Origin of the sequence: Amycolatopsis sp. CA-126428 (assembly GCF_002904335.1) — a bacterium.
Classification (GTDB): Bacteria; Actinomycetota; Actinomycetes; order Mycobacteriales; family Pseudonocardiaceae; genus Amycolatopsis.
The window spans coordinates 1-81,381 of the sequence record NZ_PPHF01000095.1; the positions used below are offsets into that span (position 1 = coordinate 1).

General features: G+C 72.2%; 71 protein-coding genes and 2 pseudogenes. 33 read left to right on the forward strand and 40 right to left on the reverse strand.

The window, feature by feature from the left end; translation table 11 throughout:
- Nucleotides 1-228: 228 nt before the first annotated feature.
- Nucleotides 229-3,102: an ATP-binding protein gene (locus C2L58_RS24915; RefSeq protein ID WP_233225910.1), complete on the reverse strand. Its 2,874-nt coding sequence runs from the start codon at nucleotides 3,100-3,102 to the stop codon at nucleotides 229-231.
- A gap of 290 nt (nucleotides 3,103-3,392) precedes the next feature.
- Here C2L58_RS24915 and C2L58_RS24920 point away from each other — a divergent pair, with 290 nt between their 5' ends.
- Nucleotides 3,393-4,931, forward strand: coding sequence for a S8 family peptidase (locus C2L58_RS24920; protein ID WP_103340025.1), 1,539 nt, complete (start codon nucleotides 3,393-3,395; stop codon nucleotides 4,929-4,931).
- 42 nt (nucleotides 4,932-4,973) lie between these two features.
- Here the strand turns inward: C2L58_RS24920 and C2L58_RS24925 are convergent, their stop codons facing one another.
- Nucleotides 4,974-6,419 carry a trypsin-like serine protease gene (locus tag C2L58_RS24925; RefSeq protein WP_103340026.1) on the reverse strand — a complete coding sequence of 482 codons (1,446 nt, stop codon included), beginning with the start codon at nucleotides 6,417-6,419 and terminating at the stop codon, nucleotides 4,974-4,976.
- A gap of 406 nt (nucleotides 6,420-6,825) precedes the next feature.
- Here C2L58_RS24925 and C2L58_RS24930 point away from each other — a divergent pair, with 406 nt between their 5' ends.
- The 5 genes from C2L58_RS24930 (at nucleotide 6,826) to C2L58_RS24950 (ending at nucleotide 12,620) form a co-directional block, all read left to right on the forward strand.
- Nucleotides 6,826-7,533: a S1 family peptidase gene (locus C2L58_RS24930; RefSeq protein WP_103340027.1), complete on the forward strand. Its 708-nt coding sequence runs from the start codon at nucleotides 6,826-6,828 to the stop codon at nucleotides 7,531-7,533.
- 107 nt (nucleotides 7,534-7,640) lie between these two features.
- Nucleotides 7,641-8,528 carry an XRE family transcriptional regulator gene (locus tag C2L58_RS24935; RefSeq protein WP_146073671.1) on the forward strand — a complete coding sequence of 296 codons (888 nt, stop codon included), beginning with the start codon at nucleotides 7,641-7,643 and terminating at the stop codon, nucleotides 8,526-8,528.
- Nucleotides 8,529-8,670: 142 nt separating this feature from the next.
- Nucleotides 8,671-9,210, forward strand: coding sequence for a CHAP domain-containing protein (locus tag C2L58_RS24940; protein WP_103340029.1), 540 nt, complete (start codon nucleotides 8,671-8,673; stop codon nucleotides 9,208-9,210).
- A 117-nt stretch (nucleotides 9,211-9,327) separates the two neighbouring features.
- The gene (locus C2L58_RS49360; RefSeq protein WP_158264167.1) at nucleotides 9,328-11,445 is read left to right on the forward strand and encodes a hypothetical protein; all 2,118 of its coding nucleotides are present in this window, start codon (nucleotides 9,328-9,330) and stop codon (nucleotides 11,443-11,445) included.
- Nucleotides 11,442-12,620 carry a S53 family peptidase gene (locus C2L58_RS24950; protein WP_233225911.1) on the forward strand — a complete coding sequence of 393 codons (1,179 nt, stop codon included), beginning with the start codon at nucleotides 11,442-11,444 and terminating at the stop codon, nucleotides 12,618-12,620. Before C2L58_RS49360 ends, C2L58_RS24950 begins: the two co-directional genes overlap by 4 nt.
- A 723-nt stretch (nucleotides 12,621-13,343) precedes the next feature.
- Here the strand turns inward: C2L58_RS24950 and C2L58_RS49890 are convergent.
- Complete coding sequence (locus C2L58_RS49890; protein ID WP_199191430.1) at nucleotides 13,344-13,493, reverse strand: hypothetical protein; 150 nt, start codon at nucleotides 13,491-13,493, stop codon at nucleotides 13,344-13,346.
- Between the two features lie 181 nt (nucleotides 13,494-13,674).
- Here C2L58_RS49890 and C2L58_RS24955 point away from each other — a divergent pair, with 181 nt between their 5' ends.
- Nucleotides 13,675-14,466: an aldo/keto reductase gene (locus tag C2L58_RS24955; protein WP_103340030.1), complete on the forward strand. Its 792-nt coding sequence runs from the start codon at nucleotides 13,675-13,677 to the stop codon at nucleotides 14,464-14,466.
- Here C2L58_RS24955 and C2L58_RS24960 read toward each other — a convergent pair.
- Nucleotides 14,448-14,915, reverse strand: a complete 468-nt coding sequence (locus C2L58_RS24960; RefSeq protein WP_103340031.1) for an SRPBCC domain-containing protein — start codon at nucleotides 14,913-14,915, stop codon at nucleotides 14,448-14,450. The genes C2L58_RS24955 and C2L58_RS24960 overlap by 19 nt on opposite strands.
- Nucleotides 14,916-15,009: 94 nt before the next feature.
- Nucleotides 15,010-16,605 (reverse strand): right-handed parallel beta-helix repeat-containing protein, encoded by a 1,596-nt coding sequence (locus tag C2L58_RS24965; protein WP_158264168.1) that lies wholly within the window; start codon nucleotides 16,603-16,605, stop codon nucleotides 15,010-15,012.
- A 507-nt stretch (nucleotides 16,606-17,112) separates the two neighbouring features.
- On the opposite strand from C2L58_RS24965, the gene C2L58_RS24970 reads away from it, so the two are divergent.
- The 3 genes from C2L58_RS24970 to C2L58_RS24980 are packed head-to-tail and all read left to right on the forward strand — an operon-like array spanning nucleotide 17,113 to nucleotide 19,092.
- Nucleotides 17,113-18,144 carry a LacI family DNA-binding transcriptional regulator gene (locus C2L58_RS24970; protein ID WP_233225912.1) on the forward strand — a complete coding sequence of 344 codons (1,032 nt, stop codon included), beginning with the start codon at nucleotides 17,113-17,115 and terminating at the stop codon, nucleotides 18,142-18,144.
- 36 nt (nucleotides 18,145-18,180) lie between these two features.
- Nucleotides 18,181-18,714 (forward strand): SDR family NAD(P)-dependent oxidoreductase, encoded by a 534-nt coding sequence (locus tag C2L58_RS24975; protein WP_103340034.1) that lies wholly within the window; start codon nucleotides 18,181-18,183, stop codon nucleotides 18,712-18,714.
- 54 nt (nucleotides 18,715-18,768) lie between these two features.
- Nucleotides 18,769-19,092: an SRPBCC family protein gene (locus C2L58_RS24980; RefSeq protein WP_158264169.1), complete on the forward strand. Its 324-nt coding sequence runs from the start codon at nucleotides 18,769-18,771 to the stop codon at nucleotides 19,090-19,092.
- 182 nt (nucleotides 19,093-19,274) lie between these two features.
- On the opposite strand, the gene C2L58_RS49895 is transcribed toward C2L58_RS24980, so the two are convergent.
- From C2L58_RS49895 to C2L58_RS50655, 4 genes and pseudogenes are all read right to left on the reverse strand, one after another.
- Nucleotides 19,275-19,544 (reverse strand): hypothetical protein, encoded by a 270-nt coding sequence (locus tag C2L58_RS49895; RefSeq protein ID WP_199191421.1) that lies wholly within the window; start codon nucleotides 19,542-19,544, stop codon nucleotides 19,275-19,277.
- Entirely contained in the window at nucleotides 19,545-26,156 is a 6,612-nt protein-coding gene (locus tag C2L58_RS24985; protein WP_199191422.1) for a colicin E3/pyocin S6 family cytotoxin, read from the reverse strand.
- Nucleotides 26,157-26,494: 338 nt separating this feature from the next.
- Entirely contained in the window at nucleotides 26,495-27,670 is a 1,176-nt protein-coding gene (locus tag C2L58_RS49900) for a cytochrome P450 (protein WP_233225920.1), read from the reverse strand.
- Between the two features lie 30 nt (nucleotides 27,671-27,700).
- Nucleotides 27,701-28,648 (reverse strand): annotated as a pseudogene (locus C2L58_RS50655) (ketopantoate reductase family protein); the annotation flags it as partial.
- A 92-nt stretch (nucleotides 28,649-28,740) separates the two neighbouring features.
- On the opposite strand from C2L58_RS50655, the gene C2L58_RS24995 reads away from it, so the two are divergent.
- The gene (locus tag C2L58_RS24995) at nucleotides 28,741-29,319 is read left to right on the forward strand and encodes a TetR/AcrR family transcriptional regulator (protein ID WP_103340037.1); all 579 of its coding nucleotides are present in this window, start codon (nucleotides 28,741-28,743) and stop codon (nucleotides 29,317-29,319) included.
- A gap of 136 nt (nucleotides 29,320-29,455) precedes the next feature.
- Here the strand turns inward: C2L58_RS24995 and C2L58_RS25000 are convergent, their stop codons facing one another.
- From C2L58_RS25000 to C2L58_RS25010, 3 genes are read right to left on the reverse strand one after another with little or no spacing between them, the layout of a single operon-like run.
- On the reverse strand, nucleotides 29,456-29,668 hold the full coding sequence (locus C2L58_RS25000) for a hypothetical protein (RefSeq protein ID WP_103340038.1): 213 nt from the start codon (nucleotides 29,666-29,668) through the stop codon (nucleotides 29,456-29,458).
- A 19-nt stretch (nucleotides 29,669-29,687) separates the two neighbouring features.
- Nucleotides 29,688-30,080, reverse strand: a complete 393-nt coding sequence (locus tag C2L58_RS25005) for a hypothetical protein (RefSeq protein WP_103340039.1) — start codon at nucleotides 30,078-30,080, stop codon at nucleotides 29,688-29,690.
- 48 nt (nucleotides 30,081-30,128) lie between these two features.
- Nucleotides 30,129-30,740: a TetR family transcriptional regulator gene (locus C2L58_RS25010; protein ID WP_233225913.1), complete on the reverse strand. Its 612-nt coding sequence runs from the start codon at nucleotides 30,738-30,740 to the stop codon at nucleotides 30,129-30,131.
- Nucleotides 30,741-30,825: 85 nt separating this feature from the next.
- Here C2L58_RS25010 and C2L58_RS25015 point away from each other — a divergent pair, with 85 nt between their 5' ends.
- Nucleotides 30,826-32,061 (forward strand): acyl-CoA dehydrogenase family protein, encoded by a 1,236-nt coding sequence (locus C2L58_RS25015; RefSeq protein ID WP_103340041.1) that lies wholly within the window; start codon nucleotides 30,826-30,828, stop codon nucleotides 32,059-32,061.
- 67 nt (nucleotides 32,062-32,128) lie between these two features.
- Here C2L58_RS25015 and C2L58_RS25020 read toward each other — a convergent pair whose 3' ends face one another.
- Complete coding sequence (locus C2L58_RS25020) at nucleotides 32,129-33,010, reverse strand: alpha/beta fold hydrolase (RefSeq protein WP_103340042.1); 882 nt, start codon at nucleotides 33,008-33,010, stop codon at nucleotides 32,129-32,131.
- Nucleotides 33,011-33,108: 98 nt separating this feature from the next.
- Here C2L58_RS25020 and C2L58_RS25025 point away from each other — a divergent pair, with 98 nt between their 5' ends.
- The 4 genes from C2L58_RS25025 (at nucleotide 33,109) to C2L58_RS25040 (ending at nucleotide 38,294) form a co-directional block, all read left to right on the forward strand.
- A complete protein-coding gene (locus C2L58_RS25025) occupies nucleotides 33,109-33,588 on the forward strand; it encodes a CGNR zinc finger domain-containing protein (RefSeq protein ID WP_103340043.1) in 480 nt (159 codons plus the stop codon).
- Between the two features lie 115 nt (nucleotides 33,589-33,703).
- Entirely contained in the window at nucleotides 33,704-35,644 is a 1,941-nt protein-coding gene (locus tag C2L58_RS25030; RefSeq protein WP_103340044.1) for a hypothetical protein, read from the forward strand.
- A 109-nt stretch (nucleotides 35,645-35,753) separates the two neighbouring features.
- Nucleotides 35,754-37,226 (forward strand): amidase, encoded by a 1,473-nt coding sequence (locus tag C2L58_RS25035; RefSeq protein WP_103340045.1) that lies wholly within the window; start codon nucleotides 35,754-35,756, stop codon nucleotides 37,224-37,226.
- A 222-nt stretch (nucleotides 37,227-37,448) separates the two neighbouring features.
- Complete coding sequence (locus C2L58_RS25040; RefSeq protein ID WP_103340046.1) at nucleotides 37,449-38,294, forward strand: hypothetical protein; 846 nt, start codon at nucleotides 37,449-37,451, stop codon at nucleotides 38,292-38,294.
- A gap of 1 nt (nucleotide 38,295) precedes the next feature.
- Here C2L58_RS25040 and C2L58_RS25045 read toward each other — a convergent pair whose 3' ends face one another.
- Complete coding sequence (locus C2L58_RS25045) at nucleotides 38,296-39,381, reverse strand: alcohol dehydrogenase catalytic domain-containing protein (protein WP_199191423.1); 1,086 nt, start codon at nucleotides 39,379-39,381, stop codon at nucleotides 38,296-38,298.
- 91 nt (nucleotides 39,382-39,472) lie between these two features.
- Here C2L58_RS25045 and C2L58_RS25050 point away from each other — a divergent pair, with 91 nt between their 5' ends.
- The 3 genes from C2L58_RS25050 (at nucleotide 39,473) to C2L58_RS25055 (ending at nucleotide 41,910) form a co-directional block, all read left to right on the forward strand.
- Nucleotides 39,473-40,372 (forward strand): LysR family transcriptional regulator, encoded by a 900-nt coding sequence (locus C2L58_RS25050; RefSeq protein WP_199191424.1) that lies wholly within the window; start codon nucleotides 39,473-39,475, stop codon nucleotides 40,370-40,372.
- Nucleotides 40,373-40,497: 125 nt separating this feature from the next.
- The gene (locus C2L58_RS49365) at nucleotides 40,498-40,671 is read left to right on the forward strand and encodes a hypothetical protein (RefSeq protein WP_158264170.1); all 174 of its coding nucleotides are present in this window, start codon (nucleotides 40,498-40,500) and stop codon (nucleotides 40,669-40,671) included.
- A 144-nt stretch (nucleotides 40,672-40,815) separates the two neighbouring features.
- Nucleotides 40,816-41,910 carry a sugar ABC transporter substrate-binding protein gene (locus C2L58_RS25055; RefSeq protein ID WP_103340048.1) on the forward strand — a complete coding sequence of 365 codons (1,095 nt, stop codon included), beginning with the start codon at nucleotides 40,816-40,818 and terminating at the stop codon, nucleotides 41,908-41,910.
- Nucleotides 41,911-41,925: 15 nt separating this feature from the next.
- Here the strand turns inward: C2L58_RS25055 and C2L58_RS25060 are convergent, their stop codons facing one another.
- Nucleotides 41,926-42,249, reverse strand: coding sequence for a DUF6204 family protein (locus C2L58_RS25060; RefSeq protein WP_103340049.1), 324 nt, complete (start codon nucleotides 42,247-42,249; stop codon nucleotides 41,926-41,928).
- Nucleotides 42,250-42,381: 132 nt separating this feature from the next.
- Here C2L58_RS25060 and C2L58_RS25065 point away from each other — a divergent pair, with 132 nt between their 5' ends.
- The gene (locus C2L58_RS25065) at nucleotides 42,382-44,664 is read left to right on the forward strand and encodes a glycoside hydrolase family 3 N-terminal domain-containing protein (RefSeq protein WP_233225914.1); all 2,283 of its coding nucleotides are present in this window, start codon (nucleotides 42,382-42,384) and stop codon (nucleotides 44,662-44,664) included.
- Nucleotides 44,665-44,676: 12 nt separating this feature from the next.
- Here C2L58_RS25065 and C2L58_RS25070 read toward each other — a convergent pair whose 3' ends face one another.
- The 16 genes from C2L58_RS25070 to C2L58_RS25145 all read right to left on the reverse strand — a co-directional run bounded on the left by C2L58_RS25070 (nucleotide 44,677) and on the right by C2L58_RS25145 (nucleotide 58,469).
- A complete protein-coding gene (locus tag C2L58_RS25070) occupies nucleotides 44,677-46,050 on the reverse strand; it encodes a serine hydrolase domain-containing protein (RefSeq protein ID WP_158264171.1) in 1,374 nt (457 codons plus the stop codon).
- 69 nt (nucleotides 46,051-46,119) lie between these two features.
- Nucleotides 46,120-46,758: a LysE family translocator gene (locus C2L58_RS25075; protein WP_103340052.1), complete on the reverse strand. Its 639-nt coding sequence runs from the start codon at nucleotides 46,756-46,758 to the stop codon at nucleotides 46,120-46,122.
- A 64-nt stretch (nucleotides 46,759-46,822) separates the two neighbouring features.
- Nucleotides 46,823-47,329: a diaminobutyrate acetyltransferase gene (ectA, locus tag C2L58_RS25080; protein WP_103340053.1), complete on the reverse strand. Its 507-nt coding sequence runs from the start codon at nucleotides 47,327-47,329 to the stop codon at nucleotides 46,823-46,825.
- A 27-nt stretch (nucleotides 47,330-47,356) separates the two neighbouring features.
- Complete coding sequence (locus tag C2L58_RS25085) at nucleotides 47,357-48,157, reverse strand: enoyl-CoA hydratase-related protein (protein ID WP_158264172.1); 801 nt, start codon at nucleotides 48,155-48,157, stop codon at nucleotides 47,357-47,359.
- A complete protein-coding gene (locus C2L58_RS49370; RefSeq protein ID WP_103340054.1) occupies nucleotides 48,154-48,396 on the reverse strand; it encodes an acyl carrier protein in 243 nt (80 codons plus the stop codon). The genes C2L58_RS25085 and C2L58_RS49370 overlap by 4 nt, the downstream gene beginning before the upstream one ends.
- Before the next feature lie 14 nt (nucleotides 48,397-48,410).
- Nucleotides 48,411-49,388, reverse strand: a complete 978-nt coding sequence (locus tag C2L58_RS49375; protein ID WP_103340055.1) for a hypothetical protein — start codon at nucleotides 49,386-49,388, stop codon at nucleotides 48,411-48,413.
- Complete coding sequence (locus C2L58_RS25100; protein WP_199191425.1) at nucleotides 49,385-49,999, reverse strand: 4'-phosphopantetheinyl transferase family protein; 615 nt, start codon at nucleotides 49,997-49,999, stop codon at nucleotides 49,385-49,387. Before C2L58_RS25100 ends, C2L58_RS49375 begins: the two co-directional genes overlap by 4 nt.
- Nucleotides 49,996-50,478, reverse strand: coding sequence for a flavin reductase family protein (locus C2L58_RS25105; protein ID WP_103340056.1), 483 nt, complete (start codon nucleotides 50,476-50,478; stop codon nucleotides 49,996-49,998). The genes C2L58_RS25100 and C2L58_RS25105 overlap by 4 nt, the downstream gene beginning before the upstream one ends.
- A complete protein-coding gene (locus C2L58_RS25110) occupies nucleotides 50,475-51,665 on the reverse strand; it encodes an acyl-CoA dehydrogenase family protein (RefSeq protein WP_103340057.1) in 1,191 nt (396 codons plus the stop codon). Before C2L58_RS25110 ends, C2L58_RS25105 begins: the two co-directional genes overlap by 4 nt.
- Entirely contained in the window at nucleotides 51,662-51,919 is a 258-nt protein-coding gene (locus C2L58_RS25115) for a phosphopantetheine-binding protein (protein WP_103340058.1), read from the reverse strand. The genes C2L58_RS25110 and C2L58_RS25115 overlap by 4 nt, the downstream gene beginning before the upstream one ends.
- Nucleotides 51,920-51,935: 16 nt before the next feature.
- A complete protein-coding gene (locus C2L58_RS25120; protein ID WP_233225915.1) occupies nucleotides 51,936-53,153 on the reverse strand; it encodes a type III PLP-dependent enzyme in 1,218 nt (405 codons plus the stop codon).
- The gene (locus tag C2L58_RS25125) at nucleotides 53,150-54,613 is read right to left on the reverse strand and encodes a class I adenylate-forming enzyme family protein (RefSeq protein ID WP_103340059.1); all 1,464 of its coding nucleotides are present in this window, start codon (nucleotides 54,611-54,613) and stop codon (nucleotides 53,150-53,152) included. Before C2L58_RS25125 ends, C2L58_RS25120 begins: the two co-directional genes overlap by 4 nt.
- Nucleotides 54,610-54,858: an acyl carrier protein gene (locus C2L58_RS25130; RefSeq protein WP_103340060.1), complete on the reverse strand. Its 249-nt coding sequence runs from the start codon at nucleotides 54,856-54,858 to the stop codon at nucleotides 54,610-54,612. The genes C2L58_RS25125 and C2L58_RS25130 overlap by 4 nt, the downstream gene beginning before the upstream one ends.
- The gene (locus C2L58_RS25135) at nucleotides 54,855-56,312 is read right to left on the reverse strand and encodes an amino acid adenylation domain-containing protein (RefSeq protein ID WP_103340061.1); all 1,458 of its coding nucleotides are present in this window, start codon (nucleotides 56,310-56,312) and stop codon (nucleotides 54,855-54,857) included. Before C2L58_RS25135 ends, C2L58_RS25130 begins: the two co-directional genes overlap by 4 nt.
- Nucleotides 56,312-57,244, reverse strand: coding sequence for a hypothetical protein (locus C2L58_RS25140; RefSeq protein WP_146073674.1), 933 nt, complete (start codon nucleotides 57,242-57,244; stop codon nucleotides 56,312-56,314). The genes C2L58_RS25135 and C2L58_RS25140 overlap by 1 nt, the downstream gene beginning before the upstream one ends.
- Before the next feature lie 307 nt (nucleotides 57,245-57,551).
- Complete coding sequence (locus tag C2L58_RS25145) at nucleotides 57,552-58,469, reverse strand: TIGR01777 family oxidoreductase (RefSeq protein ID WP_441296316.1); 918 nt, start codon at nucleotides 58,467-58,469, stop codon at nucleotides 57,552-57,554.
- A gap of 72 nt (nucleotides 58,470-58,541) precedes the next feature.
- Here C2L58_RS25145 and C2L58_RS25150 point away from each other — a divergent pair, with 72 nt between their 5' ends.
- Entirely contained in the window at nucleotides 58,542-59,306 is a 765-nt protein-coding gene (locus C2L58_RS25150; RefSeq protein ID WP_103340063.1) for a DUF1206 domain-containing protein, read from the forward strand.
- Nucleotides 59,307-59,315: 9 nt separating this feature from the next.
- On the opposite strand, the gene C2L58_RS25155 is transcribed toward C2L58_RS25150, so the two are convergent.
- From C2L58_RS25155 to C2L58_RS25170, 3 genes and pseudogenes are all read right to left on the reverse strand, one after another.
- Entirely contained in the window at nucleotides 59,316-59,612 is a 297-nt protein-coding gene (locus C2L58_RS25155; protein ID WP_103340064.1) for a DUF2695 domain-containing protein, read from the reverse strand.
- A 9-nt stretch (nucleotides 59,613-59,621) separates the two neighbouring features.
- Nucleotides 59,622-59,934 (reverse strand): annotated as a pseudogene (locus C2L58_RS25160) (response regulator transcription factor); the annotation flags it as partial.
- Nucleotides 59,935-60,250: 316 nt separating this feature from the next.
- On the reverse strand, nucleotides 60,251-60,601 hold the full coding sequence (locus C2L58_RS25170; protein ID WP_103340065.1) for a UBP-type zinc finger domain-containing protein: 351 nt from the start codon (nucleotides 60,599-60,601) through the stop codon (nucleotides 60,251-60,253).
- 238 nt (nucleotides 60,602-60,839) lie between these two features.
- On the opposite strand from C2L58_RS25170, the gene C2L58_RS25175 reads away from it, so the two are divergent.
- Nucleotides 60,840-62,039: a glycoside hydrolase family 5 protein gene (locus C2L58_RS25175; RefSeq protein ID WP_103340066.1), complete on the forward strand. Its 1,200-nt coding sequence runs from the start codon at nucleotides 60,840-60,842 to the stop codon at nucleotides 62,037-62,039.
- 18 nt (nucleotides 62,040-62,057) lie between these two features.
- Here the strand turns inward: C2L58_RS25175 and C2L58_RS25180 are convergent, their stop codons facing one another.
- The 3 genes from C2L58_RS25180 to C2L58_RS25190 all read right to left on the reverse strand — a co-directional run bounded on the left by C2L58_RS25180 (nucleotide 62,058) and on the right by C2L58_RS25190 (nucleotide 66,564).
- A complete protein-coding gene (locus tag C2L58_RS25180) occupies nucleotides 62,058-62,783 on the reverse strand; it encodes an ABC transporter permease (RefSeq protein ID WP_103340067.1) in 726 nt (241 codons plus the stop codon).
- A complete protein-coding gene (locus tag C2L58_RS25185) occupies nucleotides 62,780-63,505 on the reverse strand; it encodes an ABC transporter ATP-binding protein (protein WP_103340068.1) in 726 nt (241 codons plus the stop codon). Before C2L58_RS25185 ends, C2L58_RS25180 begins: the two co-directional genes overlap by 4 nt.
- Nucleotides 63,506-63,684: 179 nt before the next feature.
- Entirely contained in the window at nucleotides 63,685-66,564 is a 2,880-nt protein-coding gene (locus tag C2L58_RS25190; protein ID WP_199191426.1) for a glycoside hydrolase family 9 protein, read from the reverse strand.
- A gap of 239 nt (nucleotides 66,565-66,803) precedes the next feature.
- Here C2L58_RS25190 and C2L58_RS25195 point away from each other — a divergent pair, with 239 nt between their 5' ends.
- Nucleotides 66,804-68,432: a glycoside hydrolase family 27 protein gene (locus C2L58_RS25195; RefSeq protein WP_103340070.1), complete on the forward strand. Its 1,629-nt coding sequence runs from the start codon at nucleotides 66,804-66,806 to the stop codon at nucleotides 68,430-68,432.
- Nucleotides 68,433-68,562: 130 nt separating this feature from the next.
- On the forward strand, nucleotides 68,563-68,796 hold the full coding sequence (locus C2L58_RS25200; RefSeq protein WP_103340071.1) for a hypothetical protein: 234 nt from the start codon (nucleotides 68,563-68,565) through the stop codon (nucleotides 68,794-68,796).
- 261 nt (nucleotides 68,797-69,057) lie between these two features.
- Here C2L58_RS25200 and C2L58_RS25205 read toward each other — a convergent pair whose 3' ends face one another.
- From C2L58_RS25205 to C2L58_RS25215, 3 genes are all read right to left on the reverse strand, one after another.
- Nucleotides 69,058-69,411: a hypothetical protein gene (locus C2L58_RS25205; RefSeq protein ID WP_103340072.1), complete on the reverse strand. Its 354-nt coding sequence runs from the start codon at nucleotides 69,409-69,411 to the stop codon at nucleotides 69,058-69,060.
- Nucleotides 69,412-69,940: 529 nt separating this feature from the next.
- Complete coding sequence (locus C2L58_RS25210; protein WP_103340073.1) at nucleotides 69,941-70,291, reverse strand: hypothetical protein; 351 nt, start codon at nucleotides 70,289-70,291, stop codon at nucleotides 69,941-69,943.
- 106 nt (nucleotides 70,292-70,397) lie between these two features.
- Nucleotides 70,398-70,766 (reverse strand): hypothetical protein, encoded by a 369-nt coding sequence (locus C2L58_RS25215; protein ID WP_103340074.1) that lies wholly within the window; start codon nucleotides 70,764-70,766, stop codon nucleotides 70,398-70,400.
- 425 nt (nucleotides 70,767-71,191) lie between these two features.
- Here C2L58_RS25215 and C2L58_RS25220 point away from each other — a divergent pair, with 425 nt between their 5' ends.
- The 9 genes from C2L58_RS25220 (at nucleotide 71,192) to C2L58_RS25260 (ending at nucleotide 81,187) form a co-directional block, all read left to right on the forward strand.
- Nucleotides 71,192-72,028, forward strand: a complete 837-nt coding sequence (locus tag C2L58_RS25220; RefSeq protein WP_103340075.1) for a hypothetical protein — start codon at nucleotides 71,192-71,194, stop codon at nucleotides 72,026-72,028.
- Entirely contained in the window at nucleotides 72,025-72,990 is a 966-nt protein-coding gene (locus C2L58_RS25225) for a polysaccharide deacetylase family protein (protein ID WP_103340076.1), read from the forward strand. The genes C2L58_RS25220 and C2L58_RS25225 overlap by 4 nt, the downstream gene beginning before the upstream one ends.
- Entirely contained in the window at nucleotides 72,987-74,213 is a 1,227-nt protein-coding gene (locus C2L58_RS25230; RefSeq protein ID WP_233225916.1) for an O-antigen ligase family protein, read from the forward strand. Before C2L58_RS25225 ends, C2L58_RS25230 begins: the two co-directional genes overlap by 4 nt.
- On the forward strand, nucleotides 74,195-75,250 hold the full coding sequence (locus tag C2L58_RS25235) for a glycosyltransferase (protein ID WP_233225917.1): 1,056 nt from the start codon (nucleotides 74,195-74,197) through the stop codon (nucleotides 75,248-75,250). The genes C2L58_RS25230 and C2L58_RS25235 overlap by 19 nt, the downstream gene beginning before the upstream one ends.
- A complete protein-coding gene (locus C2L58_RS25240) occupies nucleotides 75,247-76,101 on the forward strand; it encodes a hypothetical protein (protein WP_103340077.1) in 855 nt (284 codons plus the stop codon). Before C2L58_RS25235 ends, C2L58_RS25240 begins: the two co-directional genes overlap by 4 nt.
- A 79-nt stretch (nucleotides 76,102-76,180) precedes the next feature.
- Nucleotides 76,181-77,533 (forward strand): glycosyltransferase 87 family protein, encoded by a 1,353-nt coding sequence (locus C2L58_RS25245; RefSeq protein WP_233225918.1) that lies wholly within the window; start codon nucleotides 76,181-76,183, stop codon nucleotides 77,531-77,533.
- Complete coding sequence (locus C2L58_RS25250; RefSeq protein WP_233225919.1) at nucleotides 77,530-78,954, forward strand: oligosaccharide flippase family protein; 1,425 nt, start codon at nucleotides 77,530-77,532, stop codon at nucleotides 78,952-78,954. Before C2L58_RS25245 ends, C2L58_RS25250 begins: the two co-directional genes overlap by 4 nt.
- A complete protein-coding gene (locus C2L58_RS25255) occupies nucleotides 78,951-80,060 on the forward strand; it encodes a glycosyltransferase family 4 protein (protein WP_103340079.1) in 1,110 nt (369 codons plus the stop codon). Before C2L58_RS25250 ends, C2L58_RS25255 begins: the two co-directional genes overlap by 4 nt.
- Nucleotides 80,057-81,187, forward strand: coding sequence for a glycosyltransferase family 4 protein (locus C2L58_RS25260; protein WP_103340080.1), 1,131 nt, complete (start codon nucleotides 80,057-80,059; stop codon nucleotides 81,185-81,187). The genes C2L58_RS25255 and C2L58_RS25260 overlap by 4 nt, the downstream gene beginning before the upstream one ends.
- The last annotated feature ends 194 nt before the right edge of the window (nucleotides 81,188-81,381 follow it).

Here is an 81,381-nt window from a genome sequence, read left to right on the forward strand (position 1 = left end):
CCCAGGGCGACCGGCTGAGCAGTTCGACGTCGAGATCCGGGATGCCGGTCACGATGCGCAGGAGGTCGTGCCGATCCCCGTCGCCGAGCGTGTGCGCCTCGGGGAAGTCGGCCGTCGAGAACAGCGAGCCGAACGAATCGTCCGGCCCAACGAGGTCTCCGGGCTCGCCGAACAGCTCTTACCGAGCCGATCGGTCCCGCGCCGGACGCGCGAACCGGCGAGAACGCTTCACCCCGCGCGAACTCCGACGAGCTCGTCGCGCGACCGTACCTTCAGCTTTCGCAGGACGTTGGCCACGTGCTGCTCGACGGTCCGCCTGGACAGGAACAGCACCTCCGCTATCTCCCGGTTCGTGTGGCCGTCCGCCAGCAGTGATGCCACGTCGAGCTCTCGCGGCGACAGCTGGTCGCCGTATCCCCGGCGGCCGCGGCGTGACGGAACCGCTCCGCCCATCGAGCGGGAGGTGTGGCGGCAGCGGGCCGCGTCGCGAGTGGCGCCCAGCGCCGCGAAGGCGTCCGCGAGGTCGGCGATTTCCCCCGTCACGCCGGTGTCTCCGTGCTCGAGACGGCAGCGCGCACGGCGTTCGGCCGCCAACGTCGCCGGGTACGGCGCCGGAAGCCGGCCGTAGCGTTCGCTTGCCTCGTCGAAGAACCGGATCGCGGCCGGCTCGTCGCCGGCCGCCGCCGCGACGATCCCGCGAGCGTCGGCGAGGACCGCGCGGGCCATCGGCGCGTCCAGGCCGATCGTCTCCCGGTCGAGCTCGTCGAGCAGCGCGCGGGCCTCCACGACGCGGCCGGTCCGGCAGAACGCCTCCGCCGCCGTCGGGATCAGGTCGCCCGCCCACGCCCACACCCCCTTGGTGCGCAACAGCTCCAGGCCGCGGGCCGCCTCGGCCGCCGCCGCTTCGGCGGCGTCCTGCGCCAGCAGCATGCCCGCGATCCCGCCGTGCGCGGCGACCACCACCGGCGTGACCGCGTTCTCCGGCCGGTCGACGCCGATCGCGGAGAAGCGGGCCGCCGCACGGTCCCAGGCACCGCGGGTGCCGGCCAGCAGACCCAGGACCAGCGACAGCTCGCTGCTGACCGGCAGCAGATCGCGGTATTCGGCCAGCAGCCCGAGTGCGCGTTCGTCCAGCCCGGTCCACTCACCGCTCAACCAGTCGATGTGCACGCCGGTGGTGCGGGCCGTGCTGACGACGTACGGGGTCCCGGAGTCGGCCGCGAGCTGCATCCCGCGCTCCAGCAGGCCGCGCGCCCGCCGGTGGTGCCCGGTCCACGCGCCCGCGTCGGCGGCGTTGCAGTACAGCCGCGCCAGCTGACGTTGTTCCTCCGCCGTGCCGGCGGCGGGTGGGACGCCCTCGAGTTCGGCCCACGCCCGGCGGTCACCGGTGTGCAGCCGGGACGGGACGTTGTTGGCCATCAACGTCAGCCGCAACCGGGTGTCGGAGGTGGTGGTGATGAGCGTGTCGACCCGGTCGAGCCACGGCCGGTGGGCGCGCAACGGCGTCGCCCCGATCCACGGCTGGGCCAGCACCGCCATCGCCCGGCCGGCCAGGTCCGGGCGGTGTTCCAGCCCACCCAGCGCCACCTCGAGCTCGACGCGGGCCGCTTCCAGCCCGCCCGCCTGCCGGGCGAGCAGCAGGCCCAGGCTCAGCCGGATCTCCGCCGACAACCGGCCGGACAGCCGAGCGTCGCTCAACAACCCTTCCAGCGTCGTGATGACGTCGGTCTGCGAAACCCCGTTCGCGGCGACCGACGCCAGCTTCACCGCCAGCCTGTCCACCGTGGACGGTTCGAGATCCGTGGTGGCCAGCAGGGAGCGGAGCAGCCCGATCGCCGTCGCCGGGTCGCCGGCGTCGATCGCGCGGTCGGCCGCGGCCTCGCCGTACCGCAGCGCGCCCGGGCCGTCCCCGGCCTTGCGGCTGTGTTCGGCCAGCTCGGCCAGGGGCGGTGGGTTCCGGCCGGCCAGAGCGCGGACGGCCCGCCGGTGCAACTGCTCCCGGTGCGGCCCGGGAATCGTCCGGTACGCGGCCTGCCGCGCGAGCTCGTGCCGGAAGCCGTAGCGGCATTCGGCGAACTCGACGAGCACGGCGCGTTCGAGAGCCAGCACCAGCGCTTGCCGGCCGCGCGCCGCCTCCAGACCCGCGATCTCGCCGAGGATCGCCGCGGAACCGGGTTCCCCGAGCACCGCGGCCGCTTCGGTGATCCGCCGCGCCGCGAGCGGCAGTGCCGCCATCCTCTCGGCCGCCGCTTCTCGCAGCGGCACCGGCACCTCGGCTCCGTCGAGCATGCGCCGCGCCACCGCATCGTCCTGGACCGCTCCGGCCGGATCGCGCAGCACAAGCAGGACTTCTTCGACGACGAACGGGATTCCGGCCGTGCGCTCGTGCAGCCGGGCCGCGAACGCGGCGGAGATGTCCGGCTCGCCGAGCACCGCCGCGGCCAGCCGGCGCACGCCGCCGGGATCGAGGGGGCCGAGCCGGATCCGCGTGGTCGAGCCGCCGGCCGCCGGGCGGTGCGCATGGCCGAGGGGCAGCCCGCCGGGCGCGTCCTCGGGCCGGTAGGTGACCACGAGAACGGTTCCCGGTGGCAGGTCGGCCGCGAGGAACCGCAGCAACCGCCGGGACCCGTCGTCGGCCCAGTGCAGGTCGTCGACCACCAGGACCAGCGGGCCGAGCGAGTCCAGCAGCTCCCGGACCGCGCGGAAGAAGCGGTGCGTCTCCGCACGGCTGTCACCGAGCGGATCCGGGGGCGGGGGCAGCGATGGCGCCAGCTCCGGGACGTAGCGCCCCAGAACACCCGCGAGCGGGCTCAGCCGACCTGCCGGTGGCAGGTGCCGGCCCGCCTCCCGAAGCGCCTCGACGACCACCCCGTACGGAAACGGCTCCCGCCCGGGCCGGCAGCGCGCGGCCAGCACCCGTGTCCGGCCGAGCTCGGGGCGCGCCGTCAGTTCGGCGGTCAGCCGGGTCTTGCCGATCCCGGCCTCGCCCTCGATCACCACGAGCGCGGGCGGACGCCGGGCGGCGGAGAGCAGCGCGGCCAGCTCGTCGGTCCGGCCGACGAACACAGGAGACGCGCTCCTGGTCACGATCCCGTTCGTCATCGCCGTCCTCCGCCTGCTCGAAGCGCGGCACCGCCCCCGAACCACCTTGTCCGGACCACCTTGTCCGGATTGCCCGAGCGTAGGACCGACCGTCCGCTGCACGGAACCCGCGGCGGCAGGCACGGAACTTTCGTAGGGCCACGCCCCGGGCATTTGTTTACGTAGCCCTACGGGGCGCTGCCTCGCTTGTTCTCGCAGATCACCGCGCCCGACAGTGAGTCGGCGGTGGCTCTCGGTCACCCGGCCGGGCCGCGACGCGATTCACCTGTTCGAGTGAGTGGAGCTGAAGCATGCGCACAGTTCATCGGAAGGCGGGCGTACTCGCCGCAGCGGTCCTGGCCACGCTGGCCACGGCCGGCGCGGCGGCCGCCGCGCAACCGGAGGGCACCGTGGTCCCGGCCCGCCAGCACTACGGCGACCAGTACATCGTCGTGCTGAAGGACGCCCAAGCCCGCACGAACCCGGTGTCCCTCGCCGGGCACTACGGCGGGGAAGTCCGGTCGACCTACACCCGGGTCCTGCACGGGTTTTCCGCGCGGCACCTCACCGCGCAGCAGGCACGCCGGCTCGCCGCCGACCCCGCGGTGGCCGCGGTCTACGAGGACGGCACGGCGCGGATCACCGGCACCCAGACGAACCCCACCTGGGGCCTCGACCGGATCGACCAGGCGAACCTGCCCCGCGACAAGTCCTACACCTACCCCAACACCGGCGAGGGCGTCACCGCCTACGACCTCGACACCGGGATCAAACCCGACAACCCCGAGTACGAAGGCCGCGCGTCGATCGGCAAGGACTTCGTCGGCGGCAACGGCAGCGACTGCAACGGCCACGGCACGCACACCGCGGGCACGATCGGCAGCAAGACCTACGGCGTCGCGAAGAAGGTCAAGATCGTCGGGCTCAAGGTGCTCGGCAACGACTGCACCGGCAACGGCCCGGACTCGGCCGCGGTGGACGCGATCGAGTGGGTGACGGCCAACGCCGTCAAGCCCGCGGTGGCGAACATGAGCCTGACCATGGACCAGGTCGGCGTCGGCGACGACGCGATCAAACGGTCGATCGCCGCGGGCATCGTCTACTCGGTGGCTGCGGGCAACAACTCCACCGACGCCTGCAACACCAGTCCCGCGCACGTGCCCGAGGCGATCACGGTCAACGCCTCCGACGAGAACGACAACCGCGCGTCGTTCTCCAACTACGGCAGCTGCACGGACATCTTCGCGCCGGGCAACAACATCACGTCGCTCGGGCTGTCCAACGGCAGCAGCGCGAACATGAGCGGCACGTCGATGGCCACCCCGCACGTGACCGGCGCAGCGGCGCTCTATCTGGCGGCGAACCCGGGCGCCACCGCGCAGCAGACGCGGGACGCGCTCGTCGGCGGCGCCACGTCCGGGGTGGTCAAGAACGCCGGCAGCGGGTCACCGAACAAGCTGCTGAACGTGTCGTTCATCGGCGGCGGCACCCCGCCGTCGAAGTGCGGCGCGAAGTCGAACACGACGCCGGTGGCGATCCCGGACGCCGGAGCGGCGGTCACCAGCTCGATCACCCAGGACGGCTGCGACGGCAAGGCGTCGGCGGCGCTGGCGGTGAAGGTCGACATCACCCACACCTACACCGGCGACCTGACGCTCGACCTGATCGGCCCGAGCGGCACGGTCTACTCCCTGCAGAAGGCCGGTGGCGCCGGGTCGGCGTCGGGCATCCACACCACCTACACGGTGAACGCGGCCGCCGAGGCGGCCAACGGCACCTGGCAGGTGCGGGTGCGGGACGTCTACCGGTACGACACCGGCACGCTGGACGGCTTCACGATCACCTTCTGATCCCCCTGGGGCGGGGTGGCCACCGCCTCCCCGCCCCAGTCCTCATCGGACGGTCAACGTGTACGTCGCCGTCGCCGTCTTGCCGGACGAGTCCTTCGCGGTGACCGTCACCGGGTAGGTCCCGCGCTGGAACGGTCCGATCACCTGCATCCGCGACGTCCCGCCGCCGTTCACCGTGGCGGGGTTGAAGAACGGCGCGAACGACAGCCCGGTGGCCGACAGCGTCACGGTGCCGGTGCCGCCGGCCACGGTGACGGTCGCCGTGGTGAAGAAGCCGGGCTGCACGGTCCCGCCACCGGGGTCGACGCTCACCTTCAGGTCGCCCGTGGGCGGCTGGCCGCTGCCGACGGTGAGCGTCAGCTTCGCGGTCGCCGTGCCGCTCGGACCGGACCCGGTGATCGTGACCGGGTAGTCCCCCTGCGGAGTGCTCGCGGACGTTTCGACGGTCAGCTTCGCGGTCTCCCCCGAGGTGATCGTCGCGGGCTGGAAGGTCGCCTTGGTCCCGTCGGGCAGACCGGACGCGGTCAGGTCGACCTTCTCCGGCCCGTTCTTCCCGGCGGTGCTCGTCACCGAAGCGGAGGCGTACTGGCCCGGTTCGACCTGGACCGTGCCGGGCGCGACCCCGAGACCGAACGTCTCCGGCGGGGTGACGTCGCCGATCTGCTGCTTGACCCAGTCGCCCATGTCGTTGTTGAGCCGGCCGTAGACGCTGTACCACTTGAAGTCGCTTCGGCTCCACGACGCGACTCCGGCGACCTTGCCGTCGACGATCAGCGGACCGCCGCTGTCGCCGGGCAGGATCGAGACGTGGCCGTCGGAGTAGCCGCTGCAGATCATGGTGGCTTCCTGGAACCCGGCGCCGACCCCGTTGCAGTTGCTGCCGGCGACGATCGGCAGGCTGAACTTCGTCAGCGTGACGTCGCGGGTGTTGTCGTTGAAGTCCTTCTTGCCGTAGCCGAGACCGAGGCCGGTCTTGCCCGGCTTGTTCAGGTCGGTGTCGGCCGAGGTGGCGAACTTCGCGTACTGGCCGCCCGGTACCGGGATGTCCCGGTCGGTGGTCACCACCGCGACGTCGTAGCCTTGGTCGAAGTTGACGTACTTGGGGTGGGTGTCGTAGCTGACGACGCCGATGGACGTGCCACCGCCGGCGTTGAGGTCGTCGAGCCCGTAGAGGAACGACTTCTGGCCTTCGGCCGCCTTGCAGTGGGCGGCGATGAGGATCTTGCGCGGCGCGACGACCGATCCGGTGCAGGTCTGGCCGAGCGGCCGCGACCCGCCCTCCCGCAGCCCCGCGATGATGAACGGGTAGTCCTTGACCGACGCCGGCGTCCCGCCGACCGAAGACGGCGAAACCCCCGACGGCAGCGGCGTTCCGCCGAGCGGGGTGACCGCGGGCGGATTGCCGCCCGCGTGCGCGGTGGGCACGGCGAACAGCGGGAGGGCGAGGACGGCGGCGAACGCGCCCAGCAAGCGTTTTCTCGAGTTCACGGCAGCTCCTTGTCGAGGTTGCTGCCGGTACTTTCCGGTGACGCCGGATCCGAGAACAACCGGGGAACCGCCCCGTACGGCTACGGAACTATTGATGATCGCGCCGGGCGCCGTGAGGCGGGCCGGTCGTCCCGCGATCGCGGGAGCGGCTGTGAACGTTCCTCCGGTCAGAGCGCGTCTTCGGTGCCGTGGCGGAGGAATACCGGCGGAAACGGTGTTCCGCGAACCGCCTCGCCCCCCGGAACGATCCGCGACTTTCGTCTTCCTACCGACGACGGTGGCTCGCCTCCTCGACGCCGGGACATCGTGCGGGCACCGGGATTTCCGTTCTGGTGAACCGGTGTTCCGGTGTGTCCCGACCGTTCCGACTACCAAGCGGCGACGACGCCGCTGATTGTGAGCGATCATGCGCAAGGTGCTTTCGGCCGCACTCGCGGTTCTCGCGATGGCCGTCCCCGGGGTCGCGCAGGCCCAGCAGACCTCCGGCGCCCAACCCGGCATCATCGGCGGCACGACCGCCACCGAGACCTACAGCTTCATGGTCTCGCTGAGCAACGGCTGCGGCGGCAGCCTCGTCGCGTCCCAGTGGATCGTCACCGCCAACCACTGCGGCAGCGCGTCGCAGGGCCGCATCGGTTCCACGAACAAGAACTCCGGCGGCGAGGTGGGCCGCATCGACCGCCGGATCACCAAACCCGGCACCGACCTCACACTGATGCACCTGGCCACGGCGGTGCGGGCCACCCCGGTGCCGATGGCGACGAGCAACCCGGCCGCGAACACGACCGCGCGGCTGCTCGGCTGGGGCTGCACGAGCTGGCCGAGCTGCAGCACCCCGACGACGCTGCGGCAGATCGACCTGCGCGTGCTGCCCAGCAGTTCCTGCTACGCCGGTGGCGGCGGCTCGGGTGACGTCTGCGTTTCCGGCGACCGCACGCATTCGGCGTGCCACGGCGACTCCGGCGGCCCGGCGGTCGTCGGCACGACCGGCAACTGGACGCTGGTCGGCGAGACGCACGGCCCCGGCGACAACGGCGGCGAATGCGCGACGAGCACCCTCTACACCGGCATCGCCCAGCACCTGAGCTGGATCCGGCAGCAGATCGGATCCTGACCGCGAGCCCCGGTCACCGGCGGGCGACGCGCTTTCCGCCGGTGACCGGCAGCGGGCAGGACTTTCGTCGGTTCCGGTTCGTCCGGGCGGTGATCATGATGGGAGAAGTGACTCCTCCGCAGCCGAGTTCGTTCGCGGTCACGTTGGACACCGCGATCGACGAAACCGGGCTCTCCCTCGAACGGCTCCAGCACCACCTCGCCGCCCGCGGGGTGCGGCTTTCGCGATCGGCGTTGTCCTACTGGCGCCGCGGCCGCTCGCAGCCCGAGCGCGAGAAATCCCTGGTCGCCGTCACCCACCTGGAGTCGGTGCTGGGCCTGGCCCCCGGAACCCTGACCTCCCAGCTCGGCCCGAGGGCACCGCGTGGGCGCTGGCTCGGCGAACCCGCCTGCCGGATCGAACGCCGGCGGCTGTGGCCGCAGCTGCGGGCGGTGTCGGGGCAGCTGAAACCGCCGCCCGACGGTCAGCTGTCGTTCTGGTCCGTCCACGACCGGATGGTCCTGGACGAGCACGGCCGCGAGCGCGCCCTGCAGGTCCGCATGGTCGCCGAGGCAACCGTCGACGGCGTCGACCGGCTGATGACGTACTACCAGGCCGACTCGTCCCTGACCACGCCCCCGGCCTACCGCATCGCCCGGCCCGCGCGGCCGGGGCAGGTCTGCCTCGATCCGGAAACCGGGATGGTCGCCGGCGAACTGCGCCTGGAGCGCCCCCTCGCCCTCGGCGAAGTCACCGTCGTCGAGTTCGAAATCCGCTTCGCGGACGGCTCCCGCATCGACCACTACCACCGCCGGTTCACCCGGCCCGTCGCCGAGTACGTCTGCCAGGTGCAGTTCGGCCCCCGGGTGCCCGCCCGGATCCGGTCCTTCGAACAGCGCGGGCTGGGCGGCCCGGAGCACCCGAGCCGCCCGGTGTCCGTCGGCGCCGCCCACGTCGCCACGCTGGCCGCGCGCGACGTCCGGCCCGGTATCCGGGGCATCGGCTGGCGGTGGTGACGCAATTCTGTGAACGACCGGCCCCGACCAGCGTGATCACCTTCCGCGGAACGAGTCGTCCACAAAGGCCTGGGTCGGGCGCGAACCCGGACCTACCGTCACGGCACACCGTTTCCCCGCCTCCCCCGCAGGAAGGGCCACCATGCGCCGGACCGCTCGTGCCGTAGTCAGCTTCACCGCCGCCATCGCTTTCGCCGCGGCCGGAACGGCCACCGCCACCGCCACCCCCAGCCCGGCGCCACACCCGCACGCGGGCTCGATGGCCGCCGAGTTCGGCACCGTGCCGGCCGCCGCGACCGCCGGCACGATCGGCGACATCTACCCCGCGAAGTGGCGCAACGTCCCGCAGGACTCCGTCGTCGACGACTGGAACATGTACAACCGCGAGTGCGTCTCGTGGGCCGCTTTCAACATCGACCGCCACGGCGAAAGCGCGAACAACTACGGCGACGCCAAGTACTGGGACGACAACGCCCGCGGCGACGGCTACCGCGTCGACAACACCCCCACCGTCGGCGCCATCGCGCAGACCGACAACGGCACCTACGGCCACGTCGCCATCGTCGACAGCGTCCGCGGCGGAACCGTCACCGTCGAGGACTACAACTGGGCCGGCGACGGCCACTACCTCGTCCACGACGTGAACGCCTCTTCCTTCCGCTACATCCACTTCTACGGCTGATCCCCGCCGGCCGGCGAAACGTTCTTCGACGGAGGAAGAGCCATGCGATCTCGAGCAAGAAGTGCGCCGCCGGCCCGGTGGGTCACCGCCTCCGCTATCGCAGCCGGGTTGTGCGCGGTGCCGGTGCCGGCGGCCCACAGCGCCACCCCCGTCCGGCCCGCCGGCTCCGCGGTGCACCAGGTCACCCTGGTCACCGGTGACCAGGTGATCGTCAGCCAGGCCGCCGGCCGCCAGCGGATCACCGTGCGCGGCCGTGACGGCGCCCGCCCGGAGTACCTCACCCAGCGCATCGGCGGCGACGACTACGTCATCCCGGCCATCGCGGTGCCCTACCTGGGCAAGGCCTTGGACCGGGCTCTGTTCGACGTGTCCGCGCTGATCCGGGCCGGTCTCGACCACACGCCGGTGAAGATCACCGCCCGGCCCGGCGCCACCGCTCCCGAGCCCGGTCCCCGCTTCGGTGCCGCACTGGCGCGTCAGGTCGGCGCGGAAGCCACCGGGCGGCGCACGCGCGACGGCAGCCTGTTCGGTGGCGTCACCGCCGTGCGGCTGGACGCCCCCGGCGCGCCGCAGCCCGTCGCTCCGCGGTTTCCCATGCACACGCTGAAGGTCCACCTCGACCCGCCGGGTGCCGGGGACGGCACCTTCATGGCCCTGGCCAACAGTGACGACGGACGGAAGTTCGCGAGCGCGCTGACCATCGAAGGCCACGAGGCCCGGGCGAGCGTGCCCGAAGGCCACTACAGCCTGGATGCCTACCGCACCACCTACGACGAGCACGGAGTGCTGGCCTCGGTCCGGGAATTCAGCTCGGAGTTCACCGTCGAGGCGGACAAGGAAATCACCGTCTCCGCGGCGAAGGCGACCGCGCAGCTCACAGTCGGCACGCCGCGTCCGACCGGCCCCGTGGCGCTGAGCCCGAACACGGTCCACTACGACGCCCGCGGCCAGTTCGCGTTCTCGATGGGCGTCGACGTCGCCGAGGGGCCCGTGTTCGTGCAGCCCACCGGTCCGAGCGCGGTGGGCCACCTGCTGTTCCGCCCGCTGGCGCACGGCGACTCACCGGCCGACGCTCCCGAGCCCTACAGTTACGACGTCCTGCTGGCCGGCGAAGGCAGCATCGCCGCCAACCAGCACTACGAGATCACCGCAGACCAGCTGACGACCGTCAAGCCCACCTTCTACCACGACGTACCCGGCATGACCGGGCTGAACGGGTGGACCTTGGCGATGCCCGACGACGGGACGCCGCTGGAGTCCGTTCCGGTCAGCCTCTTCTCCCCGGTCAGCTACGACGCGCCGCGGACCGCGTACCTCGCGGGTCCCCCCGGGACGGTCTACAGCGAGGCCGGCTTGGCCGATCCGGAGGACCCCGCGAGCCTGTACATCGGCGAATGGCACCAGAGCACGCCCGGCCGGACCACCACGATGGACTTCTTCCGCGGCCCGCTCGCCGCGGGTTTCCAAGGCGTGCGCAACAGGCCCGAAAGCACCTGGCTGTGCCAAGCCTGCCGGGACGGTGACGAGCTGAGGGTCTGGGCGAGCGGGACGATCGACAGCGCGGGTCAGGACGTCCTCGGCCCGGCTCGCCCCGGCACGGTGTGGGCTTCGAGCTACCGGTTGCTTGCCGGGGACACGACGGTGGCGGAAGGTACCGGGACCGGCACGGTCGACCCGGTGACGGTACCGGCCGCGAAATCCGGCTACACCTACGTCGTCGACCAGACCAGGGAAGCGCCCTGGATCCGCCACTCCACCGACACGCACACCGAGTGGACCTTCTCCTCGGAGCACTCCGGCAGCCGCACCGTGCCCGGCACGTGGCACTGCGGTCCCCTGTTCGCCGAAACGATCGACAACGCCCAGTGCGGCGCGGTGTCGCTGCTGACCACCCGCTACCAGCTCGACACCGACTCGGCCTCGACGGTCCGGCCCGGCCCCGGCCAGCTGCAGCTCACCTTCGGCCACACTCCGGGAACCCTGGACCTGCCGACGACCGCGGCCACGGTCGAGGTGTCCTTCGACGGCGGCAAGACCTGGACCCGGGCGGCCGTCACCGACCTGAACAACCACCGCTACCTCGCCCGGTGGACCAACCCCGCCACCACCACCGCCACCGACGCGGCCCTGCGGATCAGCGGCACCGACACCGCGGGCAACACCATCAGCCAGACGGTGACCGCGGCGTTCACCGTCGCCGGTCCGGCGCAGCACCGGAAGGACGGGATCCGTTGAGCATCCGACGCTTCAGCATCATGATCGCGGCCGCGGCCGTAGCCGTTTCGATGGCCGTGCCCACCGCCGGCCCCGCCACCGCCGATCAAGCCCCCGCGCCGGCGTGCAATGCCGGGACCGCCCCCGGCGCCGTCCGGTGCCTGGCGCTCTACCGCTCCGCCCACCGCACCGGGATCACCCCGGCCACGGCTCCGGCCGGGTACGGTCCCGCCGGGCTGCGCCAGGCCTACCGGCTGCCCGGCAGCGGAGGCGCCGAGCGGACGATCGCGATCGTCGACGCTTACGACGACCCCAACGCCCAAGCCGACCTGGCTGTCTACCGCAAGCAGTACGGGCTGCCCGAGTGCACCACCGCCAACGGCTGCTTCCGGAAGGTCAACCAACGCGGTGAGACCGCGCCGCTGCCGGCTCCCCACACCGGCTGGGCCATCGAAATCTCGCTCGACCTGGACGCGGTCTCCGCGGCGTGCCCGGACTGCCACCTGCTGCTGGTCGAGGGCGACCGGCCCGAGATGCCGGATCTCGGGGAGGCGGTGGACACCGCGGTGCGGATGGGCGCCGCGGCGGTGACCAACAGCTACGGCGCCGACGAGTCCGGTGAGCTGATCGCGCAAGCGGCCCGGCACTACGACCACCCCGGCGTGCCGATCCTCGCCTCCAGCGGGGACGACGGCTTCCGGGCCGCCTCAGTTCCGGCCGTGCTGCCCACGGTGATCGCCGTCGGTGGGACTTCCCTGACCGAGGACACCACCGCCCGCGGCTGGACCGAGCACGCCTGGAGCGGCGCCGGCAGCGGGTGCTCGGCGTGGATCGCGAAACCGGCTTGGCAGCACGACGAGCACTGCGGCATGCGGACGGTGTCCGACGTGTCCGCGGTCGCCGACCCGGCTACCGGCCTGGCCGTCTACGACACCTACGAGCTGGGCCCCGACGGCGGCTGGCTGGTGGTCGGCGGCACCAGTGCGTCCGCCCCGCTGGTCGCCGGGATCATCGGGCTGGCCGGCCACAGCGCGCGGTACCGGGACGCCTCTCCGCTGTACGCGCGGGCCAAGTCGCTCCGCGACGTCGTCGGCGGCTCCAACGGCTTCTGCGGAGAGGACTACCTGTGCACCGGGGTGGCCGGTTACGACGGCCCCACCGGCAACGGCACCCCTCGCGGGATCACGGCGTTCTGACCACACCGCCGGGATCACCACCACCGCGGCCGGTCGGACCGGAATTCCGGCCGGCCGCGGTTTCCGGTGCCCTCCGGCTCTCGGTGATCCGCTCGCGGTCACGACACGTCCCGGGCCCCGAGCGCGCGAGGTGCACGCCACCGCCGCCGAAGGCCATCCGGCCACCGGAATCTCGTCGAACGTTCGCTCCGCGACCGGCTGATCCGGTCCGAGGCGGGAAAGCCACGACGGTGAGCTGCTCGCTCAGGACCCGCCCCACCGTGGAACGGCAGCACCGCCACGGCACCGGAAACCAAGTTCGGCTTCGAATCCGAACGCGCCCCTCGCCTGGGCTCAACACAGCAACCACCCTGTCCCGGCGTCCACACACGCACCACGAACGACCTGCACGAACAGCCCGGCAGAACCCGGCACGCACGTGCCCGAGAAGTGCCCGAGAGGTCTCGCACACGACGACAGAACCGGTAAAGCCCGACACAAGCGAAGGCCGGTGACCAGCCGAAAAGGTCTTGTCCGACATCACTCGGCACCACCCGACACCCCAAAACGCGTTCTCTTAACCAGCGGGTTCGGGGTTCGAGTCCCTGATGGCGCACCCTCCACCACCCCAGGTCGATCCTCATCGGCCTGGGGTTTTGTGGTATCCGGAATCCTTGCTTCCGCTTCCTCTCTGTCCATTGTGGTCTCCTGTGAGCCCGAGAGCGCAAGCCGGGTGCAACGCCTTCACGCGTCCGGCCGCTCGCCGGTGACGGGAGTCCGGGGCAGGCGTCCCGCGCGCGAGTGCCCGGCGAGTGTGCCGCCGGTGATGGTGACGTCGGTCTCGGTGAACCGGTGGTCGGCGTCGAAGGTGCCGGTCGGCGTCTTGCTGCGCACAGCCGGCTTGATCGACAACGAGCTGTCCGGTCAAAGACAGCCCGAATCTCGTCACGGGCACTTCGCGGCAATTAGCGGACGTTCCTTAACCGCCCACAAAGGACCGCAACCATGTCTCTCAACGCTGTCGCGCCTCCGAACTTCCGCGGCCAGGCCTGATCTTCGCCGAGAGGAGCACCCCATGCGGACGCGCCCCCTCGGCCGGACCGGTATCCAGGTCAGCGGTTTCACCCTGGGCACCATGATGTTCGGTCCGTACGGCAACCCCGATCCCGACGAGTGCGTCCGCATCGTCCACCGCGCGCTCGACGACGGCATCAACACCATCGACACCGCCGACGTCTACGGCGATGGCGAATCCGAGAAGATCCTCGGCAAGGCACTGCGCGGCAGCTCCCGGCGGTGGATCGTGTCCGCCGTGGAGGGGTCCCTGCGCCGCCTGGGTGTCGACCACGTCGACCTCTACCAGGCCCACCACCCCGCGCCTGGCACCGACGTCGAGGAAACGCTCGGCGCACTCACCGACCTGGTGCGCGCCGGCAAGGTCCGCGCCATCGGCCATTCCAACCTGCCCGCGTCGGACATCGTGGAAGCCCAGTGGGTGGCCGAACGACGACGGCTGGCCCGGTTCCGAACCGAGCAGCCGCACTACTCGATCCTCAACCGCGGGATCGAACGCGGAATCCTGCCGGTCTGCGAACGGTCCGGGCTGGGGGTCCTGGTGTGGAGCCCGCTCGCGATGGGCCTGCTCGCCGGACAAGCCGGGCTGCCGCTTCCCCACCTCGCCCTGGCCTTCGTCACCGCGCATCCGGCTGTCACCTCGGCGATCATCGGCCCACGCACGCCCGCGCAGCTCGACGACCTGCTCGCGGGAGCCGGCACCCTCCTCGACGACGACTTGCTCGACCACATCGACGAGATCGTCAACCCGAACTTCCCGCACCACCGGCGCTGTCAGGCGCGAAGCGGCTGAGCGGATGCCAGCCCCTCGAGCCATCGCTGGTGCCAGTGCAGCAGGCACGGGCGGATCCACCGCCCGGCGACACCGGGGAGGAGACCGCGTTGCGTCTCTTCGATCGCCACCAGCGCACCGCCGCCGGGGCGCGGTTCCAGGAGCCAGCGGTGGTGGCCGCGGGTGCCGAACGCGGTTCCCGTCCAGGCGAGTTCGCGGTGCGGGTCGAACAGCGTGACCACGCAGTCGACCCGGAAGTTGAAGGTGGTCCAGCGGAATCGGGTGCCGGGACCGAGCTCGGTCACGTCGTCCAGCGCGACCCGGCGCGCGTTCGCGTACCAGCCCGGCCAGGACGGCGCGTCGACGAGGATGTTCCAGATCGTCTCGACATCGGTGTCCACCAGGAGTTCGTTGCGCGTGTGGATCGTCGTTTCCTCGGGAGCCAAGCCGTTCGGCCAGTGGATCGTCATGGTCTGCTCCAAGCCAGGTCGTGCCGGACCGGAGTCCGGAAGGGCTTGCCGGCCCCGGCGGGGGGCGGGGCCGGCAAGCGGGTACCGCTCCGGATCAGCTGGTTCCGGTGCGCCGGCGGCGGACCAGGACCACGGTCACGACGCCCGCGGCCAAGAGAGCGGTGCCGCCGGCGAGGAGCGGAAGGGTGTCGATCCCGGTGCGGGGAAGGCCGGCCGGGCCCGCGTTGCCGGCCGCGGCCACTTCGGCGGGCTCGGCCGGAGCACCAGCCGCCGACGTGGCCGCTTCGGACGGCGAGGGCTTTTCGGCTGCTCCGCCCGCTTCGGCCGGCGTCGAGACGGCGGCTGTGGTTCCGGCCGGTGCGAACTCCTGAGCACCGCGGTCCGGCGCCGGGCCGGCGTGCCGCCGCCCCGCGGCTTCGATGGCGGCCAGCTGCGACGTGGAGCCCGAGTCGATCGCCGGCGATCCCTTGACCAGGCCGAAGTTCGCGGTCGCGGAGTCGGTGCCGGGCCGGCTCAGCTTCGGGTCCGCGACGAGGTCGTGCGCCCCGGTGGCCACCGGGGCGTTACCGCCGAAGTAGATGTTGTAGTCGTAGCTGACGTCGGTGTTCTTGCCGTTCGAGTTGACGGGTTTGCCCGGGCTCGCCACCACGATGTTGTTGAAGATCCGCACGTCGGCGCTGTACGCGGCGAAGATGTTGGCGTACGGGTCCATGTTGGGGCTGCGGCCGTTGTGGTAGGCGGTGTTGTTCGCGATGTCGACGTGCTGCGACTTGAACGAGTGGATGCCCGAACCACCGTTGTCGAACGACACGTTGCCGGAGACCAGGACCCGGCCCTGGTAGTCGGCGCCCATGCCCTCCTTGTCCTTGAGGGTGTCGATGATGATGCCGTTGCCGTCGGAGTACTTGCCGATCCGGGTCCAGATGACCTTGGTCTCGTTGTCGTAGACCGTGTTGCCGGTGATCCGGATCTTGTACTGCGCCGGGTCGCCGGTGCCGACGTCGGTGGCGCGCAGGATGGAGATGCCGCTCGTGGCGTACTCGGTGTACCAGGACGTCGAGTGGACCCGATTCCCGTTGATCGTCACGCGGTCCGCGTCGATGGCCGAGATCCCGCCGCCGGGGCAGTGGTGGACGTCGTTGCCGCTGATGTCGAGGTCGTGCGCCGGCTGGCCGGTCTTCTCGTCTTTGTAGGCGCCGATGCAGTTGGTGTTGAACACGGGCGTCCGCCGGCCGGCCTGGCTCCGGGCCTCCGCCAGGTCGAGCGCGAGGGCGTTGCCCGCGACTTCGAGCCCGCTGATCCTGATGTGGGAGGCTCCGGTGATCCTGATGCCGTTCCAGCCGGTGACCGGGTGGATCACGGGCTTGGCACCCGGGAACGCTTCGTAGGTGATGGGGGCGCCCGGCGCGCCGGAGCGGGTGATGTTCACGACGTCCCGGCCGGTCGCGGTCTCCTGGTAGGTGCCGCTCATCAGCTGCACGACGTCGCCCGGAGCGGTCGCGTCGGCGGCTTTCTGGATCGTCTTGAACGGGCGCGCCGACGACGTGCCGGGGTTGCTGTCGGAGCCGGCCGGGCTCACGAAGTACGTGGTGGTGGCCGCGTTGGCGGTGCCACCCGTGAGGAAGGTGCCCGCGGACGCCGCGGTGAAGCCCACGACGGCCGCGAGCCTGAGGAGCATGGCGGGTTTCACGAAAGTCCTTTCATCGAAGGCAGCCGGTACCGCACTGGTCTTGGTGCGCCTTGCCGAAGCGGGCATCGGCTGCCCTGCGGCGCGAGTGTGTCGAATGGACGGTGGTCTGACAACCCTCCGGACGGAGGTGCTTCGGAGCGCGACTTGACCGGGACCCGGCGTAAGCAGCGGAAGAGAGAGATATGTTGCGGCGCCTCGTGGAATAGGTTTTCCACGCGGCACGGCGCAGAGCGTAGCGGACGTGACGCGGGCTCGTTCGAGGTCCTCCGGGTGCACGGACGCCGTGGTGCGATCCGACCACTCAGGCCGCGTCCTGTCCCGTGGGAAGTCGTCGCCGGTGTTGAAACCGGCCGCGCCAGGGGTTAGAGTCCCGCTGTGTGGAAAACGTATTCCCATCGTCGTGCCGGTGACCCGTCGCGAAGCCGGAGCACGACGCCGCGCCCGCCGGGGCCCAGGCCGCGGGGGCAGCGTGGGTGAGCCCTCTTCCGACCCGTAGAGTCGGTGGCCGTGGAGGGAAACGCGACACTGTTCGACGTGGCGCGGGTGGCCGGGGTTTCGTTGGCGACCGCGTCGCGAGCGATCAACGGGAGCACCCGGACGGTCGGCGCCGAGCTGCGGGAACGTGTGCTGCGCGCGGCCCGGGAGCTCGACTACGTCCCGAACGTCGCCGCTCGCACGATGAAGCGCGGCCACGACGACGTCGTGGGCCTGATCTTGCCCGACATCGTCGATCCGTACTTTTCCGGGCTCGCGTCGGGCGTCATGCGGGCGGCCGAAGAACACGGCCTGATGGTGTCGATCGCCAGCACGCGCAGGCGGAGCGGGAAGGAAGCCGATTACGTGGCGGGCTTCCGGCGCCAGCGCAACCGGGCGATCATCCTCGCGGGGAGCCGCACGACGAACCAGCCCGAAGCCGGCCTGCTGCAGGCCGAGATCGACCGGTTCGAAGCGCAGGGTGGCCGGGTCGTCGCGGTCAGCCAGCGCAAACTGGCGGTGGACACCATCGTCGTGGAGAACCGGCAGGGTGCCCGGGAGCTGGCGACGGGACTGTCGGATCTGGGCTACCGCGACTTCGCCGTTCTTGCCGGCCCGCGGGATCTGCTGAGCGCCCGGGATCGGCTCGCCGGCTTCCGGACCGGCCTGGCGGGCTGCGGCATCGAGCTGGCCAAGGAGAACATCGTCAACAGCGAGTTCGACCGCGACGGCGGCTACGAAGCCATGGCCCAGGTGCTGCGGGAACGCGGCGACGTGGACTGCGTGTTCGCGGTGAACGACTTCATGGCGCTCGGGGCCATCGCGGCCGCCCGATCGCACGGACTCGACGTGCCCCGCCACGTGGCCGTCGCCGGTTTCGGCGACTCCTTGAGCCTTCGGGACATGTCACCCCGGTTGACCACCGTCCGGATCGACTCCGAGCGGCTGGGCCGGCTGGCCCTGGAGATGGTCCTGTCGGCCGGCGGTGAAGGCCCTCGGACCCGGCGAGAGGGGTGCCAGGTGATTTTCGGGACCAGCACCCCGGGCCGTCGCCGGAAGCGTTGACCTCGCCACGCCCGCTCCACCGAACCCGCCCAGACCATGCAGGACGAGTTCGACGATCCCATCGAGACAGCGGCGTTCACCGCGTTCGCGAAGTTCGGCTTCCGCCGCACCACGATGGCGGATGTCGCCGAGGCCGCACAGATGTCGCGGCCCGCGCTGTACCTGCGGGTCAAGAACAAGGATCAGCTGCTCGAGCTGGTGGCGGCGAGGCTGCTGGCCCGGTCGCTGGCCCGGGCGCGCGCCGCGGCGGCCACCGAAGTCCGCGACCAGTTCGAGACGAACGTGTTCGGGTTGACCCGCATGATCCAGCTGGTGCTGCCCTCGATGCGCGCCGCCGGGCAAGGCCGCATCGTCAACATCTCTTCGATGGGAGGTCGCCTGACTTTCCCCTTTGGCGGGTTCCACCACGCGTCCAAGCACGCCGTCGAAGCGTTGTCCGACGCCTTGCGGTTCGAAGCGGCCCCGTTCGGGATCCGGGTCTCCATCATCGAGCCCGGGCTCATCACCACCCGGGCGTTGACGCCCGGACGCGTCTGGGACCGAGTCGTCGCGACCACGATGGGCTTCTGAACAGTGGCGGCCGATCCTCCGTGGCCCGCTGAGCACAGCCCAGCACACGCGGCCGTGTATGCGCGCAACGAAGGCATTGTCACGGCCTCGCCGGAGCGGGTCTGGCAGGCCCTGACCGACGCGGAAGCCTGGCCGCGGTGGTACCGCAACGCCCGACGCGTGCACATCGCCCGGACGGGACCGGGACCGACGACGCTGGTTGGGCCGGTGCTGCTGGATGCGTTTCTGCGGACCGGAACCAGCTACCTCGACTTCGCCGGCGAGACACCGTTCTTCGAACACGCCCTTTCCCGCGCTGACGAAATTCGCGGCGCGGGCATCGTGGCGCTTCCCGGGGCCGGCGCCCGGTTCGCAGCGCCGGAGCGTCGGCTTCGGTGACGGCCGGGCAACCCGGGTCCCTGCTCGGACGGTTGATCGCACGGCTCCCGGACGGTCCGGATGAAACACAGCTCCGCGAACGCTCGGTGGCGGTCTGAGCTCGCGCGACGGCCCCGGACGGCCGCACGAGCTCCACTTCACTGCGCGGGCCGGCGCGAACAGTCAGAAGTATCCTTCACGGCTCATTGCCCGCCGTCGTCGCCGGGCCGGCCCACGACCTGGCCGGGATAGTCCCGGAAGTAGCTGAGGAAGTACTCGACGTCCGGCTCGAACCGGATTCCGTGCCGGTCCGCCAGCAGCTCCCGGCCCTCGGCGGAGAGGGCGACGTCACCGCCCCGGTACTCGCCGGGATCGCCGCCGAGCAAACGCGTCAGCTCGTCCTCGCCGAGCCCGGCGAGGTCCTGCTCGAACACCTGGCTTTCATCCCGGCCGTAACCGGTGACCGCCCACATCTACTTCTCCACTCGCCTGGTCGGGTCGCCGTCCTTCGTCTGCTCCCCGGTGTCGGGGTCGAACTCGCCGAGGTGGTTCCTTCCGTTCTTCGAGTACTTCTCGACCGCACCGTGCTGGGAGTCCCATTCAAGGATGCACCCGTCGTCGTTGATCCAGCGCTTCCGGGTCCCGCCACCGCCCTGGACCGGCGTCTTGCCCTTGGCCGGTACGGCGTTGGGGAAGCCGGGCAGCGACTTGGGCGCGGGCACGTAGCCCCACGAAGGGTTGCGCCCGGTGCTCATCGCGGCGGAGACCTGGTGGGCCACGTCGGAACCCGCCCCGCCGACGAGGTAGCCCACCACGCCCCACAACGCCACGTCCCCGGCGACGACCGCGGGAGTGGCCGCGCCGCCGGTGCCGACTTCGACCACCGCCGAGACGATCACGGCGGCCCCGGCCAGCAAGCCGCCCGCGATCGCGCCGAGGATGCTCCACTGGCCGTTGGGATCCACCCAGTTGAGCGGATTGTCGTTGGCGTAGGCGTACGGCGTGCCCGAGATGTCCGAGAGCGGGTCGACCGTGAGGAACAACGCGGTGGCCGGGTCGTAGTAGCGCGACCGCAGGTGCACGAACCCGGTTTCCGCGTCGGTGTACTGCCCGGTGAACTGCAGCGGGGTCGACGCCGGGCCCGTGTGGGTGGCCCGGCCGAACGGCGTGTAGGTGTAGCCGCCGGTGACCGCACCGGAAGCGTCGAGCAGCGCCAGCGTCGAACCGACCTGGTCGTGCACGAACCAGGTGGTGCCCCCGGTGCCGATCTGCTCGATCGGCAGGCCGTCCGGCCCGTAGACGTAGGAGTTGGCGCCGTCGGAGAGCACGTTCGCCGGCGAGCTGATGTCCCACACGAAGGCCGACGTGACGCCGCCGGCGGTCTTGGCGACCCGTTGCCCGCTGCCGTCGTAGACGTAACTCGCGGAACCTCCGGGGCCGGTGGCCGAAGTGAGCCGGCCGGCCTGGTCGTAGCCGTAGGTCGAAGCGGTTCCGGCGGCCGGAGTCGCCTTCGTCCGCTGGCCCAGCGCGTCGGACGCGTAGGTCGTCGCGCCGCTCGGCACCGTGGCGCAGTCCTGGCCGCCCGGTGCCGGGCCCGAGGGCAGGGTCCAGCACAGTTGACCGGCGGGGTCGAACGCCTGCGTAGCGGTCGCCACGGTGGTCGGGTTGTTCGCCGCGTCGTAGCCGAACGCCGTCGCCGAACCGCCGGAGGTCGTGGAGGCGAGCTGTTCCCGCGGGGTGTACCCGTAGCTCTGGGCGACACCACCGGCGGTCTGCGACGACAGCTGGTTCTGCGCGTCCCGGCCGTAGGTGACGGCCAGCACCGTGGCCGTGCCGGTGGCCGCCGACGTCCCGGACAGGAAACCCGAATCGTCGTAGGTGTTGGTGAGCGTGGTGCCGTTCGGGTAGGACGTGGTGAGGAGGTGGCTGTCGGCGTTGTAGCCGAACGCGGTCTTGTTCCCGTTCCAGTCGGTCACCGTGGCCAGCCGGCTCGCGTCGTCGAAGGTCCGGGTCAGCGGCGTGCTCCGGCCGGGATACGTGACCGAGGTCCGGTCGCCGTTTTCGTCGTACCCGTAGCCGACGACCGCGCCCGAACCCTGCTTCTGGGCGACCACCTCACCGAACGTGTCATACGTCCAGGTCGACGTGCCCGTCCCGTCGACCAGCGAGATCCGCCTGCCGACGGGGTCGTAGGCGTAAACCGCCTTCGGCGTCGAGGTATCGGAATAGGTGATCGACGTCGTCTCGCCCGCGGCGTCGTGGCCGAACGTCGTGACCTGGCCGGCCGGGTCGGTGCTGGTGACGATGCGGCCCGCCGGGTCCAGCTGAGCGGTGGTGACCCGCTGGTCGGCGTCGGTGCGGGAGTTCTGCCGGCCCTGGCCGTCATAGCCGTAGGTGGTCTTCGCGCCCTTGCCGTCGACGGTCTCGGCGGTCGTCCCGTCCGGGTTGTAGCCGGTCAGCTGGGTGGTCCCGTCCGGCTGCGTGATCTTGACGGCCCGGCCGGCGGGATCGTAGGAGGTCGTGACCGTGCGGCCGTTCCCGTCGGTGTCGGCGGTCTTCTGCCCGTCGGCGTCGTAGACCGCGGAATCGGTGTGCCCGAGCGGATCCGTCGTCTTCACGACGTTGCCCCACGGGTCGTGGTCGTAGGCGGTCGTCTTCCCCAGCGGGTCCTGGGTGGAGGTCGTCAGGCCACGACCGGTGTCGTACCCGTAGCGGGTCTTGTTCCCGAGTGGGTCGGTGCTGGTCGTCCGGTCGCCGAACGTGTCGAAGGCGTCGGTGGTCGTCTTGCCCCTCGGGTCCACCGTCCTGATCCGGTCGCCCGGGTGCGCGGGGTCGTCGTAGTAGTAGGAAGTCGTCCGCACCGGCGCCGGGCCGAAGTTGCCGGTGGTGGACTCGACGACGTTGTTCGCCCTGGTGACCGTGGTCGAGGTCAGGTCGAGCACCCCGGCCGCACCGGCCGGGATCTGCCCTTGCTGGTCGTACTGGTCGACCGTGGCCACGCCGGTGGCGTCGATGGTCTCCAGCAAGTCGCCGCTGTCGTCGTAGGCGTAGTTGGTCGTGAAGCCCAGCGCGTTCGAGGCCGAAATCCGGTTGCCGTGGTCGTCGTAGCTGAAGGTCTCGGTGTTGCCGTCGGCGTCGGTCTTGGTCGACACGCCCAGGGTGACCGGGTCGTAGGTGTAGGCCGCGGTGCCCGCGTCGGTGGTGCCGTAGCCCTTGGTTTCCGAGACCAGCAACCCGTTCTGGTAGGTCTCCAGCGTCTTGTGCCCGGCCGGGTCGGTCACCAGGGTCTGGCCGGCGGCGAAACCACCGTCCGGTCCGTAGGTGAACGTCGTGGTCGCGCCGTCCGGATCGGTCTGGCTGCTGACGCGTTCCGAGCTGTCGTACCCCATCGACGTGACCGCGGAGGCAGGGCCGCCGAAGTTCGCCGGGGTTCGCATGGAGGTGAGCAGGTGGCCGGCCGCGTAGCCGTACCGGTAGTGGTCGTCATCCTTCGGCGACGGTGTCCTGGTGGTACCGACGCCGTACACATCGGTCAAGTTGCCGTCGGCGTCGTAGCCGTAGCTTACCTGGCGGCCGGCCGTGTCGGCCAGACCGGTGATGTGCGAACCCGTCCAGGTCAGGGTGTACGTGCGGTTGCCGGGGTCGGTGACGGCCGACAGGTGGCCGGCGGCGTCGTAAGCCAGCGTCGTCCGGTAGGGCGGCGACGCCTTGCTGCCGGCCAGGTCCGTCTCCGCCGTCAAGTGTCCACTCGGGACGTCGAAGGTGAAGATCTGCTGCCCGCGCCGGGTGTACACATAGGACGATCCGCTCTTGACCAGTTTCGCGTCGAAGCGGGGCGCGGCCGGGGCGTAGGCGCCCGAGCTGTTCACGAACGTGACCGCTGAACCGTCCTCCTGCCGGACCGTCACGTTCCCGGTGGCGCCGTCGGTCACCGCCGCGAGGTTGTAGGAGAAGGTCCAGCCCCAGCCGAGCGGGCCGTCCGCGGCCAGCGCTTTGTTGGGTCCGGCGGGATCGGCGATGCCTTCGGCGTAGCTGCGGGTGAACTTCAGCGCCGCGCCCCGGCCGGGCGTGCTCAGGTCGGTGAAGTCCTGGCCGAAGTAGCCCGTCGAGGTGTCGACCGGGTCGCCCGCGGTCCGGCGGGCGCAGCCGCACGCGATGAACGCCGGGTTGGAGCCCCGCGGCGCGTCCTGGATGCCCGGCGGTCCCCCGATCGGCTGGCCGGGGGTGCCGCCCATGGGGACGAACGCGACGGCGTCGAAGGCGACGTCGAAGTCCGAATAGCCTTCGCCACCCTGGCCGGTCGAGCTGCCGTTGTTGTTCAGGGTGACGTTGCCGCCGTTCTGCATGGCGAACGTGCCGATGGTGACCCACTGCTCGGAGTTCCACGCCTGGTTCACGCGGATCTTCCACGGCGAGACGCCGCCACCGGGGTTGATGTTGTAGACGACGTTGGTCGCCTGCGCGCCGAGGCCGGGCAGGTGCAGCTTGACCTTGTAGTACTGCAGGGAAGGCAGGTTCGGCGTCCAGACCCCGGTGTTGATCAGCGACGGGTTCGTGCCGTCTTCGGTGTGGGTGAACAGGACGCGGCCGCCGAGGCCGGTGCCGAGCTGGTGGGTGTCGATCGCGCCGATCGGGTCACCCGCGGAGTTCTTGCCGTAGGTGTAGGTGAACGTGCCGTTGGACGACCAGTTCGCCGCGCCACAGCCCTGCAGGTTCAGCCGCGACGGCTCGTCGTCGACGATGATCGAACCGCCCGGCACCTTCGACGTGTCCTGGCTGCACGTCGGCGGGTTCTGGGTCGGGTTCCCGGGTTCCGAGCCGCCCGAGACGGCGTACGGGCTGGTCGCGCACGTCGTGCTGCAGCTGGGAAGCCAGGTCACCGGCTGGTGCCACCAGCACTGGAAGTCGTCCAGCATGCAGTGACTGGCGCCGGGGTTGTCCGGGTTCGTGGTGTTCGGGTCGCAGTGGTTGTCGGCCGTGCACATCGTGGTGAACGGCGCCGGCTGCACCCAGCGCTGACCGCCGTTGTACGTCGGCTTCGCGTAGGCCTGGCTGCCGTAGCGGATCAGCGGGCTCGCGGTCCAGCCGAGCACGCGCTCCTGGTACGGCCAGCTCGCGGGGTGCGCGGCGTCGGCGTAGGTGTCCTGCAGGTACGGGTCGCGGTTGGGCGGGTAGTCGAGGTTGGCCGGGTTGTTCGTCCAGCCCAGGCCCCAGGTGCCGTGCGGGCCGGTGCACGCCGGGCCCGGCGTGCAGCCGGTGGTGTTGCCGTTCGCGGCGTTCGGCTGGACGCCGGAGTTGTACGCCCAGGCCGCGAAGTACCAGTTCTCGAGGTAGCGCGGGTCGGCGTTGTTCGCGGTGATCCCGGCGGAGTACAGCTGGTTCCAGGTGCTCTCCAGGATCTGCAGGCCCGCGGCGATGTTCTCCTGGTAGTCGACCGCGACCTTCCACTGCCCGTGCTCGGAGAGCGAGTGGTCGCCGATGTGCATGCCGTCGGTGACCTGGCCGATGCCGTAACCGCAGTCCGAAGCGGCGTAGTTGATCGAGACGATGTCGCCGCCCGCGCCGTAGTAGCTGGCGATCAGCGGGTCGCCCGCGGTGCCGGCCGGAGCGTGCCACGACGCCTGCGACCAGTTCGACTCCTGGGCCATGATGCCCTCGTAGATCGATCGCGGCACGGTGCTCGAACCGCCCGCGGGGTGCGACAGCGAGATCAGCGGGAAGTCGCTGCTGGGGGCGTACCCGACGAGGCCCATGTTCGCGAAGTTCGCCGGGCGCGTGTACGCGCTGCCGGTGAGCAAGCCCTGCTCCGCCATCTGCACGGCCCAGTTCACCTGCGCCGGACTGGGCTGCATGACCTGCCGGTTCGCCTGCAACGGCGGCACCGCGCACTTCGGCGACTGCGCCGCTTCGGCCGTGTTCGGCGCGGCCCTCGCGGCAGCGGGGGCGGCGTCACCCTGCGGGCTGAGGCGGCTGGCCCGCGGCGCGGGCGCGGCGTCCTTCGGCACGGCGGAGTACGTCGGCACGGCGGTGGCGGCCTTCGCCGTGCCGGCCGGGACCTCCGGCGCCAGGACCTTGCCGGTCTTCGTCGCCAGCATGGCCGGGGCGGACTTCCGGCCGTCGGCATCGGGGCCCAGCAACGCATCACCGTCGAGCGACGACGCCGTGGCGCCCCGCGCGAGGCCGTCGTCCTTGACGCTGGTGACGCCCGCCTTCGCGAGGACGTCGGCGGCCGCGGAATTCGCGCCCGAGAGGACGGCGTGCCCGGCGCGGCCCTGGAACAGCTGGACGCGGCTCAGGTCACCGGTGCCGAGTGTGGTCACCTGGCCCGCCTGCACGTGGACCGCGGTGGCCGTCTTCGTCCCGGCCTTGGTGTGCAGGAAGCTCACGCCACCGTCGGCGGCGGGACGCAGGTCGTAGGCGTCACCGGGGACGGTGGCGATGGTGGCCGGATTTCCCTTGGCGGGCACCGAAACCAGCCGGTTGCCCGCGACGCCCACGATGCCGTCCGCGGCCGGCACCGCGGAGGTGACCTGACCCGGCGCGGTGACCGAGCTGTCGATCTTGCCGGTGCCGAGGTTTGCGCTCAGCAGCCGGGTGGTCTGGCCCCCGGCGACGGTGAACACGGCTTCGTCGCCGGTGCCACACCCGGGCGAGTAGTACTTCAGGCCGACGCCACCGGCGAGCGCGCGCACCGTCCCGGAGACGAGGTCGACGGAGTAGGCGAAGGCACCGTGGTCGCGCGCGGCCTGGGTGTTCACGGCCGACGCGGGCAGGATCGCCAGCGCGGCGAACTTCCCGTCGCCGGACAGGCACTGGTAGCCGGTCCAGGAGGCGTCGTCGAACCCGGCCGGATGGATCAGCGCGATCTCGTGCCAGGCGTACCCGGCGGCCTCGCGGCCCAGCTCGAGGTGGTAGCCCTGGGCGTCACCCCAGCCGTCGATGGCGAGATCGGCCGACTTCGCCGCCTGGGGCCCGAAGTCGGCGGGTTGCGGCGGCGCGGCGGGCTTCGGCGCGGCCGGCGGTTTCGGCGCGGCGGCGGCCACCGAAACGGTGCCGCCGATCAGGGAAAGAACACTCAGAATCAAAACGGCGAATCGAACGGCGGTTCGTGAAATCGACATGCGTCTGCCCGCACCGAACACGGCCTGAACCTTCCCCCAGCGACCTCGACGAGGCCGTTCCCGCTCAGCTGACCGGAAGTCCCGGGGCCGCTGCAGGCAGCCTAACCCGGCGGATGATCTCCACCATCACCCGTTGGAGTGACGTCAACTACACCCGGAACAATGGCTGCACCAATTTCCGAAACGGGTTGGAAACCGACAAAGTTCAGGAATGGCACATTGAGCGACTTTTGTCATCCAGGCAAGCCGGCGCAATGGCGTGCCTTTCATTTCTTCCGGCCCGCACGCGGGACGGCAGTTCGCTACCAGGTCACCGGAAGCCGGTACAGACCGTAGATGTTCGCGTCGTCCTTGAACGGCAGCTCGTCGACGTCCACCGCCAGTTCCAGCGTGGGGATGCGGCGGAACAGCGTGTCGAACACGACCTGCAGCTCCATCCGAGCCAGGTTCTGGCCCAGGCACTGGTGCGGCCCGAACCCGAACGCGACGTGGTGGCGCGCGCCGCGCTCGATGTCGAGCTCGTCCGGGTGCTCGAACGCCCGCGGGTCCCGGTTGGCCGAATGACCGAGCGCCAGGACTCCTTCGCCGGCGCGGATCAGCTGCCCGCCGACCTCGGTGTCCTCGACGCACAGCCGGGACGCCGCCGCGTCGATGATCGTGAAGTACCGCAGCATCTCCTCGACCGCGTCGAGCGTCTTGCCCGGGTCGGCCTTGATCATCGCGAGCTGCTCCGGGTTGCGCAGGAACGCCACGGTCGACAGCGAGATCATGTTCGCCGTCGTCTCGTGCCCGGCCACGAGCAGCAGGAAACCCAGGCCGGCCAGCGCTGTCCGCCGGTAGGTGCCTTCTTCGCGCAGCTTGACGATCTGCCGCCCGAGCAGGTCGTCCGGCGGGTTCTCTTCCTTCTTCGCGATGAGGTCGGTCAGGTAGCCCTGGATAGCCCCCATGGCCGCTCCCCGCTCCTCGGGCGGCGTCGACTGCTTGAACATCTTCGCCGTGTGCTCCTGGAAGAAGCCGTGGTCGGCGTAGGGCACACCCAGCATCTCGCAGATCACCAAGGACGGGACCGGCAGCGACAGCGACTCCACCAGGTCACCGGGCTGCGGTCCGGCCAGCAGCGCGTCGATCCGCCCGTCGACGATCTCCTGGATCCGCGGCCGCAGCGCGTCCAACCTCCGCACCGTGAACTCGCCGAGGACGGCCTTGCGCGCCGGCCCGTGCTCGGGCGCGTCCATCTCGATCAAGGTGCGCTCGTCGTCCGGCCGCCGGGCCGCCGCCGCGCCCTTGACCAGCTGCGGGAAGTCCGGATGCTGCCGGTCGGCGCTGAACCGCCGGTCGTTCAGCACGGTCCGCACGTCTTCGTGACGGCTGACCACCCACGCCCACCCGCCGTCGGGCAGGCGAACCCGCGAGATCGCTTCCTGCTCCCGGATCTCTTCGTACGCGGGCGGCGGCGCGAACGGGCACGTACGGGCCAGGGGGAACTCGTGCTTCTCGGCGGTGGTCGCCTCACGGGCGAAGTACGGTTCCGCCGCTTCCAACCGCGGCACCGCGATGCCCAGCCGTCGTGCTTCCGCGAGGGTGTCCCGGCAGATCTCCCGCGGTTCCTCGGCGTCGGGGTCGGAGTGCGCCTGGAGAGACATCCGCGCCAACGCGACATGAGCAGTCAGCCAGGCGAACACGCGCGCCGTCAGCCAGGCGGGCGCCCGGAACAGCAGCAGACCGCCGCGGTGACGTCGCAGGTCAAGGCCGCGCGCCTCGAGCAACGGCAGCAACTCGCGGCCGGCCAGCAGCGCCTCGCGCAAGTCGCCCTTCGCCCCGACCAGCTTGGACAACGAGCCCCGCCGCAGGCCCTGCGAGTGCAGGCCGGCATCCGACACGAAATGGACCCACAGCCAGCCGCGGAAGTCGGGACGCTCCTTGAGCCGGAGGCCGGCCTCGCGGAACACCTGGCGCACGGCCCGCTCCCGCTCGGTCGGCGGCCGGCCGAGGGTGCCGAAGACGACCGACGGCAGCAGTACAACATGGAGCACGCCGTCCGCACCGAAACCGCCGCCGGCCTGGGGAAAGCCCCAGGCGATCCGGTCGACGGGGAGTGCGCCGATCGCCGCCGGCGGCTCGGCCCAGATGTTCCCGAAGACCAGCACCGTGGCCCGGCCGACCCGCGGGGCCAGGAAAGCGGCCGCTTCCGCGAGGCGGTGGTGCGACACGCTCAGCACGATCAGGTCGAAGTCGTGGTCCGGCTCCAGCGCCTCCCGGTAGCGCACCGGCCACTTCTCGGCGACGCGCTGCCCCCACACCCGGCGCCGCGTGTCGAGCAGGTCGAGGTCCACCGAGTCCCCAAAGGTCGCCGCGCGGCCCGGCCGGACGTAGAACTCGACGTCGTGCCCGGCCCGTTCCAGGGCCCAGCCGTAGATGGTGGCGATCACGCCTCGGCCGAACATCAGGATCTTCACTCTGCACCTCGTGGGGTACGATTCGATCTGGAGGTCATCTCCACTTTTCCAAAATATGGAGGTCATCTCCATTTGTCAACGCGAGGGAGCGCATGACCGCCGACAAGCCGCTGCGAGCCGACGCCCAGCGCAAGCGCGAGGCCCTGCTCGCCACCGCACGGAAGGTCGCCGCCGCCGGCGAGTTCTTCGACCTGCGCTTCGACGACTTCGCCAGCCTGGCCGGGGTGGGCACGGGCACGCTGTACCGCCACTTCCCCACCCGGGAGGCGCTGGCCGAGGCGGTCTACCGCGGCGAAGTCGCCACGCTGTGCGACCGCGCCCGCCACCTCCAGGCGACGCGGCCCGCGGCGGAGGCGCTGGCGACCTTCCTCCGCGGCATGGTCGACCACATGGACACCCACCAGGGCCTCGCCCGGACGCTGGCCACCCTCTGGGCCGATCACTCGAGCGCCCTCGCCGAGGGCAGCCAGGCGCTGGAGCAGGCCGTCACCGACCTGGTGGCCGCGGCCGTGAAGGCGGGCACCGTTCGCGACGACGTGGACGCGGGTGCCGTCATGATGGCGCTACACGGTATTGGCGCGGCCTACGACCGCCCCCGTTGGCGAGCCGAGGCCGACGACGTCATCACCCTTGTGCTGGACGGACTTCGTCGGCCGCGCTCGGAGGGATAGGTCGCGCGGTTCGCCCGCCGACGGGTCCAGCTGAGCGGCATCGCCCAGGAACCACAGGTGATGTCACTTCCGGTCAGGCGCCGGGGCGGGAGTCCCAGCGTGCTACTGCGGAAACCCCCGCTTTGCGTGGGAAAGCTCAATCGCCGTCGCGGGCGGTGTAGAGGTGATGGCCCGGTGTGGCCGCGCCCTCGGGCAAGAGTTCGGCATACTCGGCGATCGCGCGCTGCCGTGCCCCGTCGGGCGGCAAGCTCTTCGCCGAAACGTGGGCCTCGGCGTAGGCCAGTACCGCGTCGCGGTGGTATTCCGCGTATTCCTCGGGGGTCATCGGATCGAGCCGGACCTCTGCCATGGCCGCCCTCCTTCTCGCGCTACAGGCCGCGTAAAACTTCGTAGTTGCCTCGAAGCTCGCGAATGACGTTCTTTCGCTTGGCGTTTTCTTCCGCCAGCAGCACCAACTTTCGCCCCTCCTGGTCGCGCCACAGAGAGGGTGCGTAGATGACGTTTCCCGAGTATTTTCCCCGAGCGAGCCGGTGCGAACGAACCGCCGTGACGACGTGGGACAGCACCTCGTTGTCCAGCTCGGCCTCCCAGACCCAGCTTTCACAGAGCTGCAGTACCAGGACCGCACCCTCGTCGACAAGCTGACGGACTTCACCCGGCTCGAGCCAGCCTGTGACCTCGCGCCACTCGGAGCCGTCGGGGCCCTGCAGGGCGTACTCCCCGTGCCCGATTTCCCGGTACCCCGGAACCTCTTCGGACAATCGAACTCACCTATCCCCCCAAACGAAGATCATCCCGGCGCACGCAGTTCAGAGGCTGATCGAGTCCATCGCGCGGTCGAGCAGCCGGCCCAATTGCTGCGTTCCGTTGCCCGCGATCCACGCCGCGACGGCGGCCTCCAAACAGCCCAGGGCGCTCGCGATGAGCGCCCGTGGCCGCGGATCGGTCGGGTTGGCCGGGTCCACCCCGAGCCGTCGTGCCAGCTCGGGTGCTATCAGGGCCCGGAACTTCGCCTGCTTTTCCTGCTGGACCGTCGCGAGGGCCGGGGTCGTCACGGCGAGCGCGGCCAGCCGGTGGGCGCGGTCCGTCTGGGTCGCGTAGTACTCGACGAGCGGGCTCATCGCGTGGCGCAGCGCGGACCACGGGGCTTCGTCATCGGGTCGCTGACGCAACGCCGCCAATATCTCGTCGACGGCGGCCGAGGTCTCGCTCGCGAAGACGTCCTCTTTGGACGGAAAATACCGGAAGAACGTGCTGCGCGAGATTCTGGCGACCGCGCAGATGTCGTCGATGGTGGTCTGCTCGTAACCGTTCTCCAGGAACAAATCGAGCGCCATCTCGGACACCTGCGCCCTCATGGCACGCCGGGCGAGTTCGCGTGCGCCGGGACGACGCTCGTCCCGCTCCGGCAGCCTGGTCACCGGCCGATGGTACTACACCCCAAACCTGGTACTGTAGTTTCACAAATGCTACTCAGTGTCAGATTCGGAGCGGAGAGGGACCCCGATGGACCCGAGCCAGGTCGCCAGCACCACGGCGAACGGCAGCACACCCCCGGTGCACGATCGGCTGGACGCGCTCACCGCCGGCCTACCCGCGGAAGAGCTGGCGCTCGTGTCGGCCGCGGCGTCGCTGGTGCCGGTCTTGAGCGCCAACGCGGACGCCGCGGATGCCATGGGAAGGCTGCCCGACGACGACATCGCGGCGCTGCGCAAAGAGGGTCTGCTCCGCCTCGCCACACCGCGGAGGTACGGCGGTCACGAAGCCGGCGCGTGCGCCGCGACGGCCATTGCCGCGGAGGTGGGGCGCGGCTGCGCGTCGGCGTCTTGGGTGCTGACGGTGTACTACACCGCCGGGATCGCCCTCTGGCTCTTCCCGGACGAGGTACGGCACCGGGTCTGGGACGAGGATCCGGACGCGACCGTGTGCGGCTCCTCCGCCGGCGTCGCGCCGGCACGGAAGATCGATGGTGGTTACCTGCTCAGCGGCCGCTGGGGCTGGGCTTCGGGCATCCACAACGCGTCCTGGGCGATCCTCAGCGTGGTGACCGAGGACGAAGGGTCCGCCCGGGAAAGCGGGTTCGCCCTGGTTCGGACGAGCGGATTGTCGGTCGAACACACCTGGAACATGGTCGGGATGCGCGGCACGGGCAGCGACACGATCATCGCGGCTGACGTCTTCGTCCCGGAGGAGCAGGTCGTCTTCCCGGCCAGAGGGGCCGTCCCCGAGCCCTCGATGCCCCTGAGCGTCCCGAAACCGCAGGGCCTGATGGGCGCGCTGGCCGCACCGGTGCTGGGGATGGGCATGGGGATCTACGACCACGTCGTGGCGAAACTCAGCGCCGGCCGGCCGCTGGTCTCCGCGGGGAGATCGCCCGGGCGGGCGATCGACGCCCCCGCCGTGCAGGCGAACATCGCCGATGCCGCCATGCTCATCGACAGCGCGATCCTGCAGGCCGCGCGCACCGCCCACGCCGTCGACCGGGCCACCCGCACGGGCGCCCGGTTGTCTCCCCTCGCCATCGCCCGCACCCGGATGGACTGCGGGTTCGCCGCGCGGCAGATCCGCCAGGCGGCGGACAAACTGCTGGATGTCGGGGGTGCCGGCCGATTCGCCGACTCGGACCCGGCGCAGCGGATCTGGCGCGATCTGGGCACCGCGACCCGGCATCCCGCGTTCATCACCGAACTGGACCGCGAACAGTACGCCCGGCTGCTAATTCCGGTTCCTCAGGCACAGTAAGGAAAGCCGCACGACGTCCCGATCGCGGCAGCTCGCCGCCACGATCGGGAGCACCGTCGGAGGCCGGTCAGGAGACTCCCGGCCGGTCCAGCACGCGGCCGAGGAAGCCGCGCAGGTAGCCCGCGACGACTTCCAGGTGGCTCTCCAGCAGGAAGTGGCCGCCGTCGATCAGGTGCACCTCCGCGTCCTCGGCGTCACGGGCGAAGGCCTGCGCGCCGGCCGGGCCGAAGATCTCGTCGTTGCGGCCCCACACGGCGAGGACGGGAACCTCGCCGGCGCGCAGGAACTCGTGCAGCAGCGGGTAGAGCGGGCGGTTGTTCGGGTAGTCGCGGAACAGCGCCAGCTGGACCTCGTCGTTGCCTTCGCGGGAGACGAGGGCGAAGTCGTGTTCCCAGGTGTCCGGGCTGACCACGCTCGGGTCGGGAACGCCGTGCAGGTACTGCCACCGGATGGCATCGCGGCTCAACGCGGTGCGGACGGCGGGCTCGGTGTCCGGGCCGGGAGCCGCCCCGTAGGCCCAGACGTCGGTCCAGAACGACTCGACGAAACCGTCCTCGTAGCCGTTGCCGTTTTGGGTGACGATCGCGGAGATCCGTTCGGGGTGCTTGAGCGCGAGCCGCCAGCCGATGGGAGCGCCGTAGTCCTGGACGTAGATGGCGTAGCGGCTCAGCCCCAGGTGGTCGAGCAGCCCGGAGGTGAGTTCGGCGAGGGCGTCGAAGGTGTAGGTGAACTCCGACACGAGGGGGGCGGCGGAGTGGCCGAAACCGAGGTGGTCCGGCGCGATGACGTGGTAGTCCCCGGCGAGCAGCGGGATGAGTTCGCGGAACATGAACGAGCTGGTCGGATAGCCGTGCAGCAGGACGATGGTGGGGGCGTCGGCGGGACCGGCTTCGCGGTAGAAGAGCTCGTGCCCGTCGACGACGGCGGTCCGGTGGTGTACCGGGTGCATGTCTAACTCCTTCGGGGACTTGTTCCGGTTAGGTTCCCAGGCAAGCACGAACGAGGTAACCTGTCAAGCGGGTCGAACTGGTTAGAGAAGGAGTCCGGATGACTGCGCTGCTGGACCTGCTCAACAGCAGGCCGCTGGTCGACGGTGCGGAGCAGGACGCGCTCGGCGACCCGGTCGCGGGCCGGCGCTGGGCGCGGGAGCACGGCGGCGACGGCAGCCCCGAAGAGCTGGCGTCGCTGCGCGAGGCGCGGGACATCTTGCGGGACGTGGTGCTGGGAACCAGCTCGCCTGCCGCGTTGAGCCCGCTGCTCGAAGGGGTCCACCAGGTGCCCGAGTTCACTTCGGACGGTCTCTTGTGGACAACCAAGACTCCTCCGCACACACGGTTGGCCGTCGAGGTGATCCTCGACTGGGCCGCCACGGAGGAGCAGCTACCCGGCCGGTTGCGCCCGTGCGCCAACGACGAGTGCCGGCTGTTCCTGCTCGACCGCAGCCGCGCCAACCAGGCCCGCTGGTGCTCGATGGCCACGTGCGGCAACCGGATGAAAGCCCGCCGCCACTACCAGCGCAACCGCTGACCGCCCTTCCGGGACCAGGCGCGCCTGGTCCCGGCGCGTCGGGCAGATCCCGAGCCGGCAATGCCGGCGCTCGCCGGCGCGTGGCCTGGCCGCGGAAGTTCGCTACGGTCGGAGGGTGACGTTGCTGGGGATCTTGGAAGACGACGAGTACCTGCCGGAGTACGGGACGCTGGTGGTCCGCGACCGCTTCAGCGCGGACGGGTTGGCGCCACTGGAAAACGAGCTGCTCGGCGAGCTGGCGACCGAGGCTCTGTCCGGCACGGTCGCGACGGCCGGGGACGGGTGGGTGCACGGCCACGCCGGCGACCCGTTCCAGTCGGTCCGGCTCGAGGCCCACGACACGCCGCCGGAGGTCGTGTTCGAAGACTGGGAGGACGTCGTCGAGTCGCCGTTCCACAGCCGCAGCGGGCGGGTTGCCCTCGGGCTGCTCACCGGCGGCGAGTACGACGGGACGCTGGAGCTCGGCCGGCGGGGGCTGTTCCAGGTACGAATCGCCCGCCGCGCGGCTGCGGAAGAGGAGGAGGGCGACGTCTGGCTGGTGCAGTTCTGGCCGTCCGCGGACCCCGGCTTGCCCCGCTGGGTGCGGCGGACGCGGCCGGCGCTCTTCGCACCCGATGCGGGATGGCAGCAGGTGCTCGGCTATCCCGTGATGTCGGCCGCGTGGACCGCCGCCGGGTTCGGCCCGCCCCGGCCGGACTCCTGGCTCGACGAGCCGCTGCCCGGCGATCCGCCGGACGCGGCGATCTGCGCGCAGCTCGGTGTCGAGCCGCCGGTGTCCCACCGGGACGCGGTCGCGCTCCTCGTCGCCGCCGGGGTGCTCGTCACCGACGGCGACGGGTACCGGCTCGCCGAACACCCGCCGCTCGCGGCCGACCGCGTCTTCCTGCCGGAACCCCTTGCGGTACAAGTGGAACGGGCGGCCGCGAGTGCCCGGTACACCTGGGCCGCGGCGGATCTCACCAGCGTCGCCGCGTGGGGTGACCCGGCGCCGGCCGGCGACCTCGCCGAGCGGCTGCTCGTCGCGCCGGGCGAGGTTCCCGCCTTGCTCGCCTACGCCGTGTCGGACCACCTGGTGCAGCGGGTCGGCGAGGGCATCGCGGCGCTGCCGCGGCGGCGGCAGCCGCAGCCGGTGTCGGTGCCCGTGCCGGCGGTGGTGCCGTCGCGGTCGCAGCACCCGGCCACGATCCCGGGGGCGCCGCCGCGGGCCGGCGTCGTCGGGGGCAACGGCGAGGTCATCGTGTGGCGGGCGGGCGAACCGGTCGTGCTCGGCCGGGTCCCCGACCAGCACCGCTACCGCGCGCACGAGACGCCGGTGGGGATCGCGGTGGCCACGTCGAGTGGCCCGGGGATGCTGGTGCGGTGGGACGGCACCGCCGAGCGGCTGCCCGCCGACCTCGGCACCCACCCGGTCCGCAGTGCCGACGGACGGTTCCTCGCCGGGGTCGAACACCACGTCGGGCGCCGGTCGTGGGACCGGCCGCACCTGCTGGACGTCACCACCGGCGAGGTCGCGAGCCTGGCCCGGACCGACGAGCTGACGCGCCGCGCGCTGGCCGTCATCGACGGCGCCCTGTTCTACACCGACGGCTTCCACGTCGGCAGCCGGACGTTCCGCTGGCGCCCGGGTGCCGACCCGGAACCGCTCGCGCCCGGCCTCTGGCAGATCGACCCGCTTTCGGGCGCGGCGCTGGAACGCGGCCCCGACGGCGTCTTCCACCACCGCCCGGACGGCACCCGGACCCCGGTGCCGGCCGACCGGCAGTACGAGCTCGCCCCGGGCGGCGAACTGCTGTACGCGTTCCAGTACGCGCCGCCCTCGGTCTGGCTCCTCGACGACGGCGAACCGGAAGAACACCCGTTGCCGGAAGGCTGCAACCTCAGCACGGCGATCCCTTCGGCCCCGTTCTGGGAGACGCCCACGACGCTGGTGTTCACCCACGAGCGCGGCGGCACGAGCCGGCTGGTGCGCTGGGACATCCGGTCCGGCCGGTTCGAGCACTTCGACCTGCCCGCCGTGGCCGGGTACCGGCCGTTCGCCGTCCAGCCCGTCTATTGAGACATGCGTCCCGTTGCACGATGCGGCGTTTCATGGCCTGCGCACGCGATTTTTTGTTGCACCAACTCGAATTTCGTGCCCACCAGGACATGCCGCTAGCTTCGGATTCATGGAATGGAGCTTCAAGACAGCCGAAGAACTCATTGCCGCGTTGCGGTCCGGTGCCGTGTCGTCCGTGGAACTGACCGATGAGGCGATCGCCCGGATCGAGCGCGACGACGACGTGACCAACGCGGTCTGCGTACCCGACTTCGACCGGGCGCGGGCCGCCGCTCTACGGGCCGATCAAGCACGAGCACGTGGTGAAGAGCGGGCGCTGCTCGGTGTTCCGGTGACGGTCAAAGAGTGCTACGACGTCGCCGGGCTGCCCACGACCTGGGGCATGCCGCCGCATCGGGACTTCCTGCCCGCCGAGGACGCCGTTCAGGTGTCACGGCTCAAAGAAGCCGGTGCCGTCGTGCTCGGCAAGACCAATGTTCCCTTGGGGCTGCAGGACATCCAGAGCTTCAACGAGATCTACGGCACCACCACCAACCCGTGGGACCCCGCCCGCACGTCGGGCGGCTCCTCCGGCGGGTCGGCGGCGGCGCTGGCGTCCGGGTTCGGCGCGCTGTCCATCGGCTCCGACATCGCCGGCTCGCTGCGCACCCCCGCGCACTTCTGCGGCGTCTACGCGCACAAGCCGACACTGGGGCTGGTCGCCAGCCGCGGCATGGTCGCGCCGTCCGAGCCGGCCTTGCCGGTCGGCCTCGACCTCGCCGTCGTCGGGCCGATGGCGCGCAGCGCCCGGGACCTCACGCTCCTGCTCGACGTCATGGCCGGGCCGGACCCGCTGACGCACGGCGTGGCGCACCGGCTGGCCCTCCCGCCCGCTCGCCACGAGCGGCTGAGCGACTTCCGGGTCCTGGTCCTCGACGAGCACCCGCTCATCGCGACCGGCTCCGCCGTGCGGGCGGGCGTGCACCGGGTCGCCGACGCGCTCGCCGACGGCGGCGCCCGCGTCGCCCGGCACAGTCCGCTGCTGCCCGACCTGACCGAAGCCGCGACGCTCTACATGCAGTTGCTGATTTCCGGGTCCGTGGCGCGGTTTCCCCTCGAATCGGACGAGCAGCTGCGGACCCGCGTCGCCGGGCTGAGCCCGGACGACGAGAGTCTCGAGGCCGTGCGGCTGCGTGCCCTGCTGTTCAGCCACCGAGACTGGCTCCAGGCGAACCACCGCCGCGAGATCCACCGCCACGGCTGGCGGCAGCTGTTCGCCGAGTTCGACGCCGTGGTGTGCCCGATCACGCCGACGCCCGCGTTCCCGCACGACCACACCGCCACTCCGCTGGACCGGCGCATCGACATCGACGGCGTCGAGTACCCGTACTTCGACCAGCTCGTCTGGGCCGGCCTGGCCACCATGCCCGGCCTGCCCGCCACCGCCGTCCCCGCGGGCCGGTCCGCCGAGGGCCTGCCGGTCGGGGTCCAGCTCATCGGCCCGATGTCCGAGGACCGCACCCCGCTGCGGCTGGCCGAACTGCTCGAGCCCCGGACCGGCGGCTTCCGGCGGCCGGTCTCCGCCGGTAGGGACCGGTCGTAGCGCAGGGCAGCCGCGTCTCCTCGACAAGGGGGACACGCTGGTTCGAATCCGGCCGCCCGTCACTCCCGGGTCGCCGCGCCGCTGGTGGTCACCAGCTCGGGCACCCCGGCTTGCCGATCCGGAGGTGCCGACGCACCCGGGACGCGTGCCCGGGCTCGATCACCGAGGACCCGGGCGGGGACTCCGGCCTGGCCGGTCACCGGCGGCTGGCACACTCAGGCCGTGCTCCTCGGATACGTCCTCGCGGTGCTGGCCGCCGTCGCCTCGGGTAGTGGCTCCATCCTGGAGTCGGCCGGGGTGCGGCGGGCCGGTGCCTTCGGTGGCTCGCCTCAGGACCTCGTCGCGCTGCGCCGGCAGCCGCTCTACTTCCTCGGGGTGGGGGTGGACCTGCTCGGGTTCGTCTTCGCCGCCGCCGCGCTGCACCGGCTGCCGCTGTTCCTGGTCCAGTCGGTGCTCGCGTTCAGCGTCGGCGTGACCGCGACGATCTCCGCGATCCTCGGCGTCCGGCTGGCCGGCGCCGGGTGGGCCGCGCTGGGGGTCGGCGCGACCGGCCTGGTCCTGCTCGGCCTGTCCGCGGACCCGGGCCCCGCGCGGGCGCTGCCGGCCGGCTGGAAGCTGCTGCTGGTGGGCGTGGCGGTGGTGATCGCGGCGATCGCGTTCACCGTCCAGCGCCGGGACGGCCGCTGGTCGCCGATCGTGCTCGGGTTCTGCGGCGGGCTGGGCTTCAGCGTCGTCGGGATCTCGGCGCGGACGCTCGACACGTCCGGGCCGGTCTGGCACCTCGCCGTCGAGCCGGCGCTGTGGGCGATGATCGCCAACGGGCTCGTCGCGGCGGTGGCGTTCGCGATGGCCCTGCAACGCGGCCGGGCGACCGCCGTCACCGCCATCATGTTCACCACCAACACGGCGGTCTCCTCGCTCATCGGCGTGGTGGTGCTGGACGACCGCGTCCGCGACGGCTTCACCGCCGCGGCCGCGGTGGGCTTCGTCCTGGCCGTCGCCGGAGCCATCGGTACCGCGCACTACGTGGCCGCCCACCGGGTCGAGCCCAGCGCCTCCGCCGCTTGAGTCAGGCCCCCGGGGTGAGGACCGTGCGGTCGAAGGGCCCGCCGTGGGCGGCCGCGTGGGCCACCGCGTCGCCGGCCCGGTCGAGGCCGAACCGGGTGACGCGTTCGGGAGCGAGGTCCAGTGCGCCCGTCGCGACGAGCCGGATCATCCCGGCGTTCGCCGTGCGGGGGTACATCCACTGGCCGCGCACGGTCACCGAGTTGCGCATGAGCCAGGGGTAGGGCAGGGCGAGGTCCGCGCCGCCGAGCATGCCGACGCCACCCATCAGCACGACCCGCCCGTACTCGCGCACGGTCATGGCGGCGGCACGCGTCACCGAGCTGGGTGCCTGCGGCGGGAGGAGGTCGAGCACGAGGTCGATCGGGCCGCCGGCGGCCGCGGCCGTGGCCGCGCGGTCTGCGTCCTCGTCCCCGCTGAGCCCGACCGGGCTCAGCCGCGGGCCGAACCGGCCGGCGAGCAGGTCGAGGGCGGCCCGGTTGCGGCCGGGCGCCACCACGTGCCCGGCGCCCATGGCGAGCGCGACGGCGACCGCACTGCTGCCGAGGTTGCCGGTCGCCCCGCTGATCAGCACCGTCTCCCCGGCCGCGAGCCGGCCGGCCAGCAGCCCGCCGTAGGGAATGGTGTGCACCCCCAGCGCGGACCAGCGGGCGGGATCCGCCGCCGCGCCGGCGGGCAGGGGGTACACGTTCTCGGTGGGGACCCGCATCAGTTCGGCGAACGACCCGTCGTGCAGGTACCGGGCCAGCCGGGCGCCGCCTTCACCGCGGGAACTCCAGCCCTGCAGCGTGATGTCCGGGGTCAGGGCGTCGTCGCGGGCGCGCACCGTCGAATCGCACCACACCAGGTCGCCCACCTCGAGCTTGGTCGCGTCCGGGCCCACGCGCACCAGCCGGCCGATCCCGCCGACCCCCGGCACGACCGGGGGTTCCAGCGGATAGCGCCGTTCCCCGCTGAACACTTCGGCCGCGTACGGGGGCACGCAGGTGGCCAGCACCTCGACCAGCACCTCCCCGGTGCCGGCTTCCGGGTCGGGTACGTCGCCCACCTCGAGCGGGGCGCCGAACGCGGTCAATGTCGCTGCACGCATGGAAAAACCCTTCTGTCGTCGTCCGCCAAGCTAGGACGGCCCGGGGCATGCGGGAAGCGCCGATCACGCATCTCTGCTATGCGTAGTAGGCATGGACGTGTCGAGCACGAGCCTCCGGGTGCTTTGCCGGATCGCCGAGTCGGGCAGCTTCACCGCGGCCGCCGCGGCATTGGGCTACACGCAGTCCGCGGTCTCCCGCCAGGCGGCCGCCCTGGAACGCGGCGCCGGGGTCACCCTGTTCGAGCGGCGGCCCGACGGGGTCCGGCTCACCCGGCCCGGACTCACCCTGCTGCGCCACGCGCGAGCGATCCTGGAGTCGGTCGACGCGGCCGAACGCGAGCTGATCGGGGCGGCTCCCCGCACGGAAGTCGTGCGGCTCGGGCTCGTCCCGAGCGCCGGGCCGGTGCTCCTGCCCGCCGCGCTCGCCCGGCTCGCCGGGACCGCGCCCGGAATCCGGGTCACCACCCGCGAAGGCACCACGCCCGGCTTGGCCCGGGCGTTGCGCACCGGTTCGCTCGACCTCGCCGTGCTCACCTCCCGGCCACCGCACCGGCCGCCGGACGGCGAGGCACCCCGCCTGCACGTCACGACCGTCCGGGACTCCGAACTCCTGGTGGCGGCGCCGGCCACCGGCGCGTTCGCGGGCCGCGCGGCCGTGCACGTCGACGAACTGGTCGACGCACCCTGGATCGCCACCCCGTCGTCGAGCGCGGAGCCCCTGCTCGGCGTCTGGCCGGGCCTGCCCGGGCGAGCGCGCGTCGTCCACAGCGCCCGCGGCTGGCTGACCAAACTGCACTTGGTCGCCGGAGGTTTCGGGGTCACCACGATCCCGGACGGCCTGGCGCCGGTCATCCCGCCCGGCGTGATCTCCCTGCGGGTGGAAGGCGCACCACCGGAGGTCCGCCGGGTGCTCGTGGCCCGGCTCCCGGGTGCCGCCACGCCGGCGGTCACCGCCGTCACCGCGGCGATCACCGCGGCCGTCCGGCCGTGACGGCGAGGCCGCGCGTACGGCCATTCGGTTAACGCTAACAGCAGGCGAGCGACGACTCGGACCGAAAGACGCGCGGCCTCCGGTCGGGCGTCACGAAGCGCCCGGCACGCCGCGGGAGCCGCGTCATGAGGCAGCGAACTCGGCCCGCGTGGCGTCGCCGCTTCACCAGGTGGACGGCGACGGCCACCGCGGCGCTCGCCGTGGCGGACACGAACTACCGCATCGTCAACCGCAACAGCGGCAACCCGCTCACGGCCGGCACCGGCGCCAACCAACAGTGGCAGCTCGTCCCGGCGTGATCAAGCTCCCGGCCTGGCGTGCGTACCCCACCGCGCCGGGCCGGTGACCATTCCGGCTGTCCCTGCCGCGATTTCGGCCTGGCATGAGCGGCCGCGGGCGCCAGTAGGATTGCCCGCGGGCGACACCGCTGGGAGGGTGCCTGGATGGCTTGGCTGAACCGGGACAAGACTCCCGCGCTGTTCGCGGTGACCACTTCCGTCGTGAGCGGCGGCATTGTGGCCGTTCTGGCGAAAGTCCTGCAAGGGGGTATTTCCGCGGGAGTCACGATCTTGTGGTCCGCGCTGGTTTCCGCCGTCGTCGCGATCGTTTTCTGGGCCGTGTTCGCGATGAGGCCGGGGAAAAGGCCCGGCACGGCTTTTCTGCTGACGTCGGCGTTCGAGCAGAAGTACTACGTGGCGGCACTGGTGCAGCAGGTGCACAGCGCCCTCGACCGGGACGACATCGACCTCGTGCTCAAGGTACCGGACCGGGACTACGACGCGGGCGCGCAAGCTCATCACCTGCGCCGCATCCTGAACCGGAAGCACGCCTACGTCGGGGGCATCGTGGTCGCCGGAGAGGTGTCGAGGCTGCGCGAGGACCTCGTGACGTTCTGCCGGGAGTCGCGGCTGCCGGTCGTGTTTTCCGACCTCGAGCCGTTCCCGACCGAGTCGGAGTACCCCGACAACACCGCGTTCATCGGCTACGACACGGGCGAACTCGGCGAACTGGCCGGCGATTGGCTGGTCAAGCAGCTGCGCGGACGAACCGGGCCGCGGGTGCTCATCATCGCCAGTCTCGAACACGACAGCCGGCAGCAACGCTGCGAAAAGGCGTTGCGCTCCGGCCTGCCCGACGTCGAAATCATCACCGACGATCGATGCGGGTTCGTGCGCTCACGGGCGCACAACGCGGTCCGGACCCACGTCCGGAACCTGGCACCCGGGCAGCGCCTCGACGCGATCTTCTGCACCAACGACGAGATGGCCCTGGGCGCGGTCGACGCCATCGCGGCAACCGCGTCCGCGGCGACCCAGGCCACGGTCGTGATCGGCGTCGACGGCGTGCTGGAAGCCAGAACGCTGATCGACACCGCGGACTGCCCGTTCCGGGCGACCGTCGTTCAGGACACCCACCGCCTGGCGGTGGGTGTCGTCGACTTCCTCGTCAAGATGCACCGTGGTTACGCCGTACCCCGGCGCACGATCCTGAAAGCGGAGATCTACGAGGGCGACAACCGGGGAACAAGGTCCAGCTGAACCGTTTACCCAGGCTCAGCGGCGGTTGACCTTCACGTCGTCCATGCAGGTCGAGCTGACCGTCAGATCCCGGTACGGGTAGTTCTCGCCCTCGAGCAGCTCCATCGCCATCAGCTCGGCCTGGTCGTGGGCTCGCTGCGTGGCGTCCTCGCCGGCCGCGACTTCCAGCGCCACGCGGTAGCTGAAGCCGCCCAGGTGCCGGCTGTAGGCGAGCGTTCCCGTTTCGCTGAACACCAGGTCCGCCAAGTCCGCCGTGCCGGCGTTGGCCAGGAGTGTCGCGCGGACGGCTTCCGTGGGCCGGTCGAACTTGCCACGGACCAGGACGCGGTAGGTCGGCATGCCGTCAGGTTAGCGAGGCACGTCGTGGCCGGGGAACCGGTTTTCGGCTGACGCTGCGGCCGGCCCGCCGGTGACTACGCTGAACCAGGTCTGACCGGGCAACGGAGCTCGCCTCGCGAAAGGGTCCCCGCCATGTCGCAGCAGGATCGTCACGGAACTTCGGCCGCGAGCGGGGTGAACCGGCGCCTGGTGCTGGCCGGCGTCGCCGGCGGGGTGGCTTCCCTCGGGCTGCTCTCGCCCGCGGCCGCCGCCGGAGAGACCGCCGGAGAGACCGCCGGGGAATCCGCCGGAGCGGCCGCCGCGCGGGATCGGCGGGTGGAGGCGCTGCTCCAGAAGATGACGCTCGCCGAAAAGCTCGGGCAGCTGCAGCTCGTCGGGGACGAAACCGCCGCCCGCGCGGCCCTCGCCGGCGGCCGGCTCGGTGGGGTCTTCTCCGTGGTCGGGGCCGCGAAACTCAATGCCCTGCAACACCTTGCCGTCGAGAAGACGCGCCTGGGGATCCCGCTCATCTTCGGCCTCGACGTCATCCACGGGTACACCACCAACTTCCCGATCCCGCTCGCCCAGGGCGCCAGCTTCGACCCCGCCGTCGCGGGCACGGACGCCGCCGTTTCGGCCCGGGAAGCCCGCAGCAGCGGCATCCACTGGACCTACGCGCCGATGATGGACGTCACCCACGAGCCGCGGTGGGGGCGGATCGCCGAAGGGTACGGCGAAGATCCTTATCTGGCGACGCAGTTCGCCGTCGCCAAGGTGCGCGGCTACCAGGGGAACGACTACTCCGCGCCGGACCGGGTTGCCGCCTGTGCCAAGCACTTCGTCGCCTACGGTGGGGCCGAAGGCGGGCGTGACTACAACACCGTGGACGTTTCGCTGCAACGGCTGCACAACCTCTACCTGCCGCCGTTCAAAGCCAGTGTCGAGGCGGGCGTCGCGACCGTCATGGCCAGCTTCAACACGATCAGCGGCGTGCCCGCCCACGGCAACGGCTACGTCCTGCACGACGTCCTCAAGGGCGCCTACGGTTTCCGCGGGTTCGTCGTGAGCGACTACACCGGCATCGAAGAACTGATCCTGCACGGCCTCGCCGGTGACGGCGCGGACGCCGCGGCGGCCGCCCTTCCGGCCGGTGTCGACATGGAGATGGTCAGCACGAACTACGCCCGGTTCGCCGAACGGCTGCTCGCCGAACGCCGGATCACCCGCGACCAGATCGACGACGCCGTCCGCCGGATCCTGCTCGTCAAGTTCCGGCTCGGCCTCTTCGAGCGCCCGTACGTCGACGAAGCGGCCGAGGTGAAAGCGCCTTCGCCGGCCGCGCTGGCCGCGTCGCGGCAGGCCGCCGCGCGGTGCATGGTGCTGCTGAAGAACGACGGACCCGTGCTGCCGCTGGCGAAAACCACCGGTTCGGTCGCCGTCGTCGGGCCGCTCGGCGCGGCGACCTACGACCTCAACGGCACCTGGGCGGGCCTGGGCACCGGGGCCTCGACGACGCCGCCGGTGACCGTCGTCGACGGGATCAAGGCCGCGGTACCCGGCGCCACCGTGAGCTACACCGCCGGCTGCACCGTCGACGGGACCGATACCGGCGGGTTCGCCGCCGCGCAGCAGGCGGCACGCGCCGCCGACGTGACCGTCGTGGTGGTCGGCGAAACCGCCGCGATGAGCGGCGAAGCGGCGGCGCGCAGCGACATCGGCCTCCCCGGCGTGCAGCAGCAGCTGGTCGCCGCGATCAAGGAGACCGGCAAGCCCTTCGTGGTCGTGCTCGTCAACGGCCGCCCGCTGACCCTGGCTTCCGTGGACGAGAACGCCCCCGCCATCCTGGAGGCGTGGGCACCCGGGGTGCAGGGCGGCCACGCGATCGCGGACGTCCTGTTCGGCGTGGTGAACCCGGGCGGCAAGCTGCCGGTGAGCTTCCCGCGTGCGGTGGGCCAGATCCCGATCTACTACAACCACGAGAACACCGGACGCCCCGCCGACCCGGCCAACAAGTACACGTCGAAGTACCTGGACCTCGACAGCAGCCCGCTCTACGCGTTCGGCCACGGCCTGTCCTACACCACGTTCCGCGTCGACGGGCTGCGGCTTTCCGGCGCACGCCTGCCGGCGAACGGCGGCCGGATCGAGGTGAGCGCCACCGTCACCAACACCGGCGGCCGGGCCGGCGACGAGGTCGTCCAGCTCTACCTGCGCGACCCGGTCGCGAGCATCGTCCAGCCGGTGCGGCGGCTGCGCGGCTTCCGGCGGGTGAGCCTGGCCGCGGGCGCGTCGACGACCGTTTCGTTCACCCTCACCCCGGACGACGTCGGCTTCTACGACAACACCGCCCGGTTCCGGGTCGAGCCGGGCAAGATCGAGGTCTACGTCGGGACCAGCTCGGCGGCCACGCTCTCGGCGAGCTTCACCGTCGGCTGACCGCCGGGCCGCTCACCCGGCACCCGTCGTGCGGGAGCGCAAGCGCTTCCGCCATTCCTGCCGCACGTACGGCAGGCCGTTGAGGTGCACGACCGGCACGGAGCCGTCGCGCCACGCCGTCGCCCCGAGGACGATCCGGTCGGTGCCGGCGTGCGGTCCCCACGGGGGCGCGCCCGGTCCGTGGCGGTCGGCACTGCGCCACACCGCGCGCTGGTGCGGGATCAGCACGGCGCGATCGCGATCGGCCGTCAGTTCCAGTTCCGCGCGGCCGGCCACCGTCAACGGGGGCGCCCCGGTCCGGACGTACTCGCCGTGCACGGCTTCCGGCTCGACGGCGAGACCGAGACCGAACCCGGAGACACCGCCGGCCGCGTCGGTGCGGCCGAGCCCGTCGAACAGCTCGCGGATGGTCCGGTAGCGCTGTTCGCGCAGTTCCTCGCCGCGGTTGTCCAGCCACACCACCCCGCGGCCCGCGGCCGGGTCGATGACGAGTTTCGCCCACATCCCGCCGGAGGACCCCTCGTGCCCGATCTGGCGGATGCCCTGCACGGCGGGCGAGAGGGTGCAGCCGAGGCCGTAGCGCAGGTCGACGTCCAGCCGCGGGTCCGCGTGCGGCAGGTGCATCTGGCCGAGCTCGGTCCGGGCCCGCAGGTGGTGCGCGCCCAGCCGGGCCAGGTCGAGCGCGGTCGAATAGCAGAGCGACGACGGCTCGTGCTTGGCCCCGGCCTTGGCGCCGTGGTCGACGCGCAGCCCGGTTTCGCCGGGCAGGTGGTGCTGGGCCAGCGGGTAGGTCATCGCCACCGCCGGGTCGTGGGTGCTGTGCCCCATGCCGAGCGGCTCGAACACCCGCTGCCGGACGACGTCGGCGAAGGGCAGGCCGGTCACCTCCTGCGCGACGAGGCCGGCCAAGCTGACGCCCAGGTTGCTGAAACCGTAGAACTCGCCCGCCCGCGCCAGCACCGGCGTCCGGGCGTAGTCGTGGCGCACCGCGACGGCGAGGCCGCCCGGGTCGCGGCTCAGCCCGTCGTGCAGCACGGCGTCCGGGAGCAGCCCGGCCCGATGGCTCAGCAGGTGGCGGAGCGTGGTGCCGTCGCTGCCGGTTCCGGTGCGGCGGCGCAGGCCGCCCAGGTAGCCGTCGACGGGCGCGTCGAGGTCGAGGACGCCGTCGGCGGCGAGGGACACGATCATCGTGGCGGTCACGAACTTCGTGATCGAATAGATCCGGAACACCGTCTCCGGTGTCATCGCGTGCTGGGTCTCGACGCTGGTCACGCCGTCGGCGACGGCGACATCGGGCCCGGCGGCGGTGAAGGTGCACACGACGACGCCGGGAACGTCGTGCTGGCGGCGGAAGCGCCGCAGCGCGCGGCGGACGACCTCGGTCACGGATTTACCCCTCGATGCACGGCGAACAACCAGGAACCGCGCCCGCTTCTTGAGCGCTGGAGGCGGAAATCAGCTGGTGGCGACGAGCGTGACCCCGAGGCCGACGAGCGCGGTGCCCGTCACCCGGTCGAGGGCCTTGCGCGGGCCGCTGCGGCGCATCAGGCCGGACAGCCGGGCGGTGAGCAGCACGAACAGCGCCCACCACAGGAGGCCGAGGGCGATGTCGAGACTGCCCAGCACGAGCACCTGCGCGGCGGCCGGGCCCTGGGGGTCGAGGAACTGCGGCAGGACGCTCACGAAGAACAGCGCCGCCTTCGGGTTGAGGACGTTGGACAAGAAGGCTTGCCGGAACACCCGCACCGGGGTCAGCCCGGCCGCCGGCTCTTCCGGCGGAGGTTCGGCTTCGTCGTCACCACGTCGGCGCCGCCACGACTGCCACAGCGCCTGGGCGCCGAGGAACACCAGGTAGGCGGCCCCGACGAGCTTGAGGATGGTGAACAGGACCGGGCTGTGCAGCAGCGCCGTGGACACCCCCAGCGCGGCGGCGGCCATGTGCACGCACAGGCCGCACTGCACCCCGGCCGCGGCGAGGAACCCGTAGCGCCGGGCCCTGGCGGAGGCGCGCAGGACCACCACCCAGTCCGGGCCGGGCACGATGTAGGCCACCATGACCACCCCGGCGAACGCCAGCAACACCCCGGTGCTCATGAGCCACCCTCCCCCGGTACCGGCTTCGACACTGTCCGTAATCGATTACCCACGTTCACGGATCTCAATCCCACGGTTCGGCGAGTGGGAACCGGTAGAGGATCTCGGGATCGTGCGCGCCGCCGAGGTCGGCGCTCTCGAACAGCGTCGACACCTCGGGGGTGCCGCCGTGGTGGCGGGCCAGCTTGCGGATCAGCATGATGACGGCCCGGTTGCCGGGGTTGACGGTCGTTTCGAACCAGCGGGCGCCGGCGCGGCGGGCCCGGCCGGCCACCTCGGCCATCATCGCGAACGCCAGGCCGGGCCGGGTCAGCGCGGGATCCACCGCCGACTGCCAGGCGAAGTAGGTGTCCGGATCCCGTGGCGGCCGGTAGCCGGTCACGAACCCGGCCAGCCGGTCTTCGTGCAGGGCGACCACGGACGTCTCGGCGAAGTCGCGGCACCAGACGAGGTAGGCGTAGAGGGAGTTGACGTCGAGCGGCGGGGACCGCACGACGAGGTCGTGGATCGCGGCCGCGTCGGCGATCGTGGGCGGGCGCAGCCGGATGCGGGTGTCGTGGGCGGTGGACATGGAAGTCACCTCTTCGAGTGGGGGTGTTCAACGACCGCCGAGACGGGCCGTCATCCGCCTCGCCAAGCCGTTCAGGGCGTGTTCGGTGTTCCAGCGGGCCGCCCGGTCCAGGCCGGTCGCCAGGTTGTCCTCATGGGGTGCGTCGAGTTCGCGCTTGAGTTGCGCGAGCACGGCGCCGGGCTGGGCGCGCACGCGACCCGAGAACGCCGTCAGCTCCGCCGTTCCGCCGTTGACCAGGCCGATCCGCTCGGCCCGGGCGGCGCCGACGCGGCCGCCGCCGAGGACCAGCTCGCGGACGATGCCCTCGCCGAGCAGGCGGGGCAGGCGCTGGAGACCACCGAGGTCGGCGACCAGCCCCAGTTCGGCTTCGGGCAGCGAGAACCAGGTGCGGGCCGAGGCGTAGCGGACGTCGCACGCGCAGACCAGCTCCAGGGCCGCGCCGGTGCACTCGCCGTCGATGTCCGCGATCACCACGCGGCGGCTGCGGGCCAGGCCGGTGATCGTGTCCTGCAGGCGCCGCGCGTCGGCGGCGAGCACGTCCCCGCCGCGCCGGGCGGCCCGGCGCAGCCGGGTGACGTACCAGCGCAGGTCGAGGCCGCGGGAGAAGACGCCGCCGGCACCGCCCAGGACGATGCTGCCCGGCCGGTCGGTGGCCTCGGCGAGCTCCAGCAGCTCGGCCAGTTCGGTCCAGAACGTGCCGCCGAGCACGTTGCCCGCGCCGGTCCCCCGGATGGTCACCCGCAGGTCGCCGCCCGGCGGCCAGGCGACGTCGAGGGTGCGCCATTCGTGGGCCGCGGGATCGGCCGGTGCCTCGAGCGCGACGCTCACCGGACGCCGGCCCGGTCGACGATGGCGGCCAGGTCGCCGACGCGTTCGAGCGTGTCGAGGTCTTCGTCCTCGACCACGCAGCCGAACCGCTCTTCCAGTTCCGAGAGCAGATCGACCACCTGGGCCGAGTTCAGCCCGAGGTCGTCCTCGAGCCGGGACTCGGCGGTGATCCCCGCCGCCGGGGTTTCGTCGAGGTGCCGGGCGAGCAGGTCGGCCACCTCGGCCACGGATCCGGTCATGTCGTCCTCCTGGGTCAGTCGCTCGCACCGGCGGCCACGAGAACGGCACCGGTGAGGGCTTGGGCGGCTTCGTGTTCGCGCTCGGCGAGCTCGGCGAACGCCGAGCGGACGAGCGTGGGCCGGGACCGGCCGCGCCGCGCCGACGTCGCGGCGAAGCGCAGTGTCCGCGGCAGCTTTTCCCAGCACTTCACGGCTTCTTCGAGCGCGGCGTGGCTCCGCCCGCTCGTGGTCCGGCCCAGGTACCGGCCGAGGCACCGGTGGCTGCAGAGGTGGTGCTGGGCCGCGGCCCAGCAGTCGTCGACGACGTCGGGGTCCCGGACCAGCGCGTCGCTGTCGGCCAGGTGGGTCCCGAGGGCGCCGAGCGCCTCGACGGTCCCGGTCACCCAGTGCGGGGGCAGCGGGTTGGGGTGCACCGGCCGGGACTGCCGGCGCAGCAGCAGGTGACGGCAGCCGGCCGGGGCCGGGTTTTCGAAGCCGAACGCGAGGGTGTTGCGCAGGTGGTGCTTCACCGGTTCCGGTCCGTCGCGGCGCGTCAAGCGGTCCAGCTCGGGCTCGCCGATCCAGCCGGTGAACGGTTCCTGGTGCTGCCCCGAGGTCATCAGGCCGGTGAAGCGGTCTTCGACGTGCCAGCGGCCGTCTTCGAAGCCGTCGACGAGCAGGAAGTGCGGGGCCGCGGTGCCTTCCCGCTGCGCGGCCCAGGGCAGCTGGGTGCTGTAGCCGACGACCAGGGCGCACCCGTACCGCCGCAACTCCCGGTCGAGATCGGCGCGGAAGCCGCCGAAGTCGTGGTGGCCCCGGTAGGTGAGCCGGGTGCCGTCGCCCATCCGGTCCAGCGGGCGGTCGTGGTGCGAGACCGCGACGAGCCCGTCGGGCCGGCGCAGGTCGACGGCCAGCCGCACGGACACGGCGATCGCGTCCGCCGCGCCGGGGGTGCCGTGGTGTTCCAGGTAGACCGCCAGGTTGGCGGTGTAGCAGCTCAAACCGTCGGTCATCGCCCCTCCGTTCGGTCGGCGTAGGCGCAGCAGAGCGCGAAGGTGCTTCCGCGGCCCCGCAGCTGCGTCCACGTGAGATCCCGCCAGCGGCCGGCCGGGGCCGCCGCGGTGACCGGAATGCGCCAGGGCCGGCCCGCGATGCCCTGCCCGGTCGCCTTGACGCAGGCTTCCTGCGCCGCCCACACGCGGGCGAAGTCCCGCCCGCCCGCCGCCGGCTCGGCCGCCATCCGCCCGGCTTCGCCCGGGCAGCACCGCCGCAGCATCGCCGGCCCGGGCAGTCCCGCGTCCTGGACGTCCACGCCGACGTCCCGGCCGCGCGCCAGCGCCACCGCGACGACGTCGTCGGAGTGCGCCAGGCTGACCCGCATCCCCGGCCGGCCGGGGATGACCGGCTTTCCGCGCTCGGTACGGTGCAGCGGGCTGGCTGTACCGTCCACTTCGGACATCAGCTGCGCGTATAGGGCTCGTACGGCGAGGTATTCGCGGGCTCGGCGTGGTGGCATGGCTCTTGCTTCACGCTCGGCCCAGTCCGGCACCGGCAGCTCGGCCAGCGCTTCGTCGGCCGGTGCGGCGCTCAGGTGTATCCCGGGAGCCACCTCGACGGCGGTCACGACACGGCCTTCAGCTCGCGCCGGTGCACCAGCAGCGGGTCCCGGTCCTCGCGGATCTCCGTCCAGGTCGGCGCGCCGACGAGCAGGACGTGGTCGGCGTACGGCAGTTCGTCCGCCAGCTCGCAGGTCAGGGCCGCGACGCCGCCGGTCGGCAGGGGGAGCCCGTCGATCTCGCGCAGTTCGGTGGCCGAGAAGCGCTCGGTCACCGGGAGCCGGGCGAAGTCGGCGCACAGGCCGGCCTGCGCCGAGCTGAGCACGGTGATCGCGAAGCGGCCCGCCCGCCTGATCGCCGCCAGGGTCGTGCTGCGGGTCAGCAACGAGACCACCACCAGCGGTGGACTGTCCGAAAGGGACATCATCGCACTCACCGTGCAACCGGCCGGCGCGCTACCGTCCGAAGTGGACACGATGGTGGCGCCCGTCGGCCACTGGGCCATCAGGGACCGGAACGCGAGCCGGTCGCCCGCCGGGGCGGTCACGGACGGCCCGCCCAGGCCAGCGTCACGTCGCGGTCGAGCAGGGCGATCGCCCCGTTGGCGTCGTAGAGCCGGTCGTTCGCGTAGTTGAGGCTCGCCGAACGCAGGTCGCGGTGGACGCGTTCCAGCGGCAGCGCGGAGTCCCGCATGTACCCGTGCCGCAGGCCGGTCAGCTCGACCAGCTCGTCGACCACGGCGGCGCAGCGCTCCGCCGCGTGCACCTTCAGGCCGTTGAGCCGCAGCTGCACGGCGGGTGCCTCGGCGTCGGGCGCGTCGGCCGCGTCGCGGATCACCTGCGCCAGCAGGGCGGCCACGGTGTCCAGGTCGAGCCGGGCGCGGGCCAGCCGCCGGCGCAGCAGCTCGGACGACGGGTCGAACGAACCGCGGGTGCGCGGGTCGCGGATCATGCCCAGCACCGAGCTCAGCGCGCCGCGCGCGGCACCGAGCCAGCAGGCGGCCCAGCCGATGTGCCCGGCGGGCACGAACGTCCGCATGGCCACCGCCCGGAACCCGGCGGGCGCCCCGACGAGCTGGTCGGCCGGGACGTCCCCGGTGATCCGCAGCGGGACGCTGTGCGTGCCCCGCATCCCCATCGGGTTCCAGCTGCCGCGCCCGGGCTCGGCGGTGACCTGCCCGCGGTCGGCGTAGACGAGCGAGACGTCGTCGTAGCCGGCTTCGGGCGAGGCCCGCATGGTGATCAGGAACCCGTCGGCGACCGCACCGCCGGTGACGATCGGGGCGTCGCGGTCGATGCCGAGGGAGCCGCCGTCCGGGCGCAGCGGTGCTTCGGCGGTGAGCAGGTGCCCGCCCTTGCCGCGTTCGCTGGTGACCGAGGCGACGTAGACCTCGCCGCGGGCGATCCGCGGCAGCAGGTCCGCGCGCAGCCGCGGCCCGGCGTGCTCGGCGATCGCGGCGACCTGCTGGCCGTGCATCGCCCAGATCATCGCCGTCGACAGGCACGCGCCGCCGAGTTCCGCGGCGGTGCGGGCCAGGTCGGCCAGGTCGCCGCCGAGGCCGCCGTGCTCCACCGGCACCAGCAGGCCCATCAGCCCGCTCTCGCGCAGCGCGTCGAGGGAGGCGGCCGGGAACGTGGCGCTTTCGTCGACCGCCCGCGCGTGCTCGGCGAGCACACCCACCACGCGGGCCGTGCGCTCGGCGAGCGTGGGCGCCGCGGGCGCCAGCGCCGTCACCGGGCACCCGCCGTGGTGTCCTGCGCCTGCTGCACCCGGTCCAGCAGGGCGTCGCGGGTGGCGAACGTGTCGTCGGTCATCGCCTCGTCGGGCAGCTCTACGCCGAACTCGTCCTCGAGGTCGAAGAGCAGGTCGATGGCGCGCATCGAGTTCAGGCCGAGCTCCTTGAGCCGGGCGTCGGCGGTCAGCTCCTGCTGCGGGCCGAGGTTCTTCAGGTGCTTGCGCAGGATCGTGTCGAAGCGTTCGGTGTCCATGGTCGGTTCCCTTTCGTCAGAGCGGATTGCGGGTCACGTGCAGCCGGGAGGCCGATTCCAGGCGGCCGTCGTCGACGACCGCCTCGGCGGGCGCCGGGTGGCCGAGGAACGCGAGCAGGCCGGCGGTCGGGCCGTAGGCGCCGGCGTTGGGCACGCTCACGAGGTCGCCGATCGCGGTGCTCGGCAGCCGGGCGCCGCGGGCGAGGACGTCGAGCGGGGTGCACAGCGGGCCGGCCACCGTCACCGGCTCGTCCTCGACCTCGCCGCCGGCCAGGACGTCGGCCGAGATCGAGGGGATGCGGCGCAGGCCGGACATGCCGCCGAGGTGGTGCACGCCGGTGTCGAGCAGGACGTACCGGGTGCCCTTGGACTCCTTCACGTCCACCACCCGGCTGAGCAGCACCCCGCAGTCGCCGACGAGGTAGCGGCCCGATTCGAAGGACACGCGGGGCGCCCCCTCCCGCCACGCGGGCAGGCGGTCGTCGAGCAGGGTCTCCAGCGCCGCCGCGAGCCCGGTGAACCGCGGCCGCTCCCCCACCCGGGCGTAGGGCAGGCCGAACCCGCCGCCGAGGTCGATTTCGTCGAGGCCGGGGAAGAGCACGGCGAGCTTTTCGGCGATGCCGATCCCGACCTCGAACTGGGCCAGCAGGTCCTTCTCGTCGGTCAGGTTGGTGCCCATGTACAGGTGCAGCCCGGTGACGCGGGCGTGCCGGAACCCGGTGAACCGGGGTGTTTCGGCCAGCACCCACGACAGGTCCGCGCCGAACTGCGACGACGTCCCGGTCATGCTGAGCCCCGCGCCGGGCACCGGCTCGTCGGCGTTGACGCGCAACGCGCACCGGGCTTCGGCACCCGCCTTGCGGGCGAGGTCGTCGACGCGGGCGAGGTCGTCGGGCGAATCGACCGAGAAGCGCGTGACGCCGTGGGACAGGGCGTGCGCGACCGTCTCCGGGGTCTTGGCCGGGCCGGTGAGCAGCACGGCCTCCGGCGGCACCCCGGCGCCGAGCGCGGCGTCGATCTCGCCGGTCGAGCTGACTTCGGCTTCGCAGCCCAGCTCGTGCAGCAGGGCGATGATCCGCGGGTGCGGGTTGGCCTTGACCGAGTAGTACACAGTGGACGGACGGGGCAGGGCCGCGGTCAGGTCGGCGTGGGCCCGGCGGACGGCGTCGAGGTCGTAGACGAACGCGGGGGTGCCGTGGCGGGCCGCGATCTCCTCGTGCAGGGGCGTGATCACAGGGCGGCCTCCAGAGCGCGCTTGTCGATTTTGCCGTTCACGCCGTGCGGGAGCGTGTCGACGACCTCGATCCGGTCGGGGATCTTGTGCGGTTCGAGGCGTTCGGCGAGCCCTTCGCGCAGCTGCCCGGGGTCGAGCGCGCCGGTGACCGCGAGCACGGCCGGTCGGTCGCCGGCGGGCGGGAGCACCGCGGCTTCGGTGACGCCGTCGACGTCGGCCGCCGCGCCCTCCACTTCGACCGCGCTGACCCGGAACCCGTCCTGCTTGTACTGGTCGTCGTCGCGGCCTTCGAAGTACAGGTAGCCCTCTTCGTCGACGCGGCCACGGTCACCGGTCAGCAGGGTGGCGCGGCCGTAGGCGTCGCGCGGGAAGCGGCGGGCGGTCTGCTCGGGTGCGCGCCAGTAGCCGCCCATCACGTTCGGCCCGCGGACGGCGAACTGGCCCACCTGCCCGGCCGGCAGCTCGGCGCCGTCGTCGTCGAGGACCAGGACCTCGGTGCCGGGCAGCGGCCGGCCGACCGAGCCGGGCCGGGTCAGGTACGCGTTCGGGTCCTCGATGGACACCCGCTTGCACTCGGTCAGCCCGTACATGGCCACGACGTCGAGGCCCGGGGAGAACTCCCGCAGCTTGGCCGACAACGAGGCCGGCAGCGCCGCGCCGGTGTTGGTCACCAGGCGCAGCGACGCCGGGAACCGCCCGGCCCGCGCGGCCAGCCGGGCCAGGGTGGCGCCGAGGCCGGGCACGAGCGGCAGCACGGTGACCCCCTCGCGCTCCACAGTGGACAGCAGGGCCGGTCCGGCCGCGGCGTCGTCGCCGAGCACCAGGCAGGCACCCGCCTCGGCGGCGAGGAAGACCTGGTAGAGCCCGTAGTCGAAGGACAGCGGCAGGCAGCAGAACACCCGGTCGGCCGCGCGGTAGCCCAGCCGCTGCGCGATCGCCGACACCGCGAACAGCACCTGCTCGTGCGTCGAGACCACGGCCTTCGGCATGGCGGTGCTGCCGGAGGTGTAGATGAGGCTGAGGATGTCGACGCCGGTGGCGCGCGACGCGGGCACCTCGGCGTCCCCGGTCGCGGGGAGCTCGCTGAGCTTGTGCACCTTCGCCGTGCTGCGGGAAACGGTTTCGGCCGCGGCGTCGGCGGCCAGCACCAGCGCGGGCTCGCTGTCGGCGAGGATGTGGTCGAGGTGGAACGGCCGGATCCGGTCGCTGACGACGACGTAGGCCGCACCCAGCCGCGAAACGGCGTAGAGCAGCGCCACCGTGTCGGGGGCGTGCGGCGCGGCGACCAGCACGCGATCACCGCGGCCGACACCCCGGCCGCCGAGCCAGGCCGCGAGCGTGTGCGACCGGCGGGCCAGCTCGGCGTAGGTCCAGCGCAGGTCGTCGCGGGCCAGTGCGGGGGCATCCGGCGTGGCGGCGGCGCGCCGGTCGAGCAGGTCGTGCAGGAACCGCGGGGTCACGGGCGTGCTCCTTCCGGAAGGGCGGCGGCGAGCAGCGACCGCAGGGCGGGGAGGCTTTCGAAGGCCTCCGGCACGATCTGCTCGGCCGGCACCTCGACGCCGAGGTCGTCTTCGAGCCGTTCGAGGACCGAGACGATCGCGATCGAGTCGAAGCCGGGCAGGTCGAACAGGGACTCGGCGGACAGGACGTCGGTGGCGGGGACGCCGAGCACGTCGGCGACCGTCCGGGCCAGGGTGTCGGTCATCGGCTGTCTCCTCCGAGCGTTTCGGCCAGCACCCGTTTCGCCGTCTTGCCGGTGCTCGTGGTGGGCAGCGAGGACAGGACGTGCACCTGGGACGGCACCATGTAGTGCGGCAGCCGGGCGCGGCAGTGGCGGAGCAGGTCCGCGGGCAGCGTGTCGTGGTCGGTGCCGGCGCGCGGGACGACCGCGGCGTGCAGGCGGTGGGTGGTGGCCGGGTCGGGCAGCGCCACGACGGCGACGCCGTCCACGCCGGGGTGCGCGGCCAGGTGGGCTTCGACGTCGCCCAGCTCGACGCGGTAGCCGCGGGTCTTCACCAGGCCGTCCGCGCGGCCCAGCAGGTGCAGCGTGCCATCGGCGTCGCGGCGGGCGATGTCGCCGGTGCGGTAGCAGCGCAACTGTCCGGAGTGGACGATCGCGGCGCCGGTCAGGTCCGGCCGGCCCAGGTAACCCGGAGTGACGCAGCCGCCCGCGACGACCAGTTCGCCCTCGCCCTCGCCGTCGAATTCGATGTGCCCCTCGGAGTCACGCAGCCCGATGACGGCGCCGGTGACCGGCCGGCCGATCGGCAGGCGGCCGGCCGGGTCCGGCGGGCCCGGCAGCCGGTGCGCGGTGACGACGTTGGTCTCGATGGGCCCGTACAGGTTGGCCGCGGCCGCGCCGGGGACCAGGGCCATCAGCTCGGCGAGCGCGGCCGTCCGGAACTCCTCGCCGGCGAACAGGATCTGCCGCAGCTCCGGCAGGTCGCCCGTGGTCAGGCCGCCGCGGCGGGCGAGCGCGGCCAGCGCGGTCGGGACGGCGTAGACGCTGGTGATGCGCCGCTCGCGCAGCAGCCGTCCCAGCGCCGCCGGGAAGAGCGCGGCCCGCTCGGGCACCAGGTGCATGGCGGCGCCGCCGCGCAGGCCGGCGTAGAGGTCGTAGACGGGCAGGTCGAAGTGCAGCGGTGCGTGCACCGCGACCCGGTCTTGCGCGGTGAGCGGAAATTCGGCGGCGGCCCAGTCGGTGAACGCCGCCGCGTTGCGGTGGGTGATGACGACGCCTTTCGGCGTGCCGGTCGAGCCGGAGGTGTAGAGCACGTACGCCTCGTCGTCCGGGCCCACCGGCGCCGGCCCGCCTTCCGGCTGCTGCCGCAGCGCGTCGACGTCCAGGGATTCGGCGTCGAGCAGCGTTTCGCAGCCGGCGTCGGCGAGGACGAAGTCACGGCGGTCCGCCGGGTGGGCGGGGTCGATGGGGACGTAGGCGCGGCCGGCCCGCAGGCAGGCCAGGAAGGCGACCACTGTGCCGATCCGCTTGCGGCTCACCACCGCCACCCGGCCGGGCCGGTCGCCCAGCTGCCCGGCCAGCCCGGCGGCGGCGCGGGCGAGGTCGCCGTAGGTGATCGACGGGCCGTCGTCTTCGACGACCGCCACGGCGCCGGGCGTGCGCCGGGCCTGTGCGGAAAAGTGCTGGTGGATGAGCATCAAGCGGTTCCTTCCGGATGGTCGAGGGAGGCGCCGGCCAGCTCGGCTTCGGCGGCCAGCGCGGCTTCGAGGGCCGCGGGGACGGCCGGCGGCACCGAGCGGCCGGCTTCGACGCGGCGGATCGCGATGTAGGTGAGCTCCTGCAGCTTCTGCCAGCGCGGGAGGACGGTTTCGTCGAAGGCGCGGGAGAACCCGGGCGCGGGGGTGCCGGGCAGTTCCCGCAGCCAGAGGCCGTGCAGCTGCCGGTCGCGGGTGATCAGCCAGCTCTGCAGCGCGAGCCGGTGCAACGCGGCCTTGTCCGGCTCGCGGTACTGCCCGGCGAAGGCGGCCGCCGTGCCGTCGGCGTGGGAGGCGAGGACGGCTTCGCAGTTCGCCCGGACTTCGCGTTCGGGGTCCAGCGGTTCCGCCGGCCCGCACGGTTCGAGCACCGCCCAGGCACCCCGGCCCAGGGCGGGCCCCAGGTCGCCGAGGACCACCTTGGTCGTCGTCGGCCGCGCGTGCCCCCACCGGGTCCGGTTTTCATACGGATCCACCACGTGCAGCACGGGTTCGCGGCCTCCTTCGACGCCTTCGACGACGAATCCGTGTTCCATGTGCTCATTTCCGCAATACGGCAGCCACGGCAGGAAAAACGCGTCCGCGGTGACGGCGACCGCGTTGCCGCGGCCGATCTCCGCCGTCCACGAATCGAGGCATTCCGCCGTCGATTCGATGTCCGTCCATTTCGGCCGGAGCCCGGTGAAGCGGGCGACCGACCGGTCTCGCGCCCGCGGCGGCAGGTCGGGTTCGAGCACCCCGTCGATTCCGCCGACGACGCGGAACGCCCATTGGTAGGCGAACGGCGTGCGCACGTCGGCCACCCCGGCGTGCGCCAGCAGGAGCGCCACGACGTCCGAAACGCAGTCCATGTAAGCGGAATCGACCCGACCCATGAGACGAGCGCAGGAAACGAAAGCGTGACGATCAGGCACAGGTTCCCCCAGGGGAGGTAGCGATGGACAATTCCACTCATTCGCTCAAAGGCGAAGCGGCGTGTAATAACTTTCTACCGCACCGGCAATTAGCGGGCAACGCGGCGGATTCGCCGGTCGGACGACCGGAACGAGGTGGATAACCGCCGGAGCGGAGAACCAAACCCGGGCATGCGCAGCAACCGCCGTGGCAAACGGACCAACTGCGTACCGCTGTCCGACGCAGCCGCGCGCCGGAGTTCACCCGCTCGGCGCACGGGCCGGAATCTCACGAAGCGGTACGGCAGGCCGGCCGGACCGTCATGCTCGGTCTCCGGCGGCGGAGTCGATCAGGTCCGCGGCGGTGCCGAGCAGGTGACCGAGGGCGTCGGCGAGGCTCGGGTGGCGGAATTCGTGGCCGGCCGCGGTCAGCCGCCGAGCTGCCACGCGCTGGTCGGCGACCGCCGGCTCGCGTGCGAGCGTATTCGGCGTTGCGCACCGGTTCCGGGCTCACCGCGTTGATCGGTCCACAGAGGACGGAGTCGGCCAGGGCGCGCAGGTGGACGTCGGCCAGGTCGTCGAGACCGATCCACGGCATCCACCGCCGCCCGGTGCCGAGCGGGCCGCCCAGCCCGGCGGCGAACAGCGGGTACTGCAGCCGCAGCAGGCCGCCGCGCGGGCTCAGCACCAGGCCGGTGCGCACCCGGACCACGCGCAGCCCCGCCGCCGACGCCGGCTCGGTGGCCGCTTCCCAGTCCGTCACGACGTCGGCGAGAAACCCTTGCCCGCGCTCGCTTTCCTCGGTGAGGAGCTCGTCGCCGCGGTCCGGCCTGTAGTAGCCGACCGCGGACGCGGAGACGAACACCTTCGGCCCACCGGCGGTGCGCGCGGCCAGGTCCACGAGCGCCCGCGTCGGCGCGATCCGGCTCTCGCGCACGGCCCGGCGGTGGCGGTCGTCGAACGGGCCGGCGAGCGGGACCCCGGCCAGGTGCACGACCGCGTCGACGCCGGTGAGCAGGTCCGCCGCCGGGTCTTCCGGCTGCCACGTCCGCTCGCCGGGGGTCTCGGCGGGCCGCCGCACCAGCCGGACGACCCGGTGGCCGCCGGTGGTCAGCAAGACGGTCAGCGCCGTCCCGGCGAGACCGCTCGCCCCGGTCACCGCGACCGTCAGCGGATCGTGCCGGTAGCGCCGGTGCGCCGACAGCATCAGCCGGGGGTTGCGGGACTCTGCGCCGATCGCGTCTGGCCAAACCGGCCAAGGTGAGCAAAACTCACCTTCATGCCCGAACTGAGAGTTTTCAGCCTTCTTGCCCGGATCGGGTTGACCTGCTATGCGGCGGTGCACCTCGTCGTCGCGTGGCTGGCTGCTCAGGTGGCGCTCGGCGACAACGAGCGGGCCGACAAGGCGGGCGCGCTGCAGATCGTCGCCTCCGAAGGCGGGGCGTGGCTGCTCTGGCTGATCGCCGCCGGGACCGGGGTGCTGGCGCTGTGGCAGCTCACCGAGGCGATCGCCGGCCACCGGAACGCCGAGCCACGGCGGCGCTGGGTGCGGCGGACCGTCAGCGGCGTCGAAGTGGTGCTGTACGGCCTCGTCGCCTACAGCGCGGGCAAGACCGCGATGGGCGCGTCCGGCAAGGCCGGGTCGGTGGTCGCGAGCGTGCTGGGCCGGCCGTGGGGTGCGGTCGCGGTGATCGCGGCGGGCGTCCTGGTCATCGTGGTCGCGGCGTGGCTCGCCTACCGCGGGGCGCGGAAGAAGTTCCTCCACGACCTCGACTTCGGCGGCGCGTCCCGCACCCTCCGGCTGTCCACCACCCGGCTCGGCCAGATCGGCTGGTGCGCGGTGGGAATCACCTACGCCACGGTGGGGGCGATGTTCGTCCTGGCGGCGGTCCGCTACGACCCCGGCAAGGCCGCCGGCTTGGATCCGGCGCTGAAGACGCTGGCCGTGCAGCCGTACGGACAGGTGCTGCTGCTGGCACTGGCGGCCGGGATCGCGGTGTTCGGCGTGTTCGCCCTGCTGGAGGCGCGGTTTCGCCGGCTGTGACGCGCGGGGTCAGACCCAGTCCGCCGGGTCCAGGTTCGCCAGGACCTCGCAGTCGCACCCGCCGCCGAGCTCGCGCAGCCGGTCTTCGAGCGGTGCCGGCCTGAGCCCCTCGCGGAGCGCCCACTCGCGGGTCAGGGTGAGCTCGCCGTCGCAGTCGTCGGCCGAGTCGTCGTCGAAGTGGTCTTCCAGGTGCTCGAGCAGGTCGGCCAGCTGTCCGGCGTTCAGGCCGAGGCGGGCCCACATCTCGTCCCGGCCGCGCTGCTTGTACGCGTTCTTCGCCGCTCGGCGCTCTTCGTCACTCAGCATGGGAACCCCTCAGCCGGGCCGGGTCAGGCTCAGATCGTAGGCGATGATCACCGCCTGGATGCGGTCGCGAGCGCCGATCTTGGCCAGGACCCGGCCCACGTGCGTCTTGACCGTCGACTCCGACAGCACCAGCCGCTCGGCGATCTCACCGTTCGTCCGGCCCTGGCCGATCGCGACCAGGATCTCCCGCTCACGGTCCGTCAACGCTGCCCAGCGCGGGGCGACGACGGCGTCACCCCCGGGCCACCCCGCGGATGCCGGTCGGCAGTTCCTCCGGGTGGGAGTCCTTGAGCAGGAACCCACTCGCTCCCGCCCGCAGCGCCGTGCGCCGCTTCGCCGCCACCTGCGTGTCGGGCGTCGCCTCCGACAGCATCCGGAAGCCGAAGCGCTGCCGGACCTGGTCGTCCGCGATGAGCATGGTGATCACGCCGGGCCCCCGGGAGCGGGCTGACGTCGAGGACCGCCCGGACGGCCCAGCCGCGGCGCGGGACCCGCCGTGAGCGTGCCGCCGTAGAGCGCCGCGCGTTCTCCCATACCGGCGAACCCGTGCCCTTCGCCGGGTGCGGGCCGGCTGCCGTCGGGCGGGCCGTCGCCGGCGTGGTCCGTGCCGGATCCGCTCTCCCGCGAGACCGGAGCGGCTACTGGTGCAGGTGCTGGGTCCAGTCCGCGGGAACCCGCTCGGCCGGGCCGGGCACGGCCTGGGTTAGCGGCCGGTGTTCGGGAGCGGCGAGCGCGGGGCCGGATTCGTACAGCACCTCTTCGCCGTAGTCCCAGAACCACTCTTCACCGGGCTCGAAACTGCGCGCCAACCGGTGCCCGCTGGCGGCGGCGTGGCCGCTGGCGTGCTGGGCGGGCGAGGAATCGCAGCACCCGATGTGCCCGCACTCCGCGCAGCGCCGGAGGTGGAACCACCAGCCCTGCGGGTCGGCGGCCTCGCAGTCCGCGCACCCCGTGCCACTGGGCGGCACCGAGGGATCCACTCCTTGCATGCGCACTCCTCTACTCGGTCCGGCACCGGACACGCTCCACCTTAAGCGCTGCCGCCAGGAGGCCGCCGACCGAGCCGGATTCCCGCCGGCCGCCGTCGCAAAAACGTCGATTCTTTCGATTATTCGATTTCTTCGATCGCCGAGATTCCGCATTAAAGATCCGCATCGGCGAAAGGATTGACGGCGAGCACCGGGCATGTTGGAATATGTCCACCAATGGGCACGAGAGGTATCCCTCATGACTTCGAGAGCAACGAAGCTCCGGTCCGGCTTCCTCGCCGCCGCACTGGCCGTCACCGCGAGCGTGTCCGGGCTCGCTCCGGCCACCGCCGCCACTTCGCTGAATGCTTCACAGATCGTCGCCGACATGGGTGCCGGGTGGAACCTGGGAAATCAGCTGGAAGCCAACAGCAACGGCGTGCCGAGTGAAACGGCGTGGGGGCTGCCGGCCGTCACCCCAGCGCTCATCGACAAGGTCAAGGCCGCCGGGTTCAAGACGGTCCGGATTCCCGTCTCCTACCTCGGCTACATCGGCGCGGGCCCGAACTACCCGGTCAACGCGGCCTGGCTGAACCGGATCCAGCAGGTCGCCGACTACGCCTACCAGCGCGGCCTGTACGTGCTGATCAACATGCACGGCGACGGCTACAAGACCGTCAACGGCTCCTGGCTGATCTGCGACTCCGGCAACCAGGCCACCATCAAAGCCAAGTACCAGAAGGTCTGGCAGCAGGTCGCGGCCCGGTTCGCCGGCTACGACCAGCACCTGGTCCTGGAGTCGATGAACGAGGAGTTCGACGGCCAGTACGGCAACCCGACGCAGCCGTGCTACTCGAACATCAACGCCTACAACCAGCTCTTCGTCGACACCGTGCGCAAGACCGGCGGGAACAACGGTTCGCGGTGGCTGCTCATCGCCGGCTGGAACACCAACATCGACTACACCACCGGGAACTACGGATTCACGCTGCCCACCGACCAGTTCCGCTCCTCGTCGGTTCCCGCCGCCGAAAAACGGATTATGATTTCCGTGCACTACTACAGCCCCTGGGACTTCGCCGGCGAGGAGAATGGCACCATCACCCAGTGGGGCCGCGGCGCGGCCAATCCGGCGAAGAAGTCGACCTGGGGACAGGAAGACTACCTCGACGCCCAGCTGAAACTGGTGCACGACGCATTCGTCGTGAAGGGCTATCCGGTCGTCGTCGGCGAATACGGGTCCATCGACAAGTCTTCGTTCGATTCGGCCAACAACCGGTACCGCGCCGACTTCGCGCGCGCCATCGTGTCGACGTCCAAGAAGTACGGCGCCGCGACCGTCTATTGGGACAACGGCAACAACGGCCAATACGGCTTCGGCCTGTTCGACCGGAAGTCCTACGCGGTCACCCACCAGGCCCTCATCGACGCCATCATGGGCGGCCTCGCCGGTCGATGACTTTCGGCACCTGCGCTCTCAGGGGGTGCGGCGGCGCAACGTCGCCGCCCCCAGCAGGAGCGCGAGGACCGCGCAGCCGGCGATGATCCCGATGTCGCGGACCAGGGTGCCGCCGACTTCGGCCGAGCGGGTCACCTGGGTGAGTGCGTCCACCGCGTAGGACAGCGGCAGGACGTCCGACACCGCGCTCAGCACCCAGCCCATGTCGCCGCGCGGGACGAACAGGCCGCACAGCAGGAACTGCGGCAGCACGAACACCGGCAGGAACTGGATCGCCTGGAACTCGGTGCGGGCGAACGCGCTGACGAACAGGCCGAGCGCGGTGCCGAGGAGCGCGTCCAGCACCACGATGAGCAGCAGGACCCAGACCGAGCCCGCGATGTCCAGCCCGAGCCAGGTCAGGGAGATCCCGGCGGCCACGACCACCTGCAGGGTCGCGAGCAGGCCGAACGCCAGCGCGTAGCCGAGGAGCAGGTCGAGCTTGCCGATCGGCATGGTCATCAGCCGCGTCAACGTGCCGGTCGTGCGCTCGCGCAGCGTCGTCACCGAGGTCAGCAGGAACATGATCGTGAACGGGAAGATCCCCAGCAACGCCGGCGCGACCGCGCTGAACCGCTGCTCCGAGTTGAGCACGTACCGCAGCAGGATCATCAGCACGCTCGGCACCGCGACGAGCAGCACCACCGTGCGCGGGTCGTGGCGCAGCTGGGTGAGGATCCGGCGGGTGGTGGCCAGCGCGTTCATCGCGCCGCCTCCGAACGGCCCTTGATCAGGCGGAGGAACGCCTGCTCGAGATCGGGCGCGCCGGTCCGCGTCCGCAGCGCCTCGGGGGTGCCGCGGGCCAGGAGCCGGCCGCGGTGCAGCAGCAGGAGGTCCTCGCAGCGCGCGGCTTCGTCCATGACGTGGCTGGAGATCAGCAGCGTGACGCCGGTGGCGGCCAGGTCGTGGAACAGCTTCCAGAGCTCGTCGCGCAGCTCGGGGTCGGAACCGACCGTCGGCTCGTCCAGCACCAGCAGCTCGGGGGTGCCGAGCAGCGCCACGGCCAGGTTGGCCCGGCCGCGCTGGCCGCCGGAGAGGCGGCCGACCAGCACGCGGGCCGAGGTGGTGAGCCCGGTCCGGGTGATCACTCGGTCCACATCGGACGGCGGCGCGCCGAGCACCGCGGCGAAGTAGCGCAGGGCTTCGGTCACCGTCAGGTCCGCGTAGATCGCCGGTTCCTGGGTCGCGTAGCCGATCCGGCGGCGCAGCTCGGGATGTCCCGCGGGCTTGCCGAGCACCGTCACGTGCCCGGATTCGACGAGCTGGACGCCCACGATCGAGCGCATCAGCGTGCTCTTGCCGCAGCCGTTCGGGCCCAGCAGCCCGGTCACCGTCCCGCGGCGCACGGTGAACCCGATGTCGCGCAGGACCTCTTCGCCGCCGCGGTGGACGCGCAGGTCCGCCGCGACGATCGCCGGCTCGTCCACGGCGTCCTCCTTCCCGCCCCGGGCCCTCATGGTGAGCGCCGGAACGGTCCGGGACAAGGCCCGGGTGCGGAGGCGAGAAGAGCGGGCAGGCGCGCCGAGGGGGAGGAGGCGCACCTGCCCGCGGGTGTGACGCTAGCGGACTCTCCGGCGGTTCGCCGATCGAGCGACCGGCGAGGCCGTCAGCCGCAGGTCTTCCCGTTCACCGCGAAGGCCGTCGGCGACGGGTTGCCGCTGCCCGTGAAGCTGCCGTTGAAGCCGATCGAAACCGACTTGCCCGGCGCCACCGAGGCGTTCCAGGGCAGCGCCGTGGCGGTGACGCCCGCACCGGACTGCGCCCACGTCGCCGACCAGCCCTGGGTCACCTTCTGGTTACCCGGGAAGGCGAACTTCAGCGTCCACGTCGGCCACGCCGTCGTCCCGGTGTTGGTCAGCGTGACGTAGGCCGTGAAGCCGCCGGTCCACGAGGTGGCCGTGTAGGCCACCGAGCAGCCGCCGCCCGAGGCGTCCGGCAGCGTGGTGAACTGCGTCGACGCCGAGTCCGGCCCGGTGAGGCCGGCGCCGTTGCGGGCCACCACGACCACGGTGTAGGCCGTCGACGGCGACAGCCCGGTCAGGGTCGCGGTCGTTCCGGTGACGGTGGCGAGGACCTTGCGGGCCAAGCCGGTCACGCCGACGACGTCGTAGCTCTTGATCCCGCTCTCCGCGTCCGAAGACGCCGTCCAGGTCACCGTCGCGCCGGTGGCGGACACCGCCGAGACGACGGGCTTGCCCGCGGCGGCCGGGGCGGTCGTGTCGACCGCGGACGGCGACTTCTCCGCGGTCCAGTTCGCCAGCCAGGCCAGCGCCGAGTTCCAGTTGATGGCGACCTCGTTCACCGAGTACGCCTGGATGTCGTCGACGAAGCAGCGCTGGGGCGCGCAGCCGGTGAGCAGCCGGGCCGCGGTCGGGTCCTGCAGGCCGCTGTTGGGCCCGCCGGAGAGCGCCCCGGGCGGCGCGGTCGGCAGCGACGGGTCCAGTTCGTGCGCCCAGAACCGGTGGTGCACGTTCTGCACGGCCTGGTCACCGTGGCCGGCGACGTAGGAGTAGTTCGCGGGGTTGCGGCCCAGCAGGTAGTCCATGGCCTGGAACGCGCCGTCGCGGTACTTGTCCAGCTTGGTGAAGTCGTAGGCCAGGGCCAGCACGACGCCGTTGTTGGCCACCAGGCCGTTGGATCCCCACTCGTACGTGCCGTCGGCCGTGCGGTAGGGCGCGGGGTAGCCCATGCCCGCCATCTGCGCGAGGTGGCTGTCGGCGGTCGTGGTGATGGCCGACTTGATCGCCGTGACGTCGGCCGCGGGCAGGTCGGTGGGCACCAGCGCCAGGGTGATGTCGCCGAGCGCGCCCGTCGAGCCCCAGTCGAAGCCGTGGGTGTTGAAGCTGACCCCCCGGTAGAGCGAGGATCCGGTGACGTCGGTGCGGTATCCGCTCTTGCCGGTCGTCGCGAAGAGTTCCGCGGCGGCCCAGTAGAACTCGTCGGTCACGGTGTTGTCGCCGTAGGTCCCGCCGCCGGTGCCGTCGTTCGGGTCGGCGAGCACGTTCGGGTTGGCCTTCGCCGCGGCGTACGCCTTCTCGGCCGCCGCGAGCAGCTTCGCCGAGTACGCCGGGTCGATGGTCCGCCACAGCCGGGACGCCTGCGCCGCGACCGCGGCCATGTTCAGCGTGGCCGCCGTGCTCGGCGGGGAGAGCCGGCGCGGCTGGCTGTCCTGGTCGGGCCGGGTGGGCAGCGCAGTCCACTGCGCGTCGTGGATCTTGTGGTGCACCATGCCCGCGTTCGGCTTGCCGTCGGGCACCTGCATGGAGAGCAGGAAGTCGACTTCCCAGCGGGCTTCGTCGAGGATGTCGGGGACGCCGTTGCCCTGTTCGGGGATGGCCAGCTTCCCGTCGCCCAGCGCGCTCGCGTCGCCCAGCTTCAGCGCGCGCTCGTATTCGTCGAGCAGCTCCCAGGTCGCGATGCCGCCGTTGACGACGTACTTGCCCTGGTCGCCCGCGTCGTACCAGCCGCCGCGGACGTCGAGCGTGTAGCCGCAGTTCAGGTCCGACCGGCAGGGCACGTTGTCGTCACCCTGGTTCGGCGCCACGTTGAGGTGCCCCGCCGGGCGCGCGTAGGTCGCCCCTACGTACCGGGCGTCGATCGCGATGCCGCTGCGCTGGTGGTAGAAGAACGCCAGCGAGTCGTAACGCAGCTTCTTCAGGCCGTCCGCGGAGATGTCGAACGGGAAGCTCGTCTCGGAGCCGACGACGAGGGTGTACCCGGTGCCCGCGGTGTCGTAGGCGGAGAAGTCGATGTCGTGGACGTTCTCGCCGGAGGCGGCGTCGGCGCCGCGGGGCCGGGTCTGGCCGGTGGTCACCGCGGTGCCGGCGGAGTTGCGCAACGTCCACGTCACCGGCGTCGAGGAACCGCTGATCACCGTGGCGTGCTTGGGCAGGCCGGGGGTGTAGCTCTCCTGGTTCACCCGGATGCCGCTCGTCGGCGGCAGGCCGCCGGGCGGGATGACGCCGCCGATCAGCGAGATGTTGTCCAGGCAGACGGTGTTGTTCGCGGCTTGGCCGCCGAACCAGAAGGCCAGCTGGCCGTTGCCCGCGTTCGGGAAGTCCAATGTGGACGTGAAGGTGACGGTGAAGTGCTGGGTGGCGGGCGTGACCGTCAGGTCGGTGCGGGAGATCTGCCGGTAGGGCGAGACGGCCTCGCCCGCGACGGCGGAGATCTGCTGGGTGGTCGTGGCGTGCGCGTCGAACGTCAGCGTGTACTGCTGGCCCGCCTCGAAGGGGACGCCGTTCTGGCCGGCCAGCGCGTCGTAGCCGTTGGCCGTGCCGCCGGTGACGTCGGTGCAGAACTCCCCGCCGGTGACGTGGCCGGTGGTCCCGGACCCGGCCCACCAGGGGTCGATGGTGCCGCCGGCGAAGGTGCCGTTGAGCAGCCGCTCGTACGTCGCGGCGGACGCGGGCACGGATCCCGTCGTCAGCCCGAGCGCCGTCACCGCCAGTAACACCAGACCAGCCCGGAATCTCTTTGCCCGCATTCGCCACTCCTCGTCGTCGAGCCAGGCGTAAGTGGGAGCGCTCCCAGAGAGGGGACTGTAATCACGGGTGCGCACCTTTGGCAATCCGCGGAAGGGAGGTGGACGCGGCATCGGGCTTCCTCTATACATACGTGGGCCACCGGGTCAGCCAAGCCGAAACTTTCGGAAATTTTCACGAGCCAGCGCGCGACCGGAAGTGTTAACGCTAACTTCGGTCCGCCCGTCGGAAAGGGGCGACGATGCCCGCTCGAACCCGTTCACGGATCCTGCACTCGTTCACCGCGGCGGCCGCCGCGGTGGCGTTGTCCGCCGCGGTCCCGGCCGCCGCCGTCGCCGCGCCGGGGAGCCCCGCGGTCACCCCGCCGCTGGGCTGGAACAGCTGGAACAGCTTCGGGTGCAACGTCAGCGAGTCCACGATCCACCAAGCCGCCGACGCGATGGTCTCCTCCGGCATGCGCGACTCGGGTTACCAGTACGTCGTCGTCGACGACTGCTGGTTCGACCCGCAGCGCGATTCCCAGGGCAACCTGCGCGGCAACGCCTCGAAGTTCCCCAGCGGCATGAAGGCCCTCGGCGACTACATCCACGCCCGCGGCCTGAAGTTCGGCATCTACCAGGTCCCCACCGACCGCACGTGCGCCCAGCGCGGCGGCGCCTACCCCGGCTCCACCGGCAGCCAGGGCCACGAAACCCAGGACGCCCGGACGTTCGCCTCCTGGGGCGTCGACTACCTCAAGTACGACTGGTGCTCCCCCGCCGGTACCCGCGACGAGCAGGTCAGCCGCTTCGGCCTGATGCGCGACGCCGTGCGCGCCACCGGCCGCCCCATCGTCTACAGCATCAACCCCAACAGCTACCACGCCATCACCGGTGACAAGTACGACTGGGGCCAGGTCGCCGACCTGTGGCGCACCACCGAAGACCTGCTCGACATCTGGCAGAACGGCAACACCAACAGCTACCCGATGGGCGTCGGCAACGTCCTCGACGTCACCGCTCCGCTGGCCGCCCAGGCCGGGCCCGGGCACTGGAACGACCCGGACATGCTCGTCGTCGGCCGCCCCGGCCTGTCACTGACCGAATCCCGCGCGCACCTCGCCCTGTGGGCCCTGATGGCGGCGCCGCTGATGGCGGGCAACGACATCCGCACCATGTCGGCGGACATCAGCGCCGTCCTGCGCAACCCCCGCCTGCTGGCCGTCGACCAGGACCGCCTGGGCGCCGGCGGCCGCCGGGTCCGCGACGACGGCAACGTCGAGGTCTTCGCCAAGCCGCTGGCCGACGGGTCCGTCGCCGTCGGCCTGCTCAACCGCGGCAGCGCCACCACGACCATCAGCACCACCGCCGCGCAGATCGGGCTCGCCGGGACGTCGTTCACCCTGACCGACCTGTGGACCGGCGGCACCTCGGCGAGCAGCGGAACGATCAGCGCGAGCGTCCCCGCCCACGGCGCCGCCGCCTACCGCGTATCCGGCGGCACCCCGCTCGCCGCCACGACGTCGCGGCTGCGCGGCGCCGGCGCCAACCGCTGCCTCGACGTCGACAATGCCTCCACCGCCTCCGGCGCGGGCACGCTGATCTGGGACTGCCAGACCGCCGCCAACCAGCTGTGGACCACTTGGGAGAACAGCGAAATCCGCGTCTTCGGCGACAAGTGCCTCGACGCCACGACCAGCGGAGCCCGCGTCTTCAGCCGCTCGTGCACCGGGCAGGGCAACCAGAAGTGGACCTTGGGCGCGGACGGCACGATCCGCAACGTCCAATCAGGACTGTGCCTCGACGTCGAAGGCGCCGCGACGGCCAATGGGACCCACGCGATCCTGTGGACCTGCAACGGCCAGGCGAACCAGCAGTGGAGCCGCGTCTGAGCGATGTAGCGGCACTGCCGGACGAGCGGGTCCGCTTCTCACCTGACCGAGGGACGCCGGGACGGTAACGCGCGGGCGGTAACGGAGCGATAACGGGATACGGACCGTCCGACCGCAGGAGAACTTTCGCGTGGAAACACCGTGCCGAGGCCCCATCGACGTCACCCGGGTCACCGGGTTCGACAGCGGCACCGCCGACCCTGATGACCTTCGCCGCGCCGTCGCGGCGTCACCCGGCTTCACCCGGGCCGCCACCGAGCAGCAGGCGGCGGTGCTGGACATCGTTTTGCGCGTGGGCACCACGCCCGGCCCGGAGCCGCGGCGCCGGCGCGGGGTCGTCGGGAGGCTGCTCGGGCGCCGCTGAGCGCACACATGGAAAAGCCGCGACCGACGTGTCGGTCGCGGCTTTTGCCTGCGCCGGGTGGGGCCGGCTCACCGGTTCTGCCCGGTGGCCGGTCCCACCCGTGCCGGCGTCGGCGCCGGGATCGCTGCGTGCCCGGGACGGGGAACCGGAGTGTGCAGCTCGCTCCCTGTTCCGGGCACGCCGCACCACCTCGGGCGCGGCGCCGGATTCCGCGCCTCGGCCGGCATCCGCACACACAACGGGCGGCCGTGGCGCGGGGACTCAGTGACCCTGGCTGGTGCCACCGTCGGCGAGGCCGCTCGAGGCGCAGTTCTGCGGGTTCTCGCCGCTGGCCTCGTGCTCGCCCGGCGACAGGATCGGCACGCCGATGCCGTTGAGCGAGTTCTGGATCGGCACCTGGACGCCGAGCACGTTGATCTCGTTGTCGCACACACCGAGCGCGGCGTTGACGTTGTGCAGCACGTCGGTGTTGTTCAGGTTGAGCAGGCCGAGCTGGCCGGTGTGCCCACCGTGGTGGTGGTCGTGGCCGTCGGGCGTACCGGCAGCCGCGACGCCACCGGCCAGGAAAGCGCCGGCCGCCATGGCAGCCGTGACGAACCCAATCTTCTTCAGCATTTGTTCTCCTCGATCAGTCGGTGCATCGGACAGGACGGCGGCGAGGTGTGTGTGCTCCGTCCCGCGTGAGGGAAACATACTGAGAGAATGGTGTGAATTCCACCGCACGACACCATTGGGTGCGCACCGCAAGCCGCTGACCGGGCCGTGATTGGCCCGATCGGGTCAGCGAGGTTTAAGGCGGAAGATCGCTTTCCGGAAACGAGCCGCATTCGTACACTCGTTCATGACACCATCACTCCACGAAACACCACGGAAAGGAGGCGGAAGCCGTAGGCTCGGACACACGGAACGCGTTCCCCTCGACCCCGGGAACGGGTTTCCGGCTGGGAACCGGCGGGGTGTGAACCCCTCAGCCGAGCCCGCAGCCGGGCGACGCACGACTTCGCCGGTTCCCAGCCCCCATCCAAGCCGTCTTGCGCCGTCCCGACACGGCGGACCGGTCGCACTCCCCCCTTTTTCCGGGCACAGCGAAAAGCCGTCGCACGGAAACTGCTTTCCGTGCGACGGCTTCTTCCCACCGGGTCGATCAGTGGCCCTGGGCCGTCCCGCCGTCCGCGATGCTGCCGCTGGCGCAGTTCGACGGCGTCGAGCCTTCGGCTTCGTGCGCCCCCGGCGACAGGATCGGGACGTCGATGCCGTCGGCGACGTCGTGCAGCGGGACCTGCACGCCGAGCACGTTGACGTTGTCGTCGCAGACGCCGCCGACCACGTTGACGTTGTGCAGTGCGTCGAGGCTCTGCAGGTTGACCAGGCCGAACTGTTCGCTCTGGTCGACCGGGTGGCCCGAGACGCTGACGGTGGTCGCGGAGGCCGAGCCGCCGAAGGCGGCCAACCCGGCGGCCAGTGCGGTCGCGACGAATCCGAGCTGCTTGATCACGAGAAAAAACTCCTCAACTGCCCGCCCCGGTTCCGGGGCGATACTTCACGGCGCGAACCGAGGCCGCGCCATTTCGGAAAACCATTCATTCCGCCGGAGCGGAAAGTCACTCGCCCTGGCTGGTGCCGCCGTCGGCGAGCCCGCTGGAGGCGCAGTTGTACGGCGACTCGCCGCTCGCCTCGCTGGCGCCCGGCGACAGGATCGGCACGCCGATGCCGTTGAGCGAGTCGTGGATCGGCACCTGGACGCCGAGGACGTTGATGTCGTTGCCGCAGAGGCCGAGCGTGCCGTTGACGTTGTGCAGCGCGTCGGTGTTGTTCAGGTTCACCAGGCCGACCTGACCGGTGTGGTCGTAGCCGTAGTTGCCGTGGTGGTGGCCGTGCTCTTCGTCCGGCGTCCCGGCGGACGCGATGCCACCGGTGACGAATGCCCCGGCCGCCATGGCGGCGGCGACGAAGCCGATTTTCTTCAGCATGGGTTCTCCCTCGATAAGACAATTGTCTTCGATAAGACAGTTGCCAAGGCGGTATTCAACGTAGTGTTCCGCCTCGGTGGGAAAAACGTACTGACGGCCCGCCGGGCGTTCCAGCCGGTTAACCGATCGTGTGGGGTGCGCGAACCTATGACCGGGGTTCTTGTAGCTCGAACGGGTGGCGAAACGGAGGTGAGCACGATGTCGGCCGGACGCCGGCGCCGGTGATCACCGAACCGTTGTTACGCCATGTGTTCTGCCGATCGGGACACTGCGGTGCGTCACGCTTTGGGGTGGCCGGAAGCGCGCGAATCAGTGCCGGAGCGTGACGAATTCCCGAATCCCATCCTTCGAAAGTGAAGCCACTTCCGCGTTCCTACGCTTTGCCGGGTCACCCGGTACGCGGGGCGGGACGTGAGGAGTCGTTCGTGGTGGATTACGCGGTGCTCGTGGCGTCCGCGGTGCTCTACGCGGTGGGGATCGTCGCGCAGAGCGTCGCCGCGCGGCGGGCCGGGAACCGGCCGGGTGCGGGACTGGGCCTGCTGGCCCGGCTCGCCGCCGATCGCCTGTACCTGCTGGGTTTCGCCGGTCAGCTGGGCGGTTTCGCGCTCGCGTTCTTCGCGCGGGCGTCCTTGCCGCTGTACCTGGTCCAGGCCGCGTCGTCGTCGGCCATCGGGCTGGCGACCGCGTTCGGGGTGCTCGTCCTCGGGTGGCGGATCCGCACCGGGGAAGCGATGACGCTGGTGCTGCTGGCCTCCGGGCTGGTCGTGCTGGCCGGGTCGTCGTCGGCCTCGGTCGCCACCGATCTCCCGCCCGCCGGGGTCGCCGCGCTGGCCGTCGTGGTGCTCGGCACCGGGCTGGCGATGATCCCGGCCGGCCGGGCGGGGACGTTCCTGCCGGCCGCGGTCCTGTCCGGGGTCGCGTTCGCCGTCGTGGCGGTCGCCAGCCGGACCCTCGCGCACCTCGATCTCCTCGCCCTGCCGGGAAATCCGCTGACCTGGCTGATGCTGGCGGCCGCGGTGCTCGGCCAGGCCTCGATGGCGGCGGCCCTGCAGCGCGGGCCGGCGGCGGCGGTCGTGGCCACCGCCGACGCGACGACGATCGTGCTCGCGTCGGTCACCGGCATCGCCGTCCTCGGCGACCACGTCGTCGCCGGGCAGGGGGCGTGGGTCGCCACCGGCCTCGCCGTGGTCGTGTGCGGCGTCCTGCTGCTCGGCTTGCAGTCACGCGCCGGCGCGCCCGCTCTCGCGGGGGAAGCGGCGTGACCCCGCGGCCGCTCGCGAGCGTCTCGGTCGACCTCGACAACCTGTGGGCCTACCTCAAGACCCACGGTGATCCCGGCTGGCGCGACCGGCCCAGTTTCCTGCCGTCCGCGGTGCCGCGACTGCTGGAGATCCTCGGCGAACAGGGCCTGACGACGACGGTCTTCGTCGTGGGCGCCGACGTCGTCCGCGAAGACGGCGCCAAGGCGGTGGCCGAGATCGCCGCGGCCGGGCACGAGGTGGCCAACCACTCCTTCGGTCACGAACCCTGGCTGCACCGCTACTCCCGCGAGCGGCTCGAGGACGAGCTGAGCCGGACCGAAGCCGCGATCACCGCCGCGGGCGCTCCCCGGCCCAGCGGGTTCCGCGGCCCCGGCTACAGCGTCACGCGCGACCTGGTCGAGCTGCTCGCCGAACGCGGCTACGCCTACGACGCCAGCACGCTGCCGACGTGGATCGGCCCGCTGGCCCGCGCGTACCACAACCGCACGGCGAAAGCCGCGGAAGAAGGGCTCGGCGAGCTGTTCGGCGGGGTTTCCCGGGTGCTCGCGCCGGTGCACGCCTACCGCTGGCAGACCTGCGCGGACAGCTCGCTGGTCGAGCTGCCGGTGACGACGATGCCGCTGCTGCGCACGCCGATCCACGGTTCGTACCTCCTGCAGCTGCACGCGATCTCGCCGCGGCTGGCCCGGGCGTACTTCCGGACGGCGTTGCGGCTCTGCCTCGTCCGCGGGGTGTCGCCTTCGCTGCTGCTGCACCCGACCGACGTCCTCGGCGCCGCCGACGCTCCCGGCATGGAGTTCTTCCCCGGGATGGCGGCACCGGGTGCGCGGAAGGTGGCCTGGCTCGGCTGGGTGCTTTCCGCGCTGCGGGAGCACTTCGACGTCGTCGGCACCGGCGAGTACGTCAGCCGGACGGCTGTGCGGCGCACCCGGCCGGTGACCCGGTTGGACGCCGGAAGATGATCGCTCACCCCGTCGTCCGGCCTCCGACACGCGGAAACCTCGAGACGACCCTGCTTCGGGTCCTCGCGTGCGCGACCGTCGGCTTGGCGCCGGTCGAGGGCTACCTGACGGCCGTGCAGAGCCAGCTCGGCAAGGTCGCGCCCGCCTTGCTGACCGTGGTCTGGCTCGCGGTGCGGATCCGCCGCCGGCAGCCGCCCCGGCCGACTCCGCTGTACGCCGTCCTCACGCTTCTCGCCGTCGTGCTGGCGGCGACCGCGTCCGTGCACGGGGCGGGCCCGTTCACCGCGGAGTACACCGTGCGCTGGCTGCCGTTCCTGGTGGTCACCGCGGTGCTCGCGGACGTCGCGAGCCGGGAGGTGCCGATCCGGTGGCTGCTGCTCGCGGCGGCCGCGGGCGCGACCGCGGCCGGCGCGGGTGCCCTCTACGCCCTGGTCGCCGAGGGCGAAGCGCGCGCGAGCGGGCCGCAGCCGGATCCGAACGACCTCGCCTACTTCCTCGTCGCGGCGGTGCCCCTGCTCGCGGCGCTGCACCGCCGGGGCCGGGGCGCCGTCCTGACCGCCGCGGGCATCGTCCTGGTGGCCGGCGCGACGGCCACGTTCTCCCGCGGCGGCGCGCTCGGCCTGACCGCCGCGGTCGGCTGGCTGCTGCTGCGCGGGGTGCTGCCGTGGCGGGTGCTCGCCGCCGCGGCCGTGGCGGTCGCCGGGCTGGGGCTGGGCGCGTGGGCGTTCGCCGGTCCGCAGCTGGACCGGGCCCTGCAGGAGAAGACCTTCATCGCCGCGTCCAATGTGGACACCCGGGAACTGCGCTGGCAGGCGGCGGCCCGGATGCTGACCGCCCACCCGGTGCTCGGCGTCGGCCCCGGCGGGTTCCGCGAGCACTACGCCGCCGAGTCGCACAACGCCGAGGTCGACGAGCAGACCCCGGTGGCGCACGACATGTACCTCGAGGTCGCCGCCGAACTCGGCCTGCCCGGGTTCGCGCTGTTCGCCGGGGTGGTCGCCACCGCCGCGGTGGCGAGCGAGCGGACGGTCCGGCGGGCCGGCCCCGGCGCACAGCGGACGGAAGCGGTCGCGATCCAGGCGTCGCTGCTGGCCGTCCTGGTGACTTCGACGTTCCTGTCCGAGCAGTACTACCTGCCGCTGTGGTCGCTGGCCGCGCTCGCCGTCGCGGCCGAAACCCGGGTTCGAGAAGGAGGGAAGCGCCGATGCGGGTGCTGCACGTGATCAGTGAGATGGGGGCGGGCGGGGCGGAGACGCTCGTGGCCGGCATGGTGGCCCGCGGCGAGGAGTACGGCTGGGTGTCCGCCGTCGCCGGCGGCGGGGGCTTCCGCGCCGACGCGCTGGCCGCGGCCGGCACGCCGACGTTCGCCGTGCCGCTCGCCCGCCGCAGCAAGGCGGGGGTGCTGAAGGCGGCCTGGGCCACCCGCCGCGCGATCGCGCGGTTCCGGCCCGACGTCGTGCTGGCCCACAACGTCGGCGCGAGCCTGGTGGCCCGCCTCGCGCTCGCCCCCGGGCGGCGGCGGCCGGTCACCGTCTTCCACGGCGTCGCCGAGCCGGATTACCCGGCGGCGGCGCGGATCCTGCGCCGCACGTCCGGCCGGGTCGTCGCGGTGTCCGCCGCGACCGCCGACCGGCTGGCGGCGTCGGGGCTGGAGCGTCCGGTGGTGGTCCGCAACGCGGTGTTCCCGAGGCCGCCGGTGTTCGGCCGCGCGGAGATCCGCGCGTCCCTCGGCGTCCCGGAGCGGACGCCGGTCGCGCTCTGCCTGGCCCGGCTGGAACCGCAGAAACGCCACGACGTGCTGCTCGACGCCTGGGCCGCGGTCGGCGGCGACGCCGTGCTGTGGCTGGCCGGCGATGGCAGCCTGCGGCCGGAGCTGGAGCGTCGCGCGCAGGAGCTGGGCCGCCGGGTCGAGTTCCTCGGCACCCGCGCGGACGTGCCGGACCTGCTCGCCGCGGCCGACGTCACGGTGCTGACCAGCGACTGGGAAGGCCTGCCGCTGGCGGTGCTGGAGTCGATGGCGGCCGGCCGGCCGGTGGTCGCGACGGACGTCGGCGGGATCGCCGGGGTGCTGGCCGGCGGCGGCGGGATCGTGGTGCCGCCGGCGGATCCGGCCGCGACGGCCGCGGCGCTGACCACGCTGCTGTTCGACCCGGCGGCGCGGGAAACCACGGCGCTGGAAGGGATCCGGGCCGTCGAACGCGACTACGACCCGCACCCGCTCATGAAGTCCTACGACGAACTGCTTCGAGGTGCCCGATGAAGTACCGCAGTGTGGTCTCGAGCGTCGCCGTGGCGCTGCTGGTGGGGGCCCTCGTGCTGATCGTCGGCCTGACGCGCGGCGCCGAGTACCAGGGCCGGGTGAGCCTGCTCGCCGGCCCCGCCGCGGCGGACGGTGCTCCCTACGGCGAGGTCGTTTCGCTGGCGTTGCCGGCGCTGGTCGAGCTGGCCCGCAGCCCGTCGGTGCTCGCGGCGGCGGCGCCGGTGTCCGGGTACGGCCCCGACGAGCTCGCCGGGCACGTGTCGGTCGAGCTGGTCCCGGCGTCGGGCCTGGCGCGGCTGTCGGTGCGCGCGGCCTCGCCGGAGCAGGCGGGCGCGACGGCGCTGGCGCTGGGCAAGGCGATGATCGACGCGGATCTCCTCGCGCCGGCCGGGAAGCTGCGGACGCTGGACGCGCGGCCGGAGGTGCTCACGGTGGCACCGGACGTGCCGCTGGTGGGCGGGCTGGCCCTGGTCGGCGCGGTCGCGGCCGGCCTGGCGACGGCGGCCCTGCGCCGGTTGACCCCGCGCGGCGCCGGCCCGGGCCCGGTGCGCCGGGCACTGGCGGCGGCGGGAGTGCACCGCCCGGTGACGGTCCTGCGCGAGGACGACCCCTCGGCAGCGGACCGGCTGGCGGTGCTCTGCCGCGCGGCCGGCCGGCCGGTCCGGGTGCTGCCGGTGACCCCCGACCTGACCGAGACGGCGGCCAAGCTGGCGGCGGGATTGCCGGAGGAGCACGGAGAGGGCGCCTCGGTGGTGGCCGTGACGACGGCGGGGCGCGACCAGGCGGACCTGACCGCGACGGTCGGCGTGCTGGCGGCGGATGCGGTGCTGGTGGCGGTGGTGCAGGCATGACTTCGCAACCCACGGTTCCCGGCACGGCAACCACGCCCAGCGCAACACGTCCCGCCCCCTGCCCAGCGGAGGTGCAGGCATGAGCTCGCGACAAGACACCGACACTCCCACCACCACCGGCCGCCACCGGCGAATCGGCCGCGGTGGTGCCTCGCAGCGAGACACCGCCGCCGACCCCGGCCGGCGACCGGCCCTCACCCGTGGCGCGGGCCTGTCCCCGAAGCAGCGTCTCGTCCTCCTCCTCGCGACCCTCGCCGGAGCCGTGAGCACCTGGCACGCCATCTCGCCTTCGTGGCAAGTCCCGCTCCCCACCCCCGCCGTCGTCGGCGAGGAGCGGTTGCAGGACTTCCGGGATGCCCTCTACTTCCCCATCCGCGAATTCCTCGCCGGCGGCAACCCCTACGACCCCGCCGTGATGACCGGGCGCTGGCCGGTGCGGCAGGACTTCAACCTCTACCAGCCCTACCACCTCCTCCTGCACGCGCCGTTCGCGCTGCCCGGCTACCGCGCCGGCGCTGTCGCGTTCACCCTCTTCTCGCTGCTGCTGCTCGTCGCGCTCGCCGCGTTGACCGCGCACGCCGTCCGGCGGTACGTTCCGGTGCCGTTCGCCGTCGCCACCGCCGTCGTCGCCGCGCTGCTGGTCACCAGCCAGGTCGGGAAGGCGCAGCTCTACGTCGGGCAGATCAACCCGCTGGTCGCCCTCGGCGCGGCCGGGGCCCTGCTGGCCCGGCGCGACCGGCCCGGGTGGGCGGCCGCCGCTCTCGCGCTCGCCTGGCTCAAGCCCCAGTACGGCTTCCCGCTGGCCGTCCTGCTGTTCGCCCGCGGCTCGCGGCGGGTCGCCCTGCTCGGCACGGCCATCGCCGCGGCCGCCAGCCTGCCGGTCGTCGTGCTCCTCGTGGTGCGGGGCGGCGGCATCGGGCCGTTCCTCGACGTCGTCGTCGCGAACCTCACCCACGCCCGCGGTACCGACTACGGTGCCGTCGATTCCGTGACCGCGCAACGCATCGACGTCGCCGCGGTGCTGTTCCGGGTCACCGGGTGGGTCCCCTCCGGCGTCGAACTGGTGGTGCTGGCCGGTGTGCTGGTGACGAGCGTGCTGCTCGTCCGGACCGCGAAGGCGCCGATCGCCGATCTGCTGACCCTCCTCGCCGTGGTGGTCTGCGTGGTGCACCAGCCCGGTGACGTGCTGATCACCGTGCCCGCGATGGCCGTGGTGGCCGCGCTGTGGTGGCGCCACCGGGGCGAGCCGGGCTGGGGTGCGGCCGGGCTGGCCGTCCTCGCGCTCGCCGTCCCCTTCGCGCATTTGTACACAGTGGATACCCTGGTGGGCTCGGTGCTCGGGTCGCGGGCCGCGGTCACCGTGGACGGGGTCGCGGTGGTCGTCGCGTGGGGCCTCGCCGTGGCCGCCGCCCGCCGGGTGCGTCCGGCGTGACGGCCGCGCTCGGGACCCGCGCGGTCCGCGGCTCGCTGTGGCTGGGCGTGGTCAACCTCGTCAGCAAGAGCAGCCAGATGCTGGTCACGCTGGTGCTGGCCGCCCTGCTCACCGAGGGCCAGCTCGGCGCCGTGGCGCTCGCGGTGGCGCTGGTGAACCTCGGCCAGGTCGTCCAGTCGATCGGGGTCTACGACGTCATCGGCCGCACCGAACGCGATCCGCGCCGGACGGCGGGCACCGTCCTGACGCTGAGCGTCGGCGCCGGGCTCGCCCTGGCCGTCGCGCTGGTGGCCGCGGCCGGCCCGCTCACGGCGTTGCTCGGCACGCCCGACGCCGCCGGGCTGGTCCGGCTGGCCGCGCTCGGCCTGCCGTTCTCGGCGGCGGGCGGGGTGCAGATGGGCCTGATGCACCGGGAGCTCGACTTCCGGCGACGGCTGCTGCCCGACGGCGGCAGCGCGGTGCTGGGCGCGGTGCTGACCGTCGTGCTCGCCGCGTGCGGCGCCGGGCCGGTGTCGCTGGTGCTCGGCCTGCTGGTCACGGCGGTGACGCAACCGCTGCTCGGCGCGCTGGCCCGCGGCGGGGTCCGGCCGTGCTGGGATCCCGCGGCGGCGCGCGAAGTGCTGCGCTGGGTGGCCGTGGTGGGGCCGGCGGCGGTCGTCGGCGCGCTGCTGGTCAACCTCGACTACTTCGCGGTCGGGCACGGGCTCGGGCCGGACGCGGTCGGCGTCTACTCGCTGGCGTACCGGCTCGCCTGGGTGCCGTACATCATGGTGGCGGTCGTCCTCGGCGCGGTCGCGTTCCCGGTGTTCACGCGGTTGCGGCGCGAGGGGACGCCGCTCGGCGGGGCGGTCACCCGGTTCACCCGCGCGGTGCTCGTGGTGACGGGCGGGTTGTACCTGGCGCTCGCGGTCCTCGCCGGCCACGTCGTGCTGCTGGGCGAGCGGTGGGCGGGCGCGGCCGGCCCGCTGGTGCTGCTTTCCGGCTACGGCATGGGGATCTGCCTGCTGCAGATCTGGTACCAGGCGGTGAAGGCGACCGGGCACGTCCGGCGTTATCTGGCCCTGGAAACGACGCACCTGGTGCTGCTCGCGGTGGGCCTGGCGGTGCTGACCCACGCCGGCATCGGGGCGGTCGCGCTGGTGCAGTGCGGGGCGGCGTGGCTGGTGGTACCGGCGGCGTGGCGGGTGCTGGCGGGACTCGGCGTGGCGCCTCCGGTGGCGGAGCTGGGCGGGATGTTCGCGCGCGTCACGCTCGCTTGCGCGGCGGGCGCGGTGCCGGCGGTGGTCCTCGGACGGTGGTTCGGGGACTCGCTGCCGGGCGTGGTGGCCGAAGCCGCGGTCCTCGTCGCCGGGTACGCCGGGGCGACCCTGCTGCTGCAGCGGCGTGCGCTCGCCGAACTGCGCCGGGGCGGTCTGCGGTGAAGCTCGCGCACGTCTCCCAGCCGGTGACCGCGGGGGTCGCCGTGGTCGTGCTGGAACTCGCCGTGGCGCAACGGGATCGCGGCTGGGCCGTCACGATCGTCTGCCCGCCGTCCGGCTGGCTCGCCGGACGCGCCCGGGAACTCGGCCTCGAAGTCCGTGGCTGGGCCGCGCGCCGCGCGCCGGGGCCCGGCTCGGTCGCCGAGGCGCTGCGGCTGCGGCGGCTCCTGGCCGACCTCGACCCCGACGTCGTCCACCTCCACAGCTCCAAGGCCGGCCTGGCCGGCCGGCTGGCCGTGCGCGGCGGCCGCCCCACGGTGTTCCAGCCGCACCTGTGGTCCTTCGAGACGGCCGGCGGCGCTTTGCGCCGCGCGTCCGCCGCGTGGGAACGCCTCGCGTCGCGGTGGACCGACCTCGTCGTGTGCGTCAGCGACGACGAACTGGCCGCCGGCCGGGCCGCCGGGGTGACCGCCGAAGCGGAAGTCGTCTGCAACGGCGTCGACACCACCCGGTTCGTCCCCGGCGACCGGACCGCGGCGCGACGGCGGCTCGGGCTGCCCGAGCACGCGCCGATCGCCGTCTGCCTCGGCCGGCTCGCCGAGCTCAAGGGCCAGGACCAGCTGCTGTCGGCGTGGCCCGCGGTGCTGCGGCGGCTGCCGGACGCGCGGCTCGTCTTCGCCGGCGACGGGCCGATGGGCCCGGTGTGGCGCGAGCGGCACCCGGTGGCGGGGCACGCGTCCGTGCGCTGGGCGGGGCGCACCGACGAGCCGGCCGCCTGGTACACCGCCGCGGACGTCGTCGTCCTCCCCTCGCGCGCCGAGGGCATGGCGCTGGTGCCGCTGGAAGCGATGGCGTGCGCGCGGCCGGTCGTCGCGTTCGACGTCGGCGGGATGCGCCAGAGCGTGGCGGACGCGGGCGCGGTGCTGCCGGCCGGCGACGTCGGACGGCTCGCCGACGCCGTGGCCGCGCGCCTGGCCGACCCCGGGCTGGCCCGGCGCGAAGGCGAACGCGGCCGCCGCCGCGTCGAACTGTCCTTCGACCGGGGGCGGATGACCGACCAGATCGCCACCCTCGTCGACAAACTCACCCCGTCGGAGCGCCTCTCGTGACCCGCATCGCCTATCTGCTCACCCAGGACCGCGGCGGTCCGGTGGACGTCACCGTCCGGCTCGCCGCGACGCTGGCCGCCGACGGTCACGACGTCCGCGTCTTCGGTCCCGTGCCGGCGCGGGGCGCCTCGCTGCTCGACGGTCACCACGAGGAACTCTCGGTGGCCGACAAGGAAGACCTCGCGGCGGCGGGCCGGGCGCGGGCGGCGCTGCGGGCGTGGCGGCCCGACGTCGTGCACGCCCAGGACCGGCGCGCGGGGCTGGTGATCGCGGGGCTGCGGTTCGCCCGTGGTGGCCGGCCGACGCTGGTCCAGACCTACCACGGCGTGCCCGACGACGTCGCGGAGCCGTGGTTCCGGGGCGCGCGCGGGGCGGCCGGGCCGTCGCTGTACACGCGGACGGTGCTGGCCGGGGACGCCGTCGTCGCCCGCGTCCTGGACCGGACGATCGTGCCGGCCGAGGCGATGGGGGCCTTCCTGCGCCGTCGCCTGCGGGTGCCCGCCGGGCGGCTGGTGCACGTCGACAACTGCGTCGCCCCTGCTTCGCCGGTCCCGCCACGGGGTCCGGTGCGGCACCTGGTCTTCGCCGGGCTTCTGGTGGAACGCAAGGGGGTGCTCGACCTGCTGGCGGCGTTGTCGCTGCCGGGGGTGCTGCCGCCGGACGCGCGGCTGACGGTGGTCGGCGACGGCCCGGAACGCGCGGCGGCGGAACGGGCCGCGCGGCAGCCGCCGCTGGCGGGGCGCGTGACGTTCCTCGGCTTCCGGCCGGACGTCCCCGCCCTGCTCGCCGGGGCCGACGCGCTGGTCCTTCCGTCCACCATGGAGCAGCAGCCGCTGGTGGTGGCCGAAGCGATGGCCGCGGGCAAGCCGGTCCTGGCCACGGCCACCGGCGGCGTCCCCGCCATGCTCGACGTCCCGGACGCGCCCGCGTTCCTGGCCCCACCGGGCGACGTCCCGGCCCTCGCCGAACGCCTACGGGCTCTGTTCGCCGAGCCCGACCCGGCCCGCCTGGGCCGGCTCCTCGCCGAACGCGCCCACGCCCGCTACCGCCCGGAGCCCTGCGCCCGCCGTCACCTGGACCTCTACGACCAGCTGACCAGCTCGTGTCGTCCCGCCAATCACACGTGATGCCCTTCCAATCACACGTGATGCCCCTTCAATCACGCGAGATGCCCCGCCGAGCACCGGGCTCCGCGTGATCCAAGGCGAACTCGCGTGATCGAGGGGACTGTCCCAAGATCGGTGTTTCCGGCTCGACACGCCGGGCTGAGGTCCGGCGGGATGGGCACTGTGAGTGATGACATCGGAGCTTGTGAGTCCAC

Bases quoted from the DNA above. Each gene is read 5' to 3' on its own strand.
- C2L58_RS24915 (WP_233225910.1), bottom strand. From the start codon at position 3,102: ATGACGAACGGGATCGTGACCAGGAGCGCGTCTCCTGTGTTCGTCGGC.
- C2L58_RS24920 (WP_103340025.1), top strand. From the start codon at position 3,393: ATGCGCACAGTTCATCGGAAGGCGGGCGTACTCGCCGCAGCGGTCCTG.
- C2L58_RS24930 (WP_103340027.1), top strand. From the start codon at position 6,826: ATGCGCAAGGTGCTTTCGGCCGCACTCGCGGTTCTCGCGATGGCCGTC.
- C2L58_RS24940 (WP_103340029.1), top strand. From the start codon at position 8,671: ATGCGCCGGACCGCTCGTGCCGTAGTCAGCTTCACCGCCGCCATCGCT.
- C2L58_RS24955 (WP_103340030.1), top strand. From the start codon at position 13,675: ATGCGGACGCGCCCCCTCGGCCGGACCGGTATCCAGGTCAGCGGTTTC.
- C2L58_RS24960 (WP_103340031.1), bottom strand. From the start codon at position 14,915: ATGACGATCCACTGGCCGAACGGCTTGGCTCCCGAGGAAACGACGATC.
- C2L58_RS24975 (WP_103340034.1), top strand. From the start codon at position 18,181: ATGCAGGACGAGTTCGACGATCCCATCGAGACAGCGGCGTTCACCGCG.
- C2L58_RS49895 (WP_199191421.1), bottom strand. From the start codon at position 19,544: ATGTGGGCGGTCACCGGTTACGGCCGGGATGAAAGCCAGGTGTTCGAG.
- C2L58_RS24995 (WP_103340037.1), top strand. From the start codon at position 28,741: ATGACCGCCGACAAGCCGCTGCGAGCCGACGCCCAGCGCAAGCGCGAG.
- C2L58_RS25000 (WP_103340038.1), bottom strand. From the start codon at position 29,668: ATGGCAGAGGTCCGGCTCGATCCGATGACCCCCGAGGAATACGCGGAA.
- C2L58_RS25015 (WP_103340041.1), top strand. From the start codon at position 30,826: ATGGACCCGAGCCAGGTCGCCAGCACCACGGCGAACGGCAGCACACCC.
- C2L58_RS25020 (WP_103340042.1), bottom strand. From the start codon at position 33,010: ATGCACCCGGTACACCACCGGACCGCCGTCGTCGACGGGCACGAGCTC.
- C2L58_RS25025 (WP_103340043.1), top strand. From the start codon at position 33,109: ATGACTGCGCTGCTGGACCTGCTCAACAGCAGGCCGCTGGTCGACGGT.
- C2L58_RS25035 (WP_103340045.1), top strand. From the start codon at position 35,754: ATGGAATGGAGCTTCAAGACAGCCGAAGAACTCATTGCCGCGTTGCGG.
- C2L58_RS25045 (WP_199191423.1), bottom strand. From the start codon at position 39,381: ATGCGTGCAGCGACATTGACCGCGTTCGGCGCCCCGCTCGAGGTGGGC.
- C2L58_RS25050 (WP_199191424.1), top strand. From the start codon at position 39,473: ATGGACGTGTCGAGCACGAGCCTCCGGGTGCTTTGCCGGATCGCCGAG.
- C2L58_RS49365 (WP_158264170.1), top strand. From the start codon at position 40,498: ATGAGGCAGCGAACTCGGCCCGCGTGGCGTCGCCGCTTCACCAGGTGG.
- C2L58_RS25055 (WP_103340048.1), top strand. From the start codon at position 40,816: ATGGCTTGGCTGAACCGGGACAAGACTCCCGCGCTGTTCGCGGTGACC.
- C2L58_RS25060 (WP_103340049.1), bottom strand. From the start codon at position 42,249: ATGCCGACCTACCGCGTCCTGGTCCGTGGCAAGTTCGACCGGCCCACG.
- C2L58_RS25065 (WP_233225914.1), top strand. From the start codon at position 42,382: ATGTCGCAGCAGGATCGTCACGGAACTTCGGCCGCGAGCGGGGTGAAC.
- C2L58_RS25075 (WP_103340052.1), bottom strand. From the start codon at position 46,758: ATGAGCACCGGGGTGTTGCTGGCGTTCGCCGGGGTGGTCATGGTGGCC.
- ectA (WP_103340053.1), bottom strand. From the start codon at position 47,329: ATGTCCACCGCCCACGACACCCGCATCCGGCTGCGCCCGCCCACGATC.
- C2L58_RS49370 (WP_103340054.1), bottom strand. From the start codon at position 48,396: ATGACCGGATCCGTGGCCGAGGTGGCCGACCTGCTCGCCCGGCACCTC.
- C2L58_RS49375 (WP_103340055.1), bottom strand. From the start codon at position 49,388: ATGACCGACGGTTTGAGCTGCTACACCGCCAACCTGGCGGTCTACCTG.
- C2L58_RS25115 (WP_103340058.1), bottom strand. From the start codon at position 51,919: ATGGACACCGAACGCTTCGACACGATCCTGCGCAAGCACCTGAAGAAC.
- C2L58_RS25130 (WP_103340060.1), bottom strand. From the start codon at position 54,858: ATGACCGACACCCTGGCCCGGACGGTCGCCGACGTGCTCGGCGTCCCC.
- C2L58_RS25135 (WP_103340061.1), bottom strand. From the start codon at position 56,312: ATGCTCATCCACCAGCACTTTTCCGCACAGGCCCGGCGCACGCCCGGC.
- C2L58_RS25140 (WP_146073674.1), bottom strand. From the start codon at position 57,244: ATGGGTCGGGTCGATTCCGCTTACATGGACTGCGTTTCGGACGTCGTG.
- C2L58_RS25145 (WP_441296316.1), bottom strand. From the start codon at position 58,469: ATGCTGTCGGCGCACCGGCGCTACCGGCACGATCCGCTGACGGTCGCG.
- C2L58_RS25150 (WP_103340063.1), top strand. From the start codon at position 58,542: ATGCCCGAACTGAGAGTTTTCAGCCTTCTTGCCCGGATCGGGTTGACC.
- C2L58_RS25155 (WP_103340064.1), bottom strand. From the start codon at position 59,612: ATGCTGAGTGACGAAGAGCGCCGAGCGGCGAAGAACGCGTACAAGCAG.
- C2L58_RS25170 (WP_103340065.1), bottom strand. From the start codon at position 60,601: ATGCAAGGAGTGGATCCCTCGGTGCCGCCCAGTGGCACGGGGTGCGCG.
- C2L58_RS25175 (WP_103340066.1), top strand. From the start codon at position 60,840: ATGACTTCGAGAGCAACGAAGCTCCGGTCCGGCTTCCTCGCCGCCGCA.
- C2L58_RS25180 (WP_103340067.1), bottom strand. From the start codon at position 62,783: ATGAACGCGCTGGCCACCACCCGCCGGATCCTCACCCAGCTGCGCCAC.
- C2L58_RS25190 (WP_199191426.1), bottom strand. From the start codon at position 66,564: ATGCGGGCAAAGAGATTCCGGGCTGGTCTGGTGTTACTGGCGGTGACG.
- C2L58_RS25195 (WP_103340070.1), top strand. From the start codon at position 66,804: ATGCCCGCTCGAACCCGTTCACGGATCCTGCACTCGTTCACCGCGGCG.
- C2L58_RS25205 (WP_103340072.1), bottom strand. From the start codon at position 69,411: ATGCTGAAGAAGATTGGGTTCGTCACGGCTGCCATGGCGGCCGGCGCT.
- C2L58_RS25215 (WP_103340074.1), bottom strand. From the start codon at position 70,766: ATGCTGAAGAAAATCGGCTTCGTCGCCGCCGCCATGGCGGCCGGGGCA.
- C2L58_RS25230 (WP_233225916.1), top strand. From the start codon at position 72,987: ATGATCGCTCACCCCGTCGTCCGGCCTCCGACACGCGGAAACCTCGAG.
- C2L58_RS25235 (WP_233225917.1), top strand. From the start codon at position 74,195: ATGCGGGTGCTGCACGTGATCAGTGAGATGGGGGCGGGCGGGGCGGAG.
- C2L58_RS25240 (WP_103340077.1), top strand. From the start codon at position 75,247: ATGAAGTACCGCAGTGTGGTCTCGAGCGTCGCCGTGGCGCTGCTGGTG.
- C2L58_RS25245 (WP_233225918.1), top strand. From the start codon at position 76,181: ATGAGCTCGCGACAAGACACCGACACTCCCACCACCACCGGCCGCCAC.